Source organism: Amycolatopsis sp. NBRC 101858 (genome assembly GCF_030269325.1).
In the GTDB taxonomy this organism is placed as follows: domain Bacteria; phylum Actinomycetota; class Actinomycetes; order Mycobacteriales; family Pseudonocardiaceae; genus Amycolatopsis; species Amycolatopsis ponsaeliensis.
Map to the genome: position 1 here is coordinate 1 of NZ_BSTD01000002.1, position 114349 is coordinate 114349.

At 72.3% G+C, this 114349-nt stretch carries 100 protein-coding genes and 4 pseudogenes (1 of these 104 cut by a window edge); 42 read left to right on the plus strand and 62 right to left on the minus strand.

Going from position 1 to position 114349, the window contains the following annotated elements; all coding sequences use genetic code 11:
• The 4 genes and pseudogenes from QSK39_RS13255 to QSK39_RS13270 form a co-directional block, all read right to left on the minus strand.
• Positions 1–502 (minus strand): annotated as a pseudogene (locus QSK39_RS13255) (glycosyltransferase); the annotation flags it as partial.
• A gap of 2 nt (positions 503–504) precedes the next feature.
• Positions 505–2007 (minus strand): hypothetical protein, encoded by a 1503-nt coding sequence (locus QSK39_RS13260; RefSeq protein ID WP_285478016.1) that lies wholly within the window; start codon positions 2005–2007, stop codon positions 505–507.
• Positions 2004–3524 carry a glycosyltransferase family protein gene (locus tag QSK39_RS13265; RefSeq protein ID WP_285478017.1) on the minus strand — a complete coding sequence of 507 codons (1521 nt, stop codon included), beginning with the start codon at positions 3522–3524 and terminating at the stop codon, positions 2004–2006. Before QSK39_RS13265 ends, QSK39_RS13260 begins: the two co-directional genes overlap by 4 nt.
• Positions 3525–3743: 219 nt before the next feature.
• Positions 3744–5162 carry a choice-of-anchor A family protein gene (locus QSK39_RS13270; protein WP_285478018.1) on the minus strand — a complete coding sequence of 473 codons (1419 nt, stop codon included), beginning with the start codon at positions 5160–5162 and terminating at the stop codon, positions 3744–3746.
• A gap of 276 nt (positions 5163–5438) precedes the next feature.
• On the opposite strand from QSK39_RS13270, the gene QSK39_RS13275 reads away from it, so the two are divergent.
• The 3 genes and pseudogenes from QSK39_RS13275 to QSK39_RS52975 all read left to right on the plus strand — a co-directional run.
• Positions 5439–6605, plus strand: a complete 1167-nt coding sequence (locus QSK39_RS13275) for a sensor histidine kinase (protein ID WP_285478019.1) — start codon at positions 5439–5441, stop codon at positions 6603–6605.
• Positions 6602–7249: pseudogene (locus QSK39_RS52970) on the plus strand (response regulator transcription factor); the annotation flags it as partial. The gene QSK39_RS13275 and the pseudogene QSK39_RS52970, both read left to right, overlap by 4 nt.
• Positions 7250–7444: 195 nt before the next feature.
• Positions 7445–8083: pseudogene (locus QSK39_RS52975) on the plus strand (AfsR/SARP family transcriptional regulator); the annotation flags it as partial.
• On the opposite strand, the gene QSK39_RS13285 reads toward QSK39_RS52975, so the two are convergent.
• A complete protein-coding gene (locus tag QSK39_RS13285) occupies positions 8080–8463 on the minus strand; it encodes an STAS domain-containing protein (RefSeq protein ID WP_285478021.1) in 384 nt (127 codons plus the stop codon). The pseudogene QSK39_RS52975 and the gene QSK39_RS13285 sit on opposite strands and share 4 nt — an antisense overlap.
• A 447-nt stretch (positions 8464–8910) precedes the next feature.
• Between QSK39_RS13285 and QSK39_RS13290 the strand changes: the two genes are divergently transcribed.
• Positions 8911–9780 carry a MerR family transcriptional regulator gene (locus QSK39_RS13290; RefSeq protein ID WP_285478022.1) on the plus strand — a complete coding sequence of 290 codons (870 nt, stop codon included), beginning with the start codon at positions 8911–8913 and terminating at the stop codon, positions 9778–9780.
• 340 nt (positions 9781–10120) lie between these two features.
• Here the strand turns inward: QSK39_RS13290 and QSK39_RS13295 are convergent, their stop codons facing one another.
• Positions 10121–10555, minus strand: a complete 435-nt coding sequence (locus QSK39_RS13295; RefSeq protein ID WP_285478023.1) for an SRPBCC family protein — start codon at positions 10553–10555, stop codon at positions 10121–10123.
• Between the two features lie 219 nt (positions 10556–10774).
• Here QSK39_RS13295 and QSK39_RS13300 point away from each other — a divergent pair, with 219 nt between their 5' ends.
• The 6 genes and pseudogenes from QSK39_RS13300 (at position 10775) to fusA (ending at position 21961) form a co-directional block, all read left to right on the plus strand.
• Positions 10775–14377 carry a discoidin domain-containing protein gene (locus QSK39_RS13300; RefSeq protein ID WP_285478024.1) on the plus strand — a complete coding sequence of 1201 codons (3603 nt, stop codon included), beginning with the start codon at positions 10775–10777 and terminating at the stop codon, positions 14375–14377.
• Between the two features lie 216 nt (positions 14378–14593).
• On the plus strand, positions 14594–15652 hold the full coding sequence (locus tag QSK39_RS13305; RefSeq protein ID WP_285478025.1) for a hypothetical protein: 1059 nt from the start codon (positions 14594–14596) through the stop codon (positions 15650–15652).
• A 77-nt stretch (positions 15653–15729) separates the two neighbouring features.
• Complete coding sequence (locus tag QSK39_RS13310; RefSeq protein ID WP_285478026.1) at positions 15730–16317, plus strand: hypothetical protein; 588 nt, start codon at positions 15730–15732, stop codon at positions 16315–16317.
• A gap of 52 nt (positions 16318–16369) precedes the next feature.
• Positions 16370–18010, plus strand: coding sequence for a PucR family transcriptional regulator (locus QSK39_RS13315; RefSeq protein WP_285478027.1), 1641 nt, complete (start codon positions 16370–16372; stop codon positions 18008–18010).
• Positions 18011–18289: 279 nt separating this feature from the next.
• A complete protein-coding gene (locus QSK39_RS13320) occupies positions 18290–19729 on the plus strand; it encodes a M4 family metallopeptidase (RefSeq protein ID WP_285478028.1) in 1440 nt (479 codons plus the stop codon).
• A 292-nt stretch (positions 19730–20021) separates the two neighbouring features.
• Positions 20022–21961: pseudogene (gene fusA, locus QSK39_RS52980) on the plus strand (elongation factor G).
• A gap of 67 nt (positions 21962–22028) precedes the next feature.
• Here the strand turns inward: fusA and QSK39_RS13335 are convergent.
• The 3 genes from QSK39_RS13335 to QSK39_RS13345 all read right to left on the minus strand — a co-directional run bounded on the left by QSK39_RS13335 (position 22029) and on the right by QSK39_RS13345 (position 24678).
• Complete coding sequence (locus QSK39_RS13335) at positions 22029–23228, minus strand: cysteine desulfurase-like protein (protein WP_285478031.1); 1200 nt, start codon at positions 23226–23228, stop codon at positions 22029–22031.
• A 19-nt stretch (positions 23229–23247) separates the two neighbouring features.
• Entirely contained in the window at positions 23248–24381 is a 1134-nt protein-coding gene (locus tag QSK39_RS13340) for an acyltransferase family protein (protein WP_285478032.1), read from the minus strand.
• Between the two features lie 69 nt (positions 24382–24450).
• Positions 24451–24678 carry a hypothetical protein gene (locus tag QSK39_RS13345; RefSeq protein ID WP_285478033.1) on the minus strand — a complete coding sequence of 76 codons (228 nt, stop codon included), beginning with the start codon at positions 24676–24678 and terminating at the stop codon, positions 24451–24453.
• Positions 24679–24774: 96 nt separating this feature from the next.
• Between QSK39_RS13345 and QSK39_RS13350 the strand changes: the two genes are divergently transcribed.
• Positions 24775–26025: a glycosyltransferase 87 family protein gene (locus QSK39_RS13350; protein ID WP_285478034.1), complete on the plus strand. Its 1251-nt coding sequence runs from the start codon at positions 24775–24777 to the stop codon at positions 26023–26025.
• Here the strand turns inward: QSK39_RS13350 and QSK39_RS13355 are convergent.
• Positions 25976–26413 carry a DUF4383 domain-containing protein gene (locus QSK39_RS13355; RefSeq protein ID WP_285478035.1) on the minus strand — a complete coding sequence of 146 codons (438 nt, stop codon included), beginning with the start codon at positions 26411–26413 and terminating at the stop codon, positions 25976–25978. The genes QSK39_RS13350 and QSK39_RS13355 overlap by 50 nt on opposite strands.
• A 103-nt stretch (positions 26414–26516) precedes the next feature.
• On the opposite strand from QSK39_RS13355, the gene QSK39_RS13360 reads away from it, so the two are divergent.
• Positions 26517–26930, plus strand: a complete 414-nt coding sequence (locus tag QSK39_RS13360; RefSeq protein ID WP_285478036.1) for an SRPBCC family protein — start codon at positions 26517–26519, stop codon at positions 26928–26930.
• Here the strand turns inward: QSK39_RS13360 and QSK39_RS13365 are convergent.
• Complete coding sequence (locus tag QSK39_RS13365; RefSeq protein ID WP_285478037.1) at positions 26900–28096, minus strand: FAD-dependent oxidoreductase; 1197 nt, start codon at positions 28094–28096, stop codon at positions 26900–26902. The two genes, QSK39_RS13360 and QSK39_RS13365, sit on opposite strands and share 31 nt — an antisense overlap.
• On the minus strand, positions 28093–28536 hold the full coding sequence (locus tag QSK39_RS13370; RefSeq protein WP_285478038.1) for a nitroreductase/quinone reductase family protein: 444 nt from the start codon (positions 28534–28536) through the stop codon (positions 28093–28095). The genes QSK39_RS13365 and QSK39_RS13370 overlap by 4 nt, the downstream gene beginning before the upstream one ends.
• A 54-nt stretch (positions 28537–28590) precedes the next feature.
• Between QSK39_RS13370 and QSK39_RS13375 the strand changes: the two genes are divergently transcribed.
• Positions 28591–29034, plus strand: coding sequence for a MarR family winged helix-turn-helix transcriptional regulator (locus tag QSK39_RS13375; protein WP_285478039.1), 444 nt, complete (start codon positions 28591–28593; stop codon positions 29032–29034).
• On the opposite strand, the gene wzt is transcribed toward QSK39_RS13375, so the two are convergent.
• Entirely contained in the window at positions 29029–29769 is a 741-nt protein-coding gene (wzt, locus tag QSK39_RS13380; RefSeq protein ID WP_285478040.1) for a galactan export ABC transporter ATP-binding subunit Wzt/RfbE, read from the minus strand. The two genes, QSK39_RS13375 and wzt, sit on opposite strands and share 6 nt — an antisense overlap.
• An 85-nt stretch (positions 29770–29854) precedes the next feature.
• Here wzt and QSK39_RS13385 point away from each other — a divergent pair, with 85 nt between their 5' ends.
• The 3 genes from QSK39_RS13385 to QSK39_RS13395 all read left to right on the plus strand — a co-directional run bounded on the left by QSK39_RS13385 (position 29855) and on the right by QSK39_RS13395 (position 33242).
• The gene (locus QSK39_RS13385; RefSeq protein WP_285478041.1) at positions 29855–30484 is read left to right on the plus strand and encodes a TetR/AcrR family transcriptional regulator; all 630 of its coding nucleotides are present in this window, start codon (positions 29855–29857) and stop codon (positions 30482–30484) included.
• 38 nt (positions 30485–30522) lie between these two features.
• Positions 30523–32019 (plus strand): cryptochrome/photolyase family protein, encoded by a 1497-nt coding sequence (locus QSK39_RS13390; RefSeq protein ID WP_285478042.1) that lies wholly within the window; start codon positions 30523–30525, stop codon positions 32017–32019.
• Positions 32020–32102: 83 nt separating this feature from the next.
• Complete coding sequence (locus QSK39_RS13395; protein WP_285478043.1) at positions 32103–33242, plus strand: DICT sensory domain-containing protein; 1140 nt, start codon at positions 32103–32105, stop codon at positions 33240–33242.
• Between the two features lie 34 nt (positions 33243–33276).
• On the opposite strand, the gene QSK39_RS13400 is transcribed toward QSK39_RS13395, so the two are convergent.
• A complete protein-coding gene (locus QSK39_RS13400) occupies positions 33277–33591 on the minus strand; it encodes a winged helix-turn-helix domain-containing protein (RefSeq protein ID WP_285478044.1) in 315 nt (104 codons plus the stop codon).
• Positions 33588–34406 carry a hypothetical protein gene (locus QSK39_RS13405; RefSeq protein WP_285478045.1) on the minus strand — a complete coding sequence of 273 codons (819 nt, stop codon included), beginning with the start codon at positions 34404–34406 and terminating at the stop codon, positions 33588–33590. Before QSK39_RS13405 ends, QSK39_RS13400 begins: the two co-directional genes overlap by 4 nt.
• A gap of 104 nt (positions 34407–34510) precedes the next feature.
• On the opposite strand from QSK39_RS13405, the gene QSK39_RS13410 reads away from it, so the two are divergent.
• Positions 34511–34921, plus strand: coding sequence for a RidA family protein (locus QSK39_RS13410; RefSeq protein ID WP_285478046.1), 411 nt, complete (start codon positions 34511–34513; stop codon positions 34919–34921).
• Between the two features lie 159 nt (positions 34922–35080).
• On the opposite strand, the gene QSK39_RS13415 is transcribed toward QSK39_RS13410, so the two are convergent.
• From QSK39_RS13415 to QSK39_RS13425, 3 genes are all read right to left on the minus strand, one after another.
• Entirely contained in the window at positions 35081–36073 is a 993-nt protein-coding gene (locus QSK39_RS13415; protein ID WP_285478047.1) for a YdcF family protein, read from the minus strand.
• Between the two features lie 76 nt (positions 36074–36149).
• Entirely contained in the window at positions 36150–37661 is a 1512-nt protein-coding gene (locus QSK39_RS13420; protein WP_285478048.1) for a catalase, read from the minus strand.
• Entirely contained in the window at positions 37658–38092 is a 435-nt protein-coding gene (locus QSK39_RS13425) for a Fur family transcriptional regulator (RefSeq protein ID WP_285478049.1), read from the minus strand. The genes QSK39_RS13420 and QSK39_RS13425 overlap by 4 nt, the downstream gene beginning before the upstream one ends.
• A gap of 105 nt (positions 38093–38197) precedes the next feature.
• Here QSK39_RS13425 and QSK39_RS13430 point away from each other — a divergent pair, with 105 nt between their 5' ends.
• Positions 38198–38560 carry a DNA polymerase ligase N-terminal domain-containing protein gene (locus tag QSK39_RS13430; RefSeq protein ID WP_285478050.1) on the plus strand — a complete coding sequence of 121 codons (363 nt, stop codon included), beginning with the start codon at positions 38198–38200 and terminating at the stop codon, positions 38558–38560.
• Positions 38547–39377, plus strand: coding sequence for a dihydrodipicolinate synthase family protein (locus QSK39_RS13435; RefSeq protein ID WP_285478051.1), 831 nt, complete (start codon positions 38547–38549; stop codon positions 39375–39377). The genes QSK39_RS13430 and QSK39_RS13435 overlap by 14 nt, the downstream gene beginning before the upstream one ends.
• Positions 39378–39382: 5 nt before the next feature.
• On the opposite strand, the gene QSK39_RS13440 is transcribed toward QSK39_RS13435, so the two are convergent.
• The 6 genes from QSK39_RS13440 to QSK39_RS13465 all read right to left on the minus strand — a co-directional run bounded on the left by QSK39_RS13440 (position 39383) and on the right by QSK39_RS13465 (position 45555).
• Positions 39383–40066, minus strand: coding sequence for a DUF998 domain-containing protein (locus tag QSK39_RS13440; RefSeq protein WP_285478052.1), 684 nt, complete (start codon positions 40064–40066; stop codon positions 39383–39385).
• 117 nt (positions 40067–40183) lie between these two features.
• On the minus strand, positions 40184–41050 hold the full coding sequence (locus QSK39_RS13445; protein ID WP_285478053.1) for an NAD(+)/NADH kinase: 867 nt from the start codon (positions 41048–41050) through the stop codon (positions 40184–40186).
• A 27-nt stretch (positions 41051–41077) separates the two neighbouring features.
• A complete protein-coding gene (locus tag QSK39_RS13450) occupies positions 41078–42553 on the minus strand; it encodes a flavin-containing monooxygenase (RefSeq protein ID WP_285478054.1) in 1476 nt (491 codons plus the stop codon).
• Positions 42550–43395, minus strand: a complete 846-nt coding sequence (locus QSK39_RS13455; RefSeq protein WP_285478055.1) for an SDR family NAD(P)-dependent oxidoreductase — start codon at positions 43393–43395, stop codon at positions 42550–42552. Before QSK39_RS13455 ends, QSK39_RS13450 begins: the two co-directional genes overlap by 4 nt.
• The gene (locus tag QSK39_RS13460; RefSeq protein WP_285478056.1) at positions 43379–44269 is read right to left on the minus strand and encodes an alpha/beta fold hydrolase; all 891 of its coding nucleotides are present in this window, start codon (positions 44267–44269) and stop codon (positions 43379–43381) included. Before QSK39_RS13460 ends, QSK39_RS13455 begins: the two co-directional genes overlap by 17 nt.
• A complete protein-coding gene (locus tag QSK39_RS13465; RefSeq protein ID WP_285478057.1) occupies positions 44266–45555 on the minus strand; it encodes a cytochrome P450 in 1290 nt (429 codons plus the stop codon). The genes QSK39_RS13460 and QSK39_RS13465 overlap by 4 nt, the downstream gene beginning before the upstream one ends.
• 85 nt (positions 45556–45640) lie before the next feature.
• Between QSK39_RS13465 and QSK39_RS13470 the strand changes: the two genes are divergently transcribed.
• The gene (locus QSK39_RS13470; RefSeq protein ID WP_285478058.1) at positions 45641–46222 is read left to right on the plus strand and encodes a TetR/AcrR family transcriptional regulator; all 582 of its coding nucleotides are present in this window, start codon (positions 45641–45643) and stop codon (positions 46220–46222) included.
• 4 nt (positions 46223–46226) lie between these two features.
• Here QSK39_RS13470 and QSK39_RS13475 read toward each other — a convergent pair whose 3' ends face one another.
• From QSK39_RS13475 to QSK39_RS13495, 5 genes are read right to left on the minus strand one after another with little or no spacing between them, the layout of a single operon-like run.
• Positions 46227–46505, minus strand: coding sequence for an HPr family phosphocarrier protein (locus QSK39_RS13475; RefSeq protein WP_285478059.1), 279 nt, complete (start codon positions 46503–46505; stop codon positions 46227–46229).
• An 11-nt stretch (positions 46506–46516) separates the two neighbouring features.
• Positions 46517–47968 carry a PTS fructose transporter subunit IIC gene (locus QSK39_RS13480; protein ID WP_285478060.1) on the minus strand — a complete coding sequence of 484 codons (1452 nt, stop codon included), beginning with the start codon at positions 47966–47968 and terminating at the stop codon, positions 46517–46519.
• A 2-nt stretch (positions 47969–47970) separates the two neighbouring features.
• Positions 47971–48423 carry a PTS sugar transporter subunit IIA gene (locus QSK39_RS13485; RefSeq protein ID WP_285478061.1) on the minus strand — a complete coding sequence of 151 codons (453 nt, stop codon included), beginning with the start codon at positions 48421–48423 and terminating at the stop codon, positions 47971–47973.
• Positions 48420–49364 carry a 1-phosphofructokinase gene (gene pfkB, locus QSK39_RS13490; RefSeq protein WP_285478062.1) on the minus strand — a complete coding sequence of 315 codons (945 nt, stop codon included), beginning with the start codon at positions 49362–49364 and terminating at the stop codon, positions 48420–48422. Before pfkB ends, QSK39_RS13485 begins: the two co-directional genes overlap by 4 nt.
• Entirely contained in the window at positions 49361–50122 is a 762-nt protein-coding gene (locus tag QSK39_RS13495) for a DeoR/GlpR family DNA-binding transcription regulator (protein WP_284749262.1), read from the minus strand. The genes pfkB and QSK39_RS13495 overlap by 4 nt, the downstream gene beginning before the upstream one ends.
• A gap of 103 nt (positions 50123–50225) precedes the next feature.
• On the opposite strand from QSK39_RS13495, the gene QSK39_RS13500 reads away from it, so the two are divergent.
• From QSK39_RS13500 to QSK39_RS13510, 3 genes are all read left to right on the plus strand, one after another.
• Positions 50226–51782: a phosphoenolpyruvate--protein phosphotransferase gene (locus QSK39_RS13500; RefSeq protein ID WP_285478063.1), complete on the plus strand. Its 1557-nt coding sequence runs from the start codon at positions 50226–50228 to the stop codon at positions 51780–51782.
• A gap of 5 nt (positions 51783–51787) precedes the next feature.
• Entirely contained in the window at positions 51788–52198 is a 411-nt protein-coding gene (locus tag QSK39_RS13505) for a cupin domain-containing protein (RefSeq protein ID WP_285478064.1), read from the plus strand.
• Between the two features lie 94 nt (positions 52199–52292).
• Positions 52293–53336, plus strand: coding sequence for an alcohol dehydrogenase catalytic domain-containing protein (locus QSK39_RS13510; protein WP_285478065.1), 1044 nt, complete (start codon positions 52293–52295; stop codon positions 53334–53336).
• Here QSK39_RS13510 and QSK39_RS13515 read toward each other — a convergent pair.
• Positions 53333–54295: an SEFIR domain-containing protein gene (locus tag QSK39_RS13515; RefSeq protein ID WP_285478066.1), complete on the minus strand. Its 963-nt coding sequence runs from the start codon at positions 54293–54295 to the stop codon at positions 53333–53335. The two genes, QSK39_RS13510 and QSK39_RS13515, sit on opposite strands and share 4 nt — an antisense overlap.
• Before the next feature lie 235 nt (positions 54296–54530).
• Between QSK39_RS13515 and QSK39_RS13520 the strand changes: the two genes are divergently transcribed.
• The 4 genes from QSK39_RS13520 to QSK39_RS13535 are packed head-to-tail and all read left to right on the plus strand — an operon-like array spanning position 54531 to position 60501.
• On the plus strand, positions 54531–55115 hold the full coding sequence (locus tag QSK39_RS13520; RefSeq protein WP_285478067.1) for a TIR domain-containing protein: 585 nt from the start codon (positions 54531–54533) through the stop codon (positions 55113–55115).
• Positions 55116–55118: 3 nt separating this feature from the next.
• Positions 55119–56753: a CATRA system-associated protein gene (locus QSK39_RS13525; protein ID WP_285478068.1), complete on the plus strand. Its 1635-nt coding sequence runs from the start codon at positions 55119–55121 to the stop codon at positions 56751–56753.
• The gene (locus QSK39_RS13530) at positions 56750–57409 is read left to right on the plus strand and encodes a hypothetical protein (RefSeq protein WP_285478069.1); all 660 of its coding nucleotides are present in this window, start codon (positions 56750–56752) and stop codon (positions 57407–57409) included. The genes QSK39_RS13525 and QSK39_RS13530 overlap by 4 nt, the downstream gene beginning before the upstream one ends.
• Complete coding sequence (locus tag QSK39_RS13535; protein ID WP_285478070.1) at positions 57409–60501, plus strand: ATP-binding protein; 3093 nt, start codon at positions 57409–57411, stop codon at positions 60499–60501. The genes QSK39_RS13530 and QSK39_RS13535 overlap by 1 nt, the downstream gene beginning before the upstream one ends.
• A gap of 29 nt (positions 60502–60530) precedes the next feature.
• Here the strand turns inward: QSK39_RS13535 and QSK39_RS13540 are convergent, their stop codons facing one another.
• Positions 60531–61484, minus strand: a complete 954-nt coding sequence (locus QSK39_RS13540; protein ID WP_285478071.1) for a 3-oxoacyl-ACP synthase III family protein — start codon at positions 61482–61484, stop codon at positions 60531–60533.
• Entirely contained in the window at positions 61481–63289 is a 1809-nt protein-coding gene (locus tag QSK39_RS13545; RefSeq protein WP_285478072.1) for a ThiF family adenylyltransferase, read from the minus strand. Before QSK39_RS13545 ends, QSK39_RS13540 begins: the two co-directional genes overlap by 4 nt.
• A 407-nt stretch (positions 63290–63696) precedes the next feature.
• Between QSK39_RS13545 and QSK39_RS13550 the strand changes: the two genes are divergently transcribed.
• The gene (locus QSK39_RS13550; RefSeq protein WP_285478073.1) at positions 63697–64260 is read left to right on the plus strand and encodes a dihydrofolate reductase family protein; all 564 of its coding nucleotides are present in this window, start codon (positions 63697–63699) and stop codon (positions 64258–64260) included.
• Positions 64261–64309: 49 nt separating this feature from the next.
• On the opposite strand, the gene QSK39_RS13555 is transcribed toward QSK39_RS13550, so the two are convergent.
• The 4 genes from QSK39_RS13555 to QSK39_RS13570 all read right to left on the minus strand — a co-directional run bounded on the left by QSK39_RS13555 (position 64310) and on the right by QSK39_RS13570 (position 69886).
• Complete coding sequence (locus QSK39_RS13555) at positions 64310–65029, minus strand: Asp23/Gls24 family envelope stress response protein (protein WP_285478074.1); 720 nt, start codon at positions 65027–65029, stop codon at positions 64310–64312.
• Positions 65030–65290: 261 nt separating this feature from the next.
• A complete protein-coding gene (locus QSK39_RS13560) occupies positions 65291–66508 on the minus strand; it encodes an SGNH/GDSL hydrolase family protein (RefSeq protein ID WP_285478075.1) in 1218 nt (405 codons plus the stop codon).
• Positions 66505–68802 (minus strand): beta-xylosidase/alpha-l-arabinosidase, encoded by a 2298-nt coding sequence (locus QSK39_RS13565; protein ID WP_285478076.1) that lies wholly within the window; start codon positions 68800–68802, stop codon positions 66505–66507. The genes QSK39_RS13560 and QSK39_RS13565 overlap by 4 nt, the downstream gene beginning before the upstream one ends.
• A gap of 73 nt (positions 68803–68875) precedes the next feature.
• Positions 68876–69886, minus strand: coding sequence for a LacI family DNA-binding transcriptional regulator (locus tag QSK39_RS13570; RefSeq protein ID WP_285478077.1), 1011 nt, complete (start codon positions 69884–69886; stop codon positions 68876–68878).
• A gap of 133 nt (positions 69887–70019) precedes the next feature.
• Between QSK39_RS13570 and QSK39_RS13575 the strand changes: the two genes are divergently transcribed.
• From QSK39_RS13575 to QSK39_RS13590, 4 genes are all read left to right on the plus strand, one after another.
• Positions 70020–71315: an extracellular solute-binding protein gene (locus QSK39_RS13575; RefSeq protein WP_285478078.1), complete on the plus strand. Its 1296-nt coding sequence runs from the start codon at positions 70020–70022 to the stop codon at positions 71313–71315.
• Positions 71312–72283 carry a carbohydrate ABC transporter permease gene (locus tag QSK39_RS13580; RefSeq protein ID WP_285478079.1) on the plus strand — a complete coding sequence of 324 codons (972 nt, stop codon included), beginning with the start codon at positions 71312–71314 and terminating at the stop codon, positions 72281–72283. The genes QSK39_RS13575 and QSK39_RS13580 overlap by 4 nt, the downstream gene beginning before the upstream one ends.
• Positions 72283–73107 (plus strand): carbohydrate ABC transporter permease, encoded by an 825-nt coding sequence (locus tag QSK39_RS13585; protein WP_285478080.1) that lies wholly within the window; start codon positions 72283–72285, stop codon positions 73105–73107. The genes QSK39_RS13580 and QSK39_RS13585 overlap by 1 nt, the downstream gene beginning before the upstream one ends.
• 123 nt (positions 73108–73230) lie before the next feature.
• Positions 73231–76134: a glycosyl hydrolase 115 family protein gene (locus QSK39_RS13590; protein WP_285478081.1), complete on the plus strand. Its 2904-nt coding sequence runs from the start codon at positions 73231–73233 to the stop codon at positions 76132–76134.
• Between the two features lie 186 nt (positions 76135–76320).
• Here QSK39_RS13590 and QSK39_RS13595 read toward each other — a convergent pair whose 3' ends face one another.
• Entirely contained in the window at positions 76321–77382 is a 1062-nt protein-coding gene (locus tag QSK39_RS13595; protein WP_285478082.1) for a LacI family DNA-binding transcriptional regulator, read from the minus strand.
• A gap of 102 nt (positions 77383–77484) precedes the next feature.
• Here QSK39_RS13595 and QSK39_RS13600 point away from each other — a divergent pair, with 102 nt between their 5' ends.
• Entirely contained in the window at positions 77485–78468 is a 984-nt protein-coding gene (locus tag QSK39_RS13600) for an endo-1,4-beta-xylanase (RefSeq protein ID WP_285478083.1), read from the plus strand.
• On the opposite strand, the gene QSK39_RS13605 is transcribed toward QSK39_RS13600, so the two are convergent.
• From QSK39_RS13605 to QSK39_RS13625, 5 genes are all read right to left on the minus strand, one after another.
• Positions 78458–79000 (minus strand): polysaccharide deacetylase family protein, encoded by a 543-nt coding sequence (locus tag QSK39_RS13605; RefSeq protein ID WP_285478084.1) that lies wholly within the window; start codon positions 78998–79000, stop codon positions 78458–78460. The two genes, QSK39_RS13600 and QSK39_RS13605, sit on opposite strands and share 11 nt — an antisense overlap.
• Positions 78997–79929 (minus strand): acyl-CoA desaturase, encoded by a 933-nt coding sequence (locus QSK39_RS13610; RefSeq protein WP_285478085.1) that lies wholly within the window; start codon positions 79927–79929, stop codon positions 78997–78999. Before QSK39_RS13610 ends, QSK39_RS13605 begins: the two co-directional genes overlap by 4 nt.
• A 291-nt stretch (positions 79930–80220) precedes the next feature.
• A complete protein-coding gene (locus QSK39_RS13615; RefSeq protein WP_004558414.1) occupies positions 80221–80424 on the minus strand; it encodes a cold-shock protein in 204 nt (67 codons plus the stop codon).
• 102 nt (positions 80425–80526) lie between these two features.
• Positions 80527–81822, minus strand: coding sequence for an SAM-dependent methyltransferase (locus QSK39_RS13620; RefSeq protein ID WP_285478087.1), 1296 nt, complete (start codon positions 81820–81822; stop codon positions 80527–80529).
• Positions 81804–83195: an FAD-binding oxidoreductase gene (locus tag QSK39_RS13625; RefSeq protein ID WP_285478088.1), complete on the minus strand. Its 1392-nt coding sequence runs from the start codon at positions 83193–83195 to the stop codon at positions 81804–81806. Before QSK39_RS13625 ends, QSK39_RS13620 begins: the two co-directional genes overlap by 19 nt.
• 144 nt (positions 83196–83339) lie before the next feature.
• On the opposite strand from QSK39_RS13625, the gene QSK39_RS13630 reads away from it, so the two are divergent.
• Both QSK39_RS13630 and QSK39_RS13635 read left to right on the plus strand, forming a co-directional pair.
• Entirely contained in the window at positions 83340–83753 is a 414-nt protein-coding gene (locus QSK39_RS13630) for a DUF6292 family protein (RefSeq protein ID WP_285478089.1), read from the plus strand.
• 20 nt (positions 83754–83773) lie between these two features.
• Positions 83774–85669 carry a prolyl oligopeptidase family serine peptidase gene (locus QSK39_RS13635; RefSeq protein WP_285478090.1) on the plus strand — a complete coding sequence of 632 codons (1896 nt, stop codon included), beginning with the start codon at positions 83774–83776 and terminating at the stop codon, positions 85667–85669.
• On the opposite strand, the gene hpaD is transcribed toward QSK39_RS13635, so the two are convergent.
• From hpaD to QSK39_RS13665, 6 genes are all read right to left on the minus strand, one after another.
• Positions 85652–86695, minus strand: coding sequence for a 3,4-dihydroxyphenylacetate 2,3-dioxygenase (gene hpaD / locus QSK39_RS13640; protein ID WP_285478091.1), 1044 nt, complete (start codon positions 86693–86695; stop codon positions 85652–85654). The genes QSK39_RS13635 and hpaD overlap by 18 nt on opposite strands.
• The gene (gene hpaE, locus QSK39_RS13645) at positions 86692–88200 is read right to left on the minus strand and encodes a 5-carboxymethyl-2-hydroxymuconate semialdehyde dehydrogenase (RefSeq protein ID WP_285478092.1); all 1509 of its coding nucleotides are present in this window, start codon (positions 88198–88200) and stop codon (positions 86692–86694) included. Before hpaE ends, hpaD begins: the two co-directional genes overlap by 4 nt.
• Positions 88197–89144 (minus strand): 4-hydroxy-tetrahydrodipicolinate synthase, encoded by a 948-nt coding sequence (gene dapA / locus QSK39_RS13650; RefSeq protein ID WP_285478093.1) that lies wholly within the window; start codon positions 89142–89144, stop codon positions 88197–88199. Before dapA ends, hpaE begins: the two co-directional genes overlap by 4 nt.
• A gap of 16 nt (positions 89145–89160) precedes the next feature.
• Complete coding sequence (locus tag QSK39_RS13655) at positions 89161–89829, minus strand: GntR family transcriptional regulator (RefSeq protein WP_285478094.1); 669 nt, start codon at positions 89827–89829, stop codon at positions 89161–89163.
• Positions 89811–91229: a fumarylacetoacetate hydrolase family protein gene (locus QSK39_RS13660; RefSeq protein ID WP_285478095.1), complete on the minus strand. Its 1419-nt coding sequence runs from the start codon at positions 91227–91229 to the stop codon at positions 89811–89813. Before QSK39_RS13660 ends, QSK39_RS13655 begins: the two co-directional genes overlap by 19 nt.
• 73 nt (positions 91230–91302) lie before the next feature.
• The gene (locus tag QSK39_RS13665; RefSeq protein ID WP_285478097.1) at positions 91303–92739 is read right to left on the minus strand and encodes an aldehyde dehydrogenase family protein; all 1437 of its coding nucleotides are present in this window, start codon (positions 92737–92739) and stop codon (positions 91303–91305) included.
• Positions 92740–92877: 138 nt separating this feature from the next.
• Here QSK39_RS13665 and QSK39_RS13670 point away from each other — a divergent pair, with 138 nt between their 5' ends.
• Positions 92878–94308, plus strand: a complete 1431-nt coding sequence (locus QSK39_RS13670) for a GMC family oxidoreductase (protein WP_285478098.1) — start codon at positions 92878–92880, stop codon at positions 94306–94308.
• On the opposite strand, the gene QSK39_RS13675 is transcribed toward QSK39_RS13670, so the two are convergent.
• The 3 genes from QSK39_RS13675 to QSK39_RS13685 are packed head-to-tail and all read right to left on the minus strand — an operon-like array spanning position 94292 to position 97190.
• The gene (locus QSK39_RS13675) at positions 94292–95134 is read right to left on the minus strand and encodes an alpha/beta hydrolase (RefSeq protein WP_285478099.1); all 843 of its coding nucleotides are present in this window, start codon (positions 95132–95134) and stop codon (positions 94292–94294) included. The genes QSK39_RS13670 and QSK39_RS13675 overlap by 17 nt on opposite strands.
• Complete coding sequence (locus tag QSK39_RS13680) at positions 95131–96078, minus strand: aldo/keto reductase (RefSeq protein ID WP_285478100.1); 948 nt, start codon at positions 96076–96078, stop codon at positions 95131–95133. The genes QSK39_RS13675 and QSK39_RS13680 overlap by 4 nt, the downstream gene beginning before the upstream one ends.
• An 8-nt stretch (positions 96079–96086) precedes the next feature.
• Positions 96087–97190 carry a zinc-binding dehydrogenase gene (locus QSK39_RS13685; protein WP_285479899.1) on the minus strand — a complete coding sequence of 368 codons (1104 nt, stop codon included), beginning with the start codon at positions 97188–97190 and terminating at the stop codon, positions 96087–96089.
• A gap of 56 nt (positions 97191–97246) precedes the next feature.
• Between QSK39_RS13685 and QSK39_RS13690 the strand changes: the two genes are divergently transcribed.
• Positions 97247–98536, plus strand: coding sequence for an amidohydrolase (locus QSK39_RS13690; RefSeq protein ID WP_285478101.1), 1290 nt, complete (start codon positions 97247–97249; stop codon positions 98534–98536).
• Here the strand turns inward: QSK39_RS13690 and QSK39_RS13695 are convergent.
• On the minus strand, positions 98533–99261 hold the full coding sequence (locus QSK39_RS13695) for an SDR family NAD(P)-dependent oxidoreductase (RefSeq protein WP_285478102.1): 729 nt from the start codon (positions 99259–99261) through the stop codon (positions 98533–98535). The two genes, QSK39_RS13690 and QSK39_RS13695, sit on opposite strands and share 4 nt — an antisense overlap.
• Positions 99262–99306: 45 nt before the next feature.
• Here QSK39_RS13695 and QSK39_RS13700 point away from each other — a divergent pair, with 45 nt between their 5' ends.
• Positions 99307–100233, plus strand: a complete 927-nt coding sequence (locus QSK39_RS13700) for an aldo/keto reductase (RefSeq protein ID WP_285478103.1) — start codon at positions 99307–99309, stop codon at positions 100231–100233.
• 3 nt (positions 100234–100236) lie between these two features.
• Here the strand turns inward: QSK39_RS13700 and QSK39_RS13705 are convergent, their stop codons facing one another.
• The 5 genes from QSK39_RS13705 to QSK39_RS13725 are packed head-to-tail and all read right to left on the minus strand — an operon-like array spanning position 100237 to position 106029.
• The gene (locus tag QSK39_RS13705) at positions 100237–100959 is read right to left on the minus strand and encodes an alpha/beta fold hydrolase (protein ID WP_353051055.1); all 723 of its coding nucleotides are present in this window, start codon (positions 100957–100959) and stop codon (positions 100237–100239) included.
• A 12-nt stretch (positions 100960–100971) separates the two neighbouring features.
• Positions 100972–101814 carry an ABC transporter permease gene (locus tag QSK39_RS13710; RefSeq protein ID WP_285478104.1) on the minus strand — a complete coding sequence of 281 codons (843 nt, stop codon included), beginning with the start codon at positions 101812–101814 and terminating at the stop codon, positions 100972–100974.
• Complete coding sequence (locus QSK39_RS13715; RefSeq protein ID WP_285478105.1) at positions 101811–102755, minus strand: ABC transporter permease; 945 nt, start codon at positions 102753–102755, stop codon at positions 101811–101813. The genes QSK39_RS13710 and QSK39_RS13715 overlap by 4 nt, the downstream gene beginning before the upstream one ends.
• Complete coding sequence (locus QSK39_RS13720) at positions 102752–104329, minus strand: ABC transporter substrate-binding protein (RefSeq protein WP_285478106.1); 1578 nt, start codon at positions 104327–104329, stop codon at positions 102752–102754. The genes QSK39_RS13715 and QSK39_RS13720 overlap by 4 nt, the downstream gene beginning before the upstream one ends.
• Positions 104326–106029, minus strand: a complete 1704-nt coding sequence (locus QSK39_RS13725) for a dipeptide ABC transporter ATP-binding protein (RefSeq protein WP_285478107.1) — start codon at positions 106027–106029, stop codon at positions 104326–104328. The genes QSK39_RS13720 and QSK39_RS13725 overlap by 4 nt, the downstream gene beginning before the upstream one ends.
• Before the next feature lie 226 nt (positions 106030–106255).
• Here QSK39_RS13725 and QSK39_RS13730 point away from each other — a divergent pair, with 226 nt between their 5' ends.
• Positions 106256–107230, plus strand: a complete 975-nt coding sequence (locus QSK39_RS13730) for a methyltransferase family protein (RefSeq protein ID WP_285478108.1) — start codon at positions 106256–106258, stop codon at positions 107228–107230.
• Positions 107227–108135 carry an alpha/beta hydrolase gene (locus QSK39_RS13735; RefSeq protein ID WP_285478109.1) on the plus strand — a complete coding sequence of 303 codons (909 nt, stop codon included), beginning with the start codon at positions 107227–107229 and terminating at the stop codon, positions 108133–108135. Before QSK39_RS13730 ends, QSK39_RS13735 begins: the two co-directional genes overlap by 4 nt.
• A gap of 2 nt (positions 108136–108137) precedes the next feature.
• Here QSK39_RS13735 and QSK39_RS13740 read toward each other — a convergent pair whose 3' ends face one another.
• The 5 genes from QSK39_RS13740 to QSK39_RS13760 form a co-directional block, all read right to left on the minus strand.
• Positions 108138–108725, minus strand: coding sequence for a TetR/AcrR family transcriptional regulator (locus tag QSK39_RS13740; RefSeq protein ID WP_285478110.1), 588 nt, complete (start codon positions 108723–108725; stop codon positions 108138–108140).
• A 65-nt stretch (positions 108726–108790) separates the two neighbouring features.
• A complete protein-coding gene (locus tag QSK39_RS13745; RefSeq protein ID WP_502873294.1) occupies positions 108791–109009 on the minus strand; it encodes an amidohydrolase family protein in 219 nt (72 codons plus the stop codon).
• A gap of 36 nt (positions 109010–109045) precedes the next feature.
• Positions 109046–110656, minus strand: coding sequence for an amidohydrolase (locus QSK39_RS13750; protein WP_285478111.1), 1611 nt, complete (start codon positions 110654–110656; stop codon positions 109046–109048).
• 2 nt (positions 110657–110658) lie between these two features.
• Entirely contained in the window at positions 110659–111402 is a 744-nt protein-coding gene (locus tag QSK39_RS13755) for a MoaF C-terminal domain-containing protein (RefSeq protein ID WP_285478112.1), read from the minus strand.
• Positions 111403–111408: 6 nt separating this feature from the next.
• Positions 111409–113262 (minus strand): primary-amine oxidase, encoded by a 1854-nt coding sequence (locus QSK39_RS13760; RefSeq protein ID WP_285478113.1) that lies wholly within the window; start codon positions 113260–113262, stop codon positions 111409–111411.
• Between the two features lie 112 nt (positions 113263–113374).
• On the opposite strand from QSK39_RS13760, the gene QSK39_RS13765 reads away from it, so the two are divergent.
• Entirely contained in the window at positions 113375–114073 is a 699-nt protein-coding gene (locus QSK39_RS13765; protein WP_285478114.1) for an SDR family NAD(P)-dependent oxidoreductase, read from the plus strand.
• A 13-nt stretch (positions 114074–114086) separates the two neighbouring features.
• A protein-coding gene (locus tag QSK39_RS13770; RefSeq protein ID WP_285478115.1) for an SDR family NAD(P)-dependent oxidoreductase crosses the window boundary here: on the plus strand, positions 114087–114349 show its start. 538 nt of this gene lie beyond the right edge of the window; 263 of the gene's 801 nt are visible here — the first part of the coding sequence; the start codon lies at positions 114087–114089; its stop codon lies beyond the right edge, outside the window.

Below are 114349 nucleotides of genomic sequence, written 5' to 3' on the forward strand. Positions count from 1 at the left end.
TGAGGCAGTCGTCGGCGCGGTTCATCGTGCAGATGGTGACCGCGGTCGGGCGGATCTTCTCCGGCGCTTCGACCGTCCAGCGGACCTGCTCCACCCGCAGCGTCTGCCCGCCCTCGGTTTCCAGGTCGAGCCAGAGGGCGCCGCCGTCGTAGAACTTGTCCAGCTGCGAGGTCAGCGTGACCTTGGTCTGCTTGACGTCGGAGACCTGCTCGGCGGCGACCACGCGCGGTTCACCTTCGACGTCGGAGGCACCCATCGACAGCAGCCCGGTGCCGGTCACGACGGCCTCGACCGAGACCTCGGTCACCGTGGACCAGCGCTGCCAGTACGACGCCGGAAAACGGCCGAAATAGGTGTTGCCGGAGACCTTCGTGGCCGGGGCCAGCCGGATCGCGTCGCGGTCCCGGACCGCCGAACCGGTGTGGACCTCGGCGTAGAGGTCCTTGCTGACGATCGGCGCCGGGCCCGCGTACAGGCCGCGCTGCGCGGTGAGGTCGGTCATGCTCAAGCTCCGCTTCCGTTGCCCCGGACGAGATACAGCTGCTGGGTGCCGGCCCACGGCGACGTCAGTGTCCAGTGGGCCAGCGCACCGGGCGGCGGATCGCCACGCACCAGGGCGTAGTCGGTGACGATCGGCCGGTCGCCGAAGTCGAAGAACCGGAAGTTGACGTCGACCAGCGCCCGGCCGAGCGCGCCGAGGTGGGCCTCGCGCTCGGTGATGGCCGGCCCGACGGCGCCGCGGTCGTCGAAGAGGTCGACGATCGCGCAGCCGCAGCTGTAGGCCAGCACGCCGATCTCGCCGCCGCTGCGCACGGTGCCGCCGCCGACCAGCCGGCCGAGCTCCGGTCCGATCCGCTCGTAGTCCGCGGTCGCGTCATGGTTGGACATCAGCGGCGCGAACCGCCGCGGCAGGCCACCGGCCGCGTAGGCGCCGACACCGGCCACCAGGACAGCCGCGACCGCGACGGCGGCCGCCACCCGGGCCGGCACGCGGACCGCGGCCGCCGCGGCGGCCGCGAGGAAGAGCGTCGCCGCGACCAGGCTCGGCCCGTAGTACCAGTGGTAGGGCGGCACGTGCAGCCGCGTGTAGGCCAGGTAGTGCGCGATCCCGGCGGGCACCAGCGGGACGAACGGCCGCACCCGGGCCCACACCGGGCCGCCGCGGGCCGCGTCCGCCACGCAGAGCGCGAAGGCGAGCAGGGCGAGCGCGGCCGGGAGGAAGGAGGCGACCGTCGCCCACGGGAAGACCTCGGCGTAGAGGCCGGGGCCGTTGCCGAAGTCCCACTGCCCCCAGGACTTCTGCAGGGTCTTGATGATCACCGTGTCCGGCACCGCCGACCCGAGCACCACCCAGCTGAAGGCGAACCAGGGGAGCGCGACCGCCGCCGCGGCGAGCACCGACTGCCACGCCTTCTCCCAGAACCGGCGCCGCAGCGCGAACAGCACCAGCGCGACCACGACCAGATCGAGCCGGACGAGGGCGAGCAGCCCGGTCAGGACGCCGAGGGCGACCGGCCGCCGTTCCGTCGCGAAGACCAGCAGCCAGGCGAGGCCGGCCGCGCCGAGCTCGACCTCGAGCCCCATCGACGACAGCAGCAGCGGGTTCACCGTCAGCAGCGCGACGGCGGCCGGCGCGAACCAGGACGGCAGCCCCGCCCGGCCGCCGGCCCGGCGCAGCGCGAGGGCCAGCGCGACCTGGCAGAGCACGAACAGCGCACCGGCGGCGAGCACCGCGTCGCGCAGGACCAGGGTCAGCGCGGCGAGGAGCAGGACGTTCAGCGGCGACGTCGCGGTGTTCGACGTCTCCGCCGGGATCAGGCCCCAGTGCGCGTGGAAGGCCAGGTTGCGCGCGTAGGAGAGGGTGATGAACGTGTCGTCCACCAGGTGCGGGCGCACCGCGGCGAAGACGAGCGCGGAGAGGACGGCCGTGACGCCGGGCAGCACCCAGCGCCGGGATCCCGGGGTGCTCGTCGTGGCACCCGGCTCCCGCCGTTCGGTCACGATCACGGTTCGCGGGTGAGGGTGAAGTGGCCGACGCCCTTCGCCGCGGACTGCACTTGCCAGCTGTCCGGCCCGGTCGCCGGCCCCGAGCCGTACTGCAGCCGGTAGTCCGGCTTGCGCGGGGTGATCGAGCGGTCCAGCCAGTGGTAGTTCACCCGCAGCGCAAGGCTCATCAACGGGTTCGCCGTCGCGATCCGCTGCTCGACGAGCTCCTTCGCGTGGCCGCGGTCGGAGAACTCGTCGATGATGGCGCACTCGCAGTAGTACGCGAGGGTGCCGATCTCCCCGGGACTGGCCACGCTCGCGCCGTCGAGCCGCGCGCCCAGCTCCTTGCCGACCCGCGCGTAGTCCTGCGCGCTGGCCCAGTTCCCGAAGATGACCGGCGACTTCCACGGCACGCCCTGCGCGGCGTCGACGGCCGCCGCGCTCAGCACCAGCACCCCGGTCAGCCCGAGCGCCAGCAGCGGGGGACCGGTGCGCAGCTCCGTCCGCTCACGTGCCTGCCCGAACCAGGCACCGAAGGCCGCGACGGCGAAACTGCCCACCGTCGTCGTCGGAGCCACGTAGTACCAATGGAAGGGGCCGACGCCGATGAACGAATAGGCGACGAAGTAGAGGATCCCGCCGGCCCCCAGCGCCGCGACCGGGCCGAGCGCGGGGAACTCCGGCCAGCGCACCGAGAACCGCGCCGCCGCCCACACGGCGAGCGCGACCACGCCGAGCAATGCGGGCACGAACGACACGAGCACGGTGACGGGGTAGCCGAGGTAGTACATCACCGGTCCGGTGCTGTAGGTCCACGGCGCGAACAGGCCCACCTGGGTCTGCTTGATCGCCAGTGTGTCGGGCACGAACGAGCCGAAGGCGACCCAGCTGAAGACGAACCACGGCGCCGCGGTCAGCACCGCGAACCCGGCGGCCGGCAGCAGCCGCCGCCGGATCGCGGGCGCGCTGAGCGCGATCACCACGACGAACACGACGAGGTCGAGCCGGGTGAGGACGGTGAGCCCGGCGGTGACGCCGAACAGGATCGGCCGGCCTTCGAGCGCGAAGACCGTCAGCACCAGCAGGACGGCGGGGATCAAGAGGACTTCGAGACCGATGGCGGACAACACGAACGGGTTGACCAGGACCAGTGTGACGCCGAGCACCCCGGCCGCGGGCGGCAGCGCCAGCTTCCGCCCGATGCGCTGCCAGGCCCAGCCGAGCGCGCCGCCGCACAGGACCGTCAGGATCCCGAGCGCGACGACCGGGTGCGGGTCGCCGGCCACCCGCGTCACCAGGGTGAGCGCGGCAAGGAGCAGGACGTTCAGCGGTGACGTCGCGGAGTTCGCCGGCGAGCCGGGGATGATGCCCCATTCGCCGTGCACGGCGAGGTTCTTCGCGTAGGCGAGCGTGATGTAGCCGTCGTCGGTGAGACTGCCGCGCACCACCAGGAAAAGCGCGGCGCCCAGTACCGCCCCGAAGACGGGCAGCCACCGTCCTCGCGCGTTCACCTGCTCCGCTTCCGTTTCCGGTAGCACCTTTTCACCCCGCGGAAGCGCCACCGGCGCCGGATCCGTCATCTGCCCGATCGACATGTCCCGGGGACCGTAGTGACGCTTCATTACAGCGGTGCTACGTCACGGTTATGTCCGCCTGCTCTGTGGAACATCACCCGATGGTGGCACGGCCGGAGTGGGCTCGCAGTGTGACCGGGCTCCATTGTGGACGACTTCGGCCGCCGGTTCGCGGCCGTGCGGTCAGGTCCGGCGCCGCCGGGTGGTGACCAGGACCAGTGCGGTGCCACCGGTCAGGAGCAGCGCGCCGACGCCGAGGATCGGGCCGACGTCGGTTCCGGTGTCCGGCAGGCGGCCGCTGCCGCCCGGGGTGGTCGGTGCCGGTGCCGGGGCCGTCGAACTGGTCGAACTCGTCGATGTCGGCGTCGTCGTCGGCGTCGTGGTGGAGGTGGTCGTGCCGGACGGGCCGGTGGTGGTCGGCGCCGTGGAGGTGATCGTCGGTTCGGTCGTGGTCGGCGTGGTGCTGGTGGTCGGCTCGCTGGTGGTGGTGGTCGTCGTCGGCGCGGTGGTGGTCGAGGTGCTCGTCGTGCTGGTGGCGGGGGTCGTCGTGGTCGGTTCGGGTTTGTCGCACGAGGGCAGGTCGCCGGTGAACGGGTACGCGTGGAACTCCTGGCCGCTGCCCGGGCCGGTGCTCGCGCCGTGGACGAGGTTGCCCGCCGTGAAGAAGCGGCCGTTGGTGCCCGGGAGCGTCACGGTCGTCGTCCCGGCGGGGTTGCCGGCCAGCACGCTGCCCTGGAACATGCCGCTGCCCGCGAGGTGGACCGTGGTGGCCGCCGGGAAGTTCCACAGCAGGCGGGGGCGCAGCCGGTTCAGCGGGTCGTTGTCGTCGAGGGTGCCGCTGTAGGTGTTGATCGTCCGGACCGCGCCGGTGAGGTTCACCAGCACGGTCGCGCCGGCCGGGATGCCGGCGAACGCGATGCCCTGCGCGCCGCCGCCCGGCCCGGCGATGTCCTGGGTGACGGTGAAGACCTGCAGCGCCGACTTCCCGTCGCCGGTGAAGAGCGTCTGGTAGTTCTGGTTCTGCACGGTCCCGGTGGCCGCCGTCCGGGCGTAGCACTCGCTCGCGGCGGTGAGCTTGCTCCGCAGTCCTTCGTACGGCTTCATCGCGGCGGTGTCGTGGACGAGCTTCCCGATCACGGTGCCGGTGACCGTCCCGGCGTGGCGGACCACGCCGCCTGCCGAGTCGCCCACGGCGTCGAGCCGCTGCTGGTCGGCGACCGTCAGGTCCCCGCCGACGGTGAGGAAGTCGGCACCGTCCGGCGGCGGCACGCGCGAGCCGACCCCGGCGACGCCGACGTTGTAGATCGCCGACCCGGCGGTCTTGCGCAGCGTGAAGCCGCCGCCGACGACCACCCGGCCCTCCGCCTCGGCGGCGCTGCCGGTGACGCGCATGGTGCCCCCGACGAACAGGTTCACCCCGTTGTCCCGTCCGGCGAACGCGCCGTTGCCGACCGGCGGGTGGGGATCGGGACAACTCCCGGGCACGCACGGCCCGAGGCCGCCGGGCAGCGGGTCGGCGTGCGCGGACCGCACGACGGGCACCGAGAGCACCACGAGCCCGCAGGCCGCCAGCGCCGCCAGGGCGGCATGGGTCGCGCGCACGGGACCTCCCCTGTCCACTGTGGACTCGTCGGTTCGGACGCTAGCGGCCGGGCACCCGGGGCGCCCGCCGATCCACCCGATCGAGGGCCGCCGGGCGCGCTGCCACTTCACGCGGTGCGCCCGGCCATCCCACCGGCGAGGTCGCGCGCTTCGCCGCCCGCGTACCGGCCGAGGCCCGGCCTCAGTGGACGGACCCGGCCCGATGAAATCCGGATGACCGCGACTTCCTCCCGGGGCGGGATGCGCCCGCGCCGCGTGCTTCCTACGCTGGGTGGTGTGGGGGCGAGGGTGGTGAGCGGGGTCCGGGCCCGCCTGGAGACGAGCCTCGGCCGCGCCGGGATCGCGCTTCCGTGGTGGGTTCCGGTCGCCGTGACCGCCTTCGGGGTGGTGCTGGCGGTGGCGGCGGTGGCGCAACGAGGGGCGCTGGTGCCGCCGGCACCGATCGCCCTCGCCGGGCTGCTGGCCGTCGTCACCGCGCTCGGCTGGGCCGTCACCGGGGTGATCGCGCCGCCGTGGCTCAAGGCGCTCACCGTGCTCGCCGCCGTCGCGATCCTGCTGGCGCGGCCGGTCGTGCCCGACTTCGCCCCGGTCGTGCTGGTGGTGCTGGCCGCCGAGACGGCGGCGATCGCCCGGCCGGCGATCGCGTTCGCCGTCGCCGCCGCGAGCGTCGCGACGCTGAGCGTGGCCGCGGCCCGGGTCGGGCTGGTCGGGTTCCCGGTCTACGTCGCGGCCGTGCTGCTCGGCCTGGCCGCCGGGTTCATGCTCCGCTGGTACGTGCGGGCGCTGGACGCCGAGCGCGCCGCCCGGGACGCCGTCCGCGACCAGGCCGTCCTCGCCGAACGGCAGCGGATCGCCCGCGAGGTGCACGACGTCGTCGCCCACTCGCTGAGCATCACGCTGCTGCACCTCACCGGCACCCGGCACGCCCTCCAGCAGGACCGCGACGTCGAGGAGGCCCTCGAAGGGCTCGCCGAGGCCGAGCGCGTCGGGCGCACCGCGATGGCCGACATCCGCCGGACCGTCGGTGTGCTGGCCGAAGCGCCCGCCGGGACCCGCCCGCTGCCCGGCGCGCGCGACATCCCCGCGCTGGTCGAGCGCACCCGCGCGGCCGGGCTGGCCGTGCGGTACGAGCAGGCGGGCGACCTGGCCGCCGTGCCGGACCTGGCCGGGCTCGGGCTCTACCGCATCGCGCAGGAGTCGCTGGCCAACATCGCCAAGCACGGCGGCGGGGCGCCGGCCCGGATGCGCCTCGACGTCGGCCCGGACGGCGCCCGGCTGGTCGTCCGCAACCGGCTGCCGGCCGGCGGCCCGCCCGGCACCGGCGGCTCGGGCGTGAAGGGGATGTCCGCGCGGGCCGGCCAGCTGGGCGCCGAACTGACCGCGGGCCCGGACGGCGCGGACTGGGTCGTCGCGGTCGGCGTGCCCGCGGGCGGCCCGGCGTGACGGCGGGCGAAGTCCGGGTCCTGCTGGTCGACGACCAGGAGCTCGTGCGTTCCGGGCTGCGGCGGATCCTGCGCCGCCGGGACGGGTTCGTCATCGCGGGGGAGTGCGGCGACGGCGCGGACGTCCCCGCGGCCCTGGCCGCCACCGAGGTCGACGTCGTGGTGATGGACCTGCGGATGAAGCACGTGGACGGGATCGAGGCGACGCGGCGGCTCGGCGGGCGCCCGCCCGTGCTGGCGTTGACCACGTTCGACGACGACGAGCTGCTGGCGGGCGCGCTGCGCGCGGGCGCGGTCGGCTACGTCCTCAAGGACTCGCCGGCGGAGGACCTCATCCGCGCCGTCCGGGCGGTCGCGGCGGGCGACGCCTGGCTCGACGCCGCGGTGACCGCCCGCGTCCTCACGACCTACCGGCGCGCCCCCGCCGGCGAGCCCGCGGGCCCGGCGCCGGGACTGCTGACGCCGCGCGAGCTGGACGTGCTGCGGGCGGCCGGGCGCGGGCTGAGCAACGCCGAGATCGCCGGTGCGCTGGTCGTCTCGGAGCTGACCGTGAAGAGCCACCTGGGCCGGATCTTCACCAAGCTGGGCCTGCGCGACCGCGCCGCCGCGGTCGTCTACGCGTTCGACCACGGCGTCGTCAGCCCGCGGGTGTCCGTTGTGGACGATGCGCCGGTCCGGCCGGCCGTCGCCGAGCCGGTGCCCGTGCCGGGACTGCGGTTCTCGGTGCTGGGGCCGCTGCGCGCGTGGCGCGGCGGCAGCCCGCTGGACCTCGGGCCGGTGCGCCAGCAGGCCCTGCTGGCCGCGCTGGTGCTGCGCCCCGGCGTCACGGTCAGCCAGGCCGAGCTGCTCGACGGCGTCTGGGGGCTGGAACCGCCGGGCACCGGGGGCCGCGTGCTGCCGGTGTACGTGCACCGGCTGCGCAAGTGCCTGCGCGGGCCCGGCGAGCGGACCCCGGACTCGGTGATCGGCCGCACGCGCGGCGGCTACCGGTTCGACGGCGACGGCGTCCGCATCGACACGGCCCGGCTGGCGGAGCTGACCGCGGCCGCGGGCGCCGCCGAGGAGTCCGGCGACCTGGCCGCGGCCGCGTCGTCCTGCGCCGCCGCGCTCGGGCTGTTCCACGGCGAGCCGCTGTCCGGGCTGCCGGGACCGTTCGCGGACGGCCAGCGGCTGCGGCTGACCGAGCGGCGGAGCACGCTCTGGGCGCGCAAGGCGCAGCTGCAGCTGCGGTTGGGCCGGTACGCCGAGACGGCCGACGAGCTGTCCGCGGTGCTGGCACTGGAACCGTTGCGCGAGCCGCTGGCGGCGCTGCTGATGCGGGCGCTGCAGGCCACCGGCCGCCGTGCCGAAGCGATCGCGGCGTACGGCCGGATCCGCGACCGGCTGGCCGCGGACCTGGGCGTCGAACCGGGGGAGGAGCTGCGGCGCACCCACCGGGCGGTGCTCGACGACGTGCTCCACCCGGACCTGCGGGCCTAGGAGACGCGGGTGGCCCGGCTCCCGGTGACCGCGGCGCGGGCTTCGGCGAGGCCGGGGTGCAGCGGCAGCACGCGGTCCAGGCCGAGGATGGCCAAGGGCCGGGCGACGGTGGTCCTGGCCGCCGCGATGGCGTAGGGGATGCCGCGCGCGAGGGCTTCGCGGTAGGACTCGACCAGGACGCTGAAGACGGTCGAGTCGCAGAAGGTCGTCTCGGTGAGGTCGGCGACGACCGCGGCCGCGCCGCCGTCGCCGAACGGGCTCAGCAGCGCGTCGCGGAGCCGGCTCGTGGTGGCCAGGTCGAGGTCGCCGGCGCAGCGGACGGTCACGATCCCCGCGTCGGTCGTGGTCGCGAAGCGGGGCTGTGTGTGGTTGTCGGTCATCGGGGTCCCTCCTGCACCGCCAGGTACCCACGGCGGCCCGGGTTCACTCGCCGGGTGGGGCGAATTCGTGCGGCATCCGAGGGACAGCGATGCACAAGCGTTGCGCGCGGGTATAACTTGGCTGGGCAGCACCCACCGCCGATGACCGGGCGGGCCGTGGCGGGTTGCCACACCCCACGGCCGGCCGGATCCGGCCGACGCGGGCCGGATCCCCGGCGCCGGGCGGCGCCGAGGGGACGCGGCAGGCCGACGCCCCGCCGCCGCGTCCCCGCCTCGTCCGTTTCGGTTGTGCCGCAGCGGTATCGCCGGTCCGGCTTCGCCGCGGGACGGCGGTGGCCGGCGCGCCGATCTTCGCCGGCCGCCGGGCGGCGATCTCCGGCCACGTGTCCCCGCCGGTCAGGTGGCCCGGCCGTCGCTAAGCTGCGATGAGCGAGGCGAAGGGGAACGGTGGATCCGAAGAACGTCGAGACGGGTGCCTGGGCGCCGGGCAAGGTGGCCGAGCTGCTCGGCGTCTCGCCGGTGACCCTGCGCAGCTGGAGCGCGCGGTACGGGATCGGCCCGTCGGCCAAGGCCACCGGCCGGCATCGCCGCTACTCCGACGCCGACGTCCGGCGGCTGCAGCACATGCAGCGGCTCGTCGCGCGGGGGATGCCCGTGCGGGAAGCGGCAGGCACCGCCTTCGCGGCGTCGCCCGCCGGCCCGCCCGAGGTGCCCGCGGCCCGCCGGGTGCGCGAGCTCGAGGACGCCGCCGAGGAGCTGCGGTCCGCGTCGGTCGCGGGGCTGCTCGACGAGACTCTCGGCACGCTCGGCCCGGCCGCCGCCTGGACCGACGTCCTGGCCCCGGTCCTGCGCGGCCTGGGCGACCGCTGGCAGCGCGGTGAACTCTGCTTCGCGTCGGAGTGGGCACTGACGACGGAGATCTCGCTGGCGTACGAGCGGTTCAGCCGCGGTTTCCCGGCGGCCGTCCCGGGCCGGCCGGTGCTGCTGGCGTGCTGCCCGGCCGAGCGGCACTCGCTGCCGATGGAGGCCCTGCGCGCGACGCTGGCCGAGGCCGGGATCCCGGTCGCGTACCTGGGCCAGCTGGTCCCGGCGGAGACAGTGGCGGACTTGGCGGCCCGCCTCGACCCGGTACTGGTCCTGCTGTGGTCCCTGGCACCCCCGACGGCCGACGACCTGCTGGCGGCCCGGGTCCGCGACCTCGGCCGCGTGGTCGGCACGGCGGGCCCGGGCTGGCAGCACTTGGGCGACCGCGGCTTCGCCAGGGTGAACGACCTGGCATCGGCGATGGAGCTGGCCGTCGAGTACGCGGAGGCGTAGCGGCGCTCGGCGAGTCGGGCGGGGTCGGTGGAATGCAGGCCGGCGGGCGCGCGATCTGGCTGTGGAGTGCGGGTCGGCGGAGTGCCGGCCTGCTCGCGCGCGAGAGTTGGTTGCGGCGAGCGCTGCTCGATAAGTCGTGCGCCGTCGGCGGAACGCGGCTCTGCCCGCGCGAGAGTTGGCTATGGAGTGCGGCGAGGGGCGCTCGGTAGGCCGTGTGCGGTCTGCGGAGCGCGGGTCTGCCCACGCGAGAGTTGGCTGTGGAGTGGAGCGAGCGGTGCTCGGCAAGCCGCGCGCGGTCGGCGGAGCGCAGGCCTGCCCGCGCGCGACCGCCGGCGCTTGCTCAGCCCAGCCCCTCCAGCGCCCGCGTCAGCTCCGGCACCACTTCGTCCCCGAGCCGCTCGAACTCGCGCTTCAACAGCGGGCTCGCCAGCTTCGCCCACCCGTGGAACACGATCGTCGCCTTGTAGTGGACCGTCGTGCCGTCCGGGCCTGCCGACAGGCCGAAGTCGTCCGTCGAGGTCGCCGTCTTGTTCTCGCCCACGAACGTCACGCGGCCGGCCTCGCGCCGGGTCAGGTGGTAGTCCAGCTCCGTGCGGCGGCCGCGGAACTCCGACACGTTGTGCCACCCCGCGCCCACCGCGATCGGGCCGCCGTCGGTGCGGGTGCACGACACCGTGCCCGGGTCCCAGTCCTCCGTGTGCGCGAAGTCCTCGAGGTACTCCGCGACGCGCTCGACCGGCGTGCGCACGGTGACGGTGCGTTCGACCTGGACCATCGGACCTCCCGGAACGGTTCGTTGCGAAGACGATGCAACCGTAACGGGCACCGCTCAGCGGGGCACGGCGAGCCGGCCGCCGACATCGATGTCAACTATTCCGAATTCTTGTCCTCCTTGTCTTCTTGACGCTTCCGACGCGCACGGCGAAAGCTTCCTGGCAACGTTGTCATCCCTCCAGACGGCGCCACCGGCGGCCGCTTTCAGATCGGAGTTCGCATGGCGGAGGAGTACGGCATCAGCGCGGATGTCGAGCCGGCTGAGGTGTCCGCCGTGTCGCGGCGGCACGTCCTGGCCGCCGGGACCGGGCTGCTGGCCGGCTTCGGCCTCGCGGCCGTCCTGCCCGGGGTCGCGTCCGCGGCACCCGCCGCCGCCGACGGCCGGGCGCCGCAGACCGACCTGGCCCTGTTCCGCCCGGTCCAGGTCTCCTCGACCGACTACGCCGCCACCCCGGCCGAATTCGCCGTCGACGGCCTCGCCCAGGTCGGCGTCCGGGGCTCCGGCTGGCGCGCCACGGCGGGCGACGGCCAGTGGATCGTCGTCGACCTCCAGGGCCAGTGCCGGATCGACTCGGTCGTGCTGACCTTCGAGGCGCGGCCCGGCGACCCGGCCGTCGACGCCGCCGCGTCCCGCTCCCACACCAGCGGCTTCGAGGTCCTCTCCAGCTACGCGACGGCGTTCGACCTCGACGTCTCGGGCGACGGCAAGGCCTGGCGCACCGTCCACCACACCGACGCCGGCACCGGCGGCGTCGTGACGATCCCGCTCACCGCCGTGACCGCGCGCTGGGTCCGGTTCACCGCGGCGAGCCGCTCGACGGCCAACCCGCTGGGCCTCAACGGTTTCCAGGTGTTCGGCACCGGCCCGCAGAACCGCCCGGCGGTGCACGGCTGGACGAGCTTCCCGGTCCGCCCGCACGACGACCCGCCCGCGCTCGCCGTCGCGGCCGACGGCACCGTGCCGCTCGAGTCCGGCTGGGTCCTCACGATGGACGACTGGGCGCCGTCCGGTGACGGCAAGGCGCTCTCCGGGACAGGAGTGGACACCCGCGGCTGGCTCCCGGCGACCGTCCCGGGCACGGTCCTGGCCTCGCTGGTCGAACAGGGCCAGCTGCCCGACCCGGTGTCGGGGATGAACAACCTGCACGTCCCGGAAGCGCTGTCGCGCCACGCCTGGTGGTACCGCCGCCGCTTCTCGCTCCCGCGCGGCCTCGACACCTCGGCGGGCCGGCACGTCTGGCTCGAGTTCGACGGCGTCAACCACGAAGCGCAGATCTGGCTCAACGGCGCCGAAATCGGCACCCAGAGCCACCCGTTCGGACGCGGCGCCTACGACGTCACGGCCGCCTTGCGCCGCTCCGGCGACCAGGCCCTCGCCGTGAAGATCTCGCCGATGCCGCGGCCCGGCAGCCCCAGCGACAAGGGCTCCAACGGCAGTTCGTGGGTCGACGCCGGCAGCACGATGTTCGACAACTCGCCGACCTACCTCGCGGTGTCCGGCTGGGACTGGATGCCCGCCGTCCGCGACCGCGCGTCCGGCATCTGGGACCACGTACGCCTGCGCTCCACCGGTGCCGCCGTGCTCGGCGACGTCCGCGTCGACACGAAGGTGCCCGACGCCGCCACCGCCGTGGTGACGCTGACCGTTCCGGTGCGCAACGCCGCGTCGACGGCCCAGCGCGTCAAGGTCACCGCCGCCTTCGGCCCGGTGAACGTGTCGAGCACCGTGACAGTGGCGCCCGGGCAGACCACCGACGTGGTGTTCCCAGCCCAGCAGGTCAAGAACCCGAAACTGTGGTGGCCCAACGGCTACGGCGACCCGAACCTCTACGACCTGACGCTCACCGCGGCGATCGGCGCGTCGGCCAGCGACCGGCGGACGACGAAGATCGGCCTGCGGCAGATCGGCTACCAGTACGACCTGCCGATCGTCATCGCCGACGGCCGGGCGACCCAGACCGTCGACCTCGCGCCGCAGAACGCCCGGTTCGTCCGGATGCAGGGCCTCAAGCGCGCCACGGGCTGGGGTTTCTCGCTCTGGACCATGTCCGTCGTGGACAGCGCGGGGACCGACCTCGCGCAGGGCAAGCCCGCGACGTCGTCGTCCGTCGCCGACGGCAACCCGCCGGAGCGGGCCTTCGACGGCGACCCGAACACCCGCTGGACGTCCGCCTACGACGACAACCAGTGGCTGCAGGTCGACCTCGGCGCCGCGACGGCGTTCGACAAAGTCGTCCTGACCTGGGAGACCGCCTACGCGGCGACGTTCAAGATCCAGGTGTCGCAGGACGGTGACACCTGGACCGACGCCGCGTCCGTCGACAACAGCCCCAAGCCGCTGACCTTCCTCGTCAACGGCGTCAAGGTGTTCGCCCGCGGCGGCAGCTGGGGCTGGGACGAGCTGCTGCGCCGGATGACGCCCGAGCGGACCGACGCCGTCGTCGCGATGCACCGCGACATGAACTTCACGCTGATCCGCAACTGGGTCGGCTCGTCCTACCGCCAGGAGCTGTTCGACGCCTGCGACAAGTACGGCATCCTGCTGTGGAACGAGTTCTGGGACGGCTGGTCGACCGACCCGGCCAACCACGACATCTTCCTGGCGCAGGCGAAGGACACCGTGCTGCGCTACCGCCACCACGCGTGCGCGACGGTGTGGTTCGGCTGCAACGAGGGCACGCCGCCGCCGGTGATCGACAACGCGCTGCGGGACATCGTCCACGACCACACGGACCTGCTCTACCAGGGCAACTCGGCGGGCGGCGTGATCACCGGCGACGGGCCGTACTACTGGCAGGACCCGAAGCAGTACTTCACGGGTGAGGCGACCGGCGGCAAGTACGGGTTCTGGAGCGAAATCGGGCTGCCGACGGTGTCGGTCGTCGAGAGCATGCGCAACCTCGTCGGCGCCGGCGACCCGGGCTGGCCGATCGGCGCGCCCTGGTTCCTGCACGACTGGTCCACCGCCGGCAACCAGTCGCCGCAGAGCTACCTCGCGGCGATCGACGCGCGCCTGGCGCCGTCGACGAGCCTGGCGGAGTTCTGCCGCAAGGCCCAGTTCGTCAACTACGAGAGCATGCGCGCGATCTTCGAGGCCTGGAACACGAAGCTGTGGGCCGACGCGACCGGCGTGCTGCTGTGGATGTCGCACCCGGCGTGGCACAGCACGGTGTGGCAGACCTACGACTACGACCTCGACGTCAACGGCAGTTACTACGGCGCGCGCAAGGGCTGCGAGGCCCGGCACGTGCAGGCCGACCTGACGACGTGGCAGGTCCGGGTCGTCAACCACACGCCGGCCGCGTTGAGCGGGGTGACGGTCACCGCGCGGCTGTTCTCTTTGGACGGCGCGAGCCTCGGGGCGGCGCAGCAGCAGAAGCTCGACGTGGCCGCGAACGCCGGCGCGACGGCGTTCACCGTGCCGTTCGACGCGGCGCACCCGGACCTGCACCTGCTGCGGCTGACCCTGACCGACAGCCGCGGCGCGGTGCTGTCGGAGAACACCTATTGGCGCTACCGAAGCGATACGGCGATGCGCGCGCTCAACCAGCTCCCGGGCGCGCGGCTGACATCGTCGCTGAAGGCCGACGGCGACGCGTTCACGGCGACGATCCGCAACGACGGCAAGACGGTCGCGGCGATGATCCGGCTGTCGCTGCGCGAGCGCAACGGTACCGACCGCGTCCTGCCGACCCGCTACGGCGACAACTACTTCTGGCTGCTGCCGGGGGAGAGCCGCACGATCCGCGTCGAGCCGCGGCGGCGCGTGCCGGGCGCCCGGCTGCAGGTGGAGGCCTACAACGTGGCGGCCAAGCTGATCTAGCCGCGGTTTTGTCGGACCCCGCCGCTACGCTCGCGGGGCCCGCGAGCGAGGGGTTCCGGTGCGTGGCTGTGGGTCGCGATCCGGAGCGAGTGGAGGGGCGCACGTGCCCCCTCACCCTCCGCCGACGACCAGCCCGAAGCCGATCCGGGTCTCGGTGCTCCTCGCTCGCGGGCCTGACGTGGGGGAGGGGCGGTCATCGAAGAGCTGTACCGCACGGTGCTGGCCCGGGCGGCGTACCAGGACGCGTTCTTCGCGTGGCCACGGCCGGACCGGGAGCGCTACGTTTCGCTGCTGCGGACGGCGGATCCGTCGTGGGCGCCGGAGTTCCTGCACTGGCTGCGCGCGGAGACCCCGATGCGCTACCCGGCGCTGGTCGGCGCGGCGGCGTTCGTGGCGGGCCGGCTGGAGCGGGGCGAGCACGGGGTGTCGCGCCAGGTGATCGCCTCGGTGCTGCGCCGCGCCGACGACCCGGGACACCTGCTGGCGTACTGGAGCGCGGCGTACGGGCCATCGCTGCCGAAGCCGGTGAAGCGAGGGGTGGCCGACGCGGTGACGCGGTTGTACGACGAGCAGTCGCTGCTGGCCTACGACGACGGCGGGCACTATTTCGAGCTGGGTTTCGTCCGTGCGGACCTGCCCCGGCACGGCGGGATCGGCACCCCGCGGCCGCTGCGGTTCGGCGAGGTGATCAGGCTGGTGCACCCGAGGGCCCGCGATCGCGCGCAGGGAGATTTGTTCCGGTACGCATTGGCCCGGCGGACCGGGAGGGTGCGGACGATCCCGGCGACGTTGCCGCTGGTGCGGAGCTGGGCCGGGATGGGGGATGCGGTCGGAGGCTCCGGGGCAGAGCGGCTACGGAAGGAAAGCGCGCCGCCGGCTGCGGACTTTGGCGGGGCGCGGCTTTCGTCGGCCGCCAAGGTCGGTGGCGGAAGTGAGGTGCTGGTCGGGCCGCTGCGCGGGGGTGGCGATGTGGCGTCTCCCGAACGGGAGGGAGGCCCGGTCGTGGAGGCGCCGGCCGGCGGAGCCGCCCGGCTGCAGTGGCAGCGCGGCAAGGGGAACCAGTTGCCGAATCCGCCGCCGTACCCGCCTCACCTACCGGGCCGCTGCAGGTGCTCGCCGGGCTCCGGGCCGGCGCCGGCCACCCGCCGTCCGGGCGGCTGCTTGCCCGGCTGCGGCGAGCCGGAACCCCGCCGCACTCCGAAACCGTCCTCGCGGCCCTGCCCCTCGTCGACCTGCTCGGCCGGCCCGATGGTCTCGCCCGCCTCGAACCGCTGATCCCGCACCTACCCCTCTCCGCGCTGCTCGCCCACCTCCGCCGGTTCGACGCCGCCGGGATCGGGTTCGAGACCGCCATGGCCGTCGCCGCTCGGATCGGCGATCCCGTCGAAGTCCGCGCCTCCGGGCTGGGGCCGCTGCGGTTCGCCGCGGCCTGGGGTGCGGTCGACAGCCGTCGGTGGGAACCCGCGCTGGCCGCCGGGGCGCGGCACAGCCTCGGTTCCCTCCCGCGGCTGCGCGGGCGCACCCTCGTTCTCGTCGAACCGCGCAGCGACACCCGAATCGTCTTCGGGCTCGCCCTGGCGCAGCGCTGCGATGACGCCGACCTCGTCCTCCTCGGCGGCGGACGCTTCCCGCTCGAGCCGGACGAGTCGCCGCTGCACGCGCTGATCCGCTGGCACACCACCGACCTGCGCACCGCCGCTCCCGTCGCACCGGGGCACGACCGCGTCGTCCTCGTCACCGAGCAGTTCGGCGACGCGCCGGACGTGCCCGCCGGGGTCCCGCTCTACGTCTGGGAGACCCGGCGGCACAGCCGGTACGAACACGAGCCCGAGTTCGCGGCCGGTTCGCGCCGCGGGTTCTTCCGCGGACTCGGCGACGTCTCCTTCCGGATCATCCCCTGGTGGGAGGAGTTCGTCGCGGCCGACCAAATCGGGTGCTGAATTCGTGGCCGCCGACGAACTAGGCTGACCCCGTCGCGCCTAGCTTCGGGAGGTGCTCGTTTCGGTGAACCTGCGCCCGCACGCCAGCCTCGGCCGCGTCCTCGACGACCTGGGCGGCACCCTGCTGGACCTCGTGCTCGGCGACGGCGACCGCCCCGGCGGCATCGGCGGCGTCGCCATCCACGACCCCCTCGACGAGCCCGCGCTGCCCCAGCACGCCCTGATGCTGGGCGTCGGCCTCGCCGAACCCGACGAGGTCGTGCGCCAATTGAGGACCCTGGCCCGCCACGACGCCGCCGGCCTCGTGCTGCGCGCGCCCGTCACGGTCACCGCGGCGATCACCGCCGCCGTCGAGGAGACCGGCGTCGCGTTGCTGAGCCTGGCGCGTGGCGCGTCCTGGGCCCAGCTCGCGGCGATGCTGCGGTCGCTGCTGGCCGAGGGCGACGTCGGCGACGCCGAACCCGAAACCCTCGCCGGGCTGCCCTCGGGCGACCTGTTCGCCGTGGCCAACGCGATCGGGGCGCTCATCGACGCCCCGGTCACCATCGAGGACCGCCGCTCGCGCGTGCTCGCGTTTTCGGGACGCCAGGACGAAGCCGACCCGTCGCGGGTCGAGACCATCCTGGGGCGGCAGGTGCCCGAGCGGTTCTCGCGGATGCTGGCCGACCGCGGCGTGTTCCGCGAGCTCTACCGCAGCGACCGGCCGGTGTACGTCGACCGGCCACCGGAAAGCCCCGACGGCTTCAAGATCCCCCGGGTGGCCGTCGCGGTCCGGGCGGGCGACGAGATCCTCGGCTCGATCTGGGCTGCGGTGCGCGAGCCGCTGACCCCCGACCGCACGCAGGCCCTCTGCGACGCGGCGCGCCTGGTGGCGCTGCACCTGCTGCGCGTCCGGGCGGGCGCCGACGTCGAACGACGGCTGCGCGCGGACCTGGTGAGCACGGCGCTCGAAGGCGGCGCCGCGGCGCGAGAGGCGCTGAGCCGGCTGGGGCTGGCCGACCAGCCGGTCGTCGTACTGGCGCTGGCGGTGCTCGAAAACGGCGCCGAAGACCCGGAAATCGCCACCGAACGGCAACGCCTGGCCGACGGCCTGGCGATGCACCTGAGCGCGGTGCACCCGCGCTGCGCGGCGGCGCTGGTGGGCGACACCGCGTACGGGCTGGTGCCGGTGACCCGCGACGCCGACGGGGAGCGGCGCGCCCTGCGGATCGCGAACGACTTCCTCGACCGGGTGGGCGACCGCGTCCGGGCCGTGGTCGGGATCGGGCCGGTGGCGCGCAGTGCGGCCGAGCTGCCGGAAGCCCGCGACAGCGCGGACCGGGCCCTGCGGGTCCTGCGGTCGGGCAGCGGCCCGGGGCGCCGGGTGGCGTCGCTGGCCGACGTGCACGTCGAGGCGTTGCTGCTGGAGCTGCAGGACCTGGTCGCGGCCCGCGGCGACCGCCCGACCGGTCCGGTCGCGCGCTTGCTGGAGTACGACGAGCAGCACCACGCCCACCTGGTCGAGACGCTGCGAGCCTGGTTGGACGCCTTCGGCGACGTCATCGCGGCGTCGGCCGCGGTCCACGTGCACCCCAACACGTTCCGGTACCGCCTGCGCCGCCTGGCCGAAGTCGGCGGCTTCGACATGACGGACCCGGAGGCCCGCTTCGCGGCGATGCTCCAGCTCCGGGTGGTGGCCCCACCCGCGTCCTGACCCGTGATCGAGGGGGCGACACTCGTGATTGGACAGTCGACACGCGTGATTGCAGGGTCGACACGGCCGAACCGGCTCCGCTCCGCGTGTTGACCCTCTGATCACGCGTGTCGACCCTTCGAGCACGCCTGGAGCGTCCGAAATGTCGGTGATTAACCACCGACTTCCGGACCACACATGGTCAGTTACCTACTTTCGACCGGTGTGCGACTCCTTCGGGGCATGTGAACCTGCACGGACTTCACGTCAGGTGATCAAGCTTCCACGGAGGTGTACCGGGTGTCACGCAAACGGGTCATCGCAGGGACGGCGGCGGTGAGCGCGGCCGTTGTCGCGGTGTCACTGGCCACGACCGGCTCGCCGGCCTACGCGACCATCGCGCAGCCGTCGATGCACGCGCTGAACTCCCTCGCGATGCCGTTCGGCAGCGTTGTGCGGTCGCAGCAGGAGATCGGCGGCGTGCCCGTGTTCGGCGGCCAGCTGATCCAGGTCCGCGACAAGGCCGGCGCGGTCCTCGCGACCCACGGCCGTACCACGAAGAAGACGTCGGGCGCGTTCCCGGCGAGCGCCACCGGTGCCGCGGACGCCGCCATCGCGGACGTCGCGAAGCGCACCGGCCTGCCCGCGGTGCAGCTCAAGGCCGACGCGCCCCGCGCGTACTGGTACGACGCCACCCTGGGCGGCGCGAAGGGCGACGGCGTCGCCGTGCCGACCTACCAGGTCACCGTGCACGGCAAGAAGCTGAACGACAAGTGGACCGAGGTCGTCAAGGCCGGCACCGCCGACGTCCTGACGTCGTGGTCGGAGGTCCGCGAGGCCAACCGCGACGTCTGCGACGCGAACCACAAGGTGGTCAGCGGCAGCACGGAGTCGGTCCGCTGCGGTACCGCCTTCGACGTCACCCGCAAGGAAGGCGGCGCCGAGTCGAGCGTCGAGGACGTCAACAACGTCTACACCTTCTTCGGGCAGGCGTCGGACTTCTACCAGAAGTACGTCAACGTCGACCTCACGAACCTGATCGGCGCCGACTACTCCGACGGCACCGGCAAGGCGCTGCGCGGCACCGTCCGGATCTGCGTCGACGGCGAATGCCCGTTCGCGAACGCCTTCTGGGACGGCGAGCAGATGGCCTTCGGCGAGGGCGTCACCACCGACGACATCACCGGCCACGAGCTCACCCACGGCGTCACGCAGCACACGTCCGGGCTGAGCGGCGGCCAGGCCGACTCGATCAACGAAGGCCTGTCGGACGTCTTCGGCAAGTTCATCGGCATCACCTCGAACGACCCCAACGACACCGGCGACAACCGCTGGCTGCTCGGCGCGGGCTCGTCGCTGGGGGCGATCCGCAACATGAAGGACCCGCGCTCGTCGCTGTCCCCGCAGCCGGACATGGTCAACGGCCCGGGCTGGCAGACGAACAACCCGGACGAGCACATCAACGACGGTGTCGTGAACAAGGCCGACTACCTGATCACCGACGGCGACACCTTCAACAACCAGACCGTGCGCGGCCTCGGCCTCGACAAGTCCGTCCAGATCTGGTGGGGCGTCGAGAACACGCTCACCCAGAGCGCGACGTTCAAGGACGTCGGCGAAGCCCTCAACTCCTCCTGCGCGGCGCTCGCCAAGGCGGGCACCGCGGGCATCACCGACGACGACTGCACCCAGGTCGGCAACGCGGTGAAGGCCACGCAGCTGGACCAGGACCCGAGCTGATCGGACCCCGACGCCGAAGGCCACTCCGGGCGACCGGGGTGGCCTTCGGCGTGGTCCGGGCGAAATCCGGTTGGCGGCCCGGAAAACCGCCGTTACGCTGCCCGGAGTCCGAGATCGCGTGAACGAAGGGAGCCGGCCGTGCGCATCGCCGTCGTCTCCCGTCCGCGGTCCGAGGTGATCCTCGTGTCTTCGCAGCTCAGGTGTCCGCCGCGCGGCTGACACCGCACCCGTGACAAGTTCCGTCGCGGCGAATCGCGCTGCCCTGACCGGATCGTCCACAAAGGACCACGCCGTGCGCACCCACGACCTGACCACCGTCCGCAACCTCGGCATCCTCGCCCACGTCGACGCGGGCAAGACCACCGTCACCGAACGGATCCTCCACACCACCGGAGCCACCCACAAGACCGGCGAAGTCCACGACGGCACCACCGTCACCGACTTCGACCCGCAGGAACGCGACCGCGGCATCACCATCTTCTCCGCGGCCGTCAGCTGCGCGTGGGCCGGTCACCGGCTCACGCTCATCGACACGCCCGGCCACGTCGACTTCACCGCCGAGGTCGAGCGGGCGCTGCGCGTGCTCGACGGCGCGATCGCCGTGTTCGACGCCGTCGCGGGCGTCGAGCCGCAGAGCGAAACCGTCTGGCGCCAGGCGGATCGCCACGGCGTGCCGCGGATCGCGTTCGTCAACAAGCTGGACCGCGCGGGCGCCGACCTCGACGCGGCCGTCGCGTCGATCCGGGCGCGGCTGCACCCGGCGCCGCTGGTCGTCCAGCTGCCGATCGGGCGCGAGGACGGCTTCACCGGCGTCGTCGACCTGGTCCGTCTGCCGGTGGACGCGCCGGCCGAGGCGCGACGATGCCGTCGTGTGCTGGAGGAGGCCGTTTCCGAGCTGCACCCGTTGGCGCTGGAGGAGTTCTGCGCCACGGGGACGGTCTCGGCCGGAACGCTGGAGAAGGCGTTGCGGGAGCTGACCCTCAGCGGCGACGGGCTCGTCGTGCTGTGCGGGGCCGCCTACCGCGACCGCGGCATCGAGCCGCTGCTCGACGCCGTCGTGGCCTACCTGCCGTCGCCGGCGGACGTCCCGCCGGTGCGCGCCGACCGGCCCGCCGACCCGGCGCGCCGCTGGCCGCGCTGGTGTTCAAGGTCGTCGCGACGGCCACGGGACGGCTGACGTACCTGCGGGTGTATTCGGGAACGCTGCGGAAGGGAGACCAGGTGCGCGACGCGGGGCGCACCGAGCGGATCGCGCGCGTGCTGCGGGTGCAGGCCGACCGGCAGTCGCAAGTGGACAGTGCGGTGGCGGGCGACATCGTGGCGGTGGCCGGGCCGAAGGCGGCGCGCGTCGGAGCGACCTTCAGCGCGCTCGGCGACGAGCTGCTGCTGGAGCCGCCGCCGACGGCGGACCCGGTGGTCTCGGTCGCCGTCGAGGCGCGCCGGGCGGGCGACGGCGACCGGCTGGCGTCGGCGCTGGCGCGGCTGGCGGAGGAGGACCCGTCGCTGGTCGTGCGGACCGACCCGGAGACCGGGCAGACGGTGCTGTCCGGGCTGGGCGAGCTGCACCTGGAGGTGGCGGTGGAGAAGCTGCGGCGCGACCGCGGGCTCGACGTCGCGGTCGGGCGGCCTTCGGTGGCCCACCGCGAGGCCGTGGTCCGCGGCGTGTCCGGGCTGCTGTACCGGCACGTCAAGCAGGACGGCGGGGCGGGCCAGTTCGCCCACGTGGTCCTGGACGTCGAGCCGGCGGCCGAGGGGTTCCAGTTCGCCTCGGCGATCGTGGGCGGCCGGGTCCCGCGCGAGTACGTCCGCGCGGTCGAGGCCGGCTGCCGGGACGCGCTAGCCGACGGACCGCTGGGCGGGCACCCGGTGACAGGCCTGCGGGTTGTGCTGACCGACGGGGCGACGCACCCGAAGGACTCGTCGGACCTGGCGTTCCGGACGGCCGGACGGCTCGGCCTGCGGGAAGCGTTGCGTTCGTCGGTCCTGCGGCTGCTCGAGCCGGTGGCCGCGGTCGTGGTGACGGTCCCGGCCGACGCGGTCGGCGGGGTGCTCGGTGACCTGGCGGCCCGCCGCGGCCGGGTGGCGGGCTCGGAGGTCCGCGCCGGCACGGCGGTCGTGACGGCGACGGTCCCGGTGGCGGAGCTGTTCGGCTACGCGAACCGCCTGCGCAGCCGCACCCAGGGCCGGGGCACGTTCACCGCCCGGCCGTCGGGCTACGCGCCGGTCCCGTAGGCGACGGTCCGGCTCGAGCGGCCCCGATGGGGCGCGGCCGAGCCGGAGTCGTGAGCCCGAGCGCCGTCTACCCGCGGGGGACCGACGCCACCCCGGCGAGCAGCGCGTCCACGTCGGCTTCCGTCGTGTACGGCGCGATCCCCGCCCGCACCGCACCCGCGGCCCCGAGACCCAGGTGCCGCGCACACTCGATCGCGTAGAAGCTCCCCGCCGGCGCGTTGACCCCCTGCGCCCCGAGGTGCTCGTACACCGCCTGCGACGCGACACCGTCGACCGAGAACAGCACCGTCGGTGTGCGGTGGCGCGACGGCCGCCCGTACCGCGTCACCCCCGGGAGCGCCGCCAACCCCGCGTCGAGCCGGGCGAGCAGCGCGTTTTCGTGCTCCTCCAAAGCGGTCAACGATCCGAGCAGCCGCGAGCGGCGAGACCCCGTACCCGGGACGAGACCGGCCAGGAAGTCGATCGCCGCCGTCGTGCCGGCCAGGAGCTCGTACGGCAGCGTCCCCAGCTCGAACCGCTCCGGGACCGCGTCCGTCGACGGCAGCAGCTTGTCCGGGTGCAGCGTCTCCAGCAACGACGGCGCCGCCACGACCAGGCCGAGGTGCGGGCCGAGGAACTTGTACGGCGAGCAGGCGTAGAAGTCGGCCCCCAGCGCCGTGACGTCGACCGGTGCGTGCGGCGTCAGGTGGACACCGTCGACGTACAGCAGCGCGCCCGCGTCGTGCACCGCCGCCGCGATCGCCGGGATGTCCGGCCGGGTGCCCAGGAGGTTCGACGCCGCCGTCACGGCCACGAGCCGGGTCCGCGCCGACAGCAGCTCGGTGACGGCCGAAGGGGCCAGTTCCCCGGTCGCCGAGTCGAAGTCCGCCCAGCGCACCGTCGCGCCCGCGGCTTCCGCGGCCTGGACCCACGGCCGGATGTTCGCGTCGTGGTCGAGGCGGGTGACGACGACCTCGTCGCCCGGGCCCCAGCCCTTCGCGAGCGTGCGGGAGAAGTCGTAGGTCACCTGCGTCATGCTGCGGCCGAACACGACCCCGGCCGGGTCGGCGGCGAGCAGGTCGGCGACGGCTTGGCGGGCCTCGACGACCACCGCGCTCGCGCGGCGCTCGGCGGCCGTGACGACGCCGCGGTTGGCGATCCCGGAGCACAGCGTCCCGGCCACGGCCTCGCCGACGACGTCGGGGACCTGCGAGCCACCCAGCCCGTCGAAGTGCGCGGCGGCGAGGGCGGGAAAGTGCTTGCGGATCGACCGCACGTCGTAGCTCATGGCGCCAGCGTGCCAGGCGTCAGGATCTCCGCAACGGGGTTGCCGCCGTGACCGGCAGCTGGGGCGGCGTGGCGACCGGCCGCCGGACCGGAGCCGGCGGCCGCAGGTGGCGCCGCAGCCGCTGCGTCGGCTTTTCGACGTACTCCCAGGACAACCGGCCGACGACGTAGGAGGCCGGGACGGCCAGCAGCATCAGCAGCCACACCTGCCGGACGCCGGCCAGGATGAGCAGCTGCTGGATCGGGAAGCCCCAGATGTAGGTGCCGTAGCTGCCGTAGACGTGCGGCCCGCCGGCCTCCAGCTTCTTGGGCCAGTGCGTCGCGAGCGTGATCGCGCCGTAGGCCGCGCTGACGGCAAGCAGGTACCGGCTGGCGGGCGTCTGGCTCAGCGCCAGGTACGCGGCGAACAGGACCATCGCGGCCCACGGCCGGAGCGGGATCTTGTCCCGGTAGGCGTGCAGCAGCATCCCGAGCACGAACGGCACCAGGAACGACACCGTCGACCCGATCGGGACCTGCACCAGCGAGCCGCCCGCGCCGTGGTACTCGAACGTCGCGCGCAACACGGTATCGGCGTAGACCATGCCGCCGAGGACGACGACCACGATCCAGCGCCCCGCGCCGGCCAGCACCACCAGTCCGGCGACGAGGACCAGGCCGTAGCCCAGCAGCTCCATCGGCAGCGTCCAGATCGCGCCGTTCACCGACCACGGGTACGGGTTTTCGGCGAACACCCCGGGCAGGACGTGCTGCAGGTAGAACAGCACGGTCGTGCCGACCAGGTAGCGCCACGTCTGCAGGTTCGTCCAGTAGTCGTGCGCGGACCACGTCGTCACGAGCGGCCCGATCACGAACACGGTCACCAGCAGCACGACGAGCAGCGGCGGCATGATCCGCAGCAGGCGCCGCGCGGAGAACCGCCACCACGACGGGTCGCGCACCCAGCTGTCCCGGATCTGGTAGCCGCTCATCGCGAAGAACGCCATCAGCGCGATGTAGCCCGGCGACATGTGCCAGGACGCGGGGAAGACCGTCAGCCGCTGCGGGTGCAGCAGCGGCATGCTGTGGTCGACGATGACGGTGATCGCGCCGATCATGCGCAGCCACGCGAAGCCGATGTTGGGGTTGGCGTGAATTTTTGACGAGATCGGCACGAAGCGCGATGTTAGCCCATCCGGCTCGCGTACCTGACCCGAACGGCGGAAATGCGGCTGCGCTTCCGGTCAGCGGCCGCGGTTGCGGGCGTGGCCGCGCGACTCCCGCTCGTTGCCGTGCTTGTAGTTGCCCGTCGCGCGGGCCATGAGCAGCTGCTGGTCGTCGCCGCGGTCGGCGGCGGCCAGGAAGCGCGCGGCGGCGGACCCGCGCAGCGTCCCGGCCGGACGGCCGTGGTGCGTGATGGTCACGGTGCCGCGTTCGTCGAGGCGGTAGGTGAAGCCGGTCGGTGTCCCCATCCGCTCAGGCTGACACGGCGGGCAAGCGGTTTTCCGGGGCGCAGTCCGGGGGATTCCCGGATGGCGCTCCCGCGGGGACACGACAGAATGCCAAGGATGATCCGAGGGGGACGCCGGGTACGGGCAAAGCTGCGGAACGCGTACGTGCTGCTGGGCGCCCAGGCGCTCGTGCTGGCCGTGCTGCTCGTCTCGTACAACGACGGCCGGGTGCGGTTTCCCGCGTACCGCGTCGACCTGGACGTCTACCGGCTTGGCTCGGCGGCGCTGCTGCACGGCGACGCGCTGTACGGCACGCTGCCGCCCACCGGCGACGGCCAGCTGCTGCTGTTCACCTACCCGCCGTTCGCGGCGATCGTGCTGGCGCCGCTCGCGGTGCTGCCGTACTGGGCCGCCTGCCTCGCGGTCACCGTGGGCACCCTCGGCCTGCTCGCGCTCGTGCTGGTCACGGTGCTGCGCGCGCTGGGCGCACGCAGCGACTGGCGCCGGGTCGGCGCGCTGCTGCTGGCCGCCGAGGTGCTCGAGCCGGTCCTGCGCACGGTCTACGCGGGCCAGCTCGACCTGCTCCTGCTCGCCCTCGTCGTCCTGGACGTGCTGGTCGACACCCCGCGGTGGCCGCGCGGCCTGCTGATCGGGATCGCCGCCGCGATCAAGCTGACCCCGGCGATCTTCCTGCTGTACTTCCTGCTCCGCCGGGACACCCGCGCGGCCGTGACCAGCGCCGTCACCTTCGTGGCCGCGACGGCGCTGGGCTTCCTGCTCGCCGGAGCGGACTCGGCGCGGTACTGGACGAGCGCGCTCTGGGACACCGGCCGCGTCGGCGAGCCGACCTACGCCGGCGACCAGTCCCTGCTGGGGCTGCTCGCCCGGGCCGGGGTGCCGGCCGGCGCGCGGACCGCGTGGTGGCTGCCGCTGGTCGCGGTCGTCCTCGTGCTGACGGCGCTCGGCGTGCGACGCGCGCTGGCCGCGGGGGAGCGGACCGTCGCGCTCGGCCTGAACGCCGTCGGCGGGCTGCTCGTTTCGCCGATTTCGTGGACGCACCACTGGGTCTGGGCCGTGGTCGTACTGCTCGGCTGGGCGGAGCTGGCGCGCCGCACCCGGCGGCGCGGGTTCGCCGCGGTGGCCGGGGTGGGGGCCGTGCTGTTCGTCGCCGGCCCGCAGTGGTGGTGGCCGCGTGGCGGCGAGGTGGAGCGCGACTGGACGTTCCTCCAGCAGCTGACCGGCAACGGCTATGTCCTTTTCGGACTCGCGGTGCTGGTCGCGGCGGTGCTGGTGCGGTTCCAGCCGCCCGGTGACGACCTCAGCGGCGCCGTTCCGGCCGGCGCCACCGCCAGCCCGCACCGAGGATGAGCATCGCCGTGCCGAGGGCGAGGGCGAGGCAGATCCCGGCGGTGTTCAGCGGCAGCGTGTCGGTGACCGCCCGCGGCAACGGCAGCAGCCCGGCGAGGCCGACCACGGCGTAGCAGGCACCGGCGATGATCAGGAACCGGGCGGCGGCACGGGAGGAGCGGGTGCAGAACACCGCCGCGGCGCCGGTCAGCAGGTGCACCAGCGTCCACGCCCCCGACACCGCGAAGACCCCGAACAAGGTCCGCGCGGGCGCTTCGCCGACCGAAACGCCCGGCATCAGCTCGAGCGCGCCCAGCACCAGGAACAGCAGGCCGATCAGCATGCCGATGCCCTGCACGGGATCGGGGCCCCGCTTCGGCAGCCGGGTCTCGGGTTCGGTGGTCGTCATGCTTCCCGGATGCCCCGCGGGGACCCGTTTAAAGCACCTTTGCCGGGGTTGTTCCCCGGAGATGGGGGTAACCGGGGCCCGACCCGACCCCGAGGAGCTGACGATGACCGAGTACCGCCACACCGCGACCGCCGACGTCCCCGCCGACGAGCTGTTCGCCTTCCTGAGTCACCCGGAGAACCTGCCGCGGTACTTCCCGGACATGAAGGTCGCCGAGCCGACGGGCGGCGACAGCGTGCACGTCGAGGCGGAGGTGCACGGCAACCGGGTCGCGAGCGAGGCGTGGCTGCACACCGACCCGGCGAACCGTTCGCTGTCCTGGGGCGCCGAAGGCCCCGACGACTACCACGGCGAGCTGCGGGTCGCCGAAGACGGCCCGGCGTCGTCGGCGATCACCGTGACGCTGCACAGCGTCCGCGAGGCCGACGACGGCGAGGTACAGCAGGGTCTCGAACGCACGGTGGCCGCCATGACCCACGCGGTGTCCTACGACGCCAAGAGGGACTCGTCGAGCTGAGGCGGGAACGGCCCGTAGGCGTTGCTTCGCGCGCCGCGGGTGCGGAGCGCGGGCACCGCGAACAGGAGCTTGAGCAACGCCGGGGGCGCGCTCCCGCGGCCGCGTGCCCGCGCGGCGGCGGCACGCTTCTCGACCCGTACCTGCTCGGCCTGGACCCGTTCGATGGCGCGGATGCGGTCGGCTTGGACGCCGGCGAGGACGTCCGGGCCGGCGTCGCCGCGGCGCAGGGCCGGGATCAGCCGGTTCGCCGCGGCGACGGCGTCCTGGATCGCCATGAGGATCCCGTTGCCGCCGACGGGGGAGATGACGTGGGCCGCGTCGCCGAGCAGCAGCAGGCCCGGGCGGTGCCAGCGCTCGACGCGGGAGATGTCCACCGACAGCAGCGTCGTCTGCGAGAAGTCCGTGAGCAAGTGCGCGCGGTCGGCGAGCCACGGCACGCGCTCGCGGAGGAACGCCCGGATCGGCTCGACGCCCCGTTCGCGCAGCGCCGGGTACGAGCCCTTTTCGATGCTGTAGCCCACCTGCCAGTCGCGGACCCCGCCGAGGACACCGACGTAGGCGTCGCGCCCGAAGTAGAGGTCGAGGTCGGCGTCGGGCGGGTCGCCGGGGGAGCGCGGCAGCCGGAACCAGAGCAGGTCGGTGGTGGCGCCGAGTGGTTTCGCCTCGAGTCCCGCGAGCCGCCGCACGGTGGAGAAGCGCCCGTCGGCGCCGACGACCAGCGACGTGGTGAGCTCGCCGCCGCGGTACCGGACGCCGGTCACCTTCCCGTCCTCTTCGAGGAGGCCGGTGACCTTGGCGTTCGTGCGCAAGGTGAACGCCGGGAGCGCGGCCGCCCGCTCGGCGAGGAAGTCGAGGAACCGCACCTGCGGCATCAGCGCGACGTAGCCGAACGGCGTGTCGAGGCGGTCGTAGTCGGCGCAGCTGTAGACGCCAGAAGGTGTGTGGAAGCGGAACGACCGCGCCTTGAAGTGGTCGAGCCGCAGGAGGTCGGCCGCCAGGCCGAGCCGGTCGAGCAGCTCGAGGGTGTAGGGGTGCAGCGAATCGCCGCGGAAGTCGCGGTCGAAGTCGGAGCGCGCTTCGAACACCGTGACCTCGATGCCGGCGCGGGCGAGCAGGTAGCCGAGCAGCAGCCCGCCGGGGCCGCCGCCCGCGACGGCGACGCTCACGCCGTGTCCACTGTGGTCAGCCGGAAGACTGCCATCCCGGGCAGGTGCTCGAGGATCTGGCGCGGGGTCGCGTCCTGAGGTACCGGGAAGGCCTTGATCGCCCACGGGACCGACATCGCGGTCAGGTACGTCGCGACGACTTCGGCGGCTTCGTAGCCGTCGACGGTCTCCGCGCGGCAGTCCTGCCGTTCGCCGGCCGCGAGCAGCGCGCACTCGGGTGCGTCCAGGAGGTTGGCGACCCAGTCGCGGTCGCGCACGGGCGAGACGAGGTAGCGCCCGCCGTCCCGGGCGACGACGGCCAGCGGCACGAGCCGCGGCGCACCGGTGCTGCGGCCGCGGGTCTCGACGACACGCAGCGCGTACCCGCCTTCGGGAGGCGGCTCGCCGGGCACCCCGATCAGCTTGGCGGTCATTTCGGCGTTCATCGCTCGCACGTCCACCCGGTTCACCGTAGCAAAACTAGCTAGATTGTCTAGCTACCTTAGAATGGCCCGGTGGAAGACAGCGTCGCGTACCGGGTGAACCTCGCCCTGCGGGACCTGCTGGCGCTCGCCCACGACGTCCAGCTGGCCCTGGCCCGCCGCCTGGACCTCGGCGCGACCGACGTGCAGGCCCTGCAGCACCTGGCGGCGGGCACGCCGATGGGCACGGTCGACCTGGCGCACGCGCTCAAGATCCGCTCGGCGTCGGCGACGGTCCTGGTCGACCGCCTGGAAGCGGCCGGCCACGTCCGCCGCGACCGCCACCCCAGCGACGGCAGGCGCGTCACGCTGGTCATCGCGGACGCCGCCCGCACCGAGGTTCGGGCGGCGCTGGCGCCGCTGGTCGAAGCGGTGACCCGGCTGACGGAGGAGCTGGAGCCGGGGCAGGCCGAAGCGGTGGCGAAGTTCCTCGGCGACACGACGGAAGTGCTGAGGACGTACGCGGCCGGGTCATGACCTCGCGTGGTAGGCCGCGAGGACGTCGTCCAGTGGGCCGTGGTCGCGGATCCGGCCCTCGTCCATCCAGAGGGCGGTGGTGCAGAGCTCCCGCAGCAGTTCGTCGGAGTGCGAGGCGAAGACCAGTGCCCCGGCGCGGCGGGCGAGGTCGACCAGCCGCTCGCGGGCTTTCGCGAGGAACGCCGCGTCGACGGCGCCGAGGCCCTCGTCGAGGATGAGGATTTCGGGGTCGATGGTGGTCACCACGCCGAGCGAGAGCCGGACCCGCATGCCGGCCGAGTAGGTGCGCAGCGGCAAGCTCAGATAGTCGCCGAGTTCGGTGAACTCCGCGATGTCGTCGACCCGCTTCGCCATCTGCTTGCGGCTCATGCCGAGGAACAGGCCCTGGATCATGACGTTCTCGTGGCCCGAAACCTCGGGGTCCAGACCGACGCCGAGGTCGAACACGGGCGCGATCCGGCCGGTGACCCGGGCGGTGCCGCGGGTCGGCTCGTAGATGCCGGACAGCAGCCGCAGCAGGGTCGACTTGCCGGCGCCGTTGTGCCCGACCAGCCCGACGCGGTCGCCGTCGCCCATCGAGAGGGTGATGTCCTGCAGCGCTTCGATGACCGGGACCTTCGCCGCGGCGGCGATCGGCCCGCCGACCTTGCCGAGCACCTGTTTCTTGAGCGACCGGGTCTTGGCGTCGAAGATCGGGAAGTCGACGTACGCGCCTTTGACCTCGATGCTCACCATGTTCGCCCCTCTCGCCGCCGAATGCGAATGCAAGTTATCATTCGTATTCGGCGGTGGTCCGAGGGTGGGAGGTAGCGTGCGGCCGGTGAGCCAGCAGTCCGCCGACCCCGGGTTCCACCCGCCGCGGCAAGCGCGCAGCCGGGAGTCGCTGCAGAAGGTGCTGGCCGCCGCCGAGCACGTGCTGGCCGGGCAGGGTCACGAAGAGTTCACCCTCGCGGCGGTCGCCGAGCGGGCCGGGATGTCGGTGGGGACGATCTACCGCCGGTTCTCGGGCAAGGACCAGCTGCTCTACGCCGTGAAGGACCAGTTGCTCGGCCGTCTGGAGGCCGGCGTCGGCGACGCACTCCGGACGTCGGAACCGGGGCTGGGCGAGGTCGTCGGCGCGTTCGTCCGTGCGCTGGCCCGGACTTTCTCGAGCCACGACCGGATCTTCCCCGAGCTGCTCGACGGCCAGCGTGCCGACGGGCGCGATCGCGGCCTCCAGGCGCTGGCCGCGATCCAGCAGGCGCTCGTCGAAGCCGTGCACCCGTGCTTGGACGAGGTCCGCCGTCCGGACGCCGCGCTCGCCGTCCGCACGATCGCCCGGACCATCATCGGCTCCGCGGTGCACCGCGCCGCCACCGGCCGGTTCTGGCCCGACGGCCTGACCTGGACCGCGTGGGCCACCGAGACGACCGCGCTGGCGCTCGCCTACCTCACCTCCCCGGGCGGCTGACCGAGCGGAGCCGCCGGAACCGGGCTAGCTTTCCGGTCATGCGAAACGAGCCCGCGCTCTGGCTGTTCGCCGACCAGCTCGGGCCGCACTTCCACAGCACTCCCGAACACCGCGGCCGCGACGTGCTGCTGATCCGGTCGGCCGCGGCCTTCGCCGGCAAGCCGTTCCACCGGCAGAAACTGCACCTCGTCCAGGCCGCGCTGTACCGGCTGGCCGCCGACCTCGGCGACCGCGTCACCCTGCTCGACGCCCCGGACTACCGCACCGGCCTGCGGCGGTTCGGGCGGCCCGTCGTCGTGCACGAGCCGACGTCGCACGCCGCCGATGCCTTCGTCCGGCGGCTGCGCGACGAAGGCGCCGTCACCGAAATCCTGCCGACCCCCGGTTTCGTGCTGTCCAAAGAGGACTTCGCCACGTGGGCCGAGGGACGCGCGCGGTTCGTCATGGAGGACTTCTACCGCGACCAGCGCCGCAAGTTCGGCGTGCTGCTGGAGCCCGACGGCGAACCGGCCGGCGGGCACTGGAACTACGACCGGGACAACCGGCAGCCGCCGCCGAAGACCACCCGGCTCGACGTGCCCGCGCCGTGGCACCCGCGGGAGAACGAGCTCGACGACCGCGTCCGGGCCGAGCTGGACGAAGCCGAGCGCGCGGGGAAGATCCACCCGGTGGGCGTCGACGGCCCGCGGCGCTTCGCCGTCGGGCATGACGAAGCGCACCGCGCCCTGCGCCGGTTCCTCGAGCACCGCTTGCCCGTCTTCGGCCCCCATCAGGACGCGATGCTCACCCACGACTGGGCGATGGCGCACGCGCTGCTCTCCGTGCCGCTCAACCTCGGCCTGCTCGACCCCCGCGACGTCGTGCGGCGGGCCGAAGAGCGCTACCGGACCGGCGACGCGCCGCTGAGCAGCGTCGAAGGTTTCGTCCGCCAGATCCTCGGCTGGCGCGAGTGGGTGTGGCACCTGTACTGGCACCAGGGGCCGGAGTACTTGCGGCGCAACGCTTTGCAGGCGCGCCGCGAGCTGCCGGACTGGTGGCGTTCGCTGGACGCGGACGCCGTCGAAGCGGCCTGCCTGCGCACGGCGCTCGCCGGCGTGCGCGACCGCGGCTACGCCCACCACATCGAACGCCTGATGGTGCTCGGCAACCACGCGCTGCAGCGCGGGTACGACCCGGCCGAGCTGAACCGCTGGTTCGCCACCGCGTTCGTCGACGGGTTCGGGTGGGTCATGCCGGCGAACGTGATCGGCATGAGCCAGTACGCCGACGGCGGCCTCGTCGGGACGAAGCCGTACGCGGCCGGCGGCGCCTACATCAACCGGATGAGTGACCATTGCCCCGGTTGTGTTTTCGACCCGAAGAAGCGGACCGGGCCGGACGCCTGCCCGTTCACCGCCGGGTACTGGGCGTTCCTCGACCGCAACGCGGGCAGGCTGCGGGACAACCACCGGATGCGGCAGCCGTTGCGGGGCCTGGAAAGACTCGCGGATCGTGACGAGGTCGTCGCCCGGGAGGCTGACCGTCACCACTTCTGATTTCACACCATTGTGTAGCTAGTCCGGCGGGCTTTGGTCTTTTACGGTGATTGCCTCCCTTTCCCCGGCGAAGGCGATCCTCCGTGCCCGACGCAGACCAGCGCGCTGGCGTGCTGTCCAAACGCGCCCTGGTGACCGCGTCCCACGCGGTCGAGCGCGCCGCGCTCGCCGACGGGACGGGCGCCGACACCGTGGTGTTCGCGCTGTTCCAGCGGCTGCCGTACTTCGAACGAGAACGCGACGTGTACGCGCGGATCGCGCGGAAGGCGGCCGTCACGGTCGTCGGCATGGTCGACTCCGGCCGGCCCGACCTCCCGCACGGCGTCACGCCGGTGCTGCTGCGCCCCGACGAGCCGATGGCGCGGGAGTGGTCGGTCGCGGTGCTCTCGCCGACGTTCGGGGCCTCGGTCGTCGCGCAGGACCTGGACGAGATCGACCCGCAGGCGTCGTCGGTCGAGCGGGCGCGGCTGTTCCGCGGCCGCTGGGGGCTGCGCCGCGACGAGGCGTACGCGGAGGTCGTCCGGCTCCGCGACGCGATGGGCGACCGGCTGCCCCCGGCGGTGCGGCACCAGGTCGGCGAGGTCCTGGCGGCGGTGGAGACCCCGGCGGAGGTCGACATCGAAAGCCGGGCGGAGGCGGCGCTGCGGCACGTGGCGGCCCGGCTCGACGAGGCGCGGGCGTCGGCACCGCCGGTCCCGGGCCCGGCCGTCGACCCGGACACCGGGCTCGACACCCTGGCGGGCCTCACGCGGTGGCTCGGCGACGCGACCGACACGGTGCCCCTCGGCCTGGTGCTGGTCGCGGTCGACGACCTCACCGCGGTCGGCCGTCGGCACGGCACCCGCGTCCGCATGCACACGGAGCAGAACATCGCGGACCTGCTCCGCGGGGGACTGCGCCCGCTCGACCGCGCGGTCCGGCTCGGCTCGGGGGAGTTCCTGGTGGTCCAGCCGGCGGTGCCGGCGGCGGAGCTGACGTCCCGCAGCCGGCACCTCGAGCGCCGCTTGTCGGCGCTGCACGCGACGTACCCGTTCGTGGACCTGCACCCCCGCACGACCACCATGCTGACCCGCCGCCGACCGTTGCCGCTGCAGAAGCTCCGCGCCCAGCTGCGCGAGATCCCGGCGGTGACCCTGTGGCCGCCGAACCAAGGCTCGCTGCCGATCCCGCCGGAGCCGCAGGGCACGGCGATGCGCTCGGGCGCGGGTGCCTGGTTCCGCTGAGCGCGTATAACGCCCTATACAGCGCCCCGATGGCTCATGAGGTCGCGTCTTCGATCGCAGAGACAAGAGCACGGAGTGCGGCGACTTCCGCGGCCAGGGCCCGCCGCCCCGCCGGGCTGATGGTGATCCACGTCCGGGGCCGCTTGCCTTCGTAGCCCTTCTCGACGTCGATCAGCCCGGCCTCTTCGAGGATCGTGACGTGCCGCGACAGGTTCCCGGCCGTCATGTCCAGGGTCCGGCGCAGGTACCCGAAGTCGACCTTCCCGGCTTCGGCGGTGATGGTGAGGATGCCGAGCCGGTGGCGCTGGTGCACGGTCTCGTCGAGGCTCGCCGCGGGGTGCTCGCTCATGCGCGCGCCCGCCGCTCGTGCCACGCCGCGAACGCCCCGCCGGCGAGCAGCACGAGCCCGGGCAGCAGCGTGTTCGTGAACGCCATCGTGGCTTCGCCCTCGTACCGCGCGAAGACGCCGAGGTGGAAGAACACGTTCTGCGCGTTGTAGACGTTCGCCAGCAGCGCGGCGGCCGCGAAGAGCCCGCTGATCACGCCGAGCACCCGGCTGCGTTCCAGCCACGCCAGCCCGATCAGGCCGAGCGCGATCGTGACGAGCGGCGCGTAGGGCCGCACGGGCGCGAACCGGAGGTCGAGCATCGCGAGGGCGACGAGGCCGAAGACCATCGCGGCCGCCGTCGCGATCCCCGGGTGGCGGAGCTTCGGCCGCAGCCACAGCACGCCGCCGAGCGCGAGCAGGGCGGCGGCCGCCACGGGGATCGTGAACGACGGCTGGGCGAACGGCGACCGCTCGACCCGGTAGGCGAAGGACTCGACCACGGGGAACCCCAACGAGATCGCGAGGACACCCACGAGGCCGATCGCGAGGTAGCCGCGGATCGGCGTCCGCACGCCGCTGCGCGTGCCGCGGTGGAGGTACCACGCGGCCGTGGCCAGGAACCCGCCGACGACCGCGGCCAGCCAGTAGAGCTGCAGCGGCGTGCCGAACCCGACGGGCCCGGCCTCGAAGCGGCGCGGCCCGCCTTCCGCCCACAGCGGAGCCAGCAGCACGAGCACCCCGAACAGGAACAGCGGCGGCACGTACGCGTGGCGGTCGGCTCGCGTCCGGGCCCGCAGGCGGGAGATCTCGTCGAGCAGTTCGGCCGGTCCGGTCATCGTCTCCCCAGATCGCAACTAGTTTATTTGGCAAACCAGATCTGCGGGCGAACCTACCGCGAACCGGGGCCGGTGCGGAACCCGGGTCTGCGATCATGGACGGCGTGAAGCCACGACGCTGGAACCCGGAGACCGTCGCACCGCCGCTCGGGCGGTACAGCCACCTGGCCGAGGTGCCTGCCGGGCACCGGCTCGTCTTCCTCGCCGGCCAGCTCGGGGTCGGCCCCGACGGCACCCTCGCCGGGGCGGACGCCGAAACGCAGGCACGGCGGATCTTCGCCAACCTCGAAGCGCTTCTCGAGGCCGAGGGTGCGGGGCCGGAGCACCTCGTCAAGCTGCTGACGCTGGTCACGGGCACCGAGCACCTAGCCGGGTACCGCGCCGCGCAGGCGGAGGTGTTCGCGAAGTGGTTCCCCGACGGCGACTTCCCGGCGTCGACCCTCGCCGTTGTCGCGGCGCTGGCCGGTCCGGACTACACCGTCGAGGTCGAGGCGATCGCCGCCGTGCCCGCCTAGGAGCTGTCCGGTAAGTGATCCAGCCGCGGTCCCGGTCGGATTGCGGATATGGTCGGTCGCGGCGAGCTGGCGGAGACGGTGATCGCGGACAGAGTACCGGCCTTCGACACCGAGGTCGCCGCGATCGTGCCCTGGCTCCGATGACTTGCAGGACAGCTCCTAGGCGAAGATCGCCAGCCCCAGCCCGCCGCCGATGATCACCGCGCACGCCGCGATCGTCGTGCGGCGGTAGTGGAGGATCAGCGCCGCGAACTCGCGCAGCAGTGCGCTCGGCAGGAAGTAGCGGGCGGTCGGCGCGCCCGCCGCGTCGAACGGCAGGCCCAGGCGGCGGCACTCCACCGCCGTGCGGAAGACGTGGTAGTTGCTGGTCACCGCCAGCACCCGCTGCGGCCGCGCGCCGCCGAGCAGGTCCGCGGAGAACTCGAGGTTCTCCTCGGTCGTCGTCGCGCGGTCTTCACGCCGGATCCGGTCCTCCGGGATTCCCCGCGCGCGCAGGTAGTCGTCCATCGCCTCGGCCTCGGAGACCGTCTCGCCCGGCCCCCGCCCGCCCGACACGACGAGCAGCGGGGGAGCCGGTTCCCGTTCGTACAGCCGGATCGCGCGGTCGAGCCGGGCGGCCAGCAGCGGCGTCACGCGGTCGCCTGCCAGGCCGCAGCCGAGGACGATGATCGCGTCGAAGCCGGTGCGCCGCCGCAGCCTGCCGTACAGGATCGAATACCCGAGCAGGGACGCGAACAGGAAACCGAAGTAGCAGGCGAGCACCGCCGCCGTGGCCACCAGTGCCGATCCCCACCGGCCGAGCGGTGCGAAGAACAGCCCTTCCAGCACCAGGATTCCGACGCCGAGCAGGAACGACAAGAGGTTCTGGAGACTCCGCCCTTCGCGCCGCACCATCCCGACGCCGTTGACGATCAGCGCGCCCGGCAGCACCACCGCGACGATCACCGCGACGACCGCCAGGACCCCGACCAGGATCGGGGTCAGCCACTCCAGGTGCAGGGCCGCGCGCAGCAGCCACAACCCGGTCAGCAGCAGTGCCACCCCGAGCCAGACGGCGTTGCCGAGCCGGCGCGGTTCGCGGGCCAGCCGCACCGCGAACACCACCAGTGCCGCGGCCGCGCAAGCGGGCAGCACGACGTCGGTGACGTTCACCCGGCCTCCCCACCTCCCCCGAAGAGGCCAAGGTAGAGCACGTGGACCCGGTGCGGGTGCACCGGGTCCACGTCCACTAGGCCTTGCGCTGCATGCTGGAGCGCGCCGGGTTGCCCTGGTCCGCGGCCTTCGGGTCGGTCTCGTCCTGCTTGTCGCGCACGCCCGACTCGATCCGGTCGCCGAGGTCCTTGTCGACGTTGCGCCAGTAGTCGAACGCCCGCAGCAGCACGGGCTCGGAAACGCCGTTGAGCAGGTGCCCGACGACGTTGTCGACCAGCCGGCCGCGCTGCGCGTCGTCCAGCACGTCGCGGACCATCGTCCCGGCCTGGCCCCAGTCGTCGTCCTCTTCGCGCAGCGTGTACGCCGTGCGGACCATGTCGCCGTCGGTGTGCCAGCCCGAAGGCTGCCCGTACTTCGCGACGTCGGCCTGCGGCCCGCCCTTGGAGTTCGGCGCGTACACCGGGTCGGACACCTTCGTGTACCGCATCGCGCCGTCCTTGCTGTAGCTGTGGACGGGGGAGACGGGGGCGTTGACCGGCAGCTGCTTGTAGTTCGCGCCGATCCGGTAGCGGTGCGCGTCCGGGTAGGAGAAGAGCCGGCCGAGCAGCATCTTGTCGGGGCTCGCGCCGATGCCCGGCACCAGGTTGCTCGGCTCGAACGCCGCCTGCTCGATCTCGGTGTGGTGGTCGGTCGGGTTGCGGTCGAGCGTCATCCGGCCGACGTCGATCAGCGGGTAGTCGCCGTGCGGCCACACCTTCGTCAGGTCGAAGGGGTTGAACCGGTAGGTCTTGGCGTCGTCGAAGGGCATGACCTGCACCTTCAGCGTCCAGCTCGGGTGATCGCCGCGCTCGATCGCCTCGTACAGGTCGCGCGTGTGGTAGTCGGTGTCGGCCGACGCCATCTGGTCGGCTTCGTCCTGCGTGAACGTCTCGACACCCTGGTCGGTCTTGAAGTGGTACTTCACCCAGAAGCGGTCACCGGCGGCGTTGACCCACATGTAGGTGTGCGAGCTGTAGCCGTTCATGTGGCGCCAGGTGCGCGGGATCCCGCGGTCGCCCATCAGCCACGTGACCTGGTGCGCCGACTCCGGTGACAACGTCCAGAAGTCCCACTGCATGTCGTGGTCGCGCAGGTTGTTGTCGGCGCGGCGCTTCTGCGAGCGGATGAAGTGCTGGAACTTCAGCGGATCCCGGATGAAGAAGACCGGCGTGTTGTTGCCGACCATGTCGTAGTTGCCTTCGCTGGTGTAGAACTTCACCGCGAAGCCGCGCGGGTCGCGCCAGGTGTCGGGGCTGCCGCGCTCGCCGGCGACGGTGGAGAACCGGATCAGCAGGTCGGTCTGCGTGCCCGGCTGGAACACGGCGGCCTTGGTGTAGGCGCTGACGTCGCCGGTCGTTTCGAAGCGGCCGAACGCGCCGCTGCCCTTCGCGTGCGGCTGGCGTTCGGGGACGCGTTCGCGGTTGAACTGCGCCATCTGCTCGATGAGGTAGTTGTCGTGCAGCAGGATCGGGCCGTCGGGCCCGACCGTGAGCGAGTGTTCGTCGCTCTCGACCGGGATGCCGGCGTCGGTGGTGGTCGGTTCGGTCACGGTGTTGCCTCTCTCCGGGAAGTGGTGCGGCAGCCGGGGCAGACGCCCCAGAAGACCACTTCCGCTTCGTCGACCAGGAAGCCGTGCGCGTCGCCCGGAGTCAGGCACGGGGCCGCGCCGACCACGCAGTCGACGTCCTCCGTCCGCCCGCAGCGACGGCACACGACGTGGTGGTGGTTATCCCCGGCCCGCCGTTCGAAACGTGCCGGGTGTCCCGGCAGCTCGATCCGCCGGATCAGGCCGGCCTCCGCGCACGCGCCCAGGACGTCGTAGACCGCCTGGGTGGACACGGATCCCAGCACCGAGCGGACCCCGGTGCCGATTTCGTCCACTGTGGAATGAGGATGGGTCGCCAGCCACGTGAGCACCGCCCGCCGCGGCGCGGTGACGCGCAGGCCGGCGGCCCGCAGCGTGGTGGTCGCATCGCTCATGACACCCCACCGTCCGCGCTTTTCTGGATCGGGTCAAGTCCTCGGATGGACGGTTTGAGGTCCCGGAAAACGGGTAGTGGCGCGGCTTTCTGGCATGGTGAGGGGGTGAAACCGGCTTTCGTGCTGCACGAGCACTGGCGCCCGCGGCACCACTTCGACCTCCGCCTGGAGGAGGACGGCGTGCTGCGGTCGTGGGCGGTGCCGCGCGGCCTCCCGCCCGACACCAAGGGCAACCGGCTCGCGGTCGCCGTCCCCGACCACGCGATGGACCACCTCGCCTACGAGGACGACACGAAGAAGGTCGCCGACACCGGCTGGTGGGAGGAGCACGACCGGACGGACAAGCGGATCCTGTTCACCCTGCACGGCCGGACGGAGTCGGTGCGGTACGCGCTGATCCGGACGGACAAGGACTGGCTGCTGCACCGCACCCGCGAGCAGCCGGGAGACGCCGATGCCCCGCGCTGAGGTCCTCTCCGCCGCACCCACGCTCTTCCGCGACGACGGCGCGCTCGACGAAGCCGGGAACACGGCGTTGCTGACCTGGCTGCACGGCCGGGTCGACGGCGTCTTCGTCGCCGGGACGACCGGCGAGTTCCCGGCGCTCGACCGCGCCGAGCGCCGGACACTCGCCGCACTGGCGCTGGCGGTGTTCGGCTCGGATCGCACGATCGTGCACGTGGGCGCGGCGAGCACGCGCGAAGCGATCGCCCTGACCGCCGACGCCCTCGCCGAGGGGGCCACGCGCCTGGCCGTGATCACGCCGTACTACCTGCCTGCCGACGCCCAGGCCGTCGGGCGGCACTTCGCCGCCGTGCGCGACGCCGCCGGTGACGCCGACGTCTACGGCTACCTCTTCCCGGACCGCACCGGCGTCACGCTCACCCCGGCGGAGTTCGCGGCGACCGGTCTGCGGGGCGGCAAGCTGTCCGGCGCCGCGGCCGCCCGCTTCGCCGACTTCCGGGCGGCGCTGCCGGACGCACGGCTCTGGTCGGGAGCCGACACGGACCTGGCGGCGGTGGCCCGGGCCGGTGGGGCGGGCATCGTGTCGGGCCTGTCCGCGGCGTTCCCGGAGCCCTTCACCGACCTCGCGGCCGCGGTCGAGACGGGAGACGGCGCGGCCGAGCGGTCGGCCCAGGCCCGGGCCGACGCGGTCCTCGCCGCGCTGGGCGGCACCGTCGAAGGGATCAAGGAAGCCTTGCGGCAACGGGGCATCGGCAACGGCCTGCTGAGGATGCCGGCGTCGGCGCCGGACGTCGAGCGGATCGCCAGAGCGACCGGCTGAGCCGGTCAGGCCGTCCGGAAGTGGGCTCCCGCGCGCATCGCCCGGTGGGCCCAGTGGCCGAGCACCGCGAGCAGCGCGATCTCCAGCACCATCATCAGCCGTTCGACCAGCCCGGTCGCCACGGTCGGCAAGTGGCCGCCCAGGACGACGTTCACCGCGAACGGCACGATGAACGGCAGGTAGAACGGGATCGCGGCCAGCGCCAGCCGGCGCGACCAGCGGGCGAACCGCCGCCAGCGCGGGTCGTCGCGGTGGCGGCGGCCCAGGGCCCAGCCGACGACCGGCAGGCTGAGGCACGTCACCGCCGAGGCGTAGAGGTGGATCTTGCCCGTCACGGTGATCGCGCCGCCTTGCGGGTCCTTCGCGAAGATCGCGACGGCCACCAGGCTCACGCACCAGAGCACTTTCGTCCCCACCAGCATCGGGTTCGCCAGCAGGCCGCGACGGTAGAGCGCGACGAGCAGCAGGGCCGAGCCGGTGCTGGTCAGGACCAGCGCGCCGTCCCACAACAGGCGACCCGGGCTCAGCGCGTAGTCGCTCAACATCGAGCTGACCGGGTCGAGCGGGGCGAGGCTCCGGTCGAGGTGCAGCACGACGAGCAGGCCCATCGCGGTGGCGAGGGTGGCGAGCGCACCGGGCACGAGCAACCGGGCGGCGAGCGAGGGGCGGGCGGGGGAAGGCAACAGCATGTAAGGGGACACTCCCGGGCGGCTCGGCTGGTTCAGGCGCAAGCCGGGGACGCTACCCGTGACCATTCCGTGATCATAGCGGGACACGCCCGAGATGTGACGCGAGCCACGGCCGGGTCAGTGGTCACCGTCCTGCGGGATCTCCGCCGAATCCGTCAGCCGGAGCTTGCGGCGCGCCCGCTGGTAGAACGTCGTCATCCCGAGCCGGACCACCCGCGCCGCGCTGGGCCGGGCGTGCAGGTCGAGGCGGTCGCCGGGGGAGACGTACCCCTCCACCTGGCCGTCGACCTCCACCGCCAGCCGGCCGCTGGTCGGCAGCAGCTCCAGCGTCACCTCGTCGTGCACCGAGAGCACGATGCCCCGGCTGTACGCGGAGTGCGGCGCCGCGGGCGTGACCAGCAGCGCCTCGACCGAAGGGCTGGTGATCGGGCCGCCGGCCGAGAAGCTGTACGCCGTCGAGCCGGTCGGGGTGGCGACCACCACCGCGTCCGCCGAATAGCTGACGAACTGCTGCCCGCCCACGTGCACCGCGACCACCGCGCTGCCGTCGCCCGGCACGCGCACCACCGCGATGTCGTTGAACGCCGTGATCCGGCGCCCCGCCAGCACGGCGTCCACGGCCAGCCGCGGCTCCACCGTGAACTGGTGGTCGTCGATGGCCGAGAGCGCGCCGGGCAGGTCGGGGACGTCGACCTCGGCCAGGAAGCCCAGCTTGCCGAGGTTCACCCCTAGCACCGGCGCGCGCTGCCCGTCGGCCAGCCGCATGGCCCGCAGCATCGTGCCGTCCCCGCCCAGGCTGACGACGAGGTCGGACCGCCGGCCGAGCTCCTCGGGCGTCACCCCGATCGCCGCGCAGTTCAGGCGGACGATCTCGTCGGCGATGCCGAGGATCTCGATGTTCCGGTTGCCGGCCCAGCCGAGCACGGCTTCGACGGCGGCCGCGGAGTCGCGGCGGGGGTGCAGCACGAGTCCCGCGGAGTGCATGTCAGCGGCACCGGGGCGAAGGGAGCGTCATGCGCTCAGTCTGCCCGCTCCCGCCTTCCGCCGCGAGAACCGGAGCGCGCCGTCGTCGATCCGGCCGTGCCGCAGCTTGACGACGTCGTGCGCGTAGCTCATGCCCAGCGTCCACGGCGCCCTCGACCCGGCCTTCGGGAACTCGTCGATCGACCGCAGCACGTACCCCGCGTCGAAGTCGAGCAGCGGCCGCTCGGTGACCGCCGGGTCGTCGTTGACCGGCACGCACTGGTCGTGGCCGGTGCGGTCGAGGTGGCGCAGCAGCCGGACGAAGTACTCGCCGACCAGGTCGGCCTTCAGCGTCCAGGACGCGTTCGTGTACCCGATCGTAAAGATGAAGTTCGGCACGCCGCTGAGCATCATCCCCTTGTACGCCATGGTTTCCGGCAGTTTCACCGGTTCGCCGTCGACGACCAGGTCGATGCCGCCGAAGGCCAGCAGCCGCAGCCCGGTGGCCGTGACGACGACGTCCGCGGGCAGCTCGTCCCCGGACTCCAGGCGGATGCCGTCCTTCGTGAACGACGCGATCCGGTCGGTGACCACCGAGGCGTCGCCGCGCTTGATCGAGCGGAACAGGTCGCCGTCCGGCACCAGGCACAGCCGCTGGTCCCAGGGCTGGTAGCGCGGCTTGAAGTGCGTGTCGACGGCGTACCCGGGCGGCAGCTGCTTCAGCGCGGCCTTGCGGATCATCGCCTTGACCACGCCCGGACGGCGCCGGCTGAGCTGGTAGATCAGCGTGCTCACCGCGACGTTCTTCCACCGCGCGATCGGGTACGCGAGCTTCGCGCCGAGCAGCCCGCGCAGCCGGTTGGCCAGCGCGTCCTCCGACGGCAGCGACAGGATGTAGGTGGGGGAGCGCTGCAGCATCGTCACGTGCTCGGCGCGGTCGGTCATGGCCGGCACGAGCGTGACGGCCGTCGCGCCGCTGCCGATCACGACGACCTTCTTGCCGGCGTAGTCGAGGTCCTCGGGCCAGTGCTGCGGGTGCACGACCGTGCCGCCGAAGTCCTCGATGCCGGGAAACTCCGGTGTGTGGCCGCCCGCGTAGTCGTAGTAGCCGCTGCACAGGTAGAGGAACTTCGCGGTGAACCGGACGGGCTCGCCGTCGTGCGTCGCCTCCACCGTCCACCGGGCGTCCTCGGTGGACCATTCGGCGCGGACCACCTTGTGGCCGAACCGGATGTGCCGGTCGATGCCCGCCTCGGCCGCGGTGTCGCGGACGTACTGCAGGATCGACGGGCCGTCGGCGATGGCCTTCTCGCCGGTCCACGGCCGGAACCGGTAGCCGAGGGTCTGCATGTCCGAATCGGACCGGACGCCCGGGTAGCGGAACAGGTCCCACGTGCCGCCGATGGCCTCGCGGGCTTCGAGGATCGCGTACGTCTTGCGCGGGAACGCCGTCCGCAGGTGGTGGGCCGCGCCGACGCCGGACAGCCCGGCGCCGACGATCAGGACCTCGACGTGCTCGGTCATCGCACGGCCTCCGTCCGCCGCGGGCGCCTCATCAGGCGCGTGAGCACGGCGTTGTAGTGGGTGGGGGTGACGCGGGCGAGCGCGTCGAACAGGTAGGCGTCCGGGCCGACGAGGATGCGGGCCTTGCCGCGGTCCACCCCGGTGTGGATGATCGCCGCGGCCTTGTCCGGCGACGTCATCGTCATGGCCTCGAACTGCGCGGCCATCTCGTCGCGGCTGCGGCCCAGCCCGGTGGGGTCGCGGCGGACGCGGGCGTTGCGCGCGATGTTCGTCGTGATGCCGCCCGGGTGGACGGTGATCGCGCGGACCGCGCTGCCGGCCAGCTCCTGCCGCAGCGCCTCGGTGAAGCCGCGGACGGCGAACTTCGCCGCGCAGTACGCGCTCTGGTACGGCACCCCGAGCAGGCCGTACACGCTGGAGGTGTTGACGATCGCGCCTTCGCCCTGCTCGGCGAGGATCGGCAGGAACGCCCGCGTCCCGTGCACCACCCCGCGGAAGTTGATGTCGTGCAGCCAGTCGTCGTCTTCGGGAACGGCGTCGAGCACGGACGAGGTGACCGCGACCCCGGCGTTGTTGAAGACGGCGGCCAGCGGCGCCGGGAGCCACTCGCGAACCTCGCCGGCGAACCGGAGCTGGTCTTCGGCGTCGCGGACGTCGAGCACCCGCGTCAGGACCTTGCCGTGCAGTGCCGCCGCGGTGGCTTTCAGGCCGTCCGCGTCGACGTCGGCGAGCGCGACCGGCGCGCCGAGCCGGGACAGCCGGGTGGCCAGCGCCCGGCCGATGCCGGACGCCGCGCCGGTGATCACCACCGGCCGGCCGGTGATGCTACGGGGCCGAGACATCGGCGCTCCTCACGTGCTTGTCGATGAGGTCGAGCAGGACGGGCCACGCGCCCGCGGGCAGATCGTGGCCCATGCCCGGGATGGTTTCGAGGCGGGCGCCGGGGATGGCGCGGGCCGTCGCGGCGCCGCCGGTGGGGTGGACCATCCGGTCGCGGTCGCCGTGGATCACCAGCGTCGGCGCGGTGATCTTCCGCAGCCACGCCGTCCGGTTGCCGGACTTGAGGATCGCGCCGAGCTGGCGGCCCACGCCGCCCGCCGTCGGGTCGCGGTCCCAGCCCACCCCGGCCTTTTCGCGCACCCAGGCTTCGTCGAACGGGAAGCCGTGCGAACTGATGTGCCGGAACATCGTGACGGCGCTTTCGATGGCTTCTTCGCGGGACTTCGGCGGCTTCGCGCCCATCAGCCGCAACGTCGAGAACGCCGGGCGGCCGAGCAGCCGGGACCCGGTCGTCGACATGATCGACGTGAGGGTCCGGACGCGTGCCGGGTGCAGCGCCGCCACCGTCTGGGAGATCATGCCGCCCATGGACACCCCGGCGATGTGGGTGGTCTCGATGTCGAGCGCGTCGAGCAGGCCGACGGTGTCGGCGGCCATGTCCTTCAGGTCGTACTGCTCCGGCGGGAAGCGCCCGGCGAACATCGCGGGCAGGCTCGCCGGGCGGAAGCGCGGGTGCGTCGAGCGCCCGGCGTCGCGGTTGTCGAACCGGATGACCTCGAAGCCCCGCTCGGCGAGCTGCGCGCAGAAGGCGTCCGGCCAGCTGTGCAGCTGCTGGCCCAGCCCGGCGACGAGGAGCAGCGGCTCCGCGCCGCGGTCCCCGATCCGTTCGTACGCCAGGGAAATCCCCCGGCCGGCGTCGGCGATCTCTTCGGTCACGAATCTCCTCCGGTGCTCCGGCGGCGCACGATCGCGCGCCCGCCCTTGGCCGGGGCGTAGGCCACACCCCGAGAATGCCAGCGTTCGCCGCGTTCGGCCGTCGGCACTAGGTCGAAGTCCCGCAGCAGAGTCCGCAGCACGACGGTCATCTCCATGGTGGCGAACGCGGCGCCGAGGCAGCGCCGCGTCCCGCCGCCGAACGGGATCCACTGGTAGAGGTCCGGGCGCGCGCCTTCGAAGCGGTGCGGGTCGAAGGTGGCCGCGTGCGGGAACACCGCGTCGTCGTCGTGGATCAGGGCGATGCTGACGAGCACCGCGTACCCCTTCGGCAGCGTCCAGCGGCCGAGCCGGAAGCCGTCCTGCTTGACCTGGCGGGCGGTGAGGTCGATGACCGGGCGGGTGCGCTGGACCTCGAGGATCGTGGCGTCGAGGAGGTCTTCGCTCTCAGTGAGCTCGCGCAAGATCGCCGGGTGGCGGCGGAGGCGTTCGACGGCCCACGCCAGGGTGGTCGCGGTGGTCTCGTGCCCGGCGGTCAGCAGGGTGAGGAGCTGGTCGGAGATCTCGTCGCGGCCGAGGCCGGACCCGTCGTCGTAGCGGGTCTGCAGCATCATCGCGAGGACGTCGTCGCCGTCCGGGCGGGCCTTGGCGATCAGCCGGTCGACGATGGCGTCGTACTCGCGGCGCATCCGTTCGAAGCGGCGCCACGGGTTGAAGCGGCCCTTCTTGGAGATCGGCGCGACGGCCAGCCGCGAGCCGAGGGTGACGAACGGCGGGATCAGCTCGCGCAGCTCGGCGAACTCGGCTCCCTCGGCGCCGAACACGGCACGGAGGATGGCGTTGAGCGTGATCCGCATCATCGACGGCAGGGTGGCGAACGGTTTTCCGTCCGGCCAGTTTTCGAGCTCCCGGAGGGTTTCTTCCTCGACGATCTTCTCGTAGGCGGCGAGCCGACGGCCGTGGAAGGGCGGGACGAGCAGCTTGCGCTGCCGTTTGTGCTCACCGCCGGACAGGGCGAACATCGAGTGCGGGCCGAGCACGCGGCCGAGGTTGACCTCGAGGTTGTCGACGAGGTCGGGCCCGGAGGTGAAGAGCTGCTTGATCTCGGCCGGGTCGCTGATCACGACGGCGTGGCCGAAGATCGGCACGTTCACGGTGAAGGCGTTCCCGTACCGCTCTTTGAGCCGCCGCATGCCGCGCAGCGGTTGAGTCAGTGCGTAGGCGCCTTGGACGGCCCGCGGCGCCGTCGGTCCCGGTGGCAGCGTCACCGCGCTGGTCATGGTCGTCATCGACCCTCCCGAAGGTGGTGGTACGCGAACGTACCGTCGGTACGGTACGCCGGTGTACCATCGCCTTTCAAGAGGAGGCGATAACGTGACTGCCGTGGACGTCGACATCCGCCGGCAGCGGCTGCTGGACGGTTTGGCCGCGTCGATCACCGCGGACGGTTTCCGCGACACGACGGTCGCCGACGTCGTCCGCCACGCGCGCACGTCCCGCCGGACGTTCTACGAGCACTTTTCCAGTCGCGAGGAGTGCTTGATCGCGCTGCTGGCGGAGGCGAACCGTTCGATGATCCAGCAGATCTCCGACGCGGTCGACCCGCGCGCACCCTGGGCGCTGCAGGTGCGCCAGGCGATCGAGGCGTGGATCGCGTCCGCGGAGTCCGAGCCGGCGATCACGCTGAGCTGGATCCGCGACGTCCCGGCCCTGGGAGCCCAGGCCCGCGACCTGCAGCGCGAGGCGATGGAGGGGTTCATCGCGATGACGCAGAGGCTGACGGACACCCCGGAACTGCGAGCGGCGGGGATCAGCCCGCCGTCCCGCCAGCTGGCGATCATGCTCCTGGGCGGATTGCGGGAGCTGATCGCGACAACGGTCGAGGACGGCGGGCGAGCGGGGGACGTCACGGAGGTGGCGGTCCGGGCGTCGCTGGCGCTGCTCGGCCCGGCCTGACCGGTTACGCGTCCAGGTCCTGGGCGATCAACTCGGCCAGCGCGTCGACGGACTCCGCGGCCGCGTCACCTTCGGCGGTCAACTCGACCTCGTCCCCATGACCCGCTCCCAGCGTCATCAACCCGAGGACGCTGGCCGCGTCGACCGGCTCGCCGACGACCCCGCCCGTGATCTTGGCGATCTTCACCTTCGCGGGCTGCCCGGCCGCCGCGCGGGCGACCAGGCCTGCGGGCCTGGCGTGCAACCCGACCGTGCTGGCGACGAGCGTTCGGCGTTGGTACACAGTGGACTCCTTCACGCGCTGACGGGCTGGCCGGACACGGCGGCGGAACGTTCGGATGCGCGGAACCGCGCCTGCTTCAGCAGGATCACCGAACCGGCGGCGACCGCCGTGCCCGCGACCAGCGCCAGCACGAACAGCAGCGGGCTGCCGATCAGCGGGAGCACGAAGATCCCGCCGTGCGGGGCGCGCAGTGTTGCGCCGAACGCCATCGACAGCGAGCCCGTCACCGCCGAACCCAGCATGATCGACGGGATCACGCGGAACGGGTCCGCCGCGGCGAACGGGATCGCGCCCTCGGTGATGAACGACGCTCCCAGCAGCCACGCCGCGCGGCCGTTCTCGCGCTCAGCCTCCGTGAACAGCTTCTTGCGCACGGTGGACGCCAAAGCCAGCGCCAGCGGCGGCACCATGCCCGCCGCCATCACCGCGGCCATGATCTGCAGCGAAGCCGTCGCGCCGGTGGTCAGGCCGCCGACCGCGAACGCGTACGCCGCCTTGTTGACCGGGCCGCCCATGTCGAACGCCATCATCAGGCCGAGCAGCGCGCCCAGCAGCAGGGCGCTGACGCCGCTGAGGCTGTTGAGCCAGTTCGTCAGGCCCGACGTCGCCGCCGCGATCGGCTTGCCCACCACCACGTACATCAGGACACCGACCACAATGGACCCGAGCAGCGGGTAGACGACCACCGGCATGATGCCGCGCATCGCCTTGGGCACCTGGATCCGCTTCAGCGCCAGCACGACGCCACCGGCCAGGAGACCCGCGACGAGACCGCCGAGGAACCCCGCGCCGACGGTGACGGCGATCGCGCCGCCCACGAAACCGGGGGCGATCGCCGGGCGGTCGGCCATCGCGAAGGCGATGAACCCGGCCAGCACCGGCACCAGGAAGTCGAACGCGGCACTGCCGATCTGGAACATCAGCGCGGCCCAGCCGGCGACCGAACCCGCGTCGAAGTGCTCGGTGACCTTCGGCGCGTCGACGATCTTGTAACCGCCCAAAGCGAAACTCAACGCGATCAGCAGCCCGCCTGCGGCGACGAACGGGATGAGGTAGCTGACGCCGGTCATCAGCCACTGGCGGATCCGGGTGCCGGTCTTGTCGTTCGCGCCGACCTTCGAGGTCAGCTCCGGGGTGGCGGGCGCCGCGGTGACGGGCTCGCGGGCCGCGGCCTTCGCGCGTTCGAACAACCCGGCGGCGTCGTTGATCGCGGCCTTGACCGGCGCCTCGACGATCGGCTTGCCGGCGAACCGTTCCCGGCCCTGCACCGCGAGGTCCGCGGCGAAGATGACGGCGTCCGCGCTCGCGATGTCCTCCGCCGACAGCGGATCGGACCCGGCCGAACCCTGGGTCTCGACGACGATCGTGTCGCCGTTGGCCTTCGCGGTCTGCTCCAGCGACTCGGCGGCCATGTACGTGTGCGCGATCCCGGTGGGACAGGCGGTGATGGCGACGAACTTCATGGTCAGGACACCTCCTGGCGGATGTACTCGGCGACGGCCACCGCGTCGGTGGCCTCGAGCAGGTTCTGCTTGAACTCCGCCCGGACGAGCCGGCGGGCGAGGGCGGCCAGGACCTTGAGGTGGTCGCTGCCGCCGCCTTCGGGCGCGGCGATGAGGAAAATCAGCGTCGCCGGGCCGTCCGGAGCGCCGAAGTCGACGCCCGCGGCGCTGCGGCCGAACGCCAGCGTCGGCGCGGTGACCGCGGCCGAGCGGCAGTGCGGGATGCCGATGCCGCCTTCGAGCCCGGTGGCCATCTGCTCCTCACGGGCGGCGACGTCCTTGAGGAAGAGGTCGAGGTCGGTCACCCGCCCGGCGGAGACGAGCCGGTCGGCCAGCGAGCGGACGACGGCCCGCTTGTCGGCGGCGTCGAGCCCGAGGTCGACCAGGTCGGCGGTGATCAGGTCTGCGGTGGTCATGCGGCGGCTCCGCTGAGGGTGAGGGTGGGGTCGGTGTCGAGCACGCGCACCTGGTCGGGGTGCACGTCGTGCGGGGTGGGCATGCGGCTGCCCTCCTGCGTGACCGCGGCGGTGCCGTAGGCGACCGCGGTCCGCAGGGCTCCGGGGCCGGTTCCTCCCGCGTGGAGGAACCCGGCGAGTGCGGCGTCTCCGGCGCCGACGGTGCTGCGCACGGCGACCAGCGGGCCGAGCGCGTGGCGGGTTTCGGTCTCCTCGACGAGCACGGCGCCGCGCGCGCCGAGGCTGACCAGCACGCGGCCGACGCCACCGGCGATCAGCTCGCGGCAGAAGGCGACGACGTCGCCGAGCAGCGGCAGCGGGTGCCCGGCGAGCTCGGTCAGCTCGTCGAGGTTCGGTTTGATGAGGTCCGGTCCGCCCGCGATGGCGGCGGCGAGCGGTGCGCCGGAGGTGTCGACGGCGACCTTCGTCCCGGCGTCGTGGGCCAGTTTCGTGAGCCGCGCGTAGAAGTCGTCGGGCACGCCGGCGGGCAGGCTGCCGCAGCACACCAGCCATTCCGCCCGCGCGGCCAGCTCGACGGCGCGGCGTTCGAGGGTGGCGAGCTCGGCGGGGGAGATCTCCGGGCCCGGCTCGTTGATCTTCGTCGTGGTCCCGTCGGCTTCGACGAGGGTGATGTTGCTGCGGGTCGTCCCGGCGATCGGCACCGCGACGACCGGGACGCCTTCGGGGGCGAGCAGATCGGCCAGCCGTTCGCCGACCAGCCCGCCGGCCGGCAGGAGCGCGACGGTCGGGGTGCCGGCGGCGGCCAGCGCGCGGGCGACGTTGACGCCCTTGCCTCCCGGGTCGAGCCGCACGGCCTCCGCGCGGAGGACTTCGCCGCGGCGCAGCTCGGCCAGCCGGGCGGTCCGGTCGAGGCTCGGGTTCGGGGTCACGGTGACGATCACGCCAGCACCACCTCCGGGCCCGCCTCTTCGAGCTCGGCCACGGCGCCCGCGTCGAGGCCGCTGTCGGTGACCAGGACGTCGATCTCGGCCAGCCGCGCGAACCGGCTGAGCTGGTCGGTGCCGTACTTGCTGTGGTCGGCCAGCAGCACCCGCTTGCGGGCGGCGGCGACCACGGCGGCCTTCACCGCGGACTCGGCCATGTCCGGCGTCGTGCAGCCGTGCTCGGCGGAAAAGCCGTTGGCACCGAGGAAAGCGACGTCGACGAGCAGGCCGTCGAGCGCGTGCAGCGTCCAGGCTTCGACGGCGGCGAGCGTCGTCCCGCGGACGCGGCCGCCGAGGATGTGCAGCGTGATGCCCGGGCGGGTGGCGAGGATCGAGGCGACCGGGATCGAGTTGGTGATCACCGTCAGCTCGCGGTCGGCGGGCAGGAGCGTCGCGAGCCTACTGGTGGTCGTGCCCGCGTCGAGCAGGATCGAGCCGCGGTCGGGCACCAGGTCCAGCGCGGCCCGGGCGATCGCGTCCTTCTCGGCGGCGTTCGTCCGGTCCCGCTGCGCGACCTCGGGTTCGAAGTCGAGCCGCTCGACCGCGACGGCGCCGCCGTAGACGCGGCGGACGACGCCCTGGCGTTCGAGGACGCCGAGGTCGCGGCGGATGGTCTCGGGGGCGACACCGAGTTCGGTCGCGACGTCGTTGACGTCGACCCGGCCGTCGCGTCGTGCGCGTTGTGCCAGGAGCTGATGCCGTTCGGCGGCGTACATGCCCGTTCCTCTCCGATGTTTGCCCGTTGCAGTTTGATTGTGCCCGTTGTTACCGTACTGTCAATCCCCAGTTACGAGATCCTTTGCGCTCGGAGGTCCCGCCATGCAGTTGTCCGGAGTCGGAGTCAGCCCCGGCCGGGTCGCCGGTCCGCGCGTCGTCGTGGTCGCTGACCTGCGGGAACCCGACGCCTCGGCGGTCTCGGGTGATCTCGAGGCGGAAGCGGGCAAGATCGGGCCGGCGGCGGAGTCGGTCGCGGCGGCGCTGTCCGATCGTGCCCGTTCCGTGTCCGGCGACGCCCGATCGGTCCTGGAGACCACGGCGGTGATGGCGGCGGACCCGGCACTGGTCGCCTCGGCGGAACGGCTGGTGCGGGACCGCTCGCTGCCCGCGCCGCGCGCGGTGTGGGAGGCGGCGGGGGAGTTCATGACGGCGCTGCAGGCAGCGGGTGGGTACCTGACCGAACGCGCCGCGGACGTCGCCGATGTCCGCGACCGGATCGTCGCTGCCCTGTCCGGGCTGGCCCCGCCCGGTGTCCCGGAGCTGACGTCGCCGAGCGTTCTGGTGGCGCGCGACCTCGCCCCGGCCGACACCGCCGGGCTCGACCCGGACCTCGTGCTCGCGCTGGTGACGGAAGAAGGCGGGCCGACGAGCCACACCGCGATCCTGGCCCGGGCGCTGGGCATTCCCGCCGTCGTCGCGTGCTCCGGCGTCCTGGGGCTGGCCGGCCCCGGGCTCGTGGTCGACGGTTCCGCGGGCACGGTGTCGCCGTCCGACGGCCGGGTGGTGGCGCCCGCGCGGACGGCCCGCCCGGTGTGGGACGGCGTCGGCCGGCTCGCCGACGGCCACCGCGTGAAGCTGCTCGCCAACGTCGGCTCGGCCTCGGACGCCCGTGCCGCTGCCGCGGCCGAGGGGATCGGGCTGTTCCGGACGGAATTCTGCTACCTGTCGGCGACTTCGGAGCCCACGGAGTCCGCGCAGCGCACGGCCTACGCGGCGGTGCTGGCGCCGTTCGGCGGGAAACCGGTCGTCGTCCGGACCCTGGACGCCGGGTCGGACAAACCGCTCGCGTTCCTGGAGATGGGGGCGGAACCGAACCCCGCGCTCGGCGTCCGCGGCCTGCGGGTCGCGTTCGACCGGCCGGACGTCTTGGACCGCCAGCTGAGCGCGATCGCCGCGGCGGCGGCCGACACCGGCGTCGAACTGTCGGTGATGGCCCCGATGGTCGCGACGGCGGCGGAGGCGGCCTGGTTCGCCTCGCGGGCGCGTGCGGCCGGTATCGCCCGCGTGGGCGTGATGATCGAGATCCCGGCGGCGGCGCTGTGCGCGGCGGACATCCTCGCCGAGGTCGATTTCGTCTCGCTGGGCACGAACGACCTGGCGCAGTACGTCTTCGCCGCGGACCGCCAGCTCGGTGCCGTGGCCGCGCTGAACGACCCGCACCAGCCGGCGTTGCTGCGGCTCGTCGGGATGGTCGCGGAAGCCGGTGCGGCGGCCGGGAAACCGGTGGGGGTGTGCGGCGAGGCCGCGGCGGACCCGGCGTTGGCGCCGGTGCTGGTAGGGCTGGGGGTGACGTCGTTGTCGATGAACGCGGTGGCCCTCGCGGGCGTGGGCGCGGCGCTGCGCGCGGTCGACCTGGCCGCGTGCCGGGCGTTAGCTTGACGGTCATGGAGAGCGACAACAGCCAGAGCGTCTTCGACGTCCTCGCAGAGGCCGCGGCCCTGCCGGAGTCCGCGGAAACCATGCTGGTGGACAAGTACTTCGTCGACAAGCCGTCGGCGAGTGCCCGGATCTTCCGGATCTACCGCGAGGTTCCGCTGCACTACCACGAGGAGTGCGACGAGCACCTGTACCTCCTCAGCGGCGGTGGCACGTTCCACCTCGACGGCGCGGAGTTCGAGGCGCGGCCGGGGATGTTCCTCTGCTTCGAACGGCGGAAGGTCCACGGCTTCCCGAAGATCACCGCCGAGCCCCTGGTGGTGCTGGCGATCGACGTCCCGCGGCGGCGGCCGGACGACATCGTCTTCGTCGACCCTTCGGAAGGGGACGCCCGGACGTTCATGGCCCGCAACGCCTGAATCTCAAATTGCGACAGCCGGGCGGCGTCCCCGGTCCTAGCGTCAGGTTCGGCCGGGCTCGGCCACGGGGGCCGGGCGGCCGACGGAGGCGACGATGAAGGCGCTGGTCTACCACGGTCCGGGTGCGAAGGCTTGGGAAGACGTCCCGGACGCCGCCGTCCAGGAACCGACGGACGTGGTCGTGCGCGTCGACACCACCACGATCTGCGGCACCGACCTGCACATCCTGCAGGGCGACGTCGCCGCGGTCACCGACGGCCGGATCCTCGGCCACGAAGCGGTCGGCACGGTGACCGCCGTCGGCGACGCGGTCCGCGCGTTCTCGGTCGGCGACCGCGTGCTGGTCCCGGCCATCACCCAGTGCGGGCGCTGCGAATACTGCGGCCGCGGGATGCCGTCGCACTGCCAGACCGTCGGCGGGATCGGCTGGATCTTCGGGCACCTCATCGACGGCACGCAGGCCGAGCTGGTGCGCGTGCCCTTCGCCGACACGTCGCTGTACGCGGTCCCCGACGACGTCACGAACGACCAGGCGATCTTCCTCGCCGACTCGCTGCCCACGGGGTACGAGGTGGGTGTGCTGGCCGGCCGCGTCCGCCCGGGCGACACGGTGGCGGTGGTCGGCGCCGGCGCGGTCGGCCTGGCGGCGATCCTGACCACGGGCCTGTGGGGCGCGTCGAAGGTGATCGCGGTGGACTCCAACAAGTTCCGCCTGGAGAAGGCGCTGGAGTTCGGCGCGACGGACGCGTTCGAAGCGGGCCCCGACACGCGTTCGGACGTCCTGGGCTTGACCGACGGGCTCGGCGTGGACGTGGCGATCGAAGCGGTCGGCTACCCGGAGACGCTGCTGACGGCGGCATCGCTGGTCCGCCCGGGCGGCCGCATCGCGAACATCGGCGTGCACGGCGTCCCGGTCGAGCTGCCGATGCAGGACATGTGGATCCAGAACCTGACGCTGACGATGGGCCTGGTGGACACGGCCTCGATCCCGACGCTGCTGAAGATGGTGGCCTCGGGCCGCATCCCGGCCGAGCGCATGGGAACCCACCGGTTCACGTTCGCGCAGATGGAGGAGGCGTACGAGGTGTTCGCCAACGCGGCCGCGAACTCGGCGCTGAAGGTGGTCATCACGCCTTAGGTGACGGTCGGATCCCCGAGAGCCAGCTCGGGCGGCCGTCCGCGTCGCCGGGTGATGACGACGGCCGCCGAGCCGAACGGCGACGCCGCGACACCCGGCCGCGACATCTCGAGCCGAAGTTTGAGCGCCCCGGTGACGTCGAGGTCGATCGCGGCCGGCTTCCCGAGGGCGACTTCGTGCTCCGACCGGGGCTTGCCGTCGACGACGACGCGGAACCGGCCGACCTGGAAGCGGTCGGCCGCGTCGTCGAGCACCCCGGCGACGGTCGAGAACCGCTGGTAGTGGCCGCCGAGCTCGACCTCGACGTACCCGGGCGCGGTGTCCGAACGCAGCACGATGCTGTCCTCGTACCGCCGTCCGTCGATCGAGGCCGCCGCCCGCCGCACCCCGGCGCTGCTGCCGGTCCACCGCAGATCGCTCGCGAGGATCGGCTGCGGTTCCGAGGAACCGCCGAGCCACCGGCCGCGCGGGGGCACGGGATGCTTCCCGCGTCCGGTGATCGCGGCGAGCAGGTCGGCGACGCCCTCGTCGGTGAACTCGGCGATCTCGTACCGGGTCATCGAGTACGGGTTGAGGAACTCGGGGATGTCGTCGATCGACCCACCGGGCAGGACGACCGGGAGGATCCGCCGGGTGCCGTCCTCGATGTCCTTGGTCATCTTGTTGCGGAGCATGGCGCTCTCGTACTGGGCGCCGCGACCTTCGTCGGGCGGCGCGTCACCGTCGGCCCGCTCCCGGTAGCGGGGAGACGCCACGGCGATGACGAAGTCGGCGGCCTTGAGGTGCCGGGTCGCCCACAGCGACCAGTCGATGCGGCTGCCGTCGTACCACTGGTCGAGCACGACCTCGAGCCCGATCCGGCTGTGCAGGAAGGTCGCGAACCGCCGGACGTGGTCCTTGTGCGCCTGGGTGTCGTGCGAATAGCTGAAGAACACCCTGGGTACTTCGCGGTCGGACATCGGGTTCCCCTCGGGATCGGTCGGTGATTCACCGATCCGGGAGATCGGTATTCCGGAAACACTTCGCGTCTTCTATCCGTGCCTTCTCGATTTGTCAAGGTACCATTCCCGGGGAGGCTTCGGGCGTGGCCAGTTATTGTCCAGAGTTTGTCAGCTTTCCCGCCTTCTTCGCCGGTGTCCTGCGGATCTAGGATGAGCTCCGCTTGGTGGGAGCGGTGAAGGGGCGGCGGCACGCGTGTACGAGTACGACGTGTTCATCAGCTACCTGCGCACCGCGGGCGACATATCGGCGTGGATTCGGAACCATTTCCACCCGCGTCTCCTGGAAGTCCTCGACAACAATCGGTACGAGGACGTCCGGATTTTCTTCGACGACGAGGTGCGCGTCGGAGCCAGCTGGCCGTCGGAACTGAGCTCGGCGCTGCAGCGCTCCCGGGTGCTGGTTCCGATCTGCTCGCCGAAGTACTTCCGGAACGAATGGTGCCTGGCCGAGTGGGCTTCCATGGAGGAGCGGGAGGCACTGACCGCCACCCTGCCGGGGGAGCACGGGCGGCCCCTGATCTACCCGGTGATCTTCTGCGACTCACGGCACTTCCCGGACTGGGCCCACGCGCGGCGCCCGCGTGACCTGCAGCAGTGGAACCACCCCTTCGAGCACTTCCAGACCGCGCCGGCCTACCTCGACTTCAACCAGCAGATCAAGCAGATCGCCGCGGAGCTGGAGGAGCTCATCGATCGGGCACCGGAGTGGCAGGGCGACTGGCCGGTGCGCACCCCGGCCCCGGAACCGCCGAAGCGGGCGCGGATGCCGAGGTTCTGACCGATGCCGGGAACGATCTTCACCTTCTACTCCTACAAGGGCGGCGTCGGCCGGAGCTTCACGCTGGCCAACATCGCGGTGCTGCTCGCCCGGTGGGGCCATCGCGTGCTCTGCCTGGACTGGGACCTCGAGGCCCCCGGCTTGAGCGACTACTTCCGGCCGCGGCTGGCCGAGCGGCCGAGCGGGGGCGTGGTCGATCTCGTCGACGACTTCCGGGAGGGCCGGTTCAAGCCGGACGCGCACGTCCAGCGGCTGGCCGACGTCGGGGTGCTCGACTTCCTCCCGGCCGGCAGCGAGGAGTCCGGTTACGTCGGGCAGGTGCAGGAGATCGACTGGGACGGCCTGTACGACGACGGCTTCGGCGAGTACCTCGAGAAGTGCCGTGACCACTGGGTCGCGCGGTACGACTTCGTCCTCATCGACAGCCGCACCGGGATCTCCGACATCGGCGGGATCTGCACGGCGCACCTGCCAGACCACCTCGTGCTGCTGTTCACGGCGAACCGCCAGAGCATCCTCGGCGCGATGGAAGCCGCCCGGCGCGCCGACGTGGCGCGCAACGGGCTGCCGTTCGACCGCGCGCGGCTGACCGTCCTGCCGGTGCTGTCGCGGTTCGACAACCGGGAGGAGTACGACCGGTCGGAGGCGTGGCGCCGCATCGTCGTCGACGAGACGGCCGAGCTGTTCCGGACGTGGCTCGACCAGACGGTCGAGCCGGAGACGATGTCCCGGCACCTGACGCTGCCGTACGTGTCGTACTGGAGTTTCGGCGAGCAGCTGCCGGTGCTGTCGGAGAAGACGCCGAGCGCGGACCAGATCGGGTTCGCGCTGGAGACGGTCGCGGCGGTGATCGCCTGCCGGCTGGACCGCACCGACCTGCTGGCCGAGAACCGCGACGCTTACGTGGCCGCCGTGCGGGCGAGCCGGCAGGAGTTCAAGCACGACCTGCGGGTCAGCATCCCGCGCCCGTTGGTCGGCACGGCCGACGACCTGGTGTCCGCCTTGCGGAAGCAGGGCATCCGGGTGGTGAAGTCCCTTTCCGGCGACCGATCCCTGCTGGCGCGGGCCGAGGACGACGCGCGGCACCTGTGCCTGCTCGTCGACGGCAAGGTGAGCCGCTGGCAGGCAGCCGAGGTCGAGCTGTTCCTGCACCGCACCCTCGGACAGGACCGCCGGGTGATCCCAGTGCTCACCGCGGGCACCGACGCGGCCGGGCTGCCGGGCTACGTCGGCAATCTCCGCTACCTGCGGCTCGGTGGCGCGCGCGGCCTGGACGGGGTCGCCCGCGATCTGGCGGGTCAGCTGAAGGGGTTCACCCCGCTCGTCGACGCGGACGAGGACCTCGACCTGGCCGCGGTGCTGGGCCAGGCCCGCGGATCGCGGCTGCGCCCCTCCCGCTGGGACCTCGTCGACGAGCTGGTCACGGCCCTGCAGTCCGCGGTCGGCGGCGGCGACAGCGTACGAACTCGCGACCTGGCGACGGACCTCGCGGTGGCGGTGAAACCCCGCTTCCCGGACGGCGGCGACCACCACGCGGTGCCGCCGAGGGTCCGCCAGTCCATCGACTGGCTCCTGCGGACGCTCGACGCCCGCGCCCGGAGCACGACGAAGCCGAACCACCGGAAGGATCTCGGATGACCGATCGCTTGAACCACAAGCAGACCGCGGCGATGTTCACGCTCATGGTGCTGGGACGAGAAGTGCCCAACCAGGAGCTGCAGGAAGTCGTGGGGTTCACGCTCACCGGCAAGGACCGCACGAACCTGAACAAGCTGGGGTATGTCGAGAGCGACCCGTCCGGGCCGAGGAAGAGCTTCGTGCACCTGCTGAGCGACAGTGGCTGGGCCTGGTGCGAAAAGGAGATCGCGGAGGAGGAGCCGCCTCCGCCGCGGGGGCAGAGCACGCTCGCTTCCGCCCTCTATGTGCTGCTCGGCGGTCTGAACGGGTACCTGCAGCGTGAGAACAAGCGGCTGTTCCACGTCTTCGGGTCCGTCGCGGGATCGCCCGAGCCCGCATCCGTGGAGGTCTCCGAGGCTCCCCTCGAGGAACGCATCCGTGTCGCGTACCGCGAACTCGTGAAGGAACCGCGTGGCTGGGTCGGGCTGGTGGATCTGCGTCCGAAACTGGGCGCGCCCGCGACCGAGGTCGATGCTGTGCTGAAGGAGCTGAGCCGCGCCGGGAAGGTGCACCTCGTCCCGGAGGACAACCGCAAGGCGCTGACCGCGGCCGACCACGAGGCGGCGATCCGCATCGGCGGTGAGGACAGCCACCTGCTCTCGATCGAGGCCCTGTGATGGACGAGCTCAAGGCACTCGCGACGCTGAGTTTCGACTGGGCGGACACCCCCAACCACGTCTGGCTGGACTCGCCGTACCACGTCGACGGCTTGCACGCTGATGCGCTCGCCGCGATCGACACCGGCATCCGCGACGCCGTGACCAGCGATGGACCCAGTCCGATCGGGCTCGTCCTGCGCGGGCTCAAGGGGGTGGGCAAAACCCACCTGCTGGGTCTCGTCCGGCGTCAGGTGCACCGCGCGCGGGGGTACTTCTTCCTCGATGACGTCACTGCGGCCGACGCGTTCTGGGAGAACACGGCCGAGGCATTGCGACGCGGGCTGGCCCGTCCGGACGATTCGGGCGAGTCGCAGCTGAAGAGCTTTCTGCTGCGCGTGTGCCTGCGCACCCACGTCAACGCCGAAGTCACGGCGACGATCCGGCGTGGCCGCGGACTGACCGTGGAGCACGTCGAGGCGTTCGTGGACGGGCTGGCGTCCCTCGACGAGATGGTCGCCGACGAATGCGGGGACACCGCGCGGGCCCTCGTTCTCATCGCCAGCCGGGACCGCGGTGCCAAGTACATCGGAGACGACTTCCTCGACGGGGATGAGCAGCTCACGCCCGAGGCCCGGCAGTGGAACATCTACTCGCGGCCGAAGCCGGCGCGCGTGCTCGTGGAGGAGATCACCCGCCTGCTGGCGCTGACCGGACCGGTCGTGATCGCGGTCGATCAGCTCGACACGCTCGTCGCGCGGTCGACGAAACTCACCCGGGAGGCGGGGGACGACGACGAGGACGATCTGCTCGTGGCGCAGATCGCCGACGGCCTGATGGGACTGCGGGAAATCACGCAGAAGACCTTGACCGTGGTCGCCTGCCTGCCCGCGACGTGGGATCAGCTCAGGCGAAAGGCCGCGAACACCGTGCCCGACCGCTTCCGCGAGTCGGTCACCCTCGGCCGGATCCTCGATGCCGAGGTCGGCCGCGCCCTGGTGGCGAAACGGCTCGGCGTCGCCTACCAAGCCATGGAATTCACTCCGCCGCACCCGACCTGGCCCGTCGCGCCGGTGGCGTTCGCCGAACCCTGGGAACAGTGGACTCCGCGGCAGCTGCTGAAGCGGATCGGTGCCCACATCGAACTCTGCCTGCGCGCCGGGCAGGTCCAGGAGCTCACTTCCTTCGACGAGAAGGTCGCCGTGCCACCTGCTCCGGTGCGCACGGTCGTCGAGACCGACCGGTTCGCCGACCTGGACACGGAGTTCGAGAAACTGCAGGCGGAAGCGGAACCCGGGAAGCTGCTCGCCGAGAAGACCGTGGACACGGTGATGCCCGATCTCCTCTCCGCGGCCCTGCGCTGCTGGGTCACCGAAGTCGGGGACGACGACCTGGAATGGTCGTGCGAACGCCAGAACGGGCGCAGCGAGGTGCACGCCTGGCTCTCCCGGACCCTCGACGAGGCCGCGGACCTGCAGGAACACTGGGCGTTCCGGGCGATCGCCGCGCGGGATCCGCGGGCCGCGTTGAGCCGGTTCCGGAAGGCCCGGTCTGCCGCGGGGCAGCTGCAGGGGGCGGACAACCGCCACCTGATCATCCTCCGGGAGGCCTGGGGACGCGGGGCCAAGACGAAGCTGGAAGTCGAGAGGTTCACGGCTGCGGGTGGGAAGACGATCCGGCTCACCGAGCCCGATGTGCGGACCTTCTCCGCGCTGCAGAAGATGCTCGGCACCGGCGGCCGTGAGCTGCACGAGTGGCTGATCGACCGCCGGCCCGCGAGCCGGTCGGAGCTGTTGTCCGCCGTCCTGCCGGAGAAGCCGTCGGGGCAGCCCGCCGAAGGGACGCACCCGCCGCCTGCGGAGCCGACGCCGCCCGCGGACGGGGAGATCACGCTCGGGACCGTCGTCGGGTCGGGGGAGCCCGTGCGGGTCGGGCTTTCCGCGCTGCGCAAGCACGCCGCCGTCTTCGCCGGGTCCGGTTCGGGGAAGACCGTGCTGCTGCGGCGGATCGTGGAGGAGTGCGCGCTGCTGGGCGTCTCCGCGATCGTCCTGGACCCGAACAACGACCTCGCCCGGCTCGGTGACGCCTGGCCCGAGCCGCCCGACGGCTGGGGGCCCGAGGACGCCCAGCTCGCGAAGCGGTACCTGGCCGAAACCGACGTCGTCGTCTGGACGCCGGGGCGGGCCACCGGGCGGCCGCTCGCGTTCCAGCCGCTGCCCGACTTCGCCGGCGTCCTCGACGACTCCGACGAGTTCGCCGCGGCGGTCGAGGTGGCCGTCGCGACCCTGGCGCCGCAGGCCCGGCTCACCGGGAGCACGGCGAAGACGAACATCGGCCTCGCGGTGCTGCGGCAGGCGGTCGTGCGGCACGCGCGGACCGGGTCGCGCAGCCTGCCCGAGCTGATCGAGCTGCTGACCGAGCTGCCCGAGGACGTCAGCAACCTCAACGACGCGCCGCGCATCGCGGCCGGCCTGGCCGAGGTGCTGAAGGCCGCGATGGTCAACGACCCGCTGTTCGCGGGCGGCGGCGAACCGGTCGACCCGGGCGTGCTGCTGACGCCGGCGGCCGGCAAGCGGGCCCGGGTGTCGGTGATCAGCTTCGTCGGCCTGCAGGCGGACGAGCAGCGGCAGAACTTCGTCAACCAGCTGCAGATGGAGCTGTTCGCGTGGATCAAGCGCAACCCGGCGGGCGACCGGCCGCTGGGCGCGCTGTTCGTGATGGACGAAGCGCAGACGATGGCGGCGTCGGGCACCCTGACGGCGAGTACGCGCAGCACGATCGTCCTCGCGTCGCAGGCCCGCAAGTACGGCCTGGGCCTGCTGTTCGCCACCCAGGCGCCCAAGGGGCTGCACAACCAGGTGGTCGGCAACGCGATGACGCAGTTCTTCGGCCGCCTGAACAGCCCGGCCCAGATCGCGGCGGCCAACGAGCTGGCCCGGGCCAAGGGGAGTCCGGTCGCGGACATCTCCCGGCTGGAGCGGGCGCAGTTCTACGTGGCGGGGGAGGCGTTCGGGTTCCGCCAGGTGGCGACGCCGCTGTGCCTGTCCCACCACCCGGCGAGCCCCTTGCGCCTGGAGGAGGTGATCACCCGGGCCCGCGGTGAGGAGGAGTAGCCGGCGCCGCGGCGCCGGCCACTCTCACTTCACGCGTGGCGGAAACACAAGGTGCCCCACTGGAAACCGGCGCCGATCGACGACACCACGTACGTGTCGCCGGGCGAAACGGCGCCCGTGCCGAACCGCTCGTGCATCGCCGTGAACACGCCCGCCGACCCCGTGTTGCCTAAGCCCTCCACGGTGATCGGCGCGCGGGAATGAGGGACGCCGAGCTTGTCCAGGGCCGCCTTGATGATGTTCAGGTTCGCCTGGTGCAGGAAGACGTGCGTGACCTCCTCCACCGGCACCCCCGCGTTGTCCGTCGCGCGCAGGATGCTGTCCGGCAGGCAGCGGGTCGCCGTGTCCCAGACCGCCCTGCCGTTCATCTTCAGGTATTCGCCGGCCGCCGGGATCTCGACGTCGTAGGACAGCTCCGAGCCGAAGTCCCAGCCCAGGAGCCCGCACTGCGGCGAGGATGCGCGCGTCAGCACCGCCGCCCCGGCCGCGTCGCCGAAGAACACCCTCGTCGTGCGGTCCTGCGGGTTCGTCACCCGCGACGCGCAGTCCGCCGCCAGGACCAGGACCGTCCGCGCCGCCGACGTCTGCAGCAGGTGCGCCGCCAGGAACAGCGCCTGGACTCCGTTGGCGCACGCCGCCTGCGTGATGTCCAGCGTCAGTGCGCGGTCCGCGCCCAGCCGCTCCTTGACGATCAGGGCCGTCGACGGCAACGGCTGGTCGCAGGTGTAGGTCCCGACGATGATCGCGTCGACGTCGCGGGCGGTGACGCCGGCGGCGGCCAGCGCCGGGCGAGCCGCCGCCACGCACATGTCCGACGTCGCCCGGTCCGGCGCGAGGCGGCGCCGGACGCGGATGCCGGTGCGGCTGACGATCCATGCGTCCGAAGTGTCCAGCGTCGCCGCGAGTTCGGCGTTGGTGACGACCTCCGGGGGCAGGTGGACTCCGGTGCCCGCGATCGTCACGGGAACCGCGAGGCCGTTCACCGGGCACCCGCGTAGAGGTTGCGCGACGGGTGCAGCTGCTCGCCGAGGTCGGTGTAGAACCGGCCGGATTCGCACGGCCGGCCGAGCAGGATCCGGCGCGCAGCTTCCCCGCACAGGGCGCCGCCGAGTGCGACGCCGGACGCCAGCTGCGGCCAGCTGCTGAGCGTGCGGCCCAGCTCCCCGAACGACGCGGCCAGCTCCGGGCTGATCCGCCCGGCGTCGACCATCGCGAGGATCAGCTCGACCTTCTCCTGGTGGCCGAGTTCGAGCAGGTCGACGGACTTCACATCGCCAAGCAGCCCGTGCAGCAGCGGCCGGTCGGGCTCGGCGTCGAACCGCTCGACGTCGAGCATGCCGCGGTCGTTGCAGTCCATCACGACCGGGATGCCGAGGTCGCGCGCGTACTCGCGGGCCGCGATCTTCACCCACGGCGTGTCGCACTCCTCGACGAGCAGGTCGATCCCGCCGCGGAAGAACTCCTCGATGGTGTCCGGGTTCAGGCCGTCGCGCTGGATTTCGATGTCGAGGTACGGGTCGATCTCGAACATCTGGCGCGCGGACAGCACCGCCTTGTTGACGCCGAGGTCGTGCACCCCGCCGCGCAGCCGGTTCAGGTTCGACAACCCGAAGTCGTCGAAGTCCGCCAGCTTGTAGGCGCCGCCGATGCCCTCCAGCGCGAACGTCAGCGCCGCGCTGTTGCCGACCGACAGGCCGATGACCCCGATCCGCTTGCCGAACAGCCGGCGCTGGTCGGGCCGCTCGATCCGGCCGCGGTTGCGGTCGGTGCGCACCAGGCGGAACTCCTCCCGGGGCAGCACGTGCACGAGCCGCCCGGACCACGGGTACCAGGCCCAGGTTCCGTACGCCCACCGCGGGACCCCGGCGACCTGATCGTCTTTGAGACGCTCGATTTCGGCCGCGTCGCGGCACGCGGGTTCGCGGCTGCGGACCAGTTCGGTGAGCTGGTCGTCGATCGTGTCGTGGACTTCGCGGACGTCACCGGAAGCCAGCAACGCGTCCAGCGCGCGGCCCGCGGTGTGGAGCACGGGCTGCCAGGCGTCGCGTTCCGGGGAGGGCGCGCCGGTCAGCGTGATCGGAGCGGCGCCGCGGACCTGCGGCGCGGGGGCCGGGGCCGCCGGGCCGGCGGTGATGACCGGGAACTCGTCGCGGAGCCGCGTGACGAGGTCGTGGTGGCGCCCGGCCCCGTCGGCGACGCGGTGCAGCATGATCACGACGTCCTCGGTGTACTGCGGCACGTACCGGCGGGTGCCGGGCACGGGCCGGAAGCCGAACCGCTCGTGGAACCGGTCCTGGCCGTCCTTCGTGCCGGACGTGCCGATCATCGCCCGCGCCCCGAGGTGGTGGGCGGCGCCGACGGCGAGGGCGTTGAGGTACTGGCCCAGCCCCAGTTTCCGGGCGCGGTGTTCGACGACGAGCCTGCTGTGCTCGAACACGCCGTCCGCCGGAAAGCCTTCGGCGGCCAGCAGTTCCTCGTAGCGCTCGCTCCCGAGGAACTCGCGCGACTGGTACGGCACGCCGGCGTCCGGTGTGGACAGCCGGATGTAGCCCAGCGCCGGGCCGCCGGGGCTCTGCCGGGCGATGAAGTGCCACGCGCCGAAGTCGAGGGCCTGGTCGTCGACGTGGGTGCCGTCGGCGCGGCGGAAGTCCGGCCGGCGGCCGTGGTCGAACAGGATCCGTGCGCGGAGTTCGCGGACGGCGTCGAGCATCGAACGGTCGCCGCGGAACGCGGTGACGTGCCAGTCCGGCGTGGCCGAACCCGCGCCGGGGTGGTTCAGGTGGGTCAAGTCGAGCCTTTTCTCCAGGAGGTGCGGGCGGAGGCCGCCCGGAAGAGGCCGGGCCGGACGACGCGGTCCGGACCAGGGCGGGCGAACAGTAACAGCGGCCGTCCGCCTCGGCGCGACGGCGCGAAATCGGCTGCCGGTGTCCGGGAAATCCTTTACCCGGAAGGAAATTGACGCCCGGTGATGCTTCGTGCCCGCTCCTGATGAAGATCGAAAACGGTTTGCCGCTCGATGGGGTGGCGGACCGTGTCGGACGGCGATGGGCGCGGGGACGCCGCCGCCCGGACGGCGGGCGGTTCACGGCGAGGCTTCACCCGGGCGGGGGAGAGATCATCGCGCCGTCGTCGATTCCGGTGCCTCCCGTTCGACGCACGGGCAACGACGACGACACACGAGGAGGCGGATCGGCGATGACCGGACCGATCAGGCTGTACATGACCACGTCGCTCGACGGCTTCGTGGCGGGGCCGGACGACCGCCCGGGCCAGGAAATGGGACGCGGCGGGTTCCGCTTGTTCGACTGGCTGGACGACCGTCACGGCGATGGGCCGAGCGCGCGGGTGTACGCCGAGGCGACGGCGACGGGTGCGCTGATCTCCGGCAGGCGGACGTTCGAGCTGGCCGGCCGCTGGGGCGGTGACCACCACGACGGCGTCCCGATCCACGTGCTGACCCACCACGTCGACCCGTCCGACACCCCGCCCGGCAGCGCGCGGTTCTTCACGGATGTGGTGGCGTGCGCGGAAGAGGCACGCGCCGCGGCGGGCGACCGCGCGGTCATGGTCCACGGCGCGGGTGCCGCGCAGGCGCTGCTGAAAGCGGGCCTGCTCGACGAGCTGGAGCTGCACGTGGTGCCGGTGCTGCTCGGCGCCGGGCGCCGGTTGTTCGGGGAGGGGGAACCGGTCGAGCTGGACCTGGTGCGGCAGCTGGCGGATCGCGACGTACTCCACCTGCGCTACGTCGTGCGCCGGTGACCGGGTGCTCGGTCCCGGGCGCCACGCACCCGGGACCGAGCGGGGAAGGTCAGTCGGCGTCCGGGAAGTGGATGTCGGCGACGTGGACGTCCACGGACGCGACCTCCAGGCCCAGGTAGTCTTCGACGGCTTCGACCAGCTGGACGCGGATCTGCTCGGCCAGCGCCTTGACCGCGCGCCCGAACTCGACCACCAGCGTGACGGCGATCGTGGCGACCTCGCCTTCGACCTCGACGGAAGTGCCGGCCTCGTCGAGCTCGTACACGCCTTCGGCCTTGCGGGCGACGCGGATGACGATCTTGGAGACGACCCCGTCGGCGACCGTGGTGCTGCCGCGGGTGCCGGCGGCGGGCCGGGCGCCTGCTTCCTCGGCCGCTTCGGTGACCACGGCTTCGGCTTCGGCGACGACCGCCTCGGCGGCGGGGGTCTCCTCGGCCTCTTCCGCGACAGCCTCGTCGGCGGTGTCGTCCGCGACAGCCTCGTCGGCGGTGTCGGTGTCCTCGTCGGACTCTTCGACGGCGTCCGCGACCGCTTCGTCGGACTCCTCGTCGACGGCGTCCTCTTCGGCCTCGGCGGAGTCGTCGGCTTCGTCCACGTCGGCGGTCTCGTCGGCGGCGTCTTCGGTCTCGGTGGCGTCCTCGACGGTCTCGGTGGCGTCGGCATCGACGGTCTCGGCGGTCTCGGTGGCCGCGTTGCCGTAGCCGTAACCTTCTGAACTGGGCGTTTCGTTCTGGGCGCGACCGAAGATGCTGTTGATGACGTCGGACATGTTTTCCCCTTTTCGGGAGCGACGACTGCGGATGGGGACGAGCGGAGACGGCGACACTATAGGGGTACGGGCCGTGACCTCCGCCACAGACCCCCGGGTTCGAGACTCGCTTGTGTCCCAACAGATATCCGGCACCAGACAACGCTCTCCCGGTTGACTGGACCTGTGATCACGGTCCGTCAGGCGGGGGTGAGCGATCAGTGATGTCGCAGGAGAAATAGCGTCCAGGAATTGTCCACTTTCCGGCCGGCGGAAATTCCGTCAGTCATTCCGGAATAGCCCGGCGGGAACGCTCGTGGCCAGCGCGCGATAGCCGGCGGGGTTGAGGTGCAGGTGGTCACCGACGTCGTAGGCGGGCAGCAACCGGGCCGGTGCCGCCGGGTCGCGGGCCACCCGGTCGAAGTCCAGGACCGCGTCGAAATGCCCGCGGATCCACGTGTTCACCGAAGTCCGGGCCGCTTCGCGCAGCGGGTCGTCGTAGCTCTCGTTGCCGCCGAACGGTGTCAGCGTCGCGCCGTACACCCGGATGCCGGCCGCGTGGGCTCGGGTCAGGATCTGGTCGTACGCGTCGATCAGGTCCGCCGCCGTGGACGCGGCGGCGGCAGGGGCCGCCGTGCCGAGGTCGTTGATCCCCTCGAACACGATCGCCCACGACACCCCGCTCTGGGCCAGCAGATCGCGGTCCAGGCGCGCCAGGACGTTGGGACCCAGGCCGTCCTGCAGCACCCGGTTGCCGCCCGCGGCCTGGTTGACCACCGCCGACGGCAGCCGGGACGCCAGCACGTCCGGCCAGCGGTCGTTGCCGTTGGTCGTCGAGCCGCGGCCGTCCGACAGCGAATCGCCGATCACCGCCACCGCCGACGCGGGGGACAGGACCTCGATGCCGCTCAGGAAGTACCAGTGGTCCACCAGGGTCGCGCCGGCCAGGTCCGCGGCGGTCACCTGGTTGCCCGGCACCAGGTAGGACGTCGTGCGGGAGCCCGGGTGCGACGTGATCGACAGCGATCCCTGGCCGTGTGCCAGGTACGCCGTCACCGTGATGTTCTCGAACGGGCGCACCGGGAACGGCAGCGGGTCCGACACCACCTGCGCGCCCGCCGGGATCGTCGCCGACGGCTTGCCGTGGAACGTCACCGGCAGCACACTGCCCGGCACGATCGCCGCGACGCCCGCGCGCCCGCCGAGCGGGCGTGCCACCGAGACGGCCGAAAGCGGCAGCGGCGCCCCGCCGAAGGCGTTCGAGAACCGCAGGCGGATCCGCGGCCCGCCGACGGACATGTGCGCGGTCTGGCGCAGGGAAGCGTTGTCCAGCACCCGATCGGTGCCGGTGTAGGGCGCCGGTGGCAGGTTGGACGGCTCGGTCAGCTGCGGCATCGACGTCCAGGTCGCCACCCAGTGCGACGCGGGCGGGTGCCCGGAGGCGCCCACGAACAACGCGGTCAAGACGGCGAGGACGACGACCACGCCAGTCCGTTTCATGACCCGAACTCCGGGGCCAGCACGCGGTCGAAGCCCACGTAACGGCGTGCTCCGGTGAGCGTGCAATGCAGTGTCGCGACGAACTGTTCGCTCGACGTCCCGACCCGCAGCTCGACATCGCCGGGTTCGACAAGGCGCCGGCCGGCCCGGCCGGTGTAGGACGTCAGGTCCGCGTGCAGGCCGATGTCGACGACGACCGTCGCGCCCGGCTCCAGCGCAACCCGGCGGGCCGCGATCAGCTGGCGCTCGGGGCGCGCGACCTCCGCCACCGGGTCGTGCAGGTACACCTGGACCACTTCCGACGCGGGCCGGTCGTGGTCGTTGCGCAGGGTCACCCGGACCCGGCACACGCCGTCGGTCGGCCACAGCGAGCCCGTCGCGCTCACGTCGACCCAGGTCACCGGCGCGTAGGACAGCCCGTGCCCGAACGGGAACAGCGCCGACGGGTCGACCGTGCTCACCTCGCTGCGGCGCCCGAGCGGCGCCGCGAGGTACGTCGAAGGCTGGCTCGCCCCGGCCGCCGGGAAGCCGACCGGCAGCCGGCCGGACGGGTCGATCCGTCCACTGAGGACACCTTCGAGCGCCGGAGCGCCCTCTTCGCCGGGGTAGAACCCGCAGACCACCGCGGCCAGCCGGCCGATCTGCCGGGAAAGCTCGTAGGGACGCCCGGAAAGCAGCACCAGCACGACCGGCTTGCCCGTGGCGAGCAGGGCCTCCAGCAGCTCTTCCTGCCTGCCCGGCAGGCGCAGGTCCGGCGCGTCGCAGCCTTCCCCGGACGTGCCGCCGCCGAAGAGGCCCGCCCGGTCACCGAGGACGGCCACGCAGACGGCCGAGGACGCGCACGCCGCCACGGCCTCCTCGATCTCGGCGTCGTCGCCGCCGACCACCGGGCAGCCGAGTGCGTAGGTGACGTCGAAGGACGACCGCAGGGCCGCCACCACCGTCGGCACCGAAACCCCGAACGGGACGTCCGGGTGGTGGACGCCGACGTGCAGCGGGAACGAGTAGCAGCCGAGCATCGCGCCCGCCGTGTCCGCGCGCGGCCCGACGACGGCGACCTGCGCGCCGGGGGCCAGCGGCAGCGTCCCGTCGTTGTGCAGCAGCACGATCGACTTCTCCGCCACCTCGCGGGCCAGCGCCCGGGAAGGAGCGTCGTCGAGGTCGACCTCGTCGGGCACCTCCGGCGCCCAGTCCGCGTCGAGCAGGCCCAGCTCGCACTTCTGCCGCAGCACCCGTTCGAGGGCGCGGTCGACGGCGGCGGCGTCGACCGCACCCCCTTCCACCGCGGCGAGCAGCGGCTCGCCGTAGCAGTCCATGGTGGGCAGTTCCACGTCGATGCCCGCGGTCAGCGCCTGCCCGGCCGCATCACCGCGGTCGGCCGCGACACCGTGCAACCGGTGCAGGAACGCGACGGAGAAGTAGTCGGCGACAACGGTGCCGGTGAACCCGTAGGTGTCGCGCAGCAGCTCGGTCAGCAACGACGAGTCGGCGGCGGACGGCACGCCGTCGGTGTCGGTGTAGGCGTTCATCACCGACCGGGCGCCGGCGCGCAGGGCCAGTTCGAACGGCGGAAGCAGGACGTCCGCGATCTCCCGCGGCCCGGCCGAAACCGGCGCCAGGTTGCGCCCGGCGCGCGAGGCGGAGTACCCGACGAAGTGCTTCAGCGTCGCGATCACGCCGGCCGACTCGAGCCCGGCGACGTACGCGGCACCGATCGTCCCGACCAGGTACGGGTCCTCGCCGATCGTCTCCTCGACGCGGCCCCAGCGCAGGTCCCGCGCGACGTCGAGGACCGGCGCGAGTCCCTGGTGCACGCCCAGTCCGCGCATGGTCTGCCCGATCCGCGACGCCATCCGGCGCACCAGGTCCGGGTCGAACGTCGCACCCCAGGACAGCGGTGCCGGGAAGATCGTGGCCTGCCACGCGGCCAGCCCGGTCAGGCATTCCTCGTGGACGACGGCGGGGATGCCGAAGCGGTTGCTCGAGACGATCTGGCGTTGCGTGCGGGCGAGGCTGCGCACCCCGACCAGCGGGTCGACCGGCCGGGTGCCGAAGACGCGGGTCAGCTGCCCGATGCCGTGCCGGGCCAGGTCGTCGAGGTCGATCTCGGCGTCGACGAAGTCGTGCTGGTGCGGCGCCATCTCCCCGCCGGCGTCGATGCCGACCCAGACGCCGTAGAGCTGGCCGAGCTTCTCCCGCGTCGTCATGCGCGCCACCAGGGCGCGGACGCGTTCGCCCGGGTCGGCCGCGGGGTCTCGCCACGGCTCGGGGGCCGCGGCAGGCTGCGTGGTCAAGGCTTTCCGCCCTTCGTCAGGAGGGAGCTTGCGGGGGTTCCGGATGGCGGCGCCCCCGGGATGTCGGACGAGATCAGGAGAGGGCCCGGGTCGAGCTGCGGACCACCAGGCCGGTGTCGAGGGTGACGTGCGTGCGCTCGACCTCGTCGCCGTTGATCAGCGCGATGAGCATGCTGATCGCCCGGTGGCCCATCTCGCGGATCGGCTGGTCCACTGTGGTCAGTGGCGGGGTGCAGAGCGCGGACTCGGGGACGTTGTCGAAGCCGACCACGGAAAGGTCGTGGGGCACCGAAAGCCCCAGTTCGCGGGCCGCGCCGACGGTCGCGATGGCCGAGATGTCGTTCGCGGCGAACACCGCGGTCGGCCGGTCCGGGCCGGTCAGCAGGTCGTGCGCCGAGGCCGCGGAGACCTCCGGGTCGTAGGCGCCGATCCGGATCAGGCTTTCGTCGGCCGGCACGCCCGCGGCTTCCAGCGCCCGCAGGTACCCGGCCTTGCGCAGCGACGCCGATTCGAGGTCGGGGCGGCCGGCGAGGAACGCGATCCGCCGGTGCCCCAGGTCGAGCAGGTGCTCGGTGGCCAGCTGCGCGCCGCGCAGGTTGTCGGAGTCGATGGTGGGCAGGTGCGACGGCCCGGTGTGCGGGTCGACCGCGACGACCGGCGTGCCGGGCACCGCTTCGAGCGAGACGGCCGGCGTGACGAGCACGGCGCCGTCGACGAGGGTGCCGCTCAGCCTGGAGAGGTAGCGCTTCTCCCAGCCCTTCGGGTCGCCGGTGCGCCCGCCCGCGGAGTAGACGACGAGCTCGAAACCGCTGCCGCGGATGGCGTCCGCGGCCCCCTTGAGCAGCTCGGTGGAGAACGGTTCGAGGTCGGCGACCAGGATCCCGATCACGTTGGTCCGGTGGTTGCGCAGGCTCTGCGCGACGAGGCTCGCTTCGTAGCCGAGTTCTTCGATCACCGCCCGGACCTTCGCGAGCGTCGCGGCGGAGACGCCGTAGCGCTCGTTGATCACTTTGGAGACCGTGGCCACCGAGACGCCGGCGCGGGCCGCGACGTCACGGATGGTCACCCTCGAACTGGGCTGCATCGGCTCAGACTAGCCATGTAAAACGTTATCGACAACGATTGACATCCGATTTGCCCCGGAGCAAACTCTTCGCCAACCCGGGTGCAGTCGCGCCCCGTCCAACTCGGCCGAAGTCGTCAGGAGTGGACCCACGATGTTTGTGAAACGCAGAATCCCCGTTCTCGCCGCGCTGGTGGCGATCGTTCCGCTCGCCCTCTCGGCGTGCAGCGGGGGGAGCGAGGCGCCCGCACAGCCGAGCGGGCCGGTCACCCTCACCTGGTGGCACAACGGCACCACCGACCCGATCAAGTCGATCTGGGAGAAGGTCGTCACCGACTACCACCAGGCGCACCCCGACGTGACGATCAAGGCCCAGCCGCTGCAGAACGAGGACTTCCCCACGAAGGTCCCGCTCGCCCTGCAGGGGGCCACGCCGCCGGACGTCTACCAGTCCTGGGGCGCCGGTGACCTCGCCTCGCAGATCACCTCGGGCAAGGTCGCCGACATCACCGACGCCACGAAGCCGTGGATCACCCAGAGCACCGGCAAGTTCGGCGAGAACTGGCAGGTCGACGGGAAGCAGTACGGAGTGCCGTTCGAGCAGCACTTCGTCGGGTTCTGGTACCGCAAGGACCTCTTCCAGCAGGCGGGGATCACCACGCCGCCGAAGACGATGGACGAGCTGAACGCCGCTGTCGCGCAGCTGAAGGCCAAGAGCATCGCGCCGATCTCCGTCGGTGGCAAGGACCGCTGGCCCGACGCCTTCTACTTCAACTACTTCGCCATCCGCGAATGCTCGGTCGACGTGCTCAAGCAGTCGGTGAAGGCGGTCAAGCTCGAAGACCCGTGCTGGACGAAGGCCGGGCAGGACCTGAAGAACTTCCTGGCCACGCAACCGTTCCAGACCGGGTTCGCGGGCACGCCCGCCCAGCAGGGCGCGGGCAGCTCCGCCGGCCTGGTCGCGAACGGCAAAGCGGCGATGGAGCTGCAGGGCGACTGGGAACCCGGCACGATGTCGTCGCTGACCGACGACAAGCAGCTGGATTCCAAGGTCGGCTGGTTCCCGTTCCCGTCCGTGACGGGTGGGCAGGGCGACCCGGCCGCCGTGCTCGGCGGCGGTGACGGCTTCGCCTGCACGACCCGCGCGTCCAAGGCGTGCGCGGACTTCCTGCAGTACCTGAACACCGAGCCGGTGCAGACGCAGCTCGCCGCCCAGGGGGCCGGCCTGCCCGTCAACACCGTCGCCGCGAAGTCGCTGAAGACCGACACGCTGCGGGCCGTGTACGACTACGGCACGAAGTCGCCGTACCTGCAGATGTACTTCGACCGGGCGTTCCCGACCGCGGTCGGCGCCGCGCTGAACGACGCCGTCGCGAACATGTTCGCCGGTCAGGGCACCCCCGAAGGCATCGTGGCCGCCGTCAACCAGGCCGCGGCGGGCAACAAGTGACCACGGCGACGACGCCGGTGCGGACGGCTCCCCGGCCGTCCGCACCGGCGGCGGGCCGCCGGGCGAAGCGTTCCGGCCTGGGCAAGCGGCTCGAGCTGACGCTCCTGCTCGGGCCGGCTTTGCTGGTGTTCGTCGGCTTCGTCCTGGTGCCGATCGGGATCGCCGGGTTCTACAGCCTGTTCCAGTGGAACGGCTTCGGCCCGCTCGACGACTTCATCGGCCTCGACAACTACGTGGACGCGTTCAGCGGCACGGTGTTCCAGGGCGCGATCCTGCACAACCTGATCATCGCCGGGCTGTCGATCGTGGTGCAGCTGCCGCTGTCGATCGGGCTGGCGATGCTGCTCAACCGCAAGCTGCGGGGCCGCGCCGTGCTGCGTGCCCTGGTGTTCGCGCCGTACGTCCTCTCCGAGGCGATCACCGCGGTGATCTGGGTGCTCATGCTCCAGCCGAACGGGTTCGCCGACCAGGTGCTGAAGGGCGCCGGGCTCGGCGGCCTGGTCCACCAGTGGCTGGCCGACCCGGGCATCGTGCTCTACACGATGTTCGCGGTGATCACCTGGAAGTACATCGGCTTCGGCATCATCCTGCTGCTCGCCGGTCTCCAGGGCGTGCCCGCCGAGCTGCGCGAGGCCGCCGCGCTCGACGGCGCTTCGGCGTGGCAGACCACCCGGCACGTCGTGCTGCCCCTGCTCGGGCCGACCATCCGGATCTGGATCTTCCTGTCGGTGATCGGCTCGCTGCAGCTGTTCGACGTCGTGTGGATCATGACGCTGGGCGGGCCGGCGAACGCGTCGACGACGATGGCAACCTATCTGGTCGACCACGGCTTCAAGCGCTACGAGTTCGGGTTCGGCTCCGCCGTCGCGGTGATCCTCTTCGTCATCTGCTTCCTGTTCGCCCTGCTGTACCAGCGGTTCGCGCTCCGCCGCGACACCCAGGGCGCCCTGACGAGGATGGTGGGCTGATGCGCTCACGCAGGTTCGGCCTGTCGATCGGCTACCTCGCGGCGATCGTCGTGCTCGGCGTGACCGTCGTGCCGCTGCTGTTCGTCGTGCTCGGCGGGTTCCGCACCAACGGGCAGATCAACACCGACCCGGCCGGGCTGCCCGGCCCGTGGGTCATGGACAACTACGCTTCGGTCCTCGGCTCGAGCGCGTTCTGGGGCTTCCTCGGCAACAGCGCGCTGATCGCGGTGATCGCGACCGCCGTCGCCGTCGGCCTGGGTTCGATGGCCGGGTTCGCGCTTTCGCGGTACCAGTTCAAGGGCCGCGAAGCGCTGTACACGCTGTTCACGCTCGGCCTGCTGTTCCCGCTCACCGTGGCGACGCTGCCGCTGTACCTGTGGCTGCGCCAGCTGGGCATGCTCGAGAGCTTCTGGGGCGTGGCGATCCCGGAGGCGGCGTTTTCGCTGCCGGTGACGATCGTGATCCTGCGCCCGTTCATGCACGCCATCCCGGGTGAGCTCGAGGACGCCGCCGTGCTCGACGGCGCGAGCCGGCTCGGGTTCTTCTGGCGCATCCTGCTGCCGCTGTCGGCGCCCGCGCTCACCACGGTCGGCGTGCTCGCCTTCGTCACCAGCTGGAACGCCTACCTGCTGCCGCTACTGGTGTTCAACGACTCCGCGCACTTCACGCTGCCGCTCGGCGTCGCGAGCTTCCAGTCCCAGTACTCCCAGGACACCGCCCGCGTGCTCGCGTTCACCGCGCTGTCGATGATCCCGGCGCTCGCGTTCTTCGTGCTCGCCGAACGGCGCATCGTCGGCGGGCTGACCGGATCCGTGAAGGGCTGACTCAGGAGGTCTGCCGTGCCGTCCGAGGTCCACCGTCGTGCCTTCTTGCAGTTGCTGGCCCTGGCCGGAGCGGGGTCGGCGGCCCTGCCGGGCCTCGCCGCAGCCGGAACCGGGTTTCCGTTGGTGTCACGGGGAAAGGCCGCGACGATCGTCGTGAGCTCCGGCGATCTGCCGGGGGTCCGGCGGGTCGTGGGCGACCTGGCCGCCGACGTCGAGCGCGTCACGGGTGTCCGGCCGGCGGTGTCCTTCGACGCCGTGCCCGAGCACGGGCCGGTGGTGCTGGTCGGCACGCTCGGCCACAGCCCGCTGGTCGACTCGCTCGTCGCCGGCGGCCGCCTGGATGTCCGTGGGGTCGCGGGGAAGTGGGAGACGTCGCTCAGTCAGGTGGTCGACGGGCGGCTGGTCCTCACCGGCAGCGACCAGCGGGGCGTGATCTACGGCGTCTACGAGATTTCGCGGCGCATCGGCGTCTCACCGTGGTACTGGTGGGCCGACGTGCCGCCGGCGCGGGCGTCGGAACTGCACCTGCCGGGAGAGCGGTTCAGTCTCGGGACGCCGCACGTGAAGTACCGCGGGTTCTTCGTCAACGACGAGAACCCGGCGCTCGGCACCTGGGCTCCGGCGTACTTCGGGCCCGGTCTCGCGCCGGGCTTCCCCGGCGGCTTCAACCACCTCTTCTTCGCCAAGGTCTTCGAGACGATGCTGCGGCTGCGGGCCAACTACCTGTGGCCGGCGGTGTGGGGCCGCGCGTTCGCCGAGGACGACCCGCTCAACCACGCCACGGCCAAGGAGTACGGCGTCGTGATGGGCACCTCGCACGAGGCGCCGATGATGCGCGGGATCGAGGAGTGGAACCGGCACGCCGTGCCCGCGGTCCGCGACCCGGCGGGGACCATCACGACCCCGGGCCACGACCCGTACGGCGGCACGGGGGAGTGGAGCTTCCGCCGCAACGGCGAGGCGATCAAGGCCTACTGGACCGACGGCATCCGCCGGATGGTCCGCGAGGACTTCGAGGGCGTCGTCACGCTCGGCATGCGCGGCAACGGCGACGTCAGCCTGCCCGACGGCGACGGCATCGAGCTGATGCGCGAAATCCTCGCCGCCGAACGGGAAATCCTCGCCCGCGAGCTGAGCACGGACGTCCCGCAGGTGTGGACGCTGTACAAGGAGGTCCTGCGGTACTGGGCCCAGGGACTGCGCCCGCCCGACGACGTCATCGTGGTCTTCACCGACGACAACTGGGGCAACATCCGCAAGCACCCGGACCTCTCGCTGCCGCCGCACCCGGGCGGGTACGGGCTGTACTACCACTTCGACTACGTCGGCGGCGGCCGCAACTACAAGTGGGTCGACACGGCGCTGCTCGCGAACACGTGGGAGCAGCTGCACCAGGCGGTTTCCTACGGGAACGACCGGCTGTGGGTGGCCAACGTCGGCGACATGAAGGGCAACGAGCTGCCGCTGCAGTTCTTCCTCGACTACGCGTGGGACCCCGCGGCGCTGCCTCTCGAACGACTGTCCACTTGGGAACGCGGGTTCGCCGCGGCCAACTTCGGTCCGGCTCTGGCTTCGGACATCGCCGGTGTGCTGCACGACTACGGGCGGCTGCAGTCCCGCCGGAAGCCGGAGCTGCTGAACCGGCTGATCACGGTGGACGCCGCCGGCGCGATCACCTACGACGACCAGGCGACGCCGTTCAGCCTGGTGAACTACCGCGAGCTCGACCGGGTCACCGACGAGTGGCAGGACCTGGCGGCGCGGGCGTCCCGGATCTCGGCGCGGCTGCCCGCGGCCTACCGGGACGCCTACTACGAACTGGTCGGGTACGAGGTCACGGCGTCGGCGAACCTCTACGCGCTGCGGCGCGCCGAGTTCACGAACCTGCTGTACGCGGCGCAGGGCCGCGCTTCGGCCAACGGGCTCGCCGCCGTCACCGAGGCCCGGTTCGCCGACGACCTCGCGCTGGCGGAGAAGTACAACACCGGCGTCGCGGGCGGGAAGTGGAAGGGGTTCCAGACCCAGCCGCACATCGACTACGGCGACGTCGCCCGCTACGGCCCGAACGCGCCCTGGCAGCAGCCGGAGCTGAACAACGTCGCGTTGCCGGACGTCATCTTCCCGGCGGTGCGGCGGCTCTCGCTGCCCTCTGCCGCTGCGTTGGGGGTCGCCGTCGACGGGTCGTCGGAGGCGTGGCCGGGCGCTTCGGGACGTCCGGCGCTGCCGGAGTTCAGCCCGTACCAGAGCGCGCCGGCGCAGTACATCGACGTGTTCAACCGGGGCCGGACGCCGTTCCGGTGCACGGTTTCGGCCGAGCCGTGGGTGGTGGTGGAGCCGCGCGGCGGCCGGGTGGGGGAGGAGCTGCGGATGACGGTGCGGATCGACTGGAGCCGCGCGCCCCGGGGCACGACGACCGTGCCGATCACGGTGTCGGGCGCGGGTGAGTCGGTGATGGTGGACGCGGTCGTGCGCAATCCGTCGGTGCCTTCGGCGTGGCGGCGCGGGTTCGTCGAGGCCGGCGGTTACGTGTCGATGGAGGCGTCGCACTTTTCGGCGAACGTCGGATCATCGGGGGCGACCTGGCGGCCGATCCCGGACCTGGGGATGACACCGTTCCCGGTGACGGCGGCGAGCCGGGCGGCGGGGGCCGGGCCGCGGCTGGAGTACCGGATGACGTTGTTCACGGCCGGGCCGGTGACGGTGTGGGCCCGCCTTTCACCGCGCAGCAACGTGTTGCAGGGCGACGGGCTGCGCTACGCGGTGTCGTTCGACGACGCGGCACCGCAGGTCGTGAACATCACGAAGGCCACGGGCGCGGATGACATGACGATGAACCGCCAGTGGGAGCGGACGACGTCGGACAACGTGAACCTGACGTCGACGCGGCACGAGGTGACGGCGGGGCCGCACGTGCTGAAGGTGTGGATGGTCGACCCGGCGGTGGTGGTGCAGAAGCTGGTGGTCGACACGGGTGGGTTGCGGCCCAGCTACCTGGGGCCGCCGGAGAGCAAGCGGTGGCCGGGATGAGCGGGCCGCCAAGGGGTGCCGGAGGCCTCGCGGCGGGAGGGCGGGGCAGGCTCGCAATCCCGCGCGGCGAGAGGGGCGGCTCAGGCTCGGAATCCCGCTGGACGCCCGCCCGCGGGGGCGCCCCCGTCTTCCACTCTACCGGTGGGCACCGACAGTTCCGGTGTCGCGAAGCCCGTCGGCGGCCGGTTATCCCCGGCCGGCCGCGACCACCTCGTGCGCCGGGGCGGCCGTGCTGTGGCGGACCACCAGGCTCGTCGCCAGCTCCAGCCGGTGGCTCTCCGGATGCGTCCCGCGGGCCAGCGAGATCGCCAGTCTCGCCCCCGCGGCCGCCATCTCCTGCAGGGGCTGGCGGATCGTCGTCAGCTCCGGGGTCAGCCAGCGGGCCACCGGCAGGTCGTCGAAGCCGATCACGCTCAGGTCGTCCGGGATCCGGAGCCCCGCGTCGCGCGCGGCCTCGTACACGCCCAGTGCCTGCAGGTCGCTGCCCGCGAACACCGCCGTCGGGCGGTCGGGGAGGGTCAGCAATGACGCCAGCTCCCGATAGCCGGACCGGACGTGGAAGTCGCCGCGGCGCACCAGCGCCGGGTCGAACGCCAGCCCGGCCGTCTCCAGCGCGGTGCGGTACCCGTCGATCCGGGCCCGGCTGCACAGCACCCCGTCCGGCCCGCCGATCATCGCGATCCGGCGGTGCCCCAGCTCCACCAGGTGCCGGGTGGCGGTCAGCCCGCCCTGCCAGTTCGTGGCCCCGATCGAGGGCGTCTCCGGCCCCGGCGCGCCGGCCGGGTCGACCACGACGAGCGGGATGTCACGGGCCCGCAGCTTCGCCAGCTGCCCGCCGGTGAAGTCGGAGCACACCGAAACGATGCCGACCGGCCGCCGCGCCAGCACGCTCTCCAGCCAGCTCTGCCCGGGCGTGTGCCGGCCCGACGATTCCGCGAGCACGACCGCCATCCCGTTTTCGCGGGCCACGCATTCGACGCCGCGGATGATTTCGAGTGCCCACGTGCTTTCGAGTTCGTGGAACATCAGTTCCAGCAATCGCGAACGGCGGGACCGTTCGTCGGCGCGGCGGCGGTAACCGTATTTCCCGATGACCGCTTCCACCCGCGCGCGGGTGCTTTCGGCGACGTCGGGGCGGCCGTTCAGCACTTTCGAAACAGTCGGGACGGAAACCCCCGTCTCGGCGGCGATCCGGGCGATGGTGACCCGGGAGGCGATCGGCTTGGAATCGTCAGACTTCATTGTCATGACCGAGATTCTAGGTCATCGAAACCCGGTTTGACACACCTCGAAAGTTTCGGAAATCGGAGGAAAGAGATGCTGATAAGTATTCCTATTAAACGTGCCCTGGTGACGGTCGCGGTCGTCACGGGCATTGCCGTGTGGCAGGCGCCCGCGGCTTCGGCGGCCGTTCCGCTGAAAGACATCACGCACCGCTACGTCGGGAGTGCGGTGGCGGCGTCGTACCTGGCGAACGAAGCCGATTACCGCACCGTGCTGACCCGGGAATTCGACAACGTGACGCCCGAGAACGAGATGAAATGGGGCACGGTCGAGGCCGTTCGCGGCCAGTACGACTGGTCGGGCGCCGACGCGATCGTCCGGTACGCGCAAACGCACCACAAGACCGTCCGCGGCCACACGCTGGTCTGGCACTCGCAGCTGCCGGACTGGGTGGCCGCGCTGCCCGCCGGCGAGCTGCGCCGCGTCCTGCGTGACCACATCACCACGGAAGTCAAGCGGTACAAGGGAAAGATCCGCGCCTGGGACGTCGTCAACGAGATCTTCAACGAGGACGGCACCCGGCGTGACACCGTCTTCCGGCAGAAGCTCGGCGACGGCTTCGTCGCGGACGTGTTCCGCTGGGCGCACGCGGCCGACCCGTCGGCGACGCTGTACATCAACGACTACAACATCGAAGGCCGCAACCCGAAGAGCGACGCGGTGTACGACCTCGTGAAGACGCTCCGCCGCCAAGGCGTCCCGATCGGCGGCGTCGGCGTGCAGGCGCACCTGTCGATCCAATACGGCTTCCCGGGGGAGTACCGCGAGAACCTGGCCCGCCTGACGAAGCTCGGCGTGGACGTGGCGATCACCGAGGCCGACGTCCGGATCCCGACCCCGCCGGACGCGGCGAAGCTCGACACCCAGGCGAGCTACTTCGACCGGCTGTGGGACGGCTGCCAGGCGGTCCGCCGGTGCGTGGAGTTCACGACGTGGGGCTTCACGGACCGGCATTCGTGGGTCCCGGACGTCTTCCCGGGCGAGGGCGCGGCCTGCCTGTTCGACGAGAACCTGCGCCCGAAGCCCGCGTACCTGCGCATCAACCCCTGACCGGGACCGGCTGCAGGCCACGGGCGGTCAACCCCGCGAGGATCCGGGGCACCGCTTCGACCGTCGCCGGGCGGCCTTCGTGCATGAGGACGATCCCGTCCGGTTCGGCCCGCGAGGCCGCGGCCTCGACCTCGTCCGCCGAGGCGCCGGCCCAGTCGCGGGTGTCGACGGTCCACAGGACCTCGGTCAGCCCGTGCCCGGCGATGGTCTGCGCGACCGCGGGGCCCGTGTCGCCGTAGGGCGGCCGGAACAACGCCGGGCGGGACCCGGTGAGCTCGGCGAGGAGGTCCTGCGTGCGCCGGACCTCCTCGTCGCGGGCAGCGGCGTCGAGGCCGGTGAGCCGCGGATGCGTCCACGTGTGGTTGCCGATCGCGTGCCCGGCCGCCGCGATCGCCCGGACCAGCGCGGGGTGCGCCGCGGCGTGCTCGCCCCACAGGAAGAACGTCGCCCGCACCTCGCCGAGCGCGGCCAGCAGCGCCGGCGTCGTCTCGGGGTAGGGGCCGTCGTCGAAGGTCAGGGCGACGGTGGTCACCGGGCCAGCGCGGCCAGCCGCTTGGCGGTCGGCCAGCGGACGTTCCACGCCCAGCCGAGCTTCTCGAACACCCAGATCACCCGGGCGGAGATGTCGATCTGCCCGCGCTGCGCGCCGTGGCGGGCCGACGTCGGGTCCGCGTGGTGGGTGTTGTGCCAGGACTCGCCCATCGACAGGATCGCCAGCGGCCAGAAGTTCGCCGACCGGTCGCGGCTGGTGAACGGGCGCTCGCCGATCATGTGGCAGATCGAGTTCACCGACCACGTGACGTGGTGCTGGAACGAGATCCGGGCCAGGCCGGCCCAGAGGAACGCGGTGAGCGCGCCCCACCACGACATCGTCAGCAGGCCGCCCAGCAGGGTCGGGAGCAGCAGGCTCACCACCACCCACACCGGGAAGAGCCGGTCGACGACGCGGATGTCGCGGTCGGCCTCGAGGTCCGGGGCGAACCGGTCGACGTTGGTCTTGTCGCGCCCGAACAGCCAGCCCATGTGGGCGTGCCAGAAGCCGCGGGCCAGTGCCACCGGGGACGTGCCGAACAGCCAGGGGGAGTGCGGGTCGCCCTCGCGGTCGGAGAACGCGTGGTGCCGGCGGTGGTCGGCGACCCAGCCGATCACCGGGCCCTGCGCGGCGAGCCCGCCGGCGATGGCCAGCGCGATCCGCAGTGCCCGCTTCGCGCGGAACGCGCCGTGGGTGAAGTAGCGGTGGTAGCCGACGGTGATGCCGAGCGTCGACACCACGAAGAACGCGCCGCCGATGGTCAGGTCGAGCCAGCTGACGCCCCAGCCCCAGAACACCGGGACGGCCGCGGCGAGCGCGAGGAACGGGACCAGCAGGAACGTGCGGATGGTGATCAGCTCGGCCACGGTCTGGCGGCCGGAGAGCACGGGTTTCGCGACGGGACGGGGCGCCTTCACGGAGGCTGTCATGCACTACTCGTTTCGATGTCATCGCACGCGGAGCGAGGTCCGGGCTCACGCGCGGGTGGCCGGGGAGCGGGAACACCCGGCGGTCAGCGGTCTGTGGTGGGCCGCACTCGTCGCCGCTCCTGCCGGCGACCGGGTTCGGCCGAGGTCGGGAGCGGGGCCGGCGGGGACGCCGGCATCCGAGGGGCTCTCGACACCACCCACGTTACAGGAATGTTGTGAACCCGCCGTGTGGCCGCGAACGAGAAAGGCCCCCGCCCCGGTGGGGGGCGAGGGCCTTCGGTGCCTCGTGGCTCAGATGACGCTCACGCGCTGGGCCTGGGGGCCCTTCTGACCCTGGCCGATCTCGAACTCCACGCGCTGACCCTCGTCGAGCGACTTGAAGCCGCTGCCCTGGATCTCGGAGTAGTGGACGAACACGTCCGGACCCCCGCCGTCCTGCGCGATGAAGCCGAAGCCCTTTTCACCGTTGAACCACTTGACACTGCCCTGAGCCATACCCATACCTACTCTTTTTTGGTGAGCCTGGACGTCCCGTTCGGACGCCCGGTCTCGGGACCATCCTCGCATCAACCGGTCCGGACTGGCCAGCCCCGGTGGTCAAACTCCCCAATCGGGGCGCAGCGGCATCCCCATGCCGCCCTCGCTGTCGGTCCGGACGCCGAGGATCTGGTGCAGTTCGATCTCGCGGCGTTCGAAGGCCAGCCGGCAGGCGGCCAGGTAGAGCGCCCACACCCGGCTGCGGCCGGCGCCCGCCTCGGCCACCGCCTCGTCCCAGTGTTCGTCGAGGTTGGCGCACCAGCCGGCCAGCGTCAGCGCGTAGTGCTCGCGGAGGTTCTCCGAGTGCCGGACCTCCAGGCCGGCGTCGTGCATGGCCGTGACGAGCTCGCCGGGCGCCTCGAGCTCGCCGTCCGGGAAGACGTAGCGGTCGATGAAGCCGCGCGAGCGGTGCGCGACGCTGGTGTCCGGGTTGGTGATGCAGTGGTTGAGCAGGCGCCCGTGCGGCTTGAGCTTGGCCGCGAGGAACCGGAAGTAGCCGGGCACGTTGCGGGCGCCGATGTGCTCGGTGAGACCGATCGACGAGATCGCGTCGAACCCGGTTTCGGTGACGTCCCGGTAGTCGAGGTGCCGGATCTCGGCGCGGTCGGCCAAGCCGAGGGAGACGATGTTCTTCTGCGCCCACTGGGCCTGCTCGCGCGAGAGCGTGACGCCGAGCGCCTCGACGCCGTAGTGCCGCACGGCGTGCGCGACCATCCCGCCCCAGCCGCAGCCGACGTCGAGCAGCTTCATCCCGGGTTCGAGGCCGAGCTTGCGGCAGACCAGGTCGAACTTGTGCTCCTGCGCCTGCTCCAGCGTGGCGCCGGCCTCCGGGTACACCGCGCACGTGTAGGCCATCGACGGGCCGAGGACCAGCTCGTAGAACCGGTTGGACACGTCGTAGTGGCTGGCGATGGCTTCGCTGTCGCGGCCCTTCGAGTGCCGGAGCGCGGTCATCCCGCGCCGGATCCGGCTCGGGTGCTCCTCGGCGGGCGGCTTGACGATCCGCAGGTGGCGGGCGCCGAGCTTGCGCAGCAGCCACAGCCGGTCGGCCGGGGTGAGCTGGTCGACCTGGGCCGAGAGCGCGCGCAGCGCCGTGTAGAGGTCGCCGGTGACGTCGAGCGCGCCCGCGACGTACGCGCGGGCGAGGCCGAGGTCGCCGGGGGAGGACATCAGGTAGTCCAGCGCCAGCGGCGAGCGCACCTGGATCGCGACCGGCGCGTCGGCCGGGCCGCTGCTGCTGCCGTCGTAGGCGCTGATCGACACGGTCGCGCGGGGGCCGAGCAGGCGCTCGAAGACCTCGCCGACCGGGGTGCTTGCCTGGGTCACGTTCGTTCCTTTCACCGGCGGCGGACACATTTCTCGTAGAGGCCGAGCAGCCGCTCGTCCGGGTCGTAGGTCCGCTTGAGCTCCCGGTAGGTTTCCCCGTTGTAGAGCCGCCAGAACTCGTCTTCGGCGTAGAAGCTGTCCGAATAGAGCGACTTGTGCCCGCCCAGCCGGGTGACTTCGCTCTCGATCATCCGGTTGTGCACGCCGTCGCGCTCACCGGGGTCGAGCGGCACGGCCGACCAGAACCCGAAGTTGACGTAGAGCGCTTCGGGGTCCAGCTCGTAGAGGGGCCAGCGGACGCCGCCGGGACGCTGCCGCAGGGGGCAGACCCAGACCGGGCTGATCGGGATCTCGCGCTCGAAGAACTCGAGGAACTCGGCGGCGCGGCCGACCGGCACCTCGATGTCCTGCACGATGGTCTCTTCCGGCGGCATCCGGCGGAGCTTGAGCAGCCGCTGCGCGATCTTGAACCGGCGGTCGAGCGCCACGGCCTTCCAGTAGACCGACGACCGCAGGAACCGGCGGCCGAGCAGCAGCCGCGGCAGCCGGTGCTGGACGCCGAACGCGCGGGAGCACCAGAACCAGTCGGTGTCCCAGCGCCAGAGGTAGTCGCGGACGGTGAGGTGGTCGGTCTCGCGCTGTTGGATCGAGCGGTAGTAGATGTCGAGCCAGGTGTAATCGCTGGTCGCCGGCGCGGTGTCGGTGAACGAGGCCAGGGTGAGGTACAGCTCGTCGGGGCCGAACACCGTGCCGTCGACGAAGTCGTGCTCGCCGCTGTCGCAGGCTTCGGCGAGGGCGCGGAAGTACGTGTCGCGGTCGTGGTGGCGGACGTGCCGGAGCTCGACGAACGGCTTCACCGGCTCGAGGACGATCTTCAGGCGCAGCGCGTAGCCGAGGGTGCCGTAGGAGTTGGGGAAGCCGCGGAAGAGGGCGGCGTGCTCGTTGCCGGGGGTGGCGACGACGATGCGGCCGTCCCCGGTGAGGATCTCCAGTTCGAGCACCGACTCGTGCGGCATGCCGTTGCGGAAGGACGAGGACTCGATGCCGAGCCCGGTGACGGCGCCGCCGAGGGTGATGGTCTTGAGCTGCGGGACGACCAGGGGCATCAGGCCGTGCGGCAGCGTGGCGTCGACGAGCTGTTCGTAGGTGACCATCCCCTCGACGTCGGCGGTGCGGCTTTCGGGGTCGACGCGCAGGACGTGCGTGAAGCCGGAAACGTCCAGTCCGGGGTGTTTCGCGGCGGCCCGGGAGCGGAAGAGGTTGGATGTCCGCTTCGCGAGCCGGACGGTGGCTTCGCCGCTGATCGCCGTGAGCTGCCTGCGCAGGTCGTCGACGCGGGCTTCGTGCTCGGGGAACGCCGGGCCCGGACGGGCTTCGGGTACCCCGGCCTGATCGATGGTCACGTCCCGATCCTGCCTCACGGCGAGGTCGGGCGCACTGTGCCGGCGGGCATGAACATCGGATCTTCGTGGTTGATCACGGCGAAGGCGGGTATCCGGGGACCGACCGCGGGGATCCCGCGGCGACCTGGGGAAAGCGAGGCGGCGTTGAGCATTCTGATCGATTTCGGGCGCGACACGGAGTTCTCGTTCGAGCGGGGGCTGCGCGGCTACGTCGCCGCGGTGGCCGGCGCGGTGGGGGTCGGGCTGGAGTCCTGCACCCTGGACACGGGAACCCCGGCGGCGGCGTACATCGCGCTCGACTGGCGCCTGACCCGGTTCCCCGGACACGACCTGGCGCTGGTCTGGGACGAGGCCCACGGCTGGGCGGCGGCGATCGAAGACCGCGACGGCGCGACGGTGTTGTCATACCTCGGCGGTTCGGTCCTGCCCGAGCCGCGCGCGGTGGTCCGGTTCCTGGCGGCGATCCGCGCCGGCGACCCGGACGCCGGAACACCCGAAGCCCCGGCGCTGCGCGAGCCGGGCGACCACGAGGAACTGCTGACGGCGCTGGCCCTCTAGCTTCGGGCAGACTGGCCTCCATGGACATGGGGGAACTGACGGCGGAGCAGGTGGTCGACCGGCTGGTGCCGCGCGAACCGCGGATTTCCCCGGACGGCCGGTGGGTCGTGTACGTGACGGCACCGGTGGGCCGGGCGGGGGAGTACCCGGTCAGCGGGTTGTGGCTTGTCCCGGTGGACGGGAGTGCGCCTGCGCGGGAGCTGGTCGGCGGTACGGCCGAGAATCGGTCGCCGCGGTGGGCCGGGGACTCGAGGTCGGTGTTCTTCCTGTCGGACCGCGAAGAGCGGGGAACGGCGCAGCTCTATCGGATCGGCCTCGACGGCGGTGAGCCCGAGCGGCTGACGGACCGGACCGCGGGCGTGAGTGGTCATGTGCCGGTGCCGGGATCGCAGTCGGTGGTGGTGATCGCACCGGATCCGGCGGAGCGAACCGGCGACCCGCGGGTCCGGACAGTCAGGCCGGGCGAAGACGAGGAAGCCCAGCCCGATCGGCCGGACGCAGCACCGGCCGCGAAGGCCGAACCGCGCCCTCCTCGGGCCTGGGACACCCGGGACCGCCCCGACCGGCTCTGGCTGCTCGACCTCGCCACCGCCACCATCCGTCCCCTCGGCGACCTCGGTGACCGGCACGTGTGCGAAGTCGCCGTCCGCCCGGACGGGTCGGCCCTCGCCGTCTTGACCTGGTCCTGTGCCGATCGGGAGCCCGGTGTCTTCGAACCCGGCCTCCACCTCGTCGACCTCGCCACCGGCGAGACCCACGACCTCGACACCCCGGCTCTCGAAGCTGCCGATCCTGTCTGGTGGCACGACGGCACCGCCTGGCACCTCGCCTACCTCGGCCTGACCCCGCCCGGCCTGATCGGCGGCACCGCGATCTTCGACGGCGACAAGAACCTCACCGATGGCCTCGAGATCTGCCCAACCGAACTCGTCCAGGTCGGCGAAGGCCCGCCGCTCGCCCTGTTCGCCGAAGGACTGGACACGACCGTCCGCCGCCTCGACGCCGCCTTCACGGAGGTCGCCCGGGTCCACGGCGCCTCCCTGAGCGCGAGCCGCGACGGCCGGGTGATCGCCGTGGTCGCGAGCACCGCAACCGAACCCGACGAGATCCACGCCGGCCCGCCCCGGCAAATGACACGCCTTACGAAACTCACGCCGGACCGCGTTTGGGGCACCCAGCACCGGCTGCACTACCGCGCCCCGGACGGCCTCGACCTCGATGGGCTCCTGATCCTCCCGCCGGGAAAGACGAAAATCGACGGCCCCTTCCCACTGGTCACCCTGGTCCACGGCGGCCCCTACGACCGGTACGCCGACCGCTTCCACCTCGGCTGGTACCCGTCGGGCCAATGGCTCGCCGCCGCCGGTTTCGCGGTCTTCCTCCCGAACGCCCGCGGCGGCCACGGCCACGGCCACGCCTTCGCGGCGAGCGTCGCCGGGGACGTCGGCGGCGCGGAGTTCACCGACGTCCTCACCGGCATCGACGTCCTCGTGCACGACGGCGTCGCCGACGAAGCCCGGCTCGGGCTCGGCGGCTGGAGCCACGGCGGGTTCTTCGCCGCCTGGGCCGTGACGCAGACCGGCCGGTTCCGGGCGGCCGTGGTCGGTGCGGGCGTCATCGACTGGCCGCTGCTGGCCGCCACCGGCGAGCACAGCCGGTTCGAAGCCGCGCTCGGCGGTGCGGAGCACAGCCCGATCACCCACGCCGCGAAGATCCGCACGCCCGTCCTCATCCTGCACGGCGAGGACGACAGCAACGTCCCGCTCTCGCAAGCCGAACTCCTGCACCGCGCCCTGGGCGAGAAGCACCACGAGTTCGTCGTCTACCCGCGCGAGAACCATTCGATTCGCGAACGCGGCCACCAGATCGACGTCCTGAACCGCTCGCGCGCGTGGTTCTCAGACCTGCTCGCCTAGCTTGAACTCGGCCTCCCCGGTGCTGAAGGAGAACCCGTCCGCGCCGATGGTGACGTCGGCTTCGCGCGGCTCGGCCCGGGCGACGACCGGCTGGACCTCGCCGGAAAGGTCCAGCACCACGGACGCGTCGGTGTACCAGCTGGGCACCACCGGGTTGCCCCACCAGTCGCGGCGCTGGTTGTCGTGCACGTCCCAGGTGATCACCGGGTTGTCCGGGTCGCCGGTGTAGTAGTCGTGCGTGTAGATCTCGATGCGGTGGCCGTCGGGGTCGCGGAGGTAGAGGTAGAACGCGTTCGACACGCCGTGCCGGCCCGGGCCGCGCTCGATCATGCCCGGCTTGCGCAGCGCGCCGAGGTGGTCGCAGATGTGCAGGATCTGGTGGCGTTCGTGCGACGCGAACGCGATGTGGTGCAGCCGCGGGCCGTCGCCGCCGGTCAGGGCGACGTCGTGCACCGTCGGCTTGCGGAACATCCATGCCGCGTACACCGTGCCGTCCTCGTCCTGGATGTCTTCGGACACGCGGAAACCCAGGCCCTCGTAGTACTTCCGGGCCGCCGGGACGTCCGGGGTGTCGAGGTTGAAGTGGTCCAGTCGCGACAGCGCGCCGGCACCGTGGACGTCGTAGCGCTGCGTGAACCGCTCGACGTGCTCGGCCGCGTGGAAGAACTCCACCGGGAACCCGAGCGGGTCGAGGACCCGCACCGCCTCGCCGATGCCGCGGGTCGCGCCGGCCGCCCGCCGCTCGACCCGGCAGCCGAGCTCGCGGTAGTACGCCTCGGCCAGGTCGAGGTCGGCGGCGCTCCGCACGCGGTAAGCCAGCACGCCGAGCGCGGGCGTGGCGCCCTTCCGCAGGACCAGCGAATGGTGCAGGTATTCCTCGAACGCCCGCAGGTACAGCGCCTCGGAGTCCTCGTGGGTGACCACGAGACCGAGCACGTCGACGTAGAACGCCCGTGCCGCCGCCAGGTCGGTGACGACGAGCTCGGCGTACGCGCAGCGGAGGACGTCCGGCGGGGTGGCGGTCATGACTGTCCTTTCCGGACGCTGCCGAACCGGGCCGTGTGCACCGGGCCGAGCGAGACGTGGATCGCCTGCTGGTGGGTGTAGAAGTCGAGTGAGCGGTAGCCGCCTTCGTGGCCGAGGCCGGACGCCTTGACCCCGCCGAACGGCGTCCGCAGGTCGCGGACGTTGTGCGAGTTCAGCCAGACCATCCCGGCCTCGACCGACTGCGCGAAGGTGTGCGCCCGCTCGAGATCCGACGTCCAGAGGTAGGCGGCGAGCCCGTACTTGACGTCGTTGGCCAGTGCCAGCGCTTCGGCCTCGGAGTCGAACGGCGTCAGCGCGACGACCGGCCCGAAGATCTCCTCCTGGAAGATCCGCGCGGACGACGGGACGTCGGCGAAGACCGTCGGCGCCACGTAGTTGCCACTGTCCGAACCGGACGGACGACCGCCGCCCGCGAGCAGCCGGCCTTCGGTCTTGCCCAGCTCGACGTAGCTCATCACCTTCTCGTAGTGCTCCGGGTGGACGAGCGCGCCGACCTCGGTGGCCGGGTCGTGCGGGTCGCCGACCACGATGTTCCGCGCGCGCTCGGCGTACCGCGAGCAGAACTCGTCGTAGATCGGCCGTTCGACGAGGATGCGGCTGCCGGCGGTGCAGCGTTCGCCGTTGAGGGAGAACACGCCGAAGAGCGTCGAGTCGAGCGCGGCGTCGAGGTCGGCGTCGGCGAACACGATCGCCGGGGACTTGCCGCCCAGCTCCATCGACATGCCCTTGAGCCCGGCCGCGCAGTTGCGGTAGATCGTCTGCCCGGTCGTGGTCTCGCCGGTGAACGAAATCAGCGGGACGCCCGGGTGCTTGACCAGCGCGTCGCCCGCTTCTTCGCCGAAGCCGTTGACCAGGTTGAAGACGCCGTCGGGCAGGCCGGCGTCGGCGAAGATCCCGGCCCACAGGCTCGCCGACAGCGGGGTGAACTCGGCCGGCTTCAGCACGACCGTGCACCCCGAGGCCAGCGCGGGCGCGAGCTTCCAGCTCTCCAGCATGAACGGCGTGTTCCACGGCGTGATCAGCCCGGCGACGCCGACCGGCTTGCGGTGCACGTAGTTCACCTGCCGCCCGGGCACCTGGTAGGTGTCGTCGGCTTGGGCGACTACGAGGTCGGCGAAGAACCGGAAGTTCTCGGCGGCGCGCTGGGCCTGCCCGAGCGCCTGGGTGATCGGCAGGCCGGTGTCGAACGTCTCCAGCTCGGCCAGCCGGGCGTCCTGGGCTTCGACGGCGTCGGCGATCTTGTTCAGCACCCGCGCACGGGCCCGCGGCAGCATCCGCGGCCACGGCCCGCCGGTGAACGCGGTGCGTGCCGCCGCGACCGCGCGGTCGACGTCTTCGGCCTGGCCGGCGGCCGCGGTCACGTACGGGGTGTTCGACACCGGGTCGAGCACGTCGAACGTCTTGCCGGAGACGCTGTCGACGAGCTCACCACCGATGTAGTGCTTCAGCTCGCCCGGCAGTCCTTCCGGGACGTAGTGGGTCATGCTTTCCCCTCCACAGTGAAGCCTTCGACCGGCGAGAGGTACTTCTCGCCGTCCGCTAGGAATCCCTTGATCCGGGCGAGACCGGTCTCGGTCGGCGTGATCAGCGGCAGCCGCACGTGCCCGGACGCGATCAGCCCGCGCTGCTCCAGCACCCACTTCCCGGGTGCCGGGTTGGTCTCGACGAACAGCAGGTCCACCAGCGGATGCAGGCCGTAGTGGATTTCCCGCGCCCGTTCGTGGTCGCCGGACTGCCACGCGGTGTACATCTCGGCGCAGGCGGCGGGGGCGATGTTGGCCGTCGCGCTCACGAATCCCGCGCCGCCGAGGGCCAGCAGCGGCAGGCAGAGCAGCTCGATCCCGGACCACACCAGCAGCTCCCGGCCGCAGAGGTGCAGCACGCGGGAGAAGTGCTCGAAGTCCTTCGTCGTCTCCTTGATCCCGACGAAGTTGTCGCAGGAGCGGTAGAGCTTCGCGACCGTCTCCGGCGCGAGGTCGACGGCGGTCCGGCTGGGCACGTTGTAGGCGACGATCGGCAGGTCGGGGAACTCCCGGCAGACCGTGCGGTACCAGACGAACAGCGCGTCCTGCGTCGGCCGGGCGTAGTACGGCGTGATGACGAGGGCCGCATCGATCCCGGCGTCGCGCGCGGCCGCGGTCAGCTCGAGGGTCTCGTCGAGCTTCGCCGAGCCGGTCCCCGGGAGGAACGGCACGCGGTCGCCGACTTCGGCGGCGACCGTGCGGATCGCCTCGGCGCGTTCGGCGACGGTCTGCGAACCCGGCTCGCCGGTCGAGCCGCCGATCGAGATGCCGTGCGTGCCCGAAGCGAGCTGCCAGCGCACGAGGTTCTTCAGGCCGTCGTGGTCCACCGCGCCGTCGGCCGTGAACGGCGTCATCAGCGGCGCGATCGACCCGCGGATGGCCTGGGGGTCGGAGCGGAAGCGCATGGGGTGCCTTTCTGCGTCAGGGATGGCGGTGGGCGAGGAACGCGTCGAGCGTCGCCAGCCGGTGGGCGCGGACGGCCTGTTCGACGTCGGCCGCGGGAGCGCCGTCGCCGAGCAGGCCGAGGATCTGCTCGTGCTCGGCCACGGACTGCCGGGCCCGGCCGGGCACGAAGCTGAACGTCGAGGTGCGCAGCCCGCTGAGCCGGTCCCAGCCGCGCCGGACCAGGTCGAGGACCTGCGGGTTGGGGCAGGCGCCGAACAGCACGGCGTGGAAGTCCCGGTTGAGCGCGGTGAACCGGGCCGGCTCGAAGTGCCCGAGGCAGTCGGCCAGCTCGGCGTTGAGCGCCCGCGCCCGGTCGAGCGCGCCGGGCGGCAGGTGCGGCGCGGCCAGCGCCGCGGCGTAGCCCTCGACCAGCGCGAGGGTCTGCATCGTGTGCTGGTACTCGCTTTCGTCGACCATCGCGACCTGCGCGCCGACGTGGCGTTCGAACGTCACCAGCCCTTCGGCCTCCAAGAGCCGGATCGCCTCGCGGATGGGGACCACGCTGACCCCCTGCTCCTGGGCGAGCTGGCCGAGGACGAGGCGGTAGCCGGGGGAGAAGGTGCCGTCGGCGATCCGGGCCTTGATCCACTCGTAGGCGATCCGCGACTTGCTCAGCGCGGTGCCGTTCACCGTTTCGCGAGCCATGCGGCATACCTCCCGCGCCAGTGCTCGTCCATCGGGTAGAGCCCTTCGACGCGCTCGCCCGCGGCGACCTGCTCGGCGATGAACGTCTCCTGCCGCTCCTGCTCGATCGCCGCGTCGGCGACCTCCTCGACGAGGTCCGGCGGGATGACCAGAACGCCGTCGCCGTCACCGACGATGACGTCGCCGGGGCAGACGGCCGCGCCGCCGCAGGCGATCGCGACGTCGACGTCCCACGGCACGTGCCGGCGGCCGAGCACCGCCGGGTGCGGCCCGGCGTGGTAGGTGGGAATGTCCAAAGCGGACACCGCGGCGAGGTCGCGGACCCCGCCGTCGGTGACGATCCCGGCGGCGCCGCGCACCTGGGCCCGCAGCGCGAGGATGTCGCCGACCGTCCCGGTGCCGCGTTCCCCGCGGGCCTCCATCACGAGGACGTCGCCGGGGCCGAGGCCGTCGATCGCGCGTTTCTGCGCGTTGTAGCCGCCGCCGTGCTTGCGGAACAGGTCCTCGCGGTAGGGCAGGTAGCGCAGGGTCCGGGCGCGGCCGGTCAGCCGGGCGCCCGGCCGGGTGGACGTGAGCCCGTCGATCGACACCGCGTCGTAGCCGCGCTTGCGCAGTTGCGCGGAAAGGGTTGCGGTGCCGACGGACTCGAGCTTCTCACGCAGTTCCGGCGTCAGCTCGAAGCCTGGTTCGGCGGTGCCGTGAGCGTCCGCCCGCTGCCGGTCGTCGGCGCGGGGGAGGGCGCCGTACGGCGCGAACGGGACGGTGCCTTCGGTGATCGGGGTGACCAGCCGGCCGGTGGTGTGCCCGGCGGTGTCGACCTCGACCTCGACGACGTCGCCGGGGATGGCGACCGACGCGCCCGCGGGCGTGCCGGTCAGGACGACGTCGCCGGGGTCGAGGGTGATCAGCTGGGAGAGGTCGGCGACCAGCCGGCCGAAGCCGAACAGCAGGTCGCCGGTGGTGTCCTCCTGGACCAGTTCGCCGTTGAGCCAGGTGCGCAGCCGCAGCGCGGCGGGGTCGACGTCTGCCGCGGGCAGGACCGCCGGGCCGAGCGGGGTGAAGCCGTCGCCGCCCTTGGAGCGCAGGTTGCTGCCCTTGTCGGCGTAGCGCAGGTCGTAGACGCCGAAGTCGTTGGCCGCGGTGACGCCGCCGACGTACGACCAGCCGTCTTCGAGGGGCACGCGGCGGGCGGTGCGGCCGATGACCAGCGCGATCTCGCCTTCGAAGCCCAGCAGCTCGGTGCCGGCCGGGCGTTCGAGCGCCGACCCGCTCGCCGCCACGGAAGTCGGCGGCTTGAGGAAGTACGACGGCTGCTCCGGGACGCGGCCGCGCTGGGCGGCGCGGGAGCGGTAGTTGAGGTGCAGCGCGATGATCTTGCCGGGCCGCGTGATGCTGGTCATCCGGGGTTCCTGCCTGCCGGTGCGGGAAGATATTTCAAATAATATACGATCGACGGCCGAGGGAAACCCCCGTTCACCCGCCGTAGTGCAGCCACACGGACTTCGTCTCGGTGTAGGCGTCGAGGGCCCACGGCCCCATCTCGCGGCCCCAGCCGGACGCCTTGTAGCCGCCCCACGGCGCGGCCATGTCCGGGACCGGCGGCATGTTGACGAACACCGCGCCGGCCCGGATGCCGTCCGCGTAGCGCTGGGCGGTGCGCAGGTCGCGCGTCCACACCGTCGCGGCGAGCCCGTACTCGGTGTCGTTGGCGCGGGCCAGGAGCTCGTCGCCGTCGTCGTAGGCGGTCACGGCCAGGACCGGGCCGAAGATCTCCTCGCGCATGATCGCCATGTCGTCGCGGACGCCGGCGAACAGCGTCGGGGCGTAGAAGTAGCCGTCGCGCTCGACCGGGTTCCCGCCGGTGACCAGCTCGGCGCCCTGCTCGCGGCCGGTGCCCACGAGGAAGTCGACGTGCTCGCGGTGCTTCTCGGACACCAGCGGGCCGAGCTGCGTGGTCTCGTCGGTGCCGGGGCCGATCCGCAGGCCGTCGAGGCCGCGGGCGAGCTTGTCGACGAACTCCTGCTCGCGCCGGCGATCGACATAGAACCGCGTGTACGCGGCGCAGACCTGGCCGGTGTTGAGCGTCGCCCCGGCGAGGTTGCCCGCCACAGCGGCGTCGAGGTCGGCGTCGGCCGCGATGATGCTCGGGGCCTTCCCGCCGAGTTCGAGGGTGAGCCGCTTGAGGTTGGACGCCGCGCTCGCCGCGGTGATCAGCTTCCCGACGGCCGTCGAGCCGGTGTAGGAGACGTGGTCGACGTCCGCGTGTTCGGTCAGCAGGGCGCCGACCGCGCCGTCGCCGGTGACGAGGTTGACCACGCCGGCCGGGATCCCGGCTTCGTGGACCAGCTCGACCAGCCGGATGCTGGTCAGCGGCGTGACTTCGCTGGGCTTGATCACCACGGTGTTGCCGGTGGCCAGCGCGGGCGCGAGCTTCCACGCGAGGATCATCAGCGGGAAGTTCCACGGCGTGATCAGCGCGTTCACCCCGACCGGCTCGCGGCGGGTGTAGTGCAGGGTGTCCGGGAACGACACCGGGTTCGTCGTGCCCTGCAGCTTGGTCACCCAGCCCGCGAAGTAGCGGAAGTGCTCGGCCGCGCCGGTGACGCTCACCTGCCGGGACACGCCGATCGGCTGCCCCTGGTCGAGCGTTTCCAGCCGGGCCAGCTCTTCGTGGTGCTCCTCGACGAGGTCGGCCAGGCGGAACAGCAGCGCGGCGCGGCGGACCGGCAGGAGCCCGGCCCACTCCGGCGTGCTCAGGGCCCGCCGGGCGGCCGCGACCGCGGCGTCGACGTCGGCCTTCGACGCCGTGCCGACCTCTTCGAGCACGCGGCCGGTGGCCGGGTCGAGCGTCGGGATCGTCCCGCCGCCGGCCTCGGTCCACTGGCCGTCGATGCACAGGCGTGTCGCCATCCCGGGTTCCTCCTCGGCCTTGGGTGAGCCGAGTATCGGGCGCCGGGGCGCCGCGGGTCTTGTCCGCTCACGCATGCCCGTTGACCGACGGCGAAGGAACGCGCTCCACGGCCCGGGACGCACGTCAGGCTGAAGCGCATGGACGTGATCGTGGTGGGCGCCGGCTCGGCCGGCTCGGTGGTGGCGCGACGGCTGGTGGACGCGGGTGCGGCCGTGACGCTCCTGGAAGCGGGCGGCCCGGACGGGAACCCCGCCATCCACGACCCGGCCCGGGCGGGGGAGCTTTGGCACGGACCGGAGGACTGGGACTTCCACACGGTCCCGCAGCCGCACGCGGCCGGCCGGCGGCTGCACCTGCCGCGGGGCAAGGTGCTCGGCGGGTCGCACGCGCTCAACGCGATGATCTGGGTCCGCGGCGCCCCCGCCGACTACGACGGCTGGGGCCTGCCCGGCTGGACGTGGTCCGACGTCGTGCCGGTGTTCGAGCGGATCGAGAAGGACCTCCTCGAGATCGTCCCGAACGAGCCGCTGCACCCGGTTCAGCAGTCCATCATGGACGCTTGCGTTTCCGTGGGGTTGCCTTCGAATCCGGACTACAACAGTGGTTCTCTGGACGGCGTTTCGGTCCAGCAGGTCACCCTGCGGAACGGTCGGAGATTCAACACCTGGCACGCCTACGGTTCTCCGGTGGCCTCGCGGATGACTGTCCACACGGGAGCTTCGGTGCACCGGTTGCGGTTCTCCGGTTCGCGCGTCACGGGCGTGGTGGCGTCCCTCGAGGGATCGGTGCGGGAGCTGTCGGCGGACTTGGTGGTGCTCGCGGCGGGTGCGCTGGCGTCGCCCGCGATCCTGCTGCGCAGCGGTGTCGGCCCGGCCGACGAGCTGGCCGCGCTCGGCATCGACGTCGTCGCGGACCTGCCCGGGGTGGGGCGCAACCTCCACGATCATCTCCTCTCGCCGGTGATCTTCGCGACGGACGAGCCGGTCGTGCCGGTGCCGGGCCGCTCGGTGACCCAGGTGCACTGGTTCTGGCGCAGCCGCCCGGGCCTGGCGGTGCCGGACACACAGCCGATCTGTTTCAGCGTCCCGATGTACGAGCCGTGGATGTCCGGCCCGCCGACGGGGTTCTCGCTGATGGCGGGCATGGTGACGCCGGAGAGCCGGGGAAGCCTGCGGCTGGCCCCGGACGGCTCTCCGTTGATCGACTTGGGCGCGTTGTCCTCGCCGGCGGACTTCGAGAGCCTGGTGGCGTCGGTGGAGCAGTGTTCGGCGGTGGGGCGGGCACCGGCGCTGGCCTCGGAGTGGGGCGCGCGGCAGTTGTACCCCGCCCCGGAGGACGACGTCCGGGAGTACGTCCGCCGGACGGCGATCACGTACCACCACCAGGTCGGCACGTGCCGGATGGGAACGGACGACGCGGCGGTGGTGAGCCCGGAACTGGCGGTGCACGGCCTCGACGGGCTCGTCGTCGCGGACGCATCGGTGCTGCCGCGCGTGACGACCGGCAACACCAACGCCCCGGCGGTCTTGGTGGGGGAGCAGGCCGCGAAGTTCATCCTGGCAGGATGAGCAGCCGGCGCAGCCACGAGGACCGCGCCGCCAACGCCGCCCGGGTCACCTCCGACTCCGGCGCGAAGCGGTCGAAGCCGTGGTGCGCGTCCGCCCAGACGTGCAGCTCCGCCGGGACTCCCGCCTGAGCCAGCCGCTGTGCGTACGCCACGTCTTCGTCGCGGAACAGCTCCGCGCCGCCCACCTCGACGAACGCCGGCGGCAGCCCGCCGAGGTCCGCCATCCGGGCCGGGGCCGCGTACGGCGAGGTCCGCCCGTTCAGCAGGCTGCGCCAGCCGAAGTCGTTGGCCTCGCGGGACCACACGAGTCCCGGGAGGTCCGCCGACGTCCGGTCGTCGAGCATCGGGCACAGCAGCAGCTGACCCGCCAAAGCCGGGCCGCCGCGGTCGCGGGCGAGCAGCGCCACGCCCGCGCTCAGTCCGCCGCCCGCACTGCCACCACCCACGATCAGCTTCTCGAAACCGAAGGCCGAGGCGAACCACACGAGACCCGCGTAGCAGTCTTCGAGCGGGGCGGGGTGCGGGTGCTCCGGCGCGAGCCGGTACTCGACGGTCGCCGCGACGAACCCGAACTCCTCGATGAGCGCCACCAGCCGCGGCAGGTCGGCGAACCGGTCGTCCATGACCATGCCGCCGCCGTGGATGCTGTACAGCCCGGGTGCGTCCGGCCGCGCGAGCCGGGGCCGCAGCACCGTGACGACCATGCCCCCGTCGAGGACGTGGTCCGCCCACACGATGTCCCGGTCGCCGATCGCCTCCGTCGGCGTGAGGTTGCGGATCGCCGCCCGGACCGCCGGCAGCGTCGAAGCGGACAGCTCCGGGGTCACGGCCCCTCCGGATCGACGGCGTCACGGTCCGCCCAGAACGGCTCGACGAGCGAGCGCAGGGCAGTGGCGCCCTCCCGCTCCACCACCGCGACCGCCGCCAGGTTGTCGGAAAGCTGCTCGGCACTGGTCGCGCCGAACAACGTCGTGGTGTTCGCCGGGTGGGTGAGCGTGAAAGCCAGGCACAGCTGCGCCGGTGTCACCCCGAGGCTCGACGCGACCTTCGAGAGATCGGACGCCGAGTCCGCGATCCGCTGCCGGACGTCCCCCGGGTCCCGGCCGATCTGCCGCCCGCCCTTGCCGAGCAGCACGCCGCCCTCGAAGACGTCCGACGCCTGGAGCGAAATCCCCAGCGAGAACACCGAGGCGAACGGCGATCCGTCCGGAATGGACCGACGCGCGACGCTGTACTTGAGCTGCGCGATCGCGGGACCGGGCGCTCCCTCGGCGAGGGCGATGTCGTGCACCGCGCGGACCGCGCCGGCCGACCAGTTGTTCACGCCCCACTGGCGGATCAGGCCTTCGGCCCGCAACGCGGCGAGCTCGGCGACCAGAGCGGGCAGCTCGGTGTCGTCGCGCCGCAGGTCGCCGAGGATCACCAGGTCGGCGTGCGCCACCCCGGCCCGGAACAGCGCGTTCTCCAGCTGTGCCCGCAGGCTCTGCTCGGGATATCCCTCCAGCCACAGCTTCGCCGACAGCTGGTAGTCCTCCCGGCGCAGGCCCGCGGCCCGGACCATGGCGGAGAACAGCACGTCGGTGAACACCGGCGGGCTGCCCGGGAAGCCGTACACGCCGACGTCGAACAGCGTGATGCCGGCGTCGACGGCGGTCCGCAGCAGCGTGACCGCGTCGCGGAAGTCCATCCGGTCGTACGTGTGCCAGGAACCGAGGGACAGGACGCCGGTGAGCGGGCCGTCGCGGCCGATGCGGCGCTGGGGGATCGTCACGAAAGCTCCTAGGGCAGGCGGGGGTCGATGACGGCTTTGAGCTCGCCGAGCCGGGACATCGACTCGACGGCGGCGGACGCGCCGGCCAGCCCGACCGGCGCGCTGAACAGCTCCGCCCAGGGCATCCGGCCGGCGAACGCGCGGAAGAACTCCACGGAACGGTGGTAGTCGGCGATGTCGCCGTTGAGCGACCCGGCGATCGTCAGCTCCTTGCCCATCACCGTCCCCAGCGGCACGGGGGAGGGCGCCGGCCCGGTCGACCCGACGATCGCGACCGTCCCGCGTTGTGCCGCGAACGCGACGGCCTCTTCGCCGATCGTCGGCCCGCCCGCGAAGTCGAAGACGTGGTCCGCGCCGCGGCCGCCGGTCAGCTCACGCACCCGCTCGACGCGGTCGTCCGGAGTGGACTCGACGGGGACGGTCGCCGTGGCCCCGAACCGTTCGGCCACTTCGAGGCGGGACGAAGGCCCGCCGACGGTGATCACCACCCCGGCACCGCAGAGCCGCGCGACGGCCGTCGCGAACACGCCGAGCGCGCCCGCGCCCTGGACGACGACCGTCGCGTTCGGACGGATACCGCCGGACCGCGCGACCGCGCGCAGCACCGTCTTGCCCGCGCAGCCGGACATCGACGCCCAGGTGTCCTCGACGTCGTCCGGCAGCAGCAGTTTCGCGGCGCCGGGCGTGACGTAGCAATGTCGGGCGAGTCCGCCGGTCGCGTACGGGAACCGGTCGGCGCGCTGGAGGAAGCCGTAGCCGCGACGCTCGCACGCGACCGGTTCGCGCAGGATCGTGCAGCCGTGGCAGCGGCCGCACGTCGACTCCGACCAGCCGATGCGGTCACCGGGCCGGATTTCGCGGCCGAGCGTGTCGGTGGTGCCGGCTCCGGTGGCGACGACTTCGCCGACCATCTCGTGCCCCAGCACCATCGGCAGCATGCCGGGCAGGCTCATTTCCCCCGACCAGAGGTGGACGTCGGTGCCGCACAACGTGGTGCAGGTGAGCCGGACGAGTGCGGCGCCGGGCTCCGGCTCCCCGGGAAGGGGCAGCTCGCGCAGTTCGAGGGGCGCGTGGTGGCCGGTGAGGACGGCGGCCTCCGTGTGGGTGGGCAGGGCCATCGTTTTAGTCTACAGTTGTGGAAGATAAAGTCCAGGGCCGGAAGGAAACCATGACGCCACAACGGATCCGGCCGGCCGACCTGGTGGTGCACCGGGGCACCGTGCACACCTTCGACGCGGCGGGCACGGTGGCGGACGGCCTGGCCGTGCGCGACGGCCGCGTCCTCGCGGTCGGGGACGTCACCGGCCACATCGGACCGGCCACCGCGGTCCTGGACCTCGCCGGGCGCACGGTGCTGCCCGGCATCAACGACGCGCACCTGCACGCCACCTGGCTCGGCGCGCGCTGGCCGCACCCGCTGCTCGGCGCGCCGCACGAGGAGAAGCCGGTGACGACCGGCGCGGAACGCCGGGCGGCGATCCTGCGCGCGGGCGAGGTCTGCGCGTCGCTGGGCATCACCAGCTACACCGAACCCGGCCTCGGCCCCGGCGAGACGGGGTGCTTCTCGGCGGAAGTCCTGGGCGAATACGCGGCCCTGCACCGCGAAGGCCGGCTGCGGGCGCGGGTCACCGTCCTGCGTCTCTTCGGCCTCCTCGACGGTGTCAGTTCGGCGGAGGACTTCCTGCGTGGCCTGGAAACGCCGGTGCCGGACGCGGATCCGGAGTGGCTGGCGGTCACCGGCGTCAAGATCTTCGCCGACGGGATCCCGCCGATGCGCACGGCCTGGACGCACCACTGCTACGCCGACGGCTCCCACGGCGCCCTGCTCGTCGACGGCCCCGACGACGACGCCCGCGCGGCGAACCTGGCGTCGATGATCGCGGCGGCCCATCGGGCGGGCCTGGTCGTCGGGGTGCACGCGACGGGGGAGCGCAGCATCGAAGCCGCGCTCGCCCATCTGCGGGCCGGCGACCACCTGGTCCACGGCGATCTCGTCACGCCCGCGCAGCTGCGCCGGATGGCGTCCACCGGGGTCGGCCTGACCACGCAGCCGGCGATCGCGACGGCGATGCGCCCGATGGTCGCCACCGCCCTGGGCAACGAAGTCGCGGCTAAGGCGTGGCCACTCCGGAGCATCCTCGGCTCCCGGGTCCGGCTGACGTTGAGCAGCGACGCGCCGGTCGTCACGCCGGACTGGCGCGTCCACCTCGCGGCGGCGGGGGAGCTGCTCGGCCTGCGAGGTGTGACACCGGACCTGACTGCGCGGCTCCTTCGCTGCTATACCACCGAAGCCGCCGCGCAGGACGGATCGGCGAGCTGGAAGGGCTCACTCGTACCCGGCATGGCGGCCGACTTCTGCGTCCTGGCCGACGATCCGCACGACATCGCCCTGGCGGACCTGCCGTCGGTCGCGGTCGAGCTGACCGTGACCGGCGGCCGCATCGTCCACGAGGCCTAAGTGAGGAGCTGCCCGCCGTCGACCGCCAGGCTCACCCCGGTGATGTGCTTCGCGGCCGCCAAGAAGACCACCGCCGGCGCGACGTCCTCGACGTCGGCGATCCGCCCCAGCGGGATCCGGGCCTCCCAGGCCGCGCGGGCGGCGGTGTCCGCGGCGAACCCGGCGGTCATCGGTGTGCGCACCGGGCCGGGCGCGACCGCGTTCACCCGGATTCCGTGCGGGGCCAGCTCGAGCGCCGCCGACCGCGTCAGCGCGTCCACGGCCGCCTTGGTGGCTTCGTAGTGGCCGAGGCCCGGCGTCGGCTGGCGGGCACCGATCGAGGAGACGTTGACGATCGCACCCCGCGTCCCCGCCGCGACCATGTGCGCGCCGACCGCGCGGGTCATCAGGAACGTGCCGCGGAAGTTGACCCGCACGCAGCGGTCGAAGACGTCGATGTCCAGTCCGGTCAGGGGCCCGCCGCCGCCGGCGAGCCCGGCGTTGTTGACGAGCACGTCCACCGGCCCGAAGCGGTCCGAGACGAGTGAGACGGCCGCGTCGACCGAACTCGGGTCCGAGATGTCCAGTTCGACGTGCTCCGCGCCGAGCTCCCGGGCGACGTCGTGCGCCGCGCGGGCATCGACGTCGGCGAGGACGACCCGGTCGCCCGCGGCGAGGAACGCTTCGGCGACCCCTCGTCCGATCCCGCTCGCGCCACCCGTGACCACCACGATCCGTGCTTTCATTCTACAATCGTAGACGAACGATGTGCTGAAACGGAAGGAAAGCTCGTGAGCGTGCTCGGGAAGTCGGTCTTCGGCCTCGGTTCGTGGAACACCTGGGACCGGATGGGGTTCGGCGACGCCGTCCGGCTGCTGCGCACCGCGGTCGACACCGGCGTGCGGCTGTTCGACGTGGCGCACTACGACTTCGGCCCGCACGCGGAGAACTCACGCACCGACGTGATCTTCGGGAAGGCCGTGCGGGACGCGGGGATCGCGCGCGAGGACTACGTGCTCTGCGGGAAGCTGTGGCTGTGGGACTACCCGCGTGCCGGGTTCGCGCGGCAGCTGGAGACGTCGCTGGGCCGGATCGGCACCGGGCACGCGGACCTGGTCGTGGTGGGGGACTACCGCGAGCGGCCGGACGTCCCGCGGGTCGTGACGGAGGTGGCCGAGCAGGTCCGGGCCGGGCGGATCGGCGGCTGGGGCGTCAACAACTGGCTCGCCGCCGACCTCGACCTCGCGCTGGAGTTCGCCGCGCGCGAAGGTCTCCCCGCGCCGGAGTTCGCGCAGCTGAAGTACTCGATCGCCCGCCGGTCGATGGCCGAAGGCGAGTGCTACGGCAAGCACATCGCGAGCGGACGGCTGGTGCTGCAGGCCTCGGACGTCTTCGAAGGCGGCGTCCTGCTGGGCAACGCGACCCCCGCGCGCAAGATCGGTGCCGACCCGGGCGGCATCCGTCAGTCCATCGTGGACGCTGCGGCCGAGCTGACGGCGATCGCGGCGGACTTCGGCGCGACACGGGCCCAGCTCGCGCTGGCGTTCTGCCTGGCGTACGCACCGGTGGCGAACGTCCTGTTCGGAGTGAGCCGGGCCGGCCAGCTGGCCGACAACCTGGGCGCGCTCGACCTGGCCCGCCGGCACGGCACGGAGATCCGCACGGCCCTCGACCACCTGTGGCTGGACCGCGACGTCAACCCCGACGGCTCCTGGTGACTGCTAGGGCGGGTCGAGGAACGTGAGGGCCGCGATGCGGAACGGTGCGCCGCGCAGAGCCGCGCCGTGATCACCCGGAACCGTCAGCAGCTCGCTGCCCGGCACCAGCCGGACCAGCTGCTCGATGCCCGCGCTGATCGGGTCGTCCCGGCCGGCCACGAACCGCGTCGGGACCTCGATCGTGCCGGCCCGTGGAGCGAACGGCTCGCTCCGCAGCCCTTCGATGCAGCGGGCCAGCGCGACCGGGTCCCGGCCGGGTGCGGTGATCATCCGGGCGATCGCCGCCGTCAGCGGGTCGGCGGGAAGCTTCCCGCCACCCGCGAAGGCCAGCGCCGCCTCGACGTCGACCGCGCCGAACGGCTCGTGCGGGCTGAGCCCGCCGAGCACCAGCCGCCGGACCGGCAGCCGCGCGGGCAGCTCCCACGCCAGCCGCGCGCCGAGCGAGTAGCCCACGATGTCCACTTCGGACACCTCGCCGAGCGCCAGCGCCAGCTCCTCCACCAAGGCTTTCGGGGTGGCGTCGACGGGTGCCGGGCTCGAGCCGTGGCCGGGCAGGTCGGGGACGAGCACCGGGCGGCCCGACGCGGTGAGCGCCGCCGGCCAGCCGGTGCTGACCCAGTCGGTCGCGCCGTCGGAGGCGAAGCCGTGCAGGAGCAGCACCGGCGGGCCGGCGGGCGGGCCGTCGGGGGCGAACCGGCGCACGGCCGGGGAAGGGGAGAGCGTCAAGGAAGTCCTCTCTCAGGAGCGGGAACGCGAGCGCAGCCGCTGCAGCTCGCCGAGCGTGCGGGCGCGGGCGTCGACGGCGGTCCGCAGCGCGGAGCCGATGAGGTTGAGCAGGAACACGCAGAGCATGATCGTCACGCCCGGCACGACCACCAGCCACGGCGCGGTGACCAGGTAGGACCGGCCCTCGGCGATCATGTTCCCCCAGGTCGGGGTGGGCGGCGCGATGCCGAGGCCGAGGAAGCTCATCGCGCCGTCGACCAGCATCGCGGCCGCGGCGAGGATGACGACCTGCACCAGGGCCAGCGGCAGCACGTTGGGGAACACGTGCACCAGCAGGATCTTGCCGCGGCTCATCCCGGACACGCGCGCGGCGCCGATGTACTGCCGGCCGGTGACGCCGAGCACGCGGCTGCGGATGACCCGCGCGGTGAACGGCGTGAGGATCACCGTGAGCGCGATGAGCTCGGTCCAGATGCTGGCGCCGAGCGAGATGGCCAGCGCCATCGCCAGGATGATCGCCGGGAACGACATCCACGCGTCCATCAGCCGCATCAGCACCGCGTCCGCCGCCCGGTAGAACCCGCTGACCAGGCCGATCACCATGCCGGAGAACGCCGCGCAGAGCGTGATCAACGCCGACAGGCCCAGTGACGCCCGCCCGCCGGACACCAGCCGGGCGAGTACGTCCCGGCCGAACGAGTCCGTGCCGAGCGGGTGCGCGGCCGACGGCGGCAGCAGCCGGTGCACCGGGTCGGTCGCGCTGACGCTCGGCAGGAAGAACGGCGCCGCGATCACCGCGAGCACGACCAGCCCGAGCAGCACCGAGCTGATCACCAGGGTGCGGTTGCGGCTCACGCGACGCGCACCTTCGGGTCGAGCAGCGCGTAGGAGAGGTCGACCAGCAGGTTGACCGCGACGAACAGCACCGCGACGAACAACGTCACGCCCTGGATCAGCGGGAAGTCGCGCGTGGACACCGCGCCCATGAGCAGGTGGCCGAGGCCGGGCACGACGAAGATCGACTCGATGATCACGATCCCGCCGACCAGCATGGCGAAGTTGCTGCCGAGCTGCGTGACCAGCGGCATCAGCGCGTTCGGCAGGACGTGCTTCAGCATGACCTGCCGTTCGGGCAGGCCCTTGACGCGGGCGGTGCGCAGGTAGGCCAGCGGCAGTTCCCCAAGGACGCTCTCTCGCAGCGTCAGGACGAACAGCGCCGTCTGCCCGATGACGAGCACCGCCACCGGCAGTACCAGCGCGGGCACCGCGGCCACCGGATCGGTCAGCAGGTCGTGGTAGCCGCTTGAGGGGAACCACCGCAGCGTCACCGAGAAGACGAGCACGAGCACGAGTGAGATCCAGAAGTCGGGCATCGCCATGCCGAGTGCCGACACCCGATCGAGCGCGCGGGCCACCGGGTTGCGGGGCGACACCGCCTGCCACGCCGTGATCGCGACCGAAAGGAAGAAGCTGATGACCGTGGACAGCACGGCCAGCGTCAAGGTGGGCACGATGTGCGAAGCGACCACGTCGAGCACCGGCTGGTGGTAGGTGATCGACGTCCCGAAGTCGCCGCGCAGCACGTGCCCGGCCCAGGTCAGGTACTGCTGCCACAGGGATCCGTCGAGACCCATGCTCGAGCGCAGCGCCGCGACGTCGGCCGGGCGCGCGGTGGGGCCGAGGATGGCCTGGGCCGGGTCGCCCGGGATCAGCCGGATGACGAAGAACATCATCGTGCCGACGATGGCCAGGATGATCGCCAGGTCGCGCAGCCGGCGCAGCAGCACGCCGGTCACGACGCCAGCCAGGAGTTCCAGAACACCCGGTAGAAGTCGCCGTAGCCCTTGAGCCGCGGGGTGTAGGCCGCGTACAGCTTCGACTGGCTGAGCGTGATCACCGACAGCTGCTTCCACGTGAAGGCCTGCAGCTTGTCGATGACGGTCTTGGCCTGCTCGGGCGTAGTCGAGGCGTTGAACTCGGTCATGAGCCCGTCCAGCTCCGGCGACGACGAACCGTTCAGCGTGCCGAGGGTGAGCGCGGGCATCTGGGCGGGCGAGGTCAGCGACGAGTCGAAGAACAGCGTCGTGATGTCCCAGCCACCCGGGTCCTTGGTGAGCGTGCCGAGCATGGTGGCGAAGTCGTAGGTGTCGATCTTGGCGCCGAGCCCGATCTTGCCCAGCTCGTCCTGGATGAGCACGGCCCACTTGCCGAACTCGGGGTAGGAGTTCGTGGTGACGATGTGGATCGTCGCCCCGGCGGTGATCCCGGCCTCGGCGAGCAGCTGCTTCGCCCGCGCCGGATCGTGCTGCTGGTAGACGTCCTGGCCGGCGGTCGAGTACGACGCCTTGTTGTCCGGGGAGGCGAACGCGCCGGTCTCGATGGTCAGGTCCTTGCTGCCGCCGGTCGCCGCGTTGATGGCCGGCTTGTCCAGCAGCAGGTTCAGCGCTTCGCGCGCCCGCGGGTCGGCGAACTTCGAACCGGGGTTGAAGTTCGGGATGATGACGTTCTCGTTGCCGCCGGGCAGGTTGTGCACGACGAGGTTCGGGTTGGCCTTGAGCTGCTCGTACTGGTCGTTCGCCGGCATCGCGTGGTCCCACTGGCCGGTCTGCAGGCCGTTGACCAGCGCGTCCTGGTCGCCGACGATCTTGTAGGTGACCGTGTCGAGGTACGCGTGCTTGGCGCCGGCCTGGCCGCCCCAGTCCTCCTCGGACCGCGACCGGTAGCCGTCGTAGCGCTCCAGCACCAGCTGCTGGCCGATGTCCCAGCTCTTGAGCTTGTACGGCCCGGTGCCGATGGCCTTGTCCTGGCCGAAGCCGGTGGCGGGCAGGCCCACCAGGTTCTTCGCCTCGTAGATCTCGGTGCCGGCGCCGGCCAGCTCGTCGATCAGCGGGTAGCGCGGCCGCTTGAGGTGGATGGTGACGGTGGCCGGGTCCGGCGCGGCGATCGTGTCGATGTCCGGCGTGACCAGCTGGCCGGTGCGATGGCTCTTCTGCCAGCGCTGCAGGCTCGCGACGACGTCGGCGCCGGTCAGCGGGTTGCCGTCCTGGAACGTGACGCCCTGGCGGAGCTTGAAGGTGTAGGTCAGCCGGTCCGGGCTGGTCGTGAACGTGTCGACGAGCATCGGCCGCGCGACGAAGTGCTGGTCCACTTCGAACAGCTTCTCGTACAGCATGTTGCCGATCTGCGCGGTGACCTGGCCGGGGTTGGCGACCATGTCGAGCGACTGCGGATCGGTGGGGACGGCGACAGTGAGGTTGCCGCCGCGGACCGGCGGCCCGTCGGCGGCGGCCGGCGTTCCGGCGCCGCCCATGCAGCCGGCGAGCAGCGTGGCCGCGGTGGCGAGGGCGGCGAGCAAGGGGAGTCTCTTCATGGGCGCGTCGATCCTGTGTGGGGGAGGGCGGGCAGGTCGGGGTTCGCGGCGAGCAGCCGTCGCGTGTAGTCGTGCCGCGGGGCGAGGCGGATCTCGTCCGGGGTGCCGGTTTCGATCAGCTCGCCGCGGTACATGACGCCGACGCGGTCGGCCACCGACAGCACGAGGCTGAGGTTGTGGGTGATGAACAGCAGGCTCAGCGTGCGAGTGCGGCGCAGGTCGAGCAGCAGGTTCATGACCTGGCCCTGCACCGACACATCGAGCGCGGACGTCGGTTCGTCGGCGACGATCAGCTCGGGCCCGGCGGCGACCGCGCGGGCGATGGAGACGCGCTGGCGCTGGCCGCCGGACAGCTGGGACGGGAGCTTGCCCGCCGTGTCCTTCGGCAGGCCGACTTCGTCGATGAGGTCGGCGACCCGCCGGTCGAGTTCGGCGCCGCGCAGCGGTGTCAGCTCCTTGAGCGGCTCGGCGATGATCCGCGCGGCGGTGTGGCGGGGATCGAGGGAGCTTTGCGGGTCCTGGAAGATCAGCTGGACGCGGCGGCGGAACGCGCGTTCGGCGCCGGTCAGCCCGGCGGGTCCGATCCCGTGCGGGCCGAAGGTGACGGTGCCCGAGGTCGGCGGTTCGAGCGCGGTCACCACCCTGCCGAGGGTGGACTTGCCGGAGCCGGACTCGCCGACCAGGCCGAAGAACTCGCCCGGCGGGATCTCGAGGGAGACGTCCCGCACGGCTCGCACGCCGTGTCCTTTTTGGCCGTACACTTTGGACACTCGCTCGATCGTGAGCGGAGCCCCCTGGTGGACCCGGTCCGGACAATGTGCCACCGCGGGCGTCTCGAGGGTCATCGTGGGGGAGATGACCGGGAAGCCGTCGCGGCGGCTGACGCCGAGCTGCGGCACGCAGCCGAGCAGCGCCCGGGTGTAGGGGTGCCGAGGCCGCGTCAGGATGTCGTCGCGGGACCCCGTTTCGACCAGGCGGCCGCGGTACATGACCGCGATCCGGTCGGCGACCTGCGCGGCGACCCCCATGTCGTGGGTGATGAACACGCACGCGGTCCCGTGGTCGCGGCGCACGCGGTCGAAGAGCGTGAGGATCTCCGCCTGCGTGGTGACGTCGAGGGCGGTGGTCGGCTCGTCGGCGATGAGCAGGTCGGGGTCGGCCATCAGGGCGAGCGCGATCATCACGCGCTGCTGCATGCCACCGGACAGCTGGTGCGGGTACAGCCGCAGGATCCGGCCGGTGTCGGCGAGCCCGACCTCGGTGAGCAGCCGGCGCGCCTTGGCCTCGGCCCGCTCGCGCAGCGGGCTGCCGCGCCGGGCCGCCTGCCCGGGCAGCGACCCGGCCTCGCGGTAGGCCTCGACCAGCTGCCCGCCGACGCGGCGGCCGGGGTTCAGCGAGTCGAGGGCTTCCTGGAAGATCATGCCGATCCGCGGGCCGCGGTAGGCACGCATGGCATCGGCGGGCAGCTTCGTGACGTCCACGCCGTCGATCGCGATCTCGCCGCGGGTGCGCACCGGGGCGACGAACTCGAGCAGGCGGATGATCGACAGGGCGGTCACGGTCTTGCCGCTGCCGGACTCGCCGACCACGCAGAGCGTCTGCCCCTGCTCGAGATCGAGGGACAGCTCCCGCACGAGTTCGCGCTCGGCGTCCTCGGTGACGACACCGACGGTGAGGTCCCGGATTTCGAGCAGCGTCATGGATTCCCCTTCCTCGCGCCCGCCGCGACGGGCGAGCCGGACTGCCGGGGGCCGGCAGGGGTAGTTTTACGCATGTTGACACTCCCGGAAGGGCGTGTCAATGGTTTTATTCTACGAACGTAGGAAGTTGAAACGCGACGGATTTCCGTTGCTGCGCGTGGAAAATCGGCACTGGACGGGTTTATCTACGCATGTAGAGTGTCCGGGTCGAACAAAGGAGGACGACGTGACGACGACCCCAGCCACGCCGCAACGGATCGTGGACATCGCGGTGGGCTACATGGCCGCCCAGCAGCTCTTCGCCGCCAACCGGATCGGCCTGTTCCCGGCACTGGCCGCCGGCCCGCTGACCGCCGCGGACCTGGCCGCGCGCACCGGACGGCCGGAGAAGATCACCCGGATCCTCGGCGACGCATTGGCATCCCTCGGCCTGCTGTCCCGTGTGGACGGTCGATACGCCCTCACGGCCGACACTGCCGCCCACCTCGGCGGCGACGGCCTCGACCTGGCGCCCTTCCTGACGTTCCTCGAGACGATCAGCTACCCGCACTGGCAGCAGTTCGCGCACACCACCGACACCGGCGAACCCGGCGACCTCGACCTCACCGGCGAACGCTGGGACACCTTCCTCGGCGGGGTGATGGCGTATAACGCCCTACACGCCCGGCAGCTGGCGCACGCTTTCGACTTCGGAGGCTTCAAAAACCTCCTGGACCTGGGCGGGCTTTCGGCCGAATTCGCGCTCGGCGCGCTGCGGGCCAACGACGTCCTGCGAGCGACGTTCGTCTACGACCCGCGGTCGGTGCCGTCGGTGACCGCGGCGGTGGCTCCCTTCGCGGACCGGACCGCTGTTCACGGCGTACCGACTCCGGAAGCCGAGCCGGAGGGCGAGTTCGACCTGGTCATGGTGAACCACGTGGTGCACCGGTTCACCGTCGACGAGAACCGGGCGATCCTGCGGCACGCGCGAGCCGCGGCGGCGCCGGGCGCGCGGCTGCTGCTGCTCGACTTCTTCCTCGACGACGACGCCACGCCGCGGGCCCTCGACGCACTGCACGCGGGGGAGTACCTGGTCATCGACGGCACGGTGGTGTACCCGGAAGCGGACGTGCGCGGCTGGCTGTCCGGCGCGGGGTGGCGCACGGTGGACCGGCTGACGCTGCCGGGTTCGCCGCGGGTCCTGGTGGCGGAGGCGGTATGAGCCTCGATCCCGCGGTGCGGGCACTCCTGGACCGGAGCCCGGACGCGCCGGCCCGGCCGTTGACCGCGGTGGAGCTGCGGGCGGCGTTCGCGGCTTCGCGCCCGCAGCCGGGGGCGACGGCGCCGGTCGCGTCGGTGACCGACCACCGGCTCCCGGGCGGCCTCCGGGTGCGGCTGTACCTGCCGGAGACTTCCGGTCCGGTGCCGGTGTTCCTGTGGATCCACGGTGGTGGCTGGACGATCGGCTCGATCGAGGAGAACGAGGTCGCGTCCCGCGCGGTGTGCGCTGCGGCGGAGGTCGCGGTGGCGGCGGTCGAGTACCGGCTCGCGCCCGAAGATCCTTACCCGGCCGCGCCTGACGACTGTTACGCGGTGCTGGAGTGGCTGGCCGCGGGCGGTGCCGGACCTTCGGTGGTCCGTTCCCGGGTGGCGATCGGCGGCGAAAGCGCGGGCGGGAACCTGTCCACTGTGGTCTCGCTGATGGCGCGGGACCGGGGCGGGCCGCCGATCGCGGCGCAGGTGCTGATCTGCCCGGTGTTCGGCCACCCCGACGACGGGTTCGCGTCCTATGCGGACTTCGCGACGGGCTACGGCATGACGGCGGACGCGATGCGGTTCTTCTTCGCCCAGTACGTCCCCGGCGACTGGGACGACCCGTACGTGCTGCCTTCGCGGTCCGATGACCTGTCGGGCCTGCCCCCGGCGCTGGTGCTGACGGCGGAGTACGACGTCTTGCGCGACGAGGGGGAGGCGTTCGCCCGGCGGTTGTCCGAGGCCGGCGTCGCGGTCGACCTGCACCGGTACGCGGGGCAGATCCACGGTTTCTACGGGCTGTACACGGACCTGCCGGCGTCGCCGCGGTCGCACGCCGAAGTGGCGGGGTTCCTGCGGCGGATCTTCGCCTGAGGTCAGGGGCGGGTGAGCCTCCCGAGCAGCGACTCCAGGTGCCGGTGCTGGAGCTCGACGGTGGAGAACTCACCCGCCACCAGGCTCATGACGTTGGCGCCGGCGTTGAGCAGGACGATCTCGTCGACGAGCTGCTCGTCGGGGGTTTCGGTGACGATGTCGCCGTCCTCGCGGCCTTCGGCGAGGAAGCGGTGCAGGAGGCCGCGCCACTCGCGGACGTGCTCGAGGTACTTGTCGTGCATGGCCCGGTTGGCGAGCGACATCTGCCAGAAGATCATCAGCACCCGCCCGGCGGTGATGCGTTCCTCGTCGATCGGCATGGAGGAGACGCAGATTTCCCGGAGCGCGGTGAGCCCGCGCAGGCCGTCGAGCTCGACGTATTGGCGCATCATGTCGAGCGCGCGTTCGTAGGTGGCCGCGATGATGTCTTCCTTGCTGGGGAAGTACAGCTTGAGGGCCCCGTTGGCGAACCCGGCGGCGGCGGCGATCTCGCGCATGGTGGCGGCTTCGATGCCCCCGCGCACGATGAGGTCCCAGGTGACCTCGACGATGTCCCTGCGCCGCTGGTCGTGGTCGATGATCTTGGGCACCCGGCACCTCCCGCACTGGTTTCTCTACCAGTGTAGGAGAAAGTACCGGCAGGGACAGCGCCGGGCTACCGCCGGAACACCCGCCGCCCCGCGAACCACGTTTCGAGGACCCGCGTCGCGGCCAGGTCGGCCGTCCGGAACGGATCGCGGTCCAGCACCACGAAGTCCGCCGACCGGCCCGGTGTCAGCGAGCCCGTGACGTCGTCGAGCCCGCTGGCCCGGGCTCCGCCGAGGGTGAACACCTCGATGGCCTCGGCCACCGTGATCGCCTGCTCCGGCCACAGCGCGCCGGGCCGCCGCCCCTCGGGGACGGCGCCGGGCTACCGCCGGAACACCCGCCGTCCCGCGAACCACGTTTCGAGGACCCGCGTCGCGGCCAGGTCGGCCGTCCGGAACGGATCGCGGTCCAGCACCACGAAGTCCGCCGACCGGCCCGGCGTCAGCGAGCCCGTGACGTCGTCGAGCCCACAGGCGCGGGCCCCGCCGAGGGTGAACACCTCGATCGCCTCGGCCACCGTGATCGCCTGCTCCGGCCACAGCGCGCCGGGCCGCCGCCGGTGCGGGTCCTGCCGCGTCACCAGGCCCGCGATGCCCTCCCACGCGTTCGGCGACTCGCTGACCGGCCAGTCCGAACCGCCCGCGACCAGGGCGCCCATGTCCAGCAGCGCGCGGTTCGGCTGCATCCGGGACGCCCGCGCCGCCGGCAGCACCTCCGCGATCGCGTCGGGGATCACGCCGGGCACCCACAGGAACGGCGAGATGTCGGCCGCCACCCCCAGCTCCGCGAACCGCGGGAGGTCGTCCGGGTGCACGAACTGCCCGTGCGCCACCTGGAACCGCGTCTCGGCGAACCCCGCGGCCCGCACCCGCGCGACCGCGTCGAGGAACTGCCGCACCGACGCGTCCCCGGTGCAGTGGACCTTCGCCGAGAACCCGGCTGACGCCGCCTTGAGCAGCCAGTCCGTCAGCTCCTCGGGCGGCATGGTCGTCGAGCCGTGGTAGCAGCCGCCGTGGGTGTCGTCGGGGAGGTACGGCTCGAGGAACGCGGCGGTGCGCGTGGGCGGTACGCCGTCGAGGAAGATCTTCACGAAGTCCGGGCGGTGGTGCTCGGTGCGGTAGCGCCCGGCGATCTCCAGCAGCGGGGCGCCGATCGGGTCGAACCCGAAGACCGGGTCGTTGACCAGCAGCGACGACACCACCCACGCGTCCAGTTCCCCGGCGATATCCAGCGAGTGGAGCGCGCCGAGGATGTCGGTCGAGACACCGGCGTCCTGGAACGCCGTGACGCCGAAGCCGTGCAGGATCTCGATCGCCCGCCGGGACGCGCTGCGGTGCTGCGCGGGAGTCAGCGCGCCGGTCACGCGCTCGACGAGCACGCCCGCCGCTTCCAGGAGGAGGCCGCTGGGCGCACCGCCGTCCCGGACGATCACGCCGCCGGCCGGGTCCGGGGTGGCCTCGGTGATCCCGGCCAGCTCCAGGGCGCGGCTGCTCACCCAGCGGTTGTGCCTGCTGTCGTCGGTGAGCGAGACCGGCCGGCCACCCGCGGCGTCGTCGAGCGCGCGCCGGGAGGACGCCGAAGACATCGTCTCCACCAGGGTGGACGCCCACGCCCCGCCGGTCAGCCATTCGTCCGGGCCCAGCGTCGCGGCTCGCGCGCGGACCGCGTCGAGGATGTCGCCGAAGCTCGCGTCCGCACCGAAGGTGAGCTCGAACAGGTCGGCGCGCCCGGCCATCGCGTGGTGGTTGTGCACGTCGACCAGGCCCGGCAGGACGAACGCGCCGCCGAGGTCCAGCACTTCGGTGCCCGGCCCGCGGTCGACGTCCTCGAGCGCGACGACCTTCCCGCCGGTGACGGTCAGGGACGACGCCCACGGCCGGGCTTCGTCCACTGTGTACACCACGGCGTTGGTGACGACGAGGTCGGCGGCCACGGTCAGCTCTCCGCCGGGTCGAGGTGCCCGGGGTGGACGGTCGTGCTCAGCAGCCGTCCGTGCGCGCCGAAGGTGAAGTGCGTCGGCCGCTCGCCGGTCGCGTCGAGTCCGAAGAGGACACCGTGCGAGCGCAGCCCGCGGGCGTCGCGGTGGTCGGCGATCGTCACCGACGCGCACGGGATCACCTTCTCCCGCCAGGCGAAGACGTGGATCCCCGGCCGCACCCGGTACACGGTGTTCTCGTCGGTGTCGGCGAGGCCGCGTTCGGGCCCGGCCAGGCACTGCCACGTGTACCAGTGCGGGCTGAGGTAGACGTGCTCGTAGGCGTGCTGCTCGCTGTAGACCCACAGCACCCGCCGGCCGATCAGCGCCGTGCTCGGCGCCATCGCCTCGCCGCGGACCTCGATGCCGTCGATCGTCGCGGGCCGGAACCGCTGGGTGACGCGCGGGGTGCCGGCGTCGCCGATCCGGGTGGTGATCACGAGCGCGCGGCCGTCGCGCACGTCCAGGACCAGCGAGACGGCTTCGCGAGCGTCGCCGGGGTCCGGCTGGACGTAGTACAGCCCGTCGTCGACGAGGAAGGTTTCGCCGGGGTCCGTGCCGTTCCAGGTGAAGACCGGCCCGTCGCCGGAGCGGAGGACGAACGAGCGGCCGTGCAGGTCGCCGACGACCGGCGCCTTGTTCGCGTCGAACCCGGGGGCGAGGCCGTCGAGCGGGAGCCAGGTGGAGGTGTCCGAAAGGGTCATGGGTCCTCAATGGTCGCAGTGGTCGCCGGCGGGCAGGTCGAGCGCGGGGTTGCGGTCGCAGAAGCCGGCCGGCCGGAACAGGAACCCGGACTTGTCGACCGGCATCACGGGCCAGTCCTCGGGCCGGGGGACGTGGGTGGGGCCGAAGACGTGCCAGAGCACGAGGTCGGCGTCGACGAGATCGCGGTCCGCGGCCGTCCAGGCGGGCAGGCCCGCACCGCCGGGGTGGGCGCCGGGCCGCTCGCCGGCCGGGTAGCGCTCGTCGTCGCGGTACGGCGTCGCCCACAGGTGCTTCGTCGCGAACGTCGCCCGCGCGTGCACGGACGCTTCGGGCTGGGCCATCAGCGTCGCCGACGGACGCGGCACGAGCTGGTAGGCGGTCGGCTTGCCGAGCCGGTTCACCCGCGAAGCGCTGCGGACCTCCCAGACGCGCGCGCGGGCCGGATCGGCGAGCCGCCTGGCCTCGCTTTCGGTCCGCAACGGCGTGCTCTGCCAGGTGAACGCGTTGCCGTACGGGTTGTCCGGGCCGGTCGGCACGCCCACGACGTCCACCTCGTGGAGGCTGGTGCGCCCGCCGTCGACCTCGACGTCGAGCCGGGCGCAGAACAGGTGCTGGTGCACCGGCGCGAACAACCCGGGCGCGAGCTCGGTGGCGTGGCGCTGGTCCTGCCCCGGCGTCCCGGCGCCGCAGAAGACGACCCCGGTGGCCTTCGCCTCGAACTCGATCGTGCCGTCGAGGTGGAAGTACCAGTAGTGGCCGTAGTCGTAGTTGCCGATGGTCGAGATCGAGGAGACGACGAGCCGCCGCGAGCGGCGCACCTCCGGCGTCCCGGCGAGGTCGGTGTGCTTCCAGAGGATCCCGTCGTCCTCCTCGTGCAGGCAGATCGCCCGCGGGATCTCGACCGGCTCGCCGTGGTCGTCGGCGACCCAGGCGGGGAAGTAGCGGATCTCGCCGACGCAGTCGCAGCCGAGGCGCAGGTCGTTGCCGTTCTTGCCGAACTGGTATTCGCCGGCGTCGAAGTAGCTGATCCAGAACCGGCCGGGCGCGACGTCCCCGTACGGGACCACCATCTCCGGGACGGAAGCCCGGTACAGGACCGGCCGGTCCTGGAAACCCACCTGGTGCAGGGTCAGGCCTTCGCGGGCGTTGAAGCCGACGCGCAGGCGCCAGCCCTCCCAGGTCACCTCGGTGCCGTCGACGGTGAAGCTCGGGCCGGCGGGCTGGGTGATCTCGATCGGCCGCTGCGTCGTGCGGGCGGGGATCCCGGTGTAGCGGCCGGGCTCGGCCGGCACCGGGACGTCGCCCGCGTCCTCGACGCGCAGGACCTCCTGCCGCGTGAGGTCGAGGTGCACGACCAGACCTTCGACCGGGTGTGCCCACGGGCTGTCGCCTTCGTCCTCGCGCAGGAAGGTCAGCGAGCGCATGACGCGGCCGGTCTCGTCCTCGCGGCCGAAGTAGCCCGGAGCCAGCGGCGCGCAGAAGGCGTGCTCGACGCGGTCGGCGAGGCCGCGGCGGGCCATCGCGGCCTGCCAGCTCTCGGCCGCCTTCGTGAGCCGCTCGGCGAGCTCGTACTCCTCGAAGAGGTAGGACGGCTGGCCGTCCGTGGTCGCCCAGTCGTCCCAGGAGACCAGCTCGTGCCCGGTGACGTCGACGATCGCTTCCCCGGCGCGGCCGGTGGCGGTGTCGAGCAGCGTGTAGCGGATCCGCCGGCCGGGGTGCGGTTCGTCCTTGGCGGGTTCGAGCGGGACGACCTGCGGGAACCGGATCGGGCCGTCGGCGAGCCCGGCGGCGGCGAGGATCGCGCGGCCGGCGGAGAGTTCGGCGGCGGTCAGCGGGTCGAGGGGGTGCGGCGTGCTCACCCTGGACAGTCTCACGCGCCGGCCGGCCGCGCGGAACCGCCCGTGCGGTCGCGGACAACAAGGCTGCGCTCGACGCCAACCACGGCGCGGGCCCGGCGGTGAGGATGGGCGCATGCGAACCGAACTGGCCGGGAAGGCGGTGCTGGTGACCGGCGGGGCGTCCGGGATCGGGCTGGCCTGCGTGCGGGCGTTCCGGGAGGAAGGGGCGCGGGTCGGGGTGATCGACCGGGCGGCCGGCCCCGGGGTAGTCCGGGCCGACGTCACGGACGAACCCGCCCTGGCCACCGCGGTCGGCGCCCTCGCCCGCCGGCTCGGGGGATTCGACGTCGTCGTCGGGTGCGCCGGGGTCTCCGGGCCCGTCGGCAAGCCCCTCGCCGAGACCACCGCCGCCGAGGTGGCCGCGGTGCTCGCCGTCAACGTCACCGGGCAGTTCCTGCTGGTCAAGCACGCGCTGCCGCACCTGGGCGACGGCGGCTCGGTCGTCCTCCTCGGCAGCGACTCCGCGTTCGCCGCCGCGCCGGGCATGGTGCCCTACTGCGCGTCCAAGGGCGCCGTCGTCGCCATGACCCGGGCGCTTTCCGTCGAGGTCCCGGGGATCCGCGTCAACTGCGTGTGCCCCTCGGTGGTCGACACGCCGATGGCGCGCGGCGACCTCGGCGCCGTCCTCGACGACCCGGCGTTCCCCGTGCAGCAGGCCGAAGACGTCGCCCGGCAGGTGCTGTTCCTCGCGTCCCCCGCTTCCCGGCCGGTCGACGGCCAAGCCCTGCTGGCCGACTTCGGGATGTCGGCCCGCTCGGCGTTCCCCGCCTAGGAAAGGATCCACAGTGGACACATCGGCAAGGGTCGTCGCCATCACCGGCGGCGGCACCGGCATCGGTGCGGCGGTCGCCCGGCGCTACTCGGGCGAAGGCGCTCGGGTCGTCGTGCTGGGACGGCGTCGCGAGCCCCTCGAGAAGATCGCCGCCGAGACCGGCGCACACGTGATCGCGTGCGACGCGAGTGTGCGTGCCGACGCCGAGCAGGCGGTCGCGGAGATCGTCGGCCGGTACGGGCGGCTGGACGTCGTGGTCGCCAACGCCGGCGGGCA

Excerpts from the sequence above, each read along its gene's own strand:
- QSK39_RS13285 (WP_285478021.1), bottom strand. The coding sequence starts at position 8,463 with ATGACCGACAACCACACACAGCCCCGCTTCGCGACCACGACCGACGCG.
- QSK39_RS13295 (WP_285478023.1), bottom strand. The coding sequence starts at position 10,555 with ATGGTCCAGGTCGAACGCACCGTCACCGTGCGCACGCCGGTCGAGCGC.
- QSK39_RS13300 (WP_285478024.1), top strand. The coding sequence starts at position 10,775 with ATGGCGGAGGAGTACGGCATCAGCGCGGATGTCGAGCCGGCTGAGGTG.
- QSK39_RS13310 (WP_285478026.1), top strand. The coding sequence starts at position 15,730 with ATGGCCGTCGCCGCTCGGATCGGCGATCCCGTCGAAGTCCGCGCCTCC.
- QSK39_RS13335 (WP_285478031.1), bottom strand. The coding sequence starts at position 23,228 with ATGAGCTACGACGTGCGGTCGATCCGCAAGCACTTTCCCGCCCTCGCC.
- QSK39_RS13345 (WP_285478033.1), bottom strand. The coding sequence starts at position 24,678 with ATGGGGACACCGACCGGCTTCACCTACCGCCTCGACGAACGCGGCACC.
- QSK39_RS13350 (WP_285478034.1), top strand. The coding sequence starts at position 24,775 with ATGATCCGAGGGGGACGCCGGGTACGGGCAAAGCTGCGGAACGCGTAC.
- QSK39_RS13355 (WP_285478035.1), bottom strand. The coding sequence starts at position 26,413 with ATGACGACCACCGAACCCGAGACCCGGCTGCCGAAGCGGGGCCCCGAT.
- QSK39_RS13360 (WP_285478036.1), top strand. The coding sequence starts at position 26,517 with ATGACCGAGTACCGCCACACCGCGACCGCCGACGTCCCCGCCGACGAG.
- wzt (WP_285478040.1), bottom strand. The coding sequence starts at position 29,769 with ATGGTGAGCATCGAGGTCAAAGGCGCGTACGTCGACTTCCCGATCTTC.
- QSK39_RS13390 (WP_285478042.1), top strand. The coding sequence starts at position 30,523 with ATGCGAAACGAGCCCGCGCTCTGGCTGTTCGCCGACCAGCTCGGGCCG.
- QSK39_RS13400 (WP_285478044.1), bottom strand. The coding sequence starts at position 33,591 with ATGAGCGAGCACCCCGCGGCGAGCCTCGACGAGACCGTGCACCAGCGC.
- QSK39_RS13405 (WP_285478045.1), bottom strand. The coding sequence starts at position 34,406 with ATGACCGGACCGGCCGAACTGCTCGACGAGATCTCCCGCCTGCGGGCC.
- QSK39_RS13425 (WP_285478049.1), bottom strand. The coding sequence starts at position 38,092 with ATGAGCGATGCGACCACCACGCTGCGGGCCGCCGGCCTGCGCGTCACC.
- QSK39_RS13435 (WP_285478051.1), top strand. The coding sequence starts at position 38,547 with ATGCCCCGCGCTGAGGTCCTCTCCGCCGCACCCACGCTCTTCCGCGAC.
- QSK39_RS13440 (WP_285478052.1), bottom strand. The coding sequence starts at position 40,066 with ATGCTGTTGCCTTCCCCCGCCCGCCCCTCGCTCGCCGCCCGGTTGCTC.
- QSK39_RS13445 (WP_285478053.1), bottom strand. The coding sequence starts at position 41,050 with ATGCACTCCGCGGGACTCGTGCTGCACCCCCGCCGCGACTCCGCGGCC.
- QSK39_RS13450 (WP_285478054.1), bottom strand. The coding sequence starts at position 42,553 with ATGACCGAGCACGTCGAGGTCCTGATCGTCGGCGCCGGGCTGTCCGGC.
- QSK39_RS13455 (WP_285478055.1), bottom strand. The coding sequence starts at position 43,395 with ATGTCTCGGCCCCGTAGCATCACCGGCCGGCCGGTGGTGATCACCGGC.
- QSK39_RS13465 (WP_285478057.1), bottom strand. The coding sequence starts at position 45,555 with ATGACGACCATGACCAGCGCGGTGACGCTGCCACCGGGACCGACGGCG.
- QSK39_RS13480 (WP_285478060.1), bottom strand. The coding sequence starts at position 47,968 with ATGAAGTTCGTCGCCATCACCGCCTGTCCCACCGGGATCGCGCACACG.
- QSK39_RS13485 (WP_285478061.1), bottom strand. The coding sequence starts at position 48,423 with ATGACCACCGCAGACCTGATCACCGCCGACCTGGTCGACCTCGGGCTC.
- QSK39_RS13495 (WP_284749262.1), bottom strand. The coding sequence starts at position 50,122 with ATGTACGCCGCCGAACGGCATCAGCTCCTGGCACAACGCGCACGACGC.
- QSK39_RS13500 (WP_285478063.1), top strand. The coding sequence starts at position 50,226 with ATGCAGTTGTCCGGAGTCGGAGTCAGCCCCGGCCGGGTCGCCGGTCCG.
- QSK39_RS13505 (WP_285478064.1), top strand. The coding sequence starts at position 51,788 with ATGGAGAGCGACAACAGCCAGAGCGTCTTCGACGTCCTCGCAGAGGCC.
- QSK39_RS13510 (WP_285478065.1), top strand. The coding sequence starts at position 52,293 with ATGAAGGCGCTGGTCTACCACGGTCCGGGTGCGAAGGCTTGGGAAGAC.
- QSK39_RS13515 (WP_285478066.1), bottom strand. The coding sequence starts at position 54,295 with ATGTCCGACCGCGAAGTACCCAGGGTGTTCTTCAGCTATTCGCACGAC.
- QSK39_RS13525 (WP_285478068.1), top strand. The coding sequence starts at position 55,119 with ATGCCGGGAACGATCTTCACCTTCTACTCCTACAAGGGCGGCGTCGGC.
- QSK39_RS13530 (WP_285478069.1), top strand. The coding sequence starts at position 56,750 with ATGACCGATCGCTTGAACCACAAGCAGACCGCGGCGATGTTCACGCTC.
- QSK39_RS13535 (WP_285478070.1), top strand. The coding sequence starts at position 57,409 with ATGGACGAGCTCAAGGCACTCGCGACGCTGAGTTTCGACTGGGCGGAC.
- QSK39_RS13550 (WP_285478073.1), top strand. The coding sequence starts at position 63,697 with ATGACCGGACCGATCAGGCTGTACATGACCACGTCGCTCGACGGCTTC.
- QSK39_RS13555 (WP_285478074.1), bottom strand. The coding sequence starts at position 65,029 with ATGTCCGACGTCATCAACAGCATCTTCGGTCGCGCCCAGAACGAAACG.
- QSK39_RS13560 (WP_285478075.1), bottom strand. The coding sequence starts at position 66,508 with ATGAAACGGACTGGCGTGGTCGTCGTCCTCGCCGTCTTGACCGCGTTG.
- QSK39_RS13570 (WP_285478077.1), bottom strand. The coding sequence starts at position 69,886 with ATGCAGCCCAGTTCGAGGGTGACCATCCGTGACGTCGCGGCCCGCGCC.
- QSK39_RS13575 (WP_285478078.1), top strand. The coding sequence starts at position 70,020 with ATGTTTGTGAAACGCAGAATCCCCGTTCTCGCCGCGCTGGTGGCGATC.
- QSK39_RS13585 (WP_285478080.1), top strand. The coding sequence starts at position 72,283 with ATGCGCTCACGCAGGTTCGGCCTGTCGATCGGCTACCTCGCGGCGATC.
- QSK39_RS13595 (WP_285478082.1), bottom strand. The coding sequence starts at position 77,382 with ATGACAATGAAGTCTGACGATTCCAAGCCGATCGCCTCCCGGGTCACC.
- QSK39_RS13610 (WP_285478085.1), bottom strand. The coding sequence starts at position 79,929 with ATGACAGCCTCCGTGAAGGCGCCCCGTCCCGTCGCGAAACCCGTGCTC.
- QSK39_RS13615 (WP_004558414.1), bottom strand. The coding sequence starts at position 80,424 with ATGGCTCAGGGCAGTGTCAAGTGGTTCAACGGTGAAAAGGGCTTCGGC.
- QSK39_RS13620 (WP_285478087.1), bottom strand. The coding sequence starts at position 81,822 with ATGTGTCCGCCGCCGGTGAAAGGAACGAACGTGACCCAGGCAAGCACC.
- QSK39_RS13635 (WP_285478090.1), top strand. The coding sequence starts at position 83,774 with ATGGACATGGGGGAACTGACGGCGGAGCAGGTGGTCGACCGGCTGGTG.
- hpaD (WP_285478091.1), bottom strand. The coding sequence starts at position 86,695 with ATGACCGCCACCCCGCCGGACGTCCTCCGCTGCGCGTACGCCGAGCTC.
- hpaE (WP_285478092.1), bottom strand. The coding sequence starts at position 88,200 with ATGACCCACTACGTCCCGGAAGGACTGCCGGGCGAGCTGAAGCACTAC.
- dapA (WP_285478093.1), bottom strand. The coding sequence starts at position 89,144 with ATGCGCTTCCGCTCCGACCCCCAGGCCATCCGCGGGTCGATCGCGCCG.
- QSK39_RS13655 (WP_285478094.1), bottom strand. The coding sequence starts at position 89,829 with ATGGCTCGCGAAACGGTGAACGGCACCGCGCTGAGCAAGTCGCGGATC.
- QSK39_RS13660 (WP_285478095.1), bottom strand. The coding sequence starts at position 91,229 with ATGACCAGCATCACGCGGCCCGGCAAGATCATCGCGCTGCACCTCAAC.
- QSK39_RS13665 (WP_285478097.1), bottom strand. The coding sequence starts at position 92,739 with ATGGCGACACGCCTGTGCATCGACGGCCAGTGGACCGAGGCCGGCGGC.
- QSK39_RS13670 (WP_285478098.1), top strand. The coding sequence starts at position 92,878 with ATGGACGTGATCGTGGTGGGCGCCGGCTCGGCCGGCTCGGTGGTGGCG.
- QSK39_RS13690 (WP_285478101.1), top strand. The coding sequence starts at position 97,247 with ATGACGCCACAACGGATCCGGCCGGCCGACCTGGTGGTGCACCGGGGC.
- QSK39_RS13695 (WP_285478102.1), bottom strand. The coding sequence starts at position 99,261 with ATGAAAGCACGGATCGTGGTGGTCACGGGTGGCGCGAGCGGGATCGGA.
- QSK39_RS13720 (WP_285478106.1), bottom strand. The coding sequence starts at position 104,329 with ATGAAGAGACTCCCCTTGCTCGCCGCCCTCGCCACCGCGGCCACGCTG.
- QSK39_RS13725 (WP_285478107.1), bottom strand. The coding sequence starts at position 106,029 with ATGACGCTGCTCGAAATCCGGGACCTCACCGTCGGTGTCGTCACCGAG.
- QSK39_RS13735 (WP_285478109.1), top strand. The coding sequence starts at position 107,227 with ATGAGCCTCGATCCCGCGGTGCGGGCACTCCTGGACCGGAGCCCGGAC.
- QSK39_RS13755 (WP_285478112.1), bottom strand. The coding sequence starts at position 111,402 with ATGACCCTTTCGGACACCTCCACCTGGCTCCCGCTCGACGGCCTCGCC.
- QSK39_RS13765 (WP_285478114.1), top strand. The coding sequence starts at position 113,375 with ATGCGAACCGAACTGGCCGGGAAGGCGGTGCTGGTGACCGGCGGGGCG.